The sequence below is a fragment of the Microbacterium sp. SMR1 genome (genome assembly GCF_003289625.1).
In the GTDB taxonomy this organism is placed as follows: domain Bacteria; phylum Actinomycetota; class Actinomycetes; order Actinomycetales; family Microbacteriaceae; genus Microbacterium; species Microbacterium plantarum.
This window is the reverse complement of the sequence record NZ_QMBN01000002.1, coordinates 168,569-270,599: the sequence shown is the minus strand read 5'-3', so window position 1 is coordinate 270,599 and position 102,031 is coordinate 168,569. Positions and strand designations below refer to the sequence as shown.

Here is a 102,031-nt window from a genome sequence, read left to right as displayed (position 1 = left end):
CGACCGGGGTGCGGGTGACGGGGTCGATGAAGAGCCGGTCCCACTCCGACACCTGCCCGGCGAGCTCACGCGCCGTATCGGCATCGATCAGCCCGGCCCCGACGGCTTCGGCGGGGTGCTCGTCCTTACCCATCAGCGTCTCGGCGGTGACCGCCACCTGAACCCGCGCGCGGATCGCCCCGAGCCCACCAGCCCGGTCGGCCCCGTAGGTCGGGTCAACTACGGGCGCCCCACCGAGGACGAGGTCACCGAGGATGTCGGCTCGGAGTTGGTCCATGGTTCGCGTATCGGCGGACTCGCCCGCCCTGAGGGCATCCGCCCCGGCATCCGCAGCCGCACCCGCGGTCCGGGCGTCCTTGACGGACTGCCCCATCTGCGTGAGCCGGTCGAGCATGCCCACCGCGATCACGGTCGGGACGGTCGCGATGACATCCGACATCCCGTCCGTCCCGTGCGAGACCCGCACGCACCGTCCGGCGGCGGCTTCGCGGTGCCGGTCGGTGAACGTGCGCTCATGGAGTCTCTCCGCGAGGGCACGCAGGGCCGGTTTCACCCGGGTGGCGATGTCGCGCTCGCACACCGCGATCGCCGCGACCTCGAACTCGCCCCGCACCTCATCGGGCAGCCCGGTCCCCGCTTTGACGACCGCGTCGACGTGGTCGCGGGTGATCCGCCGCTCCTGCCACGCTGAGAACACGGTCGGGTAGTCGTCGACGACCGTCAGCGCATGGTCGATGTCGGCCTGCAGGCGCCGGTCGGTCCGCCGGGCAAGCCCTGCGGCTTCGGCTGCGACCGACCGCAGCTCCATGTCCGACGCCATCCCACGAACCCCATCACGGCGCGCCTCACGCAACGCGGACCGGCCCAGCTCGGCCAGAGCCCGCACCGAAGCGACATCCGCGTCATGCATCAGCGCGAGCGCCTCGCCGTAAGCCGCGATCGCGGGGCCGTGCGGCGAGACCTCCACCCCGCCCGAGCCACCACCTGCGTTCGCTGACATGTTCCCATTGTGGCAGCGGGGTCAGACACTGGCATCGAACATAGCTACGAACTGCAAAACTCGTCAGAGCGCACCCCTGGGGAGGAATCGCCGACCGGGAACCGCCGGTCAGGGCACGCGCACGCCCGTGAAGTTCGTCCGCTGCCGCAGCTCGAAGCCGAGCTTCTCGTAGCCGGCGATCGCGTTCACGTTCGACGCGGCCGCATGCATCATCGCTCGGCCACCCCGCTGCTGGATGTGGAACGCGACATCCAGCACCAGCCGCGACGCGAGCCCCTGCCGCCGGTACGCCTCGTCGGTCGCGACGGCGCTGATCTCGGTCCATTCGCCCGGCTGCAGCCGCTCCCCGGCCATCGCGATCAGCCGGCCGTCGCGCCGGATGCCGATGTACCGGCCGAGCAGGTAGGTGCGCGGCCGGAAGGGACCGGGCCGGTTGCGTTCGACGAGCGCGAGCATGTCGGCGACATCCGCCTCTCCGAGCTTGATCGCCTCGTCGTCCGGTCGCGGCTGGAGGCGATCCGTCTCGACGAGCTGCACTCCCGCGCCACCGAACGTGCGCACCCAGCCTTCAGGCAGCACCGGCCCAGCACCATCACTACCGCTAACGTCCGCACGGTCGGGCGTACTGATGCTGAACTCATTGCCCGAACCCACCACGGTCGTGAGCGAATCCCACACCGCAGGGTCCTCCCACGTGCGCACGCCCACGAAGCCGGCCACGTCGTCGGGATACCGGCGGACGAGGTCGTCGCCGATGGCGAGGTGCGCGTGCGCCCCGGTCAGCGAATGCCATGCGGCGTTATCGCGGACGTCGGAGCCGCCCAGAACAGGAGGGGTGGTGATGGTCATCGGGTTCGTCCTCTCGCGCGCCGCGTGCTGCCTTCGCCGCGGTCGCCGTCGGACCCAACGCGTCGATGCGCCGATCCATGCCCGCGGATGCCGCATCGCGACGCTATCCGTGACCGGACGCGACATCCCGGACCGCCGCCACATGCGTTCACGTACGGCAATCGAGCGATAGTGTGCCCACGTGCAGAGCTCGAGGCAGGCGACGGTGTGGTCGCTCCTGCGGCTGGCGATGGCCGTCGTCATCCTCGCCGCCGTCAGCACCCAGCTGACCGTGTCACTGACGCGAACCGCCGAGTCCGGCGGCGACGTCGCGACCGTGTTCGCGAACTTCTTCAGCTTCTTCACGATCCTCTCGAACGTCATCGCGGCAGTGGTTCTCGCGACGGTGGGTGTCCGGGCACTGATCGGCCGCGCCGGGCCGGAATCATCGCTCGGGCTCTCCGCCGCGCTCACCTGCGCCACGGCGTACATGGTCATCACCGGAGTCGTCTACAACGCACTCCTGCGCGGGATCACGCTCCCGCAGGGATCCGAGCCGGTGCCATGGTCGAACGAGGTGCTGCACCTGATCGGCCCGATCTTCCTCGTGCTCGACCTGCTGATCGGCGCCCGGCGCCGCGCCCTTCGCTGGCAGGTCGTATGGGTCGTGGTGGCGTTCCCGCTGCTGTGGGTGGCCTACACGCTCGTCCGAGGCCCGCTCGTCACGAACCCCACGACGGGCGAGCCGTACTGGTACCCCTACCCGTTCCTGAATCCGAACGGCCCTGGCGGATGGGGGTCGGTCGCGGCGTACGTCGTCGTCATCGCGATCGGCTTCGTCGCCGTCGGCTTCGGAGCGGTGTGGGTCACCCGCCGCCGCGCCCGCGTCCTGCCGACGGAGGTCACCGCGGCAGGGTGAGGATCTCGGCCGCTCCGTCGGTGATGGCGATCGTGTGCTCGGCGTGGGCGGTGAGGCATCCGGTCGAGCTGCGGAGCGTCCACCCGTCCGCGTCGGTCACGAGCACGTTCGTGTCTTCCATGACCCACGGCTCGATCGCGATGAGCAGCCCCGGCCGCAGGATGTAGCCCCGCCCCGGCCGCCCGGTATTGGGGATGTGCAGGTCGCCGTGCATCACCGACCCGATGCTGTGCCCGCCGAACTCGGTGTTGATGGAGTATCCGGCACCGGAGAGCACATTGCCGATCGCGCGCGAGATATCGCCCACCCGGTTGCCCGCGCGTGCGACCTCGATGCCGGCGGCGAGGGCGCGTTCGGTCGCGTCGATGAGGGCTGCCGCTCCCTCCGGGCGCCGATTCCCGACGACGAAGCTGATCGCGGCGTCGGCCGCAAGGCCGCCCTTCGCGACGGCGAGGTCGAGCGTGAGGAGGTCCCCGTCGGCGAGGCGGTAGTCGTGCGGCATCCCGTGCAGCACGGCGTCGTTGACCGCCGTGCAGATGTAGTGCCCGAAGGGGCCCCGCCCGAACGACGGCGCGTAGTCGACATAACAGGACGTCGCACCGTTGTCGTCGATGAGCTCGCGCGTCCACTCGTCGATCTCGAGGAGGTTGGTGCCCACCTGCACCCGCGAGCGGATATCGCGGAGGATGCCGCCGACGATGGCCCCCGCCTCGCGGGCGCGATCGACCTCGCGCGGTGTGAAGATCTCGATCATGGTACGCTCCTCCGGTATAAAAATACCGGTCAAACTATACCGCTACGATGAGCGCATGATGGTTCGTCGCGCGCTCACGCCCGAAGCCGTCGAGCGCGGCCATCGCCTGGGCGCCCAGCTCCGGCGAGCGCGGGGAGACCGGTCGATCACGGAGGTCGCCGCAGCCGCCGGCGTATCACCCGAGACACTGCGCAAGATCGAGACCGGCCGGCTGGCGACCCCGTCGTTCGCGACCGTCGCCGCCGTCGCCGCGAGCCTCGGCCTGTCGCTCGACGCGCTGGCCGCCGAGGCGCTGCTCACGGACATCGCCTCGACGACGACCTGATCAGCGACACAGCCGGCGCCCGGCCCCACCTCGCTGAGGAGAAGCCGGACGCCGGGTGCGGGGCGGCTCAGGCGCCGTCGCGCAGATCGCGGAAGAACGCGTCGACGTTGGCCCGCAGCGTCGCGATGCGGCGATCGCGCGCCGCTGCCGCGTCGAACCCGAGGTAGGGCGGCGGGTCGAGGCGCCGGACGTTCCGCGAGCACTCGAACCCCGAGCACAGGAGCGTCCCGACGGTGTTTCCGGCACGACCGGCCTTTCCCGCCCGTTTCGCGGCGAAGAAGACGACCTCGTTGGGGAGGGTGACATCGCAGCACCACGAGCATTGCGGGCGGGTGCGCGTGGCCTGATCTGCCTGACGCAGCTGCAGGCCGACGGCCTCGCCGTCGACCTCGGCGACGATGAACCCGAGCAGCGGAGTCTTGGGGTCGCGCCACCCGTAGTAGTCACGGGTAGACCAGTCGACGTCCCCGAGGTCGGCGGGGACGACGAGCGAATTGCGCTCGCGGAGCGAGACGTTGATGAACGAGGAGCGGATGGCTTTCGCGGTGAGGGCGAACATGGAAAGGGTCCTGTCTGAGTACGCGTTCGCGCACCACCGTCGCGCCGGCGCCCGGAACGGGCTGCGAGCAGACGGTCGTGAGCGGATCATCCCGGAACGACGGAGTCGTCGCCCGGGACCGGGAGAGCGCGTCGCGGACATGGGTCGACGCGACGCGCGCCGGATCAACCGGCGAGGAGGACGAAGGATGCCGCGCCTGTGCCACCGGCGCTGAGCGCGCCGGAGACCCCCTCACGCCCAGAGGGCATCGGCAGACGGACGGTACTCACGCGTCCAGGCTACTCCCTGCACACCGGCCGGTCACCGGCGATAGCCCAAGCTCACCGGTAGCGAACGACAGCCTCTCGGATGGCATCCGCGTACTCATAGATCTCATCGAGACCGTTGATGGGATGACGGGTCTCAACCTTTTCTGCATCCAGCAGACCGATGTACTTCTGCCGCGAGTTGAAATGGAGTCGGGCGATGGGCTTCCGATTGTTGTCGTCGAGCAGCACGGCGAAGTAGCTCTTCGCGTCACGATGGGTGACCCGCTGCGGCTTCGTCTCACCACATGCGATCGCCTTGACGATCTGGTAACCCTCCAGTTCCTCGAGCGTTGTCTCTATCTCGGTGTCACGATCCAGATCGTCCTGAACTGCGACCTCGCTCGTGGGGACGGGGGTCTCGTGATCCGGCACCTTGACCGCCACGCCAGCGCCAAGCGCCGTCTTCAGCCGGTCGTTCACACTCTCCGTGAGGAACTGACGCGCAGCCTTGGTTACCAGGGCGGTGAACTGCTCACGAACGCGTGCGGTGTAGGAGCCCTCATAAACACGTTGCGCGAAGAACTTGATCCACTCGTCGCTCGGGTCGCGGAACTGGCCCGCGATCTCGCGCTTGAGTGCTCCGACGTACTTGAGCTCTTCAGCGGCGTTGATGATCGACTCGAGGTCGAAGCTGTCCTTACTGAGCTTCTGGACCTCGGGGATGAGAGTGTCATCGATGTCGAGCAGGTCCAGCACGAGGAACGGCTTCGCGTCCATTCGGTTCGGAGCATCGAGGTCCGTGAAGAACTGCCAGATGACGCCGTTCGTGAGCGCAGCGATCCGCGCGTTCGTCGTCGCGAAGTATCGGAACAGCTGCGAAGCGTGCTCGATCTTGGGCGCACCGGTGGAGGCTTTGCATTCGATGAGGATCTGGACCTCGCCATCGCGCATGATGGCGTAGTCGACCTTCTCGCCCTTCTTGATTCCGACGTCCGCCGTGAACTCCGGCACGACTTCCAGCGGATCAAAGACGTCGTAGCCGAGGATCGACGAGATGAACGGCATAACGAACGCGTTCTTCGTAGCCTCTTCGGTGCCGATGAGCGACGCCTGATTCGAAACCTTATTTGCGAGCGCGGAAAGACGGTCCTGAAACTCCACTGTTCCCCCGAGGATGATTGATCTTCTGCGACCTTATCTAGATCGACGGCTGACCGTGCGGTTCCGGGCGTATCCGCGACGATCTGCGCGCCCTCTGTCCCGTGGCGGGTAGTACGGCGGCATCAGAACTGCACACCGGCCGGTCACCGGCGATAGCATCCACCCGTGACGACGAACGATCGGGGACGACGGCTCGTCGAACGCGCCAGCGCCCGCCTCGAGGAGCATCATCCCTCCTTCGTGACCTCCCACCCCACGGCCCTCGGCCTGCTGTGGATGATCACCGTGGTCGCCCTGCTCGTCATCTGCGATCTGCTCGGCGGCCCGCATTGGCTGCGCGCAACGCTCACCCTCACCGCGGCACTCCCGCCCCTCGTGGCGACGCTCATCGTCCTGTCGCAGACGCCGAGGTCGCACTTGGAGTACGAGCCGTCGATCCTGAGCCATTTCTTCGCGCGGTTCCTCGCGCTCTTCAGCGCCTTCGTGTTCTGGCTGGGCTCGGTCGTGATCGGCGGCGCGATCGCGGTGCAGCTCGCCGACGAGAGCGGCACCGACATCGAGGCGGCCTGGATCGCCGCCGGTGACCTCTTCGCCCGCATCGTGCCTCCGGTCACCGTGCTGCTCTACTGCGTGCTGATCATCCGCTACGCGAGCTACCTGGTGCGACTGCGCGGGTGGTCGGCCGTGCCCACGCGCCACCGCATCCCGGAGCACTTCCTCGCCGACGCGCCGCGCACACGTCAGATCGTGATCGGCCTCGCGCATCCGGGTCTGCTCCTCGCCTCGGGGCTGCTGTCGACACTCGTCGCGATCGCACTGACCCTGCGGGCAGAGGCGCTGCTCTCCTGAACGAGGAATACACCTCGGGGAGGATGCGCGTGCGCCTGAGAGCGGATGCCGCGCGGCCGCGCGCTTCCTAGCGTCGCTGGGGTGAGCACCGCCATCCCCCGATCGTCGATACTCCCCGTGTCCGCTGTCGCCGTCATCGCGGCGGCCGCACTGCTCATCCCCTGGTGGGGCGTCAGTCTCAGCGTCCTGGCGACGCGCGGGGCGATGACCGCGGGCCTCGCGCTTCCGGCGACCGCGTACCTCTCGGACGTATTCCTGTCGCTGCTCGCCGTCGGCACGGTCGTCGCGTTGGCCGTCGCGCTGCGAGGCGGGTCACGGCACCGCATCCTCTCCATCGCCGCAGCGGGCGGAGTCGTCATCGCCTACGCCACCAGCGAGATGGTCAAGGTGGCCCTCATGCAGGCACGCCCGTGCACCCGCTGGGCAGCGCTGTCGGCCTGCGACGCCACCGACTACTCCTTCCCCTCGAACCACGCCGTCCTCGCGATGGGCGCGGTCTGGGTCATCGCCGTGGCGGCGCGCCGGACGTGGGCGACGTGGGCGGCCGTTGGCGCAGCGCTCATCGTGCTTTCGGGTCGACTCTTCGAGGGCGCGCACTACCTGCACGATGTCGCCGCCGGCGCTCTGCTGGGTCTCGCCGTGCCGGCGCTGCTGACGATCGTCGCGGTCGCCGTCACGCGAGAACCCCGGACGACGCGGTCGGCGCCGGAGATCAGTCGACGGCGGAGCGGATTAGCTCCCGCACGCGACCCTCGACCTGGGGAGTGACCTCGACGATCGCGAACGACGTCGGCCACATCGACCCGTCGTCGAGCGTCGCCGTCTCGTCGAAGTTGAGCGTCGGGTAGCGGGTGTCGAACTTCGACTTCGGCTGCACGAAGATCACGACCTTCCCGGCGCGCGCATAGGCCGGGAACCCGTAGAACGTCTTCGGGTCGAGGTCGGATGCCTCCTCCGACACGATCCGGTGGACCATGCGGGCGACCTCGCCGTCGATCCCCTCGAGCGCGTCGATCGCGTCCATGCAGGCCTCGAGCTCTTTCGCGAGCTTCGCGGCGCCCTTCAGGCCCTTCGTCGAGCGGAGCTCCTCGGCCCGCTGCTTCATCGCCGCCTTCTCCTCGTCGGAGAATCCGGCACCGCCCGCCGTGCTGTCAGCCATCGCCACCCCTTCCGCGGCCCGCGGCGCGGGCATCACGGTCCGATCGTGCCACTCGCGGCGCGTGCTGACCAGGTTCCGGCATCCGGCTTCGCTCGCGACGGCGAACCGCGTCGATTCGGGTACCCGACCGGCGGCATCCGAGACCGTAGGCTCTGAACATGCGTGCTCGTCTCGGTTCCGCCCTCCTCGTCCTGTCGGCTCTCGCTCTCGCCGGATGCGCATCGTCGCCCACGCCCGCCGAGCCCGACACCATGCCGACCGCCGAGACCGTTCCGGAGGGCGCCTGCGCCTACGTCGAGGCTCCCGGCGGCGTGCGCGACGTCGAGCTCCCGCCGGCCGAGTCCGAGGTGACGGGCCAGGTCTCGGCCGTGCTGCAGACGTCGGCCGGCGACATCCCCATGACCCTCGACGCCGACCGCACGCCGTGCACGGTCGGCAGCTTCGTCTCGCTCGCCGAGCAGGGCTACTACAACGACTCGCCCTGCCACCGCCTCACCACCTCGGGCATCTTCGTGCTGCAGTGCGGCGACCCGTCGGGAACCGGACGCGGCGGCCCCGGATATAACTTCGCCGACGAGCTCGACGGCAGTGAGACCTACCCGGCCGGAACGGTCGCGATGGCCAACGCCGGCCCGAACACGAACGGCTCGCAGTTCTTCCTCGTGTACGAGGACACCCCGCTGCCCGCGAAGTACACCGTCTTCGGCACGCTCGACGAAGCGGGCCTCGCGATCGTGCGCGAGGTCGCTGCCGCCGGCGCCGAGGGCGGTGCCCCCGACGGCGCCCCCGCCACCCCGGTGACGATCACCGGTGTCTCGCTGGGCTGAGCCCGGGCGCCGGCCCGCCGAGAACGCACCCTCTCGGCGAAAACGCACCGTGCGGGGTACGTGCTCGCGGTGACGGTGCGTTCTCGCGCACGCGCTCGACGGAATGAGCCCGCACGGCGCCGCGTTGGGGACAGCGTGATCGCGCTCGAACAGGCTCTGGCATCCCTCGAGATCCGTCCGGGGACGGCCCACGGGGCACGCCTCGCCCCGGGCGCATCGCTGCAGCTCGGCACGGGTGACGCGACGCTGGTCTACGTACTGTCAGGCGAGATCACCGGGGATCCGGCATCGGGCACCAGCTGCACCGTCGCCGGGCCGTCCGGTGACGCTGCGGTGCCGACGGGCCCGCGCACGCTTCTCGCCGGCGACGCCTTCTTGAGCCTCGGCTGCCGCCCGATCTCCCTGACGTCGCAGTCGGGCGCAGAGCTGACGGTCGTCCCTGCCGACGTCTCCCTCGCCGCAGTGACCCCGCTGCCGCCGTTCGTCTTCGTCGACGGTTTCGTCGAAATCGAGCCCGCGGCCGCTGCGCTCGTCAGCCACCTCGGCACCGGCACCCCCTCGGGGCGATCCGGAGACGCGGTCATCTGCCAGATGATGATCAAGACCGTCTTGCTGGCGGCCATCCGCGCGTGGGCGGCGCCTTCCCGCGGCGCTTCGGCCTGGCCCGCCCCGAGCGTCGACCCGTTCCTCCGCCGCGCCGCGGAGGCCGTCGCAGCCGAGCCCGGCCACGACTGGACCATCGACCAGCTCGCGAGCCTCAGCGCCATGTCGCGGACGGTCTTCGCCGCGCGCTTCCGACGCGCATACGGGCGTTCGCCCGCGAGCTACGTCGCCGACATCCGGATGCAGCACGCCAAGGACATGCTCGAGTCGGGCGCCTCCGTCTCGGAAACGTCGCGCGCCCTGGGGTACGGCTCCGACGAGGGCTTCAGCCGGGCGTTCCGCCGCCACACCGGGATGCCGCCGTCGCTGTGGCGCGCGCGGGCAGCGGCGCCGTCGTTGCACTGACGACGCCGCCAGCCCACCGTGTCACCGGCGGGGCGCCTCGTCAGGAGTGCTGCATCCGGTCGGCCTCGTGCGTCCGCACGACCCACCCGAACAGCACCGCGCCGACAGCGAGCAGCGTGAGGGCGACGACGTCGATCGCGACGACACCGACGAGATCGACCAGCAGCCCGCCGAAGCCGGCCGCGAGCACGATCGCGAGCTGGAACCCGACGACCGTCAGGCTTCCGCCGGCCTCGAGCCGGTCCGGCATCCGGTGGCCCACCCACGTGTTGACGATGATGAGCCATGACGCGAAGAAGAAGCCCCACACGAACACCGCGAGGACGACCACCGGGATCGATCCGGGCAGCAGCACGAGCAGCGCGATCGCCGCGGCGATGACGATGGGCGCTGTGACGGCGAGGACGCGGAACGCCCGGTCGACGAGCAGCCCGATGACGAGGTTGCCGATGAGCCCTCCCGCCCCGAACACCGCGAGCAGCAGCACGATCGTCTCGGCGCCGACATCCGGAACCCGCTCCAGCGCCAGCCGGATGTAGGTGTACGCCAGGAAGTGACCGAGCACGACCAGCACGTGGCCGGTCATGCCAGCCGCGACCCCGGTGCGCCGGAGCGAGTCGACGAGCAGCCGCACACTAGACGCCGCAGCGGCGGGCACCGTGGGCAGGGCGAGGCGCACAGCGAGCGCGACGGCGGCGGTCGCCGCTCCGACGACAGCGAACGCGATGCGCCAGTCGAGGATCTCGCTCAGGAGCACACCGAGCGGCACACCGGCGACGGTGGCGAGCGACACGCCGGCCGAGGTGAACATCATCGCCCGGCCGATGCGTTCCGGCCCGGCGAGCCGCGCGGCGACCGTGATCGACATCGACCAGAACGCGCTGATCGAGGCGCCGAGGAAGAAGCGCGCGATGAGGATCGTGATCAGGTGCGGTGAGAGCGCGACGACGATGCTCGAGGCGGATGCCGCCGCCGCGGCCCACACGAGCAGCGCGCGGCGGTCGAGGCGCGGGAAGATGAGGCCGATCGTCGGGGCCGCGATGAGTCCGGCGAGCGCCGTGATCGTCACCGTCTGGCCGGCCTGGCCGGGGGTCACCCCGAGGCCTGCGGCCATCTCGGTGAGCACTCCGTTGGGCAGGAACTCGGCGGTGACCACGAGGAAGCCCATCAGCATGATGACGATGAGTCCGCCGTATCTCATGGGCACGGCGTCCTCGCGGGTCAGGGGAATGGATGCAGTCGAGGTCATGCTTCCGATGCTCCCGGCTCGGCCGAATCGGCGCCCGACCGAACGTCCGCGGCATCCGACCGTCCGGCCGCCGCGCGTGGCATCCGCCGAGAACGCACCCTCTCGGCCAAAACGCACCGTGCGGGGTACGCGCTCGCGGCGACGGTGCGCGCTCGCGCGTCGGCAAGTGACGGCGACATCTGGGGTAACGGGAATTCGGTGCGACGCGTGAAGGACGGGAAACTCGGGGTTACGCCGGCGACCCGACGGCGCAGACCTCCGAAAGGCCCGACCGTGATCGCGCTCGAGCACGTATCGAAGACGTACGGCGGATTGACCGCCGTCGACGACGTCTCGCTGCAGATCCCTTCCGGGGAGATCTACGGCATCGTCGGCCAGTCCGGCGCCGGCAAGAGCACCCTCGCCCGCATGGTCAACCTCATCGAGCGGCCGGATACAGGCCGAGTGGTCGTCGACGGGGTGGATCTGACCGCCCTCGACGCGAACAGCCTGCGCGCGGCACGCCGTCGCATCGGGATGGTGTTCCAGCGGTTCAACCTCCTCGGCAGCCGCTCGGTGCGCGGCAACGTCGAGCTCGCCCTCGAGCTCGACGGCAGCCCCCGGGCCCGGCGGCGCGACCGCGCGCAGGAGATGCTCGACCTCGTCGGCCTCGGTCATCGGGGAGACGCCGCCGTGCACGAGCTGTCGGGCGGGCAGCAGCAGCGCGTCGGCATCGCCCGCGCCCTCGCGAGCGGCCCGAGCGTGCTGCTCTCCGACGAGGCGACGAGTGCCCTCGACCCCGAGACCACGACCTCGATCCTCGACCTCTACCGGCGCATCAACGCCGAGCTCGGACTCACCGTGCTCCTCATCACGCACGAGATGGATGTCGTGAAGTCGACGTGCCACTCGGCGGCGCTCATCGAGCACGGCCGCGTCGTCGAGAGCGGTCGCCTGACCGACGTCATCCGCACCCCGGGCTCGCGCCTGACCTCGCAGCTCTTCCCGCTGGGGCCGATCCCCGCGGGAGCCGACCCGAGCGCGACGGTCATCGACATCACGTTCGCCGGCGGCACGGCCGACCGTCCCGTCATCGCGCGGATCGCCCGCGACCACGACGTCGACGTGTCGCTGCTCGGCGCCCTCGTCGAGCAGATCGCCGGCACGCAGGCCGGCCGCACCCGTCTCGAGGTGCCCGCGGCCGCGGCATCCGCCGTCATCGCCGACCTGCGCGGCCAGGGCCTCATCGTCGACGTCCTGCAGGGAGGGGATGCCGCGTGAACGAGCAACTGCTCAATCTGCTGCTGGTCGCCACCGGCCAGACGCTCTACATGGTGGGCGTCGCGCTGCTGGCGACGATCGTCGTCGGCCTGCCGCTCGGCGTGGTGCTCGTCGGCACCGAGCAGGGGCGCTTCCTCGCGACCCCCTTCGGCTCGCGCCGCGTCGGCATCGTCATCAACCGCGTGCTCGACTTCATCGTCAACCTCGGCCGGTCGGTGCCGTTCATCATCCTGATGGTCGCGCTGATCCCCTTCACCCGGCTCATCGTCGGCACCTTCATCGGTCCGACCGCGGCGATCGTGCCCCTGTCGGTCGTGGCCATTCCGTTCTTCGCCCGCATGGTCGAGATCGCGATCAAGGAAGTCGATGACGGCCTGCTCGAGGTCGCCGCATCGCTGGGCGCGAGCCGCTGGCAGCTCGTGACGAAGGTGCTGCTGCCCGAGGCCGCGCCCGCGATGCTGCTCGGCCTCTCGACGACCGTCACCTCGATCATCAACTTCTCGGCGATGGTGGGCACCGTCGCCGGTGGCGGTCTCGGAGACGTCGCGATCCGCTACGGCTACCAGCAGTACAGCTGGATCCACATCGTCAGCGTCATCGTCGTGATCTTCGCGATCGTCATGGTGCTGCAGGGCCTGGCGAGCTGGGGCGCCCGGCGCCTCGCCCGCCGCTCGCCCCGCGGCCGCACCGCCGCCCCGAGCGCACGGATGCAGCGGGCCGACGCCCGCGGCACAGCCTGACGCCCCCGCACCCCCCCTCCAGCCACGCACCGCCCGCACCGTCATCCCGAGAGGAACCCTTCATGTCCCGCACGGCCCGCACCGCCCGCACCCCGCTCCTCATCGCCGCCGTAGCCTCGGCGGCCCTCCTGCTCGCCGGATGCGCCGGCTCGCCGGCATCCGAGTCGGGCAGCGCCGACGGCGACGGTCTCGGCACGCTCAAGGTCGGCGCGCTGCAGACGCCCGCCGGCGACATCCTGAACCACATCGCCGAGAACGGCGCGGCCGAGCTCGGACTCACGATCGAGTTCGTGCCCTTCACCGACTACAACACGCCCAACACCGCGCTCGTCGACGGCTCGATCGACGCGAACCTGTTCCAGAACTCGACCTTCCTCGAGAACTTCAACACCAACACCGGGTCGGATCTCATCAGCGTCGGCGAGGCGTACCTGCCCTCGGCCGCGTTCTACTCGAGCAAGGTCGACAGCCTCGACGACCTGAAGGACGGCGCGACGATCGCCATTCCGAACGACCCGACGAACGAGGGGCGCGCGCTCAAGCTCCTCGCGCAGGAGGGCCTGATCGAGGTCTCCGACGACGTCGCCGACCTCACCGGGATCACCGACAACCCGCGCGACTTCCGGTTCCAGGAGATCGAGAACGCGACGCTGCCGCAGGCCGTGCCCGACGTCGACGCCGCCTTCGTCACGATCAGCTTCGCGCTTCCGGCGGGTCTCACCGCCGACGAGGCGATCCTCACCGAGGGCGAGGGCAGCCCGTACTACAACGTGCTCGCGACGCGTCCCGACCTGAAGGACGACCCCCGCATCGTCGCGCTCTACGACCTGCTGACCTCGTCGGAGGTCGCCGACTTCGAGAACGAGACCTGGGGCGGCCTGGTCGTCCCCGTCACGAAGGACTGACCCCCGCTCAGTAGGATTGTCCCCATGTCGAAGGTCCTCCAGTCCCTGCCCGTCGGCGAACGCGTCGGCATCGCCTTCTCGGGGGGTCTCGACACCTCCGTCGCGGTCGCGTGGATGCGCGACAAGGGCGCCGTCCCGTTCACCTACACCGGCGACCTCGGCCAGTACGACGAGGACGACATCGCCTCGATTCCCGGCCGCGCGCTGCAGTACGGCGCGGAGGGCTCGCGCCTCATCGACTGCAAGCCGATGATGGTCGAGGAGGGCCTCGTCGCCCTTTCGTGCGGCGCCTTCCACATCCGCTCGGCCGGCCGCACCTACTTCAACACCACGCCGATCGGCCGTGCCGTCACCGGAACGATGCTCGTGCGCGCCATGAAGGAGGACGGCGTCGACATCTGGGGCGACGGCTCCACCTACAAGGGCAACGACATCGAGCGGTTCTACCGCTACGGCCTGCTCGCAAACCCTGCCCTGCGCATCTACAAGCCGTGGCTCGACGCCGACTTCGTCACCGAGCTGGGCGGCCGCACCGAGATGAGCGAGTGGCTCGTCGCGCACGGCTTCCCGTACCGCGACTCGGTCGAGAAGGCCTACTCGACCGACGCCAACATCTGGGGCGCGACGCACGAGGCCAAGACCCTCGAGCACCTCGACGTCTCGCTCGAGATCGTCGAGCCCATCATGGGCGTGCGCTTCTGGGATCCTGCGGTCGAGATCGAGACCGAGGACGTCTCGGTCACGTTCGAAGCGGGACGCCCCGTCGCCGTCAACGGCGTCGAGTACTCCGACATCGTCCAGCTCGTCATGGAGGCGAACGCGATCGGCGGCCGCCACGGTCTCGGTATGAGCGACCAGATCGAGAACCGCATCATCGAGGCCAAGAGCCGCGGCATCTACGAGGCGCCGGGCATGGCGCTGCTGTTCATCGCGTACGAGCGCCTCGTCAACGGCATCCTGAACGAGGACACCCTCGCGACCTACCACGAGCAGGGTCGCCGCCTCGGGCGCCTGATGTACGAGGGCCGCTGGCTCGAGCCGCAGTCGTTCATGCTGCGCGAGTCGATCCAGCGCTGGGTGGGCTCGGCAATCAGTGGAACGGTCACGCTGCGCCTGCGCCGCGGCGAGGACTACACGATCCTGAACACCGAGAGCCGCAACCTGTCGTACTCGCCCGAGAAGCTCTCGATGGAGCGTGTCGGCGACTCGGCCTTCGGTCCCACCGACCGCATCGGTCAGCTCACGATGCGTAACCTCGACATCGCCGACTCGCGCTCGCGCCTGGAGCACTACGCGGGCATCGGCCTCATCGGCGGCCCGACGGCCGAGCTCGTGGGCGACCTCGAGCGCGGCGGGGCGGCCGAGATCACCGGAAACGTCGAATCGACCGATCAGGATCTCGCCGAGCGGGTGGATGCCGCGGGCGAGTCCGCGTCGTTCGACTTCGGCGCCGACTGACCCGCAGCACGCGTTCTTCTAACTTGCACATGTGTGTGCAAGTTCGTATCATCGACGGGTGACCGACACCGTCTCCCCCCGTCGTCCGCGGAAGGATGCCGCCGCCAATCGCGCCGGCCTGCTCTCCGCCGCCGCGCGCACGCTCGCGCTCGACCCGAGCGCGTCCGTCGACGCGATCGCCCGCGCCGCCGGGCTCAGCCGCCGCGCCCTCTACGGTCACTTCGACGACCGTGACGCGCTCGTGCGCGAGCTCGTCGCGTCGGGCGCCCAGCGTTTCAACGCCATCGCCACAGACCCCGAGCTGCGACTCGACACCGAGCCGGTTCCGGTCGCGCTGGCCCGCCTGACCGGTCGGCTCTGGGGCGAGGCATCCCACGTGCAGGTGGCCGCCGCCGTCGCCCTCGATGAGCGGCACGTCGAAGACTCCGCCGCCGCCCTCGCCCCGCTTCGCCGCGCGCTGATGAACCTGGTGCGCCGCGGGCAGGACGAGGGCGCGCTGCGGACGGATGTCGCCGCACCGACCCTCGCTCGTCTCATCGAGGAGACCGCGCGCACCGTCATCGTCCGGCTCGACGCGTCCTCACCCGAGGCACGGTCGCTCGTCGTGCGCGCGGTCCTCTCGATCGCGGGACTCTCGTGGCGCGACGCCGCCGCACTCATCGACTCGCACCCCGATGTCGTGGGGGCGGTCTCCTGATGCGCGTCGAGCTGCGTGCCGTGGCGAAGGGCCGAAAAGACCTCGCTCTGCCGCCCACGACCCTGTCGTTCCGCACCGGCCGTGCCACCCTCGCGATCGCCGAGACGGAGCAGCGCCCGACCGTCCTGGGCCTCATCGCGAGCGGACGGATGCGGCCCGACGGCGGCACCGTCCTGCTCGACGGCGCCCGCGCCTCGCGCACGCTGCGGCACAAGACCGCACTGATCGATGCGCCGGACGTGAGCGACCCGCCCCCGAACATCTCCACGGTCGGCGTCGTCAGCGAGGAGCTGATGTTCGCGGGCCGCCTCGCCGACCCGATCTCCGCGCGGCGGTGGCTCGACGAGCACGATCTGCGCTCGTACTCGCGCGTCCCCATCGGGGACGTGCCCGCGACCGACCGCATCCGGATGCTGCTCGAGCTGGCGGTCCTGCGGCCGGGCGTCGAGGGCATCGTGCTCGTCTCCCCCGACCGCCACGGCGGCGATCCGCACGACTGGTGGACCCTCGCCCGGGAGTTCGCGGGACGCGGCCTCGCGGTGCTCGTGATCGCCGGCCAGGCCGCTGCGACGCTCCTCACCGAAACCGATCCCCTCGCGCCGCATCGACGCCTGGTGCCCAGCGGCATCCGGCTGCGCGGCACCCGTCCGAAGGCCTCCCGATGAAGATCCCCGCCCTCATCACCGCCGAACTGCGACGGCTGACGGCCACCCGGATGTCGGTGGTCGCGCTCATCGCGCTCATGCTCGTCCCCGTCCTCTACGGCGGCCTGTACCTGTGGGCCAACCAGGACCCGTACGGGAAGTTCGCCGACATCCCGGTAGCGCTCGTCGATCTCGACTCGGGGGCGCCCAAGAGCGACGGCAACGGCACGGTCAACTACGGGTCCGACGTCACCGACAAGCTCGTCGAGGGCCGGGCCTTCGGCTGGAAGGACATGACCGCCGCCGAGGCTCAGGAGGCGCTGCGTACCGGCGATGTCGACTTCTCGGTGACCATCCCCGAGGACTTCTCGCTCGCCCTGACCAGCGCCGCAGGCGACGAGCCCCGCCAGGCGACGCTCGTGCTCGCCACCAATGACGCGAACAACTACCTCGCTTCGTCGATCGGCTCGCAGGCGGTCGAGCGGATCCGCTCCTCCGTCGCCGAACTCGTCGGACGGGAGGCGGCATCGCGGCTGCTCACGGGCATCGCCGACATCCGCGTGCAGTTGCAGAACGCCACCGACGGGGCGAACCAGCTCGTCGACGGGGCAGGTCAGGCGCTCGACGGCGCCAACCAGCTCGCCGACGGAACCGGGCGGCTGTCGAGCGGTGCCGTGCAGCTGCGCGACGGTGCGAACCAGCTCGCCGGCGGCGCGTCGCAGCTCGCCGACGGCACCCGCACGCTGGCTCAGGGCTCGTCAGACCTGGCGTCCGGCGCAGCCCAGGTTTCCGACGGCACGGCCGAGCTCGCGGGCTACGCCGACCGCGTTCGCGCAGCCGTCGACGATGCGGCGGGTCAGCTGCCGCAGGTGCGCACAGACATCGCCGCGCTGCTCGCCGACGGAGGTCTCGATCAGACGCAGATCGCGGAGGTCCTCGCCCGCCTCGATCCCATCGGCGACCGTCTGCAGTCGGGCGCGACGCGCGTCGACGAGGCGACGGGTCAGATCGACCGCCTCGCCGCGGGGGCGGCCCAGGTCAGCTCGGGCGCCGCACAGCTCGCCACCGGTGCTGCGCAGGCCGCCGACGGTGCGGCATCCGTGTCGTCGGGTGCCGGCCAGCTCGCGTCGGCGACGGACGAGGCCGCGACCGGCGCCGCTCAGCTCGACGAGGGCGCCCGTCAGCTCGCCTCGGGACTCGGGACGCTCGACGGCGGGCTCGTCACCCTGCGCGACGGGCTGAGCTCCGGCGTGGCCCAGCTGCCCGTCTCTACTCCCGAGCTGCGCGACCAGCAGGCGCAGACGATCGCCGACCCGGTGGCGGTCGACTCCGGCAACCTCGCGAAGGCCGGTGACTACGGTGCCGGCCTGGCGCCCTTCTTCGCCGCCCTGGCCGGATGGATCGGCATCTACGCCCTGTTCCTCATCGTCAAGCCGGTCTCGCGCCGCGCCGTGACCGCGCTGCGCTCACCCCTGCGCGTGACCCTCGCCGGCTGGCTGACACCCGCGATGCTGGGCGGGATCGGCATGATCGTCCTCTTCGGGGTGCTCTCTATCGCGCTCGGGTTCAACTTCTCGAGCCCCGTCGGCACGCTCGGGATGCTGATCACCGCGTCGTTCACGTACGCCGCGATCATCCTCGCGCTCAACGTGTGGCTGGGGTCGGTCGGTCAGTTCATCGGCCTCGTGCTGATGGTGCTGCAGCTCGTCACCGCGGGCGGGACCTTCCCCTGGCAGACGCTCCCGGCGCCGCTCGCCGCCCTGCACCACGTTCTGCCGATGGGTTACGTCGTCGACGGCATGCGGCAGTGGATGTACGGGGGCGACCTGAGCCGGGTCAGCCTCGACCTCGCGGTGCTGTTCACGTGGATGGCCGGAGCACTCATCCTCGCCGCGATCGGCGTGGCCCGGATGACGCACGGCCGGACGCTGCGCGACCTGCAGCCGAGCCTCATCGGCTGATCGTCGCTAGGCCCGCGCCCCGTCGACCGGTCGCGCGTGCTCCGGCGGCTGCCCGACCTCTGCGACGCTGTGGCCCTCGCACCCCGCCGCCGTGACGTGCGCCCGCTCGACGCGATCGACCGCGAACCACCGCATCGCGTCGCGCAGTCGACACCATCCGATGAGGTACCACCGACCGCCGTTCGACGCGAACAGCACCGGCTCGACGTCGCGCGTGGTGGTGGCGCCGCTCTCGGCTGTGTAGCGGATGCGGACGACGCGCTGCTCGAGCATCGCCTCCTCGAGCGCTGAGCGGACGGCTCGCGAAGCCGCGGGCGCCCCGTCGACCCACACGCGTCCGGCGAGGTCGACCGCGCGCTCCCGCGTCCGGGGATCGAGCACGTCGACGATCTTGCGCACCGCGGCCGACGCGAGGTCGGCGTAGGGCGCATCCGGCGCAGCGGCGACAGCCGCCATCAGCGCCACCGCCTGAGAGGGCGACAGGCTGACGGGCGGGAGCGAGGACCCGGCGACGAGGCCGTAGCCGCCGCCCGGACCGGGCCGCGACCAGATCGGCGCACCGCTGCGTTCGAGCGCATCGAGGTCGCGCTTGACCGTGCGGACCGACACCTCGAACTCACGCGCCAGACGCTCGGCCGACAAACCGCGCGAGCCGCTGCGCCGCAGCGTCTCGGCGAGGGCGTGCAGGCGCTCCGCGCGCTTCATCGTCGACGCCCCGATGAATTCATGACAGAAATGATGACACACTGCTGTCCAACGCCCGGCGGATGCTGGTCTTATGACCGATCAGCTCACCCCTCCCCCGCTCGTCCTCATTCCCGGCCACTGGTTGGGTGCCTGGGCGTGGGACGATGTCGTCGCCCATCTCTCACCCGTCGACGCGCGTGCACGAGCGCTCACCCTGCCGGGCCTCGACGCCGACGACCCCGAGCACGCGACGCGCACGCTCGAGGATCAGGTCGGCGCGATCCGCGACACGCTCGACGAGCTCGGAGCGTCGCCGGACGATCCTGCCGTCGTCGTCGCGCACAGCGGCGCCAACGGCCCGGTGAGCATTCTCCTCGACCGATATCCGGAACTCGTCCGACGCGTGGTGTGGGTGGATTCCGGCCCGATGGCGAGCGGTGCCGCGTTCGCTCCGGGACTCCCGGAAGCCCTCTCGGAGCTGCCGTTGCCGCCGTTCGACGAGCTCGCACAGCAGGCGAGCCTCGACGGCATCGAGCCCGAGGTCCTGGCGCGGTTCCGAGCTCGGGCGGTCGCCGAACCGGCACCCGTGGTGCGGGAACCAGTGATCCTCACCGATGGCGCCCGCTACGCCGTGCCGACCACCCTGGTGTGCTGCTCGATCTCCGGCGAGCAGGTCATGCGGATGGCCGACAGCGGTCATCCCATGTTCGCCGAGGTCACCCGGCTTCGGGACGTCGACCTCGTCGACCTCCCCACGGGCCACTGGCCGATGTGGAGCAGGCCGCGCGAGCTCGCCGACATCATCCGGGCGGAGGTCGCGCGAGGCCGCTGACGAGCGCGCGGCATCCCGGTAGTCTCGGGGAACCGTTGCAAGGAGGTCGATCATGCGCAGCGTTCCACGGATCTCATCGGCGCTCGCGGCGGTGCTCGCTCTCGCGTTCGCTGCCGGAGTCGCGCATGCGGCGCCCGCGAGCGCGCACGAGGAGGCGCGCCGCGGCGCCGGACCAGCGGTGGCCCCGGCCTCCGGCCCGAACCCACTCGCGCGCGGAGCCGCGCTGCCGACCCATTCGGCTGCGGCCCAAGCGGCGTCGGACGCGCGAGTTCAGGGACGCACGGCGGTGGCCGATGCCTTCGACGTGATCGCGCGCATGCCCACCGCCACCTGGCTCGGGGAGTGGTACAGCGATGCCGAGCTCGTGCAGGTGCTGCGGGCGGAGACCGCCGCGGCGGCCGCACAGAACAAGGTGGCGACGTTCGTCATGTACGCGATCCCCGCCCGCGACTGCTCCGCGTACTCGCAAGGCGGGCTGCCGGTCGAACGCTATGGGGAGTGGGCACGGCTCATCGCGCAGACGCTGCGCGGCACCGCATCCGCCGTGATCGTCGAGCCGGACGCCCTGTCGATGCTCGGCGAGTGCGCGGGCCAGGGGCCCCGGGCGACGCTGATCCGCGACGCCGTCCGTGCCCTCACCGCGGCCGGCGTCGCGGCTTACATCGATGCGGGGAACGCGAACTGGGTGCCGCCCGAGACGATGGCGCAGCGGCTGCGGGATGCCGGCGTCCTCGACGGCCGCGGGTTCTCGACGAACGTGTCGAACTTCTCGCCGACCGCCGACGAGCAGCGGTACGCAGAGCGCCTGCGAGCACTGCTGGGCGGCGCCCCGCGATACGTCATCGACACGTCGCGAAACGGTCGCGGGTGGCAGGGCACGTGGTGCAACCCGAGCGGCGTGGGTCTGGGGACGCCGCCGAGCGTCGGCACGGACGGCTCCGGACTCGACGCCCTGCTCTGGATCAAACGCCCGGGAGAGAGCGATGGCACCTGCAACGGTGGGCCCGCGGCGGGCAGCTGGTACGAGCAGGCCGCCCTCGAGCTGGTTCGCAACCGCGCGCTCTGAGGCCGACGCCGGCGATCAGGCCGTGCCCCAGGTCACGGCGATGACAGTGGCGTCATCCTCCTGTTCGCTTCCTGAGGCGCGAGCGACGAGTTCGCTGACGACGGTGTCGATATCGGGCCGGCTGCTGACGAAGTCGCGATAGCGGTCGATGGAGTCGAGCGATCCGCCGAACAGATCGAGTACTCCGTCGCTGACGCTGATGACGCTGTCACCGGGTCGCAACGAGAGCTCATCACTCGTCCAGCTGGTCCCGACGCCGATCGGGAGGTGGCCCGAGCGGAGGAACTCGCTGGTGCCGTCCGCGCGACGGATCACGGTGAGGCCGTGACCCGCATCGACCCACCGCAGCATCCCATCGGGGCTGATGCGTGCGTGGAAGCACGTCGTGAACTGGGCTCCGATCGTGTCGGTCGGACCGGTGTTGAGACCGACCGCGGCGCGGCGGAGTGCAGCGGCGGGGTCGGGATCGTCGACGTTGCTGCGAATGACGGTGCGGACGGCGGCGGCGATCATCCCGGGGCCGACCCCCTTGCCCATGACGTCGCCGAGGGTGAAGGCGGTGCCGCCGTCGGGGGTGGCGTACCAGTCGTAGAAGTCGCCGCCCACGGTGCGGGCCGGGACGCACGCGCCGGCCACCCGGAAGCGCGCCGGCAGATCCGACCCGTCGACCGGCTGCAGAGACCGCTGGACGACGGCGGCCTGCGACACCTCGGCCTCGGCCAGACGCCGGTGCCACTGCGACGCCGTGAGCTTCTGCAGCGAGCGGCGCGACAGCTCGTTCACGACGGCGCCCGCTGCCGCGTAGACGAGCACGGCGATGATCAGTCGAACGAGCTCGCTCACGGTGAGCACCTGGTCGGGCGCGAGCACCAGCGGCAGCAGCAGCGTGACGCACACACCGACGAGCGGGAGCACGATGCGCCAGCGCCCCGGCCCGGCAGCGATCCAGATGACGGGGAGGACGACGATCGCGAGGAACACCGATTGCGTGTCACCCGTGCCGAACCGCAGCAGGCCGATCGCGATGAAGTCACCGATCGGGATGACGAGCTCCGCACGCCGCAGCGCCGGCCAGCGCGCCATGAGCGCGCCGAGGACGAGGAGCACGACGGCGAGCGCCGCGCCCTGCCACATCCTCGCCGCATCCGTCACAGGGAGCCACGGCACGGCGGCGCTCGCGATGGCCGCTCCGACGACGAACGCCGCGACGATGGCCTGCCGCGCGAGGTTCTCCCAGGACCGGTGTACGGGCGCCACGACCACGGGAGTGGTCTCGACGGGTGAGACCCGGGCGTCAGGCGGGGCGTGCGTCATGTCTTCAGTCAATACGACTTCCGGCCTCTCTGGGCGGCGAAGGAGTACCGGTTTTGCTAACACGCACGTGCTAACATCGCCCCATCCGCCGAATCGAGAGGACTCGACCATGATCCTGGCCGCCATCATCGCCTGCGAGGTGGGATTCTGGGTTGCGATCATCGCGGGCCTCGTGGCCCGCTACGGCCTCAACCGACCCCGCCTGGGTGCGATGCTGCTCCTCGCCGCGCCGCTGATCGACCTCATCCTGCTGCTCCTCGTCGCGGTCGACCTCCTCCGCGGTGGGACTGCCTCTTGGCACCACGGCCTGGCGGCGCTCTACATCGGCATCTCGGTCGCCTACGGACATCGGATGATCGCCTGGGCCGATGCGAAGGTCGCCACGCGTTTCCGGGGCGCGGCGCCGCGCCCGGCGCTGTACGGCTCCGCATACGCGATCGCCTGCTGGAAGGATGTGCCGCGCACGCTGCTCGCCGCGGCGATCGCGGCTGCCATCCTCGGCGGGCTCATCCTGCTCGTCGGCGACGCCGAGCGCACCTCGGAGCTGCTCGGGTTCTTCCCCATCCTCGGGGTGATCGTCGGGATCGACCTGCTCTGGGCGATCAGCTACTCCGTGTGGCCCAAGCGCGCTCCGGTCGCTGCGGGATGATGATGAGATGCCCCGCCTGATCGACCACGACCACCGCAACGACGAGATCGCCGCGGCCGCGTTCCGAGTGCTCGCCCGCGACGGGATCGCAGCGCTGTCGGTGCGGCGGGTGGCCGACGAGGCTGGGATCGCGACGGCATCCCTTCGTCGTGCGTTCCCCACGCAGGATGAGCTGCGCCGATTCTGCTTCGAGCGCCTCCAACAGGAGGTCACGGCCCGCTTGCTCGCCGTGACCGGCCGGGGCCGCGAGCGCGCGATGCGCTGGATGCGCGAGCTGCTGCCGCTCGACGATTCGCGGCGCACCGAGCTCCTGGTTCAGCTGCAGCTGAGCCGGCTCGCCCTCACCGACGACGGCCTGCAGGGCCACGCCCGCGAGCTGCACGATGGCGTCCATCGCGTCTGTGCGGCCGTGATCAGCGAGCTCGGGGAGACGGGAGGTCTCGGCGCCGACATCGATCCGGTGCTCGAAACGGAGCGCCTGCACGCTCTCCTCGACGGGCTGGCGCTGCACCTCATCTGGACGTCGTCGACCGACCCGGCCGTCGATGTCGACCGGGTGCTCGACCGTCACCTCGACTCGCTCGCCGGCTAGCGCGCCGTCGGGTCAGTCGCGGGTGTCGCTCGGAGCCGGGGCGTCGGCGAACTCGTCGACGAAGAGCGACTCACCGTCGAGCGTCTTGTTGCGGTACGCCTGACGTCCGACCATGTGGGCCGACAGCGGCGCCGTTGCGAGCTGGATCAGCGCCACCGGCACGAGGAAGGCGACGACCGGCCACGAGTGCAGCGACACCCCCACGGCGATGCAGATGAGGATGAAGCCGAGGACCTGCGGCTTCGTGGCGGCGTGAAGGCGGGTGGGTACGTCGCGGAAACGCAGCAGCCCGATCGCTGCCGTGAGGCACAGCAGCGCCCCGATGAGGACGAGTACGAGGGCGATGACGTCGGTGATGCTCATGAGGCGTCCGTGTTGTCCTTCCGCGCGACGAAGCGCGCGATCGAGATCGAACCGAACACGCCGACTGCGGCGACGATCAGCAGCACGGGCAGGGTGCGGGTGTGATGGTTGATCGCCATCTCGGCGCCGAGCGCGCAGATCACGAGGGTCAGGAGCACATCGGATGCGACCGCGCGGTCGAGGATCGACGGCCCGACGATGATCCGCCACAGCGTCAGCAGAGCCGACACCGCGAAGACGGCCGAGATGAGGACGATGAGCCAGGTCACGAGCGCTCCCTCCGCAGGTCCGACAGCTGGTGGGCCTGCTCCTTCGATCCGACTGCGCGGACGATGCGCTCCTCCCAGTGCTGGATCTCGCGCCGCTGGTGCTCGAGCTGCTCCTGCGAACGGATGCCGATGGCGTGCACGTACAGGATGCGGCGGTCGCGGTCGATGTCGATGATCAGCGAGCCGGGGATGAGGGATGCCGTCACCGCGACGTGCGTCATGATCAGGTCGTCGTCGGTGCGCAGCGGCACGGCGATGATCGCGGCGCCCGGCTGGCGGCGCGGATCGATGACCTGCCAGGCGACCAGCAGCGATCCCTTGACGAGCGAGAACAGGAACTCGAGGAAGAAGACGACGCCCCACCAGATGTTGACCCGGCCCGACAGCTCGACCGGCGGCAGGCGGAACACGCGCGTCACGAAGAGCGCCACCACGATCCCGGTCAGCGCCGCGAGCACGGTGAACTGCCCCCACAGCAGCATCCACAGCGCGACCAGCCAGACGAAGAACGGCAGCTGTCGCCAGAGCGCGGTCGCCGCGTTGCGCTTGGCCTCGCCCATCATCACTGCACCTCCTGCTCGAGCTGACTGATCGTGACCGGCTGCAGGAGCGATTCTCCGATGGCGGCGCACAGGTCGTACAGGGGCCCGGCGAAGACGGTCAGCGCCACGGTCACCGCGACCATTCCGGCCGTCGCGGTCGTCATGATGCGCGGGATGACGCGCTTCTCGGTCTGAACGTCGGCCCCCTCGGCATCCCCGAGGTAGGCGATGCGCGCGTCGGTCTCGCTCTCGCCCTCGCCGATCTCGTCCTTCTCGCGCCAGAACGACAGGTTCCAGGCGCGCATCAGGGCGTAGAGCGTGAGGAGCGAGGTGATAATGCCCGCGACGATCAGCACGTACATCAGCGGACTGCCCTCGTCGGCGGCCGCGTCGAACAGCGCGTACTTGCCGATGAAGCCGGAGAAGGGCGGGAGACCGCCGAGGTTGATCGCGGGGATGAAGTAGAGCACGGCCAGCAGCGGCGCCGCGCGCATGAGGCCCTTCACCTTCAGGATCGAGGTCGACCCGGCCCGTCGTTCAACGAGACCGACCGCCAGGAAGAGGGTCGTCTGCACGACGATGTGGTGGACGATGTAGTAGATCGTCGCCCCGACGGCCGCCGGCGTCGCGATGGCGAGGCCGAAGATCATGTAGCCGATATGGCTCACCAGGGTGAACGACAAGATGCGTTTGAGCTCGGCCTGCGCGACGGCGCCGAGCACCCCGACGATCATCGTCGCCAGCGCCACGATCAGCAGCAGCGTATTGACGTCGTTGTCCTGGAAGATCTCCGTCTCCGTGCGGATGATCGCGTACACGCCGACCTTCGTCAGCAGCCCCGCGAACACCGCGGTGACGGGAGCGGGCGCCGTCGGATACGAGTCGGGCAGCCAGAACGACAGCGGGAAGACGGCCGCTTTGATGCTGAACGCGAGCAGCAGCAGCAGGTGCAGGACGAGCTGCGTCTCCTGCGGCAGTTCCGTCATCCGCTGCGAGAGCTGCACCATGTTGACGGTGCCGAGCGCGCCGTAGATCGCCGCGATCGCCGACAGGAACAGGATCGACGACACGAGCGAGACGACGATGTAGACGACGCCCGTGCGGATGCGCGACTCGGTCGAGCCGAGGGTGATGAGCACGTACGACGCGACGAGCAGGATCTCGAACCCGACGTACAGGTTGAAAAGGTCGCCCGCGATGAAGGCGTTGAAGATGCCCGCCGAGAGGATGAGGTACGACGGGTGGAAGATCGAGACCGGCGTCTCATCGTCACCGTCGGCGGCGCCCTGGCCGACCGAGAAGAGCAGGACCGCGAGCAGGACGACGCTCGAGACGACGACCAGCAGCGCGGCCAGCCGGTCGACGTAGAGCACGATGCCGAACGGGATCGGCCACCCGCCGACCGAGACCGCGATCGGCACGCCGGTGGCGTTGATGACGTTCAGCAGCACCGCCGCGATCACGAGCGTCGCGGTGAGCGTGACGATCGAGACCCCGACCTGGATGCGGCGGCGGCGACCGAAGATGAGGGCGACCGCGGCCCCCAGCAGGGGCAGCGTCACGAGGAGGGGAACCAGGGCGCTCATCGGTCTCCTCCGGGGCGATCGGTGGGCGCGTCGTCGCGCAGCGCGTCGAAGTCGCGCGAGTGCAGCACGGTGATGGGTGACGTCTGGTCGCCGACGAAGTCGGTCGTCGCGTCGTCGTCTTCGTCGGTGATCTCCTGCTCCATCGCCTCCTCGTCTTCGGCCATGCGATCGCGCACGGCGAGGTCGGCCTCGTCATCCTCGACCGTGTCGGCCTGACCGAGCTGCCAGGAACGGTAGATCAGGGCGAGCAGGAAAGCCGAGACGGCGAAGGTGATGACGATCGCCGTGAGGGTCAGCGCCTGCGGCAGCGGGTCGCTGAACTCGGCAGGGTCATCGGCCGAGCCGTAGAACGGCGCGACACCGGGCGCCCCCATGACGACGAGGAGGAACAGGTTGGCCGCGTTGCCGAGCAGCAGGAAGCCGATCAGCACGCGGGTGAGGCTGCGCTCGAGCATCGCGTAGACGCCGGCGGCGAAGAGCGCGCCCATGATGATGATCAGGATCAGTGAGACGTTCATCGGGCGAGCTCCTCTCGCTCCTTGCGCTGCCGGTCGACTTCCGCGCCCAGCGAGCGGAGCACGTCGAGGACGAGCCCGATGACCACGAGGTAGACGCCGACGTCGAAGATCGTCGAGGTGACGAACTCCACGTGGCCGAGAACGGGCAGCTCCGCCTCCCAGAACGTGCTCGTCAGGGCGGGCGCACCGAAGAAGAGGGGCACGACCGCGGTACCGACGGCCAGCGCCATCCCGACGCCCAGCAGCCGCCCGGCGTCCGTGGGAGCCGCGGCGCCGAGCTCGTACGGTCCGCCCGCGACGTAACGCATGACGAGTGCCATCCCCGCGACGAGTCCGCCGGCGAAGCCGCCGCCCGGCAGGTTGTGGCCGGCGAAGAGCAGATACAGCGAGACGACGATGATCGTGTGGAACAGGATGCGGACGATCACCTCGAGCATGATCGAACGCGTCTCGGGGCGGAGCTTCTGCCCGCCGACGAGCCAGGCCTGCCGCGAGGATCCCGATCCGGCGCGGGGCCGGGGCCCGTCCGAGGTCTCGACGAGGGGGCGGCGCGTGCGCAGCGCGCCGGTGGGCAGCGACGAGATCGCACGAGAGAGCGTGTCGGAGCGATGGGTCACGAACACGAGCGAGGCCACACCCGTCGCCGCCAGGATCAGCACCGACAGCTCGCCCATCGTGTCCCAGCCGCGCAGGTCGACGAGGGTGACGTTGACGACGTTCTTGCCGTGACCGATCTCGTACGCGAGGTCGGGGAACGCGGTCGAGATCGGCTCGGCGACGCGCGCGCTGGTCGCGACGATCGCCACGAGCGCCATCGTCGCGCCGACGCCGATGCCGAGCAGTGCACGCCCGATCGGCCAGACCGAGGCATTGTGGTCGCCCATCCGCGAGGGGATGCGGCGCAGCACCAGCGCGAAGGCGATGAGCGTGACGGTCTCGACCAAAATCTGCGTCAGCGCGAGGTCGGGCGCGCCGGCCGAAGCGAAGAGCGCCACCATGCCGAGCCCCGTCACCGACACGAGCACGACTCCGGTGTAACGCTTACGGGCGCGCACCGCGATGATGCCCGCGATGATCATGATGGGCGCGACGAAGACCTGCATCGGCGAGTGCCACGCGGCGAGGTCGGCCTGCCAGCCGCCGTGCGCGATGAGCGCCGTACCCTCGGCCGCGACGAACACGACGAAGATCGTGCCCACGTAGACCGGAAGCGACCCTCGCTGGGTGAGCGACGTCGTCCACACCGAGGTCCGCACGATCGCGCGAACCGTGCCGTTGTAGGCGTCGACGGCGGTGAAGGGCAGCCAGCGACGCTGCGTGCCCGGGCGCCGCCCGACGAACCAGAACAGCACGAGACCGGCGAGGATGCTGCCGACCGAGAGGAACAGCGCGGGTTCGAAACCGTGCCAGAGGGCGAGGTGGTACTCGTAGCCGTCGGCTCCGGCCGCCTCGGGCATCGTGGCGGCGTAGCCCGAGAACGCGGCATCGAGCAACGGTGCGGCGATGCCCCCGACGACGGTGAGGCCGCTCAACAGCACCGGGGCGGCGAGGAAGCCGATCGGCGGGTCGGGCCACTCCGTGCGAGGCAGGGTCGCACCTGCGGCATCCTTCTTCGTGAAGAACGCGCCCCACACGAAGCGTGCGCCGTAAGCCGTGGTGAGCAGCGAGCCGAGCACGATGCCGATCAGCGGTGCGAGGGCGAGCGGATCCGTGCCCCCCTCGAGCAGCGACGAGAGCGCGGCTTCCTTCGCGACGAAGCCGATCGTCGGTGCCACGCCCACCATCGATGCGATCGCGATGATCGAGAAGACCGCGAGCGTCGGCGCCTGGCGTCCCACTCCAGAGAGCTCACGGATGTCGCGGGTCGACAGCTGTCGGTCGATGACGCCGACGACGAGGAACAGCGACGACTTGAACAGCGCGTGGCCGACGAGCAGCGCGAGGCCGGCGAGGGCAGAATTGCGCTCGCCATAGCCGAGAACGACCGTCAGCATGCCGAGCTGGCTGACGGTGCCGAAGGCGAGGATGCGCTTGAGGTCGGACTCGCGCAGGGCCTGCAGGCCTCCGAGCAGCATCGTGAAGACGCCGAGCCCGATGACCATGGGACGCCACGGGTCCTCGTGCGCGAAGGCGGGCGCGAGACGGGCGATCAGATAGATGCCGGCCTTCACCATCGCCGCGGCGTGGAGGTAGGCGCTGACCGGGGTGGGCGCGGCCATGGCGCCGGGCAGCCAGAAGTGGAAGGGGAAGATGGCCGACTTGCTCAAGGCACCGACGAGCGTGAGGGCGATCGCGACGTTGAGCAGGACACCCTCGGGTGCCGGCGAGGAGACGATCGTGCTCAGGCTCGTGGTGCCGTAGAGCACGACCAGCATCACGACGCCGATCAGCATCACGAGACCGCCGAGGGTGGTGACGAGAAGCGCCTGGAGCGCCGCGCGACGGCTCGCTCCTCGGCCGTTGTAGAACCCGATGAGCAGGTAGGAGAGAACGCTCGTGATCTCCCAGAACATCACCAGCACGACGATGTCGTCGGTGAGAACGAGTCCGTACATGGCGCCCGCGAAGGCGAGAAGCACGGCGGCGAACTGCCCGACGCCGACCTTCTTGCCGTCGAAGTACCAGCGGCAGTAGATCATCACGAGAGCACCGACGCCGGTGACGATGAGCGTCATGATCCACGCGAGGGTGTCCATCCGCATCGACAGAGCGATGTCGAGCTGAGGGATCCAGGCGTATGACTCGAACGGAATGCCTCCGCTCAGAACCTCAGGAGCGCGACGGGCCGCGTCGACGAAGGCTGCGATGGGCAACAGGGCTGCGACGAAGAACGCGCGGGCGCCGATCCGCTTGATCAACCACGGCAGAACCAACGGAAGAACCGCGAACGCACCGAGGAAGATCAGCAACAGGCCTCCTCTGGGCGTGGGGGGTCGTGTCACCCATCTTACCGACAGGATGCCGGTCTACGGTCGATCGGCTAAGACTTGACAGCGACCGGCCCCGTCGTGTTCCCCAGACGGAACGTACTCGTGAACCACTGCGAGTCGGGCGTGTCACCGGCCAGGAGCGCTGCCACGGCCTCGCCGGCGGCGCGCCCCTTCTGCCAGGCCGGTTGCACGAGCGTGGTCAGTTCGTAAGGCGCGAGACCGTCGACCACGATGCCGTCGAACCCCGTGATGCTGACATCCTCCGGCACCCGCAGCCCGGCCTCCTCCGCAGCGCGCAGCACACCCACCGCGAGCAGATCGCTCTGCGAGACGACCGCCGTCGGATGCGGGCCGTCGCCCGCGAAGAGGGCGCGTCCGACCGCCGCCCCGGCGTCGATCGAGCTGTCCACGGCGGCGTAGGCGGCGGCATCCGGAAACACGTCGCGGAAGCCGGCGAGCCGGTCGGCCACCACGTCGACCGACGTCGTGCTCTCGTCGTCGCGCGACAGCCAGCCCGACTCCGATCCCCACCGCACCGGCATCGTCACCGCGACGACGTTCGTGTGCCCGAGGTCGCGCACGTGCTCGGCGGCGAGGCGCTGCGCCTCGCGGTTGTCGAGCGCGATCCGGGGCACCCCCTCACCCCCGTCGCCTTCGATGACGACGACCGGGATGCCGCGGGCGCGAACGCTCGCGAGGTGGTCGCGCAGCAGCGCGCTGCATCCGATCAGCACGGCGGCGTCGATGGGGGCCGTCATGAGCGTCGGCTCCCCCGCGACGACGCTGCCCTCGCGCAGCAGCAGCAGTCCGGCGCCGATGGGGGCGACCGCGTCGGCGAGCGCGTCCATCGTCGTGCGCATGACGGGGTCGCCGAAGACGCTGCCGAGCCGCCCGCCGCTGACCACCCCGATGATCCCGCTGCGTCCGCGGCGGAGCGACGCCGCGCGCGGGTCGGGTCCGAGGTATCCGAGCTCGGCGGCGGCCGCGAGAACCTTCGCGCGGGTCGCTTCGCTGACGGGCGTCTTGCCGCTGAAGACGACGGATGCCGTCGACGGCGAGACCCCGGCCGCATGCGCGACGTCCGAGATGGTGGGCCGACGTGCGTTCACGCCCCGATCGTACCTGGCCGTAGTGCAACGTCGAATCGATTCGGTACGCTGACCCGGTGACCGATGTGCTCTCCCGTTCCGTCTACCTGCGCTGGCGCAACGCCGTCTTCGCGATCTTCGCCGCGAGCGGCCTGAGCATCGCCACCTGGGCCGCGCGCGTACCCACGATCAAGGACGACCTGGGCATCGAGAACCGGGAGATCGGTCTGGCGCTGCTCGCGATGGGGATCGCCTCGATCCTCGGGCTCTCTGCCAGCTCGGTCATCATTGCCCGGCTCGGCACCCGCACCGGCATGTTCGGGATGCTGATCACGCTGTCGATCGGCCTCTCGATCCTCGGACTCGGGAGTGGCTTCTTCCACTCCTACGCGATGCTCATCGTCGGGCTCGCGCTGTTCGGATTCGGCAACGGATGCCTCGACGTCATGATGAACGTCGACGGCGCCGCCATCGAGACGCAGTCGGGCAAGACGATCCTGCCGCTGTTCCACGCCTTCTTCAGCTTCGGCACCGTGATCGGCGCCGGGCTCGGCGCAATTGCCGCGAGCCTGCACATCGGCGTCGCCATCCACGCTGTCACCATCGCCGCGCTCATCGTCGTGCTCGCGATCGTCGCGATTGCGAACGTCCCCCGCCGGGCGGTGACCGATGCCGTCGCCGCCGATTCCGCGTCGGCGGAGGCGGCCCCCGCCGACGGCCCTGCGCCCGGGTGGCGTCAGCGCCTCGCGGTCTCGCTGTCGGCTTGGCGCGAGCCGCGGACCTACACGCTCGGCATCATCATGCTCGGCATGGCCTTCGCCGAAGGCGGTGCGAACGACTGGCTCGCGCTCGGCGTGGTCGAGCACGAGGGCGGAACCGCCGCCATCGGCGCCGCGGCCCTCACCGTCTTCAGCGTGTCGATGACCGTCGTTCGCGTCTTCGGCGGTCCCCTCGTCGACCGCTTCGGCCGGGTCGCGACGCTGCGCGTGCTCGCCGTCGCCGCGACCGCCGGCATCCTGCTGTTCATCCTCGCCCCGAACCTGCCGCTCGTCTTCGTGGGCGCAGCACTGTGGGGCATCGGGGCATCGCTCGGCTTCCCGCTCGGGATGTCGGCCGCCGCCGACGACCCCGCCCGCGCGGCCGCCCGCGTGAGTGCCGCCGCGACGATCGGTTACGTCGCGTTCCTGTGCGGACCGCCGATCCTCGGATTCATCAGCGACCACATCGGCCTGCTGCCGACGCTGTTCATCCTGGTGGTGCTCGTCGCGGCATCCGGTCTCGCCTCGTCGGCCGCGAAGCCGCTGCCCGGAGCCAAGGTCGGCGCCGGCCGCCACTGAAGCTGGTCCCGCGCTCTCGCGCGGCGAGGTCCCACTTGGGCCGGGTATCCCGCCGCCATTCCCAGCCGAACTGGGACCACGCCGGGGCGGTGAAGCGGGTGGGGGCAGATGGCCTGGCGGACGGAGTCGGGGTTGTGTGAGCCGAGCCGGTCCCGTCCGGTCGACAGGCTCAACCGTGCTCGCCGACGGCCCGCGGGGCTTCAACGGCAGGTGAGCCTGACGACGGGACAACCGGCAGATGCCGGCGCGGTAGCTCAGAACCGCGGCAGCGGCACCCCCATGCCGCGCAGCAGGACGTACACCGCGTCGACGAGGGACCCGGCTGGGACGGGCGCGGCGGCCGCGTCGGTCGCGGCTCCGTCGAAGAGCCAGCGGATCGCGCGAGCCTGGCCGGCGCACATCGCCGGGTCGGCGTCGAGAGCCTGCGCGAGGTGCTGCGCGAGGAAGTCGTCGATCGCCGCGGTCTCGGCGGCGAGCGCGGCGCGGATCGGCTCGAGCCGCTCGACATCGCCGATCGCGCGGACGAGCCCGGGGTACAGCTCGTCGGCGAGCTCCGCCTCCAGGTGCGCGGCGTAGGCCAGCACGGCGGCGGTGCCCGCGGACCCCTCCGCGATTTCCGCGAGCGCACGAGCCGTCTCGGCACGCCCCAACTCCAGCACCCCGAGCAGGAGGTCGAGCTTCGTCGGGAAGTAGTGGAACAGCGTGCCCGACGACACTCCGGCGCGACGGTAGATCGATGCCGTGGTGGCCGCCGCGTATCCGGATGCCGCGAACTCGGCGGCCGCAGCATCCAAAATCACCGCACGCCGCTCTTCGAAGCGTTCGGGATCGCGGCGGCGTGGCACGGGAGCCACGATAGCCCTCCGATCGTTACTAGAGCATGCACTCTAGAGTAGCTAGTCTGCTTTCGATGGAACCGGAATCGATCTCTGTCGCGGCAGCGCGATCGCAGCGCACGCGCGCCCGCTCACGCGCGTGGGTCACCGCGCTCGTGGGCATCGGGCTCGCGTGGTCGCCGATGTGGCTACCGGAGGTGCTTCGCGCCGCGGGAGCCGACCCGCGTCCCCCGCTCGCGGCGATCGGGCTCGCGGGACCGGCGGCCTCGATCTTCTGGAACTGGCTCGCGACGGCGCTCGTCCTCGCGTGGGTCTTCGGTGTCGAGCGGAGCCAGCTCTCGTCGCTGCGCATCGTGCGACCGACGGGCAAAGACCTCGAATGGGCGCTCATCTTCTTCGGTGGCGCCATGGCCTGGAGCTGGCTCGCGCAGCTCATCCGCCCGCAGACGGCGCCCGACTCGGGCTCGGCGACCATCGCCGCCCTCCCCGTCCTGACCGTCGTCGCGATGATCCTGACCGCCGCGATCTGCGAAGAGATCCTGTTCCGCGGCTACCCGCTCGAACGGCTGACCCAGCTCACGGGGCGACGCTGGGTCGCGGTCGCCACGACGCTTCCGTTCTTCGTCGTGCCACATCTGCTCACCTTCGGACCCGAGTGGATGCTCTACCACGCGAGCGGAACCGTGGCGATCTACGTGCTGTACCTCTGGCGCCGCAACCTCGTCGCATGCATGGTGCTTCACGCCGCCATCAACGCACCGATCCTCATCCCGACCGTCGCCGCGCATCTGCGGTGAGCGCGCGACCACCGTCGCTCTGCCAAAATCATCCGCAATGACGATCTCCCCGCACCCGTGGCATCATCCGAACCGCGAAGCCTCGGCTCTCCACCTCGACATGCTCCCCGAGTCGGCGCTCCATGCCCTCGGATCGGGTCTCACAGCGCAACTCGACCCGACCTACGCGACCCCGTTCCTCACCGGACCGGAATGCGACTGGCTCTGGCGGCACCGCAGCGCCCAGGTCAGAAAACGCCCCGAGGACGCCCCCTGGATCACCCGCCTCATCGTCGACGCGCGGCTCGATCAAGTGGTCGGGGTCGCCGGCTTCCACGGCCCGCCGGATGCCAGCGGCATGGTCGAAGTCGGGTATCGCGTCGACCCCGCGCTGCGGCGCCGCGGTTATGCACGACAAGCTCTCGAGACCCTGCTCGACGTGGCACGCAGCCACCCCGATGTGCGCACGGTGCGCGCGACGATCAGCCCTGACAACGTCGCGTCACTCGCGCTCATCGACGGTTACGGGTTCGTCGAGCGCGGCGAGCAGTGGGATGACGAGGATGGTCTCGAGATCATCTACGAGCTCTCCGTCTCCGATGCCGACGCCGACGCCGCCCAGCGATAGCGCTTAGGCTCGACGGGTGCGTCTGGTCATCGCCCGCTGCTCCGTTCAGTACACGGGGCGCCTCAATGCTCACCTTCCGCTGGCTACTCGGCTGCTGGTGCACAAAGGCGACGGCAGCCTGCTCGTGCACTCCGACGGCGGGTCGTACAAGCCGCTCAACTGGATGAGCCCGCCGTGCACGCTCACGGTCGAGACGCCTGAGGACGACCCGGATGTCGAGGAGCAGGTCGTCGAGCAGTGGCGGGTGACCCACGCGAAGTCGGGCGACACCCTCGTCGTGCGCATCTACGAGATGATCCACGACTCGTCGCACGAGCTCGGCGTCGACCCCGGTCTGATCAAGGACGGCGTCGAAGCCGACCTGCAGCGGCTGCTCGCCGAGCAGGTCGAGGTCATCGGCGAGGATCTCACCCTGGTCCGCCGCGAGTTCCCCACCGCGATCGGCCCGGTCGACCTGCTGCTGCGCGATCCCGCGGGCGGCACGATCGCCGTCGAGGTCAAGCGCCGCGGCGACATCGACGGCGTCGAGCAGCTCACGCGCTACCTCGAGCTGCTCGGCCGTGACCCGCACCTCGCGCCCGTAACCGGGGTGTTTGCGGCGCAGGAGATCAAGCCGCAGGCGAAGGTGCTCGCCACCGACCGCGGCATCCGCTGCGTCACGCTCGACTACGACGCCATGAAGGGCATCGAGTCGGGCGCGCCGCGCCTGTTCTGACCCGTCCGCGCCGCGGACCCATCACTTCGCTCGCGCCGCCTAGGCTTCGCGCATGGAAGACGAATCCGACGCGGTCGAGGAGTTCCGCCGGCAGGAGCTGCGCTTCGCGGGCGAACTCGACGGGATCGTGGAGTACGGCTGCGACCTCTTCCGGGGCGAAGCGCGTGAACTCGGGGTCTGGCTGAGCGGGCGGAATCGCGCGGACATCGACCAACGTGTGGTTCCACTCGCGGAGGACGTGCTGCGCCGCCTCCCGACGCTCGTCGCCCTCATCGGCCCGCGTCCGCCGTCCGAGCTCGCCTCCATCGCGGTCTCGCCGGATCGTGCCGCGCTGACCTTCTGGGAGGACGGGGTCAACAACGAGTTCACCGCCGTGTTCCTCGACCTCGGCCCGGATGCCGCAGAGCGGTGGTCTTTCGTCGGCTTCGACACCTGATCCCCGCCGACGCCTGATCCCGCACCGATGACGAAGGCGCACCCGGCCGGTATCGGTCCGGATGCGCCTCGCACCATTCCGTCAGGAACCGAGCTTCGACAGCTCCTCGAACTCGTCGTCGGTCAGCTCGATCTCCGCGCCGCGGAGGTTGTCCTCGAGGTGCGCGACGCTCGAGGTGCCCGGGATCGGCAGCATCACCGGCGAGCGCTTGAGCAGCCACGCGAGCGCGATCTGGGCCGGGGATGCCTGCTTGCGCTCGGCGAGCTCGCTGAGCGGCGAGTCGGCACCGGTCAGGCCGCCGGTCGCGAGCGGGAACCACGGGATGAAGCCGATGCCCTGCTCCGTCGACCAGTCGAGCAGCTCCTCGGCATCCCGCTTCTGCAGGTTGTAGAGGTTCTGCACCGAGACGATCGTCGCGATCTGCTGCGCGGCCTTGACCTCGTCGACGGTGACCTCCGAGAGGCCGATGTGGCGGATCTTGCCCTCGTCCTGGAGCTTCTTCAGCTCGCCGACCTGGTCCTCGAGGGGAACCTGCGGGTCGATGCGGTGGAGCTGGAAGAGGTCGATGCGGTCGAGACCGAGGCGGCGGAGGCTCATCTCGGCCTCCTGGCGCAGGTACTCGGGGCGCCCGAGCGGGGGCCACTCGTTGGGTCCGGTACGCGTGAGTCCGGCCTTCGTCGCGATCACGACGTCGTCGCCGTAGGGGTGCAGCGCCTCCTTCAGGAGCTCCTCGGCGACGTAGGGGCCGTACGAGTCGGCGGTGTCGAAGAAGTTCACGCCGAGCTCGACGGCGCGCTTGAGCACGCGGATCGCCTCGTCGTGATCCTTCGGCGGGCCCCAGACGCCGGGGCCGGTGAGCTGCATCGTGCCGTAGCCGAGGCGGTTGACCTCGAGGTCGCCGCCGATGCGGAAGGTGCCGGAAGCGTGGGCTGAGGACGTGCTGGATGTCGTCATGAGGATGTCAGCGCGCGGGGGCCGCGAGACATTCCCGCCACCCGCATAGCCACCCCGGCGGGCCTCATGAGCGAGACCCATAATGGGGCGGTGCCGAAGATCACCGCTGCGACCGTCGCAGAACACCGCGTCGCTCAACACGGAGCCCTCCTCGCCTCGGCGAAGGCGATCATCGCCGAGGCCGGCGTCGCCGCCATCACTCCGCGTTCGGTGTGCGAAAGGGCGGGCCTGTCCCGGTCGAGCTTCTACGAGTACTTCCCGTCGAAGGACGACCTCCTCGCCGCGATCGCGATGCAGGCGTTCGAGGAGTGGGGCGCGGAACTCGAGGCCGCGATGGATGCCGCAGCCCCTGGCCGCGCCCGCTTGCACGCCTACGTCACCGCGACGATCCGGATGACGGCCGACGGCAAGCACACGCTCGCCACGGGGCTTCAGCAGACCGACATCTCGCCGAAGAACGTCGAGGCGATCATGGCGATACACGACGCACTCACGGCGCCGTTGCGTCACCTCCTCGAGGAGCTGGGAATCCCGGATGCCGCAACCCGTGCGGCCCTCGTTCAGGGCGTCATCACCGCCGGCATGCAGCTCGTGGAGCACGGGGGCGACGCCGACGACGTGATCGCTGGCGTCATCGGGGTTCTCGATGGGGGCGTGCACGGCGCATGTGAATCTGTCCCTCGTAGGTGACAGCCTGTCGGCGAGACACTGCGACCGCGTGCTGGAGATGGTGGACGGCACCCTCACGCCGTACTCCGCGTCATCGCGCACATAGGGTGGGACCTATGACCCGATCGCCGTTCTCCTGCGTGCTGTGGGACATCGACGGCACAGTCGTCGATGCGTCCGAAGGCATCCTCCGCCGCCTCACGATCACGCTCGCGCACTTCGGCCACCCCGCGCCGACGCGTGAGGAGCTCATCCACTGGATCGGTCCGCCAATGCACGAGTCGTTCCAGACGAACCTCGGGATGACGCCCGAGAAGGCGACCGAGGCGGTGTCGTTCTACCGCGTGCTCGGCAAGGCCGACGGTTACACGACCGGTGCTCGCCTCTATCCCGGCGTCGCCGACCTCATGGTCGAGCTGGATGAGGCGGGAGTCCCCCAGTCGACGGCGAGCTCGAAGCCCGAGATCCAAGTGCGTGCGCTCATGGAGCACTTCGGCCTCGCTCCGCGGCTGCGCGAGATCGTCGGGGCGACGAGCGACGAGAAGACGCTCAGCTCGAAGTCGGACATCGTGGCGGAGGCTCTCCGACGCCTGGCGGCCGACGGCATCGACGTGTCGCGGCCCGTTCTCATCGGAGATCGCCACCACGACGTCGAGGGCGGCGCCGCGAACGACGTGCCCGTCATCTTCGTGTCGTGGGGCTTCAGCACCCCCGACGAGGCGAACGGCGCGATCGCCATGGCGGCCGACATCGACGAGCTGCGTACGCAGCTGCTTCCTGCCGGCTGAGCGTCGGGGCACTCCCCCATTCGACGCCCGGGCTGCGTGCCAGAAATGCAGCGCCCGGGCGTCGACGGATCCCCCCGGATACGTCACGCGATGCGTGACGGGATAAGCGTACTGATCTTCGCCGCGCACCGATACCCATAAATGAGACGGATTTCATCCGCGTAGCGTGCCGGTGTGACTCACGTGGATCTCCGCCCCTTCGACGATGACGACGCGGATGCCGTCTTCGAGATGATGCGCGACCCGGATGCCGTCGCCCAGGCCGCGTTCACCGCCGACGACCCCTCCGACCGGGCAGCGTTCGACGCGTGGCTCGAGCGCCACCGCGCGGACGACCGGGTCTCGATGTTCGTCGTGACCGACGACGGCGGCTTCGCCGGCACCGCCGCGGCCTTCACGGTGGACGGCGACCGCGAGGTCACCTTCTGGATCACCCGAAACGCGCGGGGCCGCGGTGTCGCGTCCGCCGCTCTGCGCCTGCTTGTCGCCCGTGAGGCCGAGCGTCCGCTCTACGCGCGGGTCGCCGCGGACAACGCGGCATCCATCGCCGTCCTCACCAAGAACGGCTTCAGCGAGATCCGGCGGCAGCGCGCCTTCGCCCCCGCCCGCGGCGAGGAGATCGACGAGCTCGTGTTCGCCCTCCCGCCGACGCTCGACGGGATCTGACCGGCGGATCGATGTCGGCGCGCCGCGAGGACCCGAAACGGTGACGGCGAGTGTTCCCCACGGGCGCTAACATCGCCCACGGGACGAGCGGGAGCCACCACCATCACGTCCGTCGCTGCTTGGTACGCCGTCGCTGATAGGCAGCTCCCCGATCGTGGGCTCTTGCGCCGGCCACCGGGACGGCACCCCGAACCCGCTCGATCGATCACCCAGGCTCACTGGGTTCTCGTGCGAACCCACGGGAGACGGCGGTCGGTCATACCGCGACAGCAGCCATAGATCGAGCGGGTCGTGAGGAACACGCCGCCCCGCTGCAACGGGACGGCTCACAAGCCCTGAGAAGTCAGGCCTCATCCAGAGCACTGACTGTACCGGCGTCAGCAGCCGCGAACCAGCGGCAATCCTCCTCACGGCACCTGACACCGAAAGAAGGAGTTCTCATGGGAACCGTTCACCGCTCCGCCAAGACCGGCCGTTTCGTGTCGAAGGCAACCACCGCCCGCTGGCCCGATAAGACCACCACCGAGCGGGTGGGCTCCGGCACCAGCAACTCGACGACGGTGCACCGTTCGGCCTCGTCTGGCCGGTTCGTGACCGAGTCGACTGCCAAGCGCAACCCGGATGGAACAATCAGCCAGCGCGTCTGATCCCCGCTCGGAGGCCCGCACGCTCAGGCGTGCGGGCCTCCGTCATGCGTGAGGTGCTGCCATGTCAGACGAGCTCGCTCACGAGCTGCTCGATACGCGCACGGATGTCGTCGCGGATGGGGCGGACAGCGTCGATGCCCTGCCCGGCGGGGTCGTCGAGCTTCCAGTCCTCATAACGTTTGCCGGGGAAGAAGGGGCACGCGTCGCCGCAGCCCATGGTGATGACGACGTCGGAGGCCTGCACGGCTTCGGTGGTGAGAACCTTCGGCTGTTCCGCGGTGATGTCGATGCCAAGTTCGGCCATCGCCTGAACAGCGGTGGGGTTGATCTGGTCGGCTGGCATGGACCCGGCGGAGCGGACTTCGATGCGGTCGCCGGCGATGTCGCGGAGGAATCCGGCGGCCATCTGTGAGCGGCCGGCGTTGTGGACGCAGACGAAGAGGACGGAAGGCTTGGTGTCGGTCATGGTGGCTCCGGTCAGCGGGTGGAGGTGAGTGTGGCAAGCAGGGCGTCGACGCGTTGGGCGATGTCGTCGCGGATAGCGGCGACGCCTTCCGCGGAGGCGAGGGCGGGGTCACCGACGGTCCAGTCCTCGTAGCGGACGCCGGGGATGATGGGGCAGACATCGCCGCAGCCCATGGTGATGACGACGTCAGCTGCGCGGACTGCGTCATCGGTCAGCGGTTTCGGGAACCGCGGCTCGTCGTAGCCCACGGTCAGCTCATCGATGAGGGGCTGCACGTGGGGGTGGATCTCGGCGGCCGGGGTCGATCCGGCTGAGCGCGCCACGACGGCGCCGCCCGAGCGCTGATTCACCAGCGCCGCGGCGAGCTGCGATCTACCTGCGTTCGCGACGCAGACGAACAGCACCTGCGGCTGTCCCTGCGTGCGGTCACGGGTGATGTCGGTGAGTCGTTGGCGCGCGAAACGTTCGGTGAGGGACAACAGGTGGTTCTTCACCCGAGCGCTCTTGGCCAAGGCCGTGTACGACTCGCGGACGATCGTCGCCACCAGGCTGCCGTTGAGCTGGGGGTAGTCCTGACTGAGCGCTTCGGCCAGGTGGGTGAGGGCGTCGTCAACATTCTCGAGGCCCGCATACTCTGCGCGGGCGGGGGCGATGGCGGCGGGCGCGAACGAGTCCAGCAGTGTTGTCACGGCCGGGCGGAGCGCCGGGTCGATTCGGTACCAGACCCACGTGCCACGTCGCTCGGAGGTGAGCACGCCGGTGTCGCGGAGAACTTTGAGGTGGTGCGACACGGTGGGCTGGGACACCTCGGCCAGTTCCGCGAGGTCACACACACACGATTCGCCGCGCGCGTCGGTCGCGATCGCGGACAGCATCCGCAACCGCAGCGGATCGGACAGCGCCTTCAGTGTGGTGGCGATCGCCGCGGCCGCGTCGTCCCCGATCGCGTGCGTTGGGGACGGTGCGCAGGTGTCTTCTGCGGTGGTGGCGGGGGCGCTCATCATCGACTCCTTTCCAGGGCAGGTTCGGGAATCGCGTAGGGGTCGGTGTGGAACCATGCCCGCGCGGCCCACAGTGAGACGTAGACCAGGCCGACGAGCACGGGGACCTCGATCAGTGGCCCCACGACACCGGCGAGGGCTTGCCCAGACGTGGCGCCGAACGTGCCGATCGCAACGGCGATGGCGAGTTCGAAGTTGTTGCCGGCCGCGGTGAACGCGAGCGTCGATGAGCGGGCGTAGCCCAGGCCGAGGGTCTTACCGGTGATGAGGCCGGCGAACCACATGACGGCGAAGTACACCAGCAGCGGAACCGCGATCCGCACGACGTCGAGCGGCCGGGAGGTGACCTGTTCCCCCTGGAGTGCAAACAGCAGCACGATCGTGAACAGCAGCCCGTACAGCGCCCACGGTCCGATCTTGGGCAGGAATGAGCCCTCGTACCAGGCGCGGCCCTTGCGACGTTCCCCTATGAGACGGGACGCGAACCCGGCGACCAGTGGCACGCCGAGGAAGATGAGCACGTTGAGCGCGATCTGCCACACGGACACGTCCAGGCCTTGGCTGTCGAGGCCGAGCCAGCCGGGGAGGACGGTGAGGTAGAACCAGCCGAGGATTGAGAACGCGATGACCTGGAACACGGAGTTGATCGCAACGAGCACGGCGGCCGCTTCCCGGTCGCCGCAGGCGAGGTCGTTCCAGATCACGACCATGGCGATGCAACGGGCCAGGCCGACGATGATCAGTCCCGTCCGATACTCGGGCAGGTCCGGCAGGAACACCCACGCCAGGGCGAACATCAGCGCCGGCCCAGCGATCCAGTTCAGGACCAGCGACGAAACGAGGAGCTTCTTGTCGCCGGTGACGGCGGCGACCTTGTCGTAGCGGACCTTCGCGAGCACCGGATACATCATGATCAGCAGCCCGAGCGCGATCGGAATCGAGATCCCACCGACCTCAAGGTGGGTGAGCAGTTCGGACAGACCCGGGACGAACCGGCCCAGGAGGATGCCGCCGGCCATCGCCAAGCCGATCCACAGCGGCAGCCACCGATCGAGGGTCGAGAGGCGGCGGGTAGCGGGCACTGCGTTGCTCACGCGAAAGCCTCCGCCGAAGCGAGCGCGGAGATGTCGAGCGCGGCGAGGTAGTGCTGCGCGTCCTGTGCGGCCGCGCATCCAGTACCGGCAGCGGTGATCGCCTGCCGGTAGGTGTGGTCAACGAGGTCGCCGGCCGCGAACACCCCGGTGAGCGAGGTGCGCGTGGACGGGTGCTCCACCAGCACGTACCCATCGGCATCGGTGGCGACCTGTCCGGTGACGAGTTCGGAGCGAGGGTCGTGACCGATTGCAACGAACACGCCCGTCACGGGGAGGTCACGCTCAGCACCGGTGACGGTGTCCCGCAGACGAACGCCGTGCACCTTCTCTTCCCCCTGCAACGCTTTGATCTCGCTGTTCCACGCGACGTCGATCTTCGGGTGCTCCAGCACCCGCTGCGCCATGATCTTCGACGCCCGGAACGAGCTGCGGCGGTGAACAACGGTCACCTTCCGAGCGAACCGGGTCAAGAACAGTGCCTCCTCCATGGCCGAGTCACCGCCACCGACCACGACGATGTCCTGCTCCCGGAAGAAGAACCCATCGCACGTCGCACACCACGACACGCCATGACCCGACAGACGCTCTTCGCCGGGAAGCCCGAGCTTCCGGTACGCGGACCCCATGGTGAGGATCACCGCGCGGGCGTGGAACGTCTCCCCGGCGCCGGTCTCGATGACTTTCATATCGGATTCGAGATCGACGCGGATAGCGTCGTCGAGGAGGATGCGGGCGCCGAAACGTTCGGCCTGCCGGCGCATCGTGTCCATCAGCTCAGGGCCCTGGATGCCATCGACGAAACCGGGGAAGTTCTCCACCTCCGTAGTCGTCATGAGCGCACCGCCCGCGGTGACAGAACCCGCGATGACAACGGGAGCGAGCCCAGCCCGCGCCGCGTACACCGCCGCCGTGTAGCCCGAGGGGCCCGACCCGACGATGACCAGCTCAACCTCTTGAATCGACATGTGTCTATATTGACAGATGCCTATACAAGAAGCAATCCTGATCATCGACACCGCAACGTACCGAGGAGAGCCGCATGAAACCGATCGTCCTGTTCATCTGTCAGCACAATGCCGGCCGCTCTCAGCTCGGCGCCGCTCTCCTCGAGCACCTTGCAGGGGAGCGCTTCACCGCAGCCTCCGCCGGTCTCGCCCCGGCCGAGACGGTGAACCCTGCCATCGCCGCGACCGTTGCTGAGCTGGGAATGGACATCACGGGGCGCGTGCCCTGCGCGGTGACGCCTGCTGACTTGGAGGCTGCCGATGTCGTAGTTCTCATGAAGCCCGGGCTGGCGCTGCCCAGCGCTCCGCGTGGGGAGGTTCTGGAATGGTCCTTCCCCAATCCTGAGTCCTGGGATGCCGACGCTGTCCGTCCGCTGCGCGAAGCCGTGTCCAGCAAGATCCAGTCGACTCTCCTTACGCGCTGAGCTGACAGCAGAGGGGGCAGGCCGCCGGCCTGCCCCCTCTGCGTTGTCATACCGATGCCGGCGCCCGTCCGATCTGCAATACCGGAGGCGCGCAGCACGCCCCTCCTAGCGAAGCCCCGGATGCCTCAAACAGCCCTGCGCCGCCGCAAACACCGGTGTCCGGGAGGACGAGCTCGACGCGGCGGGCGGCTTCGCGGTCGCCCGCGATTTCAGCGGCAACGCTGCGGACTTGCTCGTACCCGGTGAGCGCGAGGAATGTTGGCGCACGGCCGTAGGACTTCGCCCCCACGAGGTAGAAGTCAGGTTCGGGCTGGGCGAGGTCGGCGGCTCCGGTCGCGGCGACGGACCCGCAGGAGTGGACGTTCGGATCGACCTCCGCGGCGATCCGAACCGGGGCCTGCAACGTCGGGTCCAGCTCCAACCGCAGTTCGGAGAGGAACGACAGGTCGGGGCGGAAGCCAGTGAGCACCACCACCCGGTCGGCTGTGAGAGTGCGACCGTCCTCCGCGACTAGGACGGGGCGCTCACCGTCACGGGTCACGCGTTCGACCCGGAACCCGGTGACGAGGGATACCAGGCCGGCGTCGACGTGCTCTTTCGCTTTGATCCCCAGTGCTCCGCGTGCAGGCAGCTCGTCAGCGTCACCCCCACCAAAGGTGTTCCCGACGGCCGCTCGGCGCAGCGCCCAGGTCACCGTCGTCGACGGGTCCCGGCGAGCCATGCGGGCAAGGGCCAGCACGGCCGTCACGGCCGAGTGCCCCGAACCGATGACAACGGTGTGCTTGCCGGCGAAACCAGCACGGTCACGAAAGTCGGGGATGCGGTACGAGAGCAGGTCCGCGGACGCCGCCTCACCGATGGCGGGCAGCCCGTCAGCTCCCGCCGGGTTGGGGGTCGACCAGGTGCCGGATGCGTCAATCACAGCTCGGGCTTGCAGCCGATACTCCTCCCCCTGGGCGGGCGAGACGTGAAGGGTGAACGGCTGATCCCCGCGGCCAGCATCGACAAGGCGGTCCCGGCCGAGCCGCGAAACTCCCGTCACCCGGGCACCGAAGCGAACGCGATCACCCAGGGCCACAGCCAGGGGTGCGAGGTACCTCTCGATCCACTGCGCCCCAGTGGGGTACCCCGTCGTCGGAGCCTGCCACCCCGAGCCGTCGAGGAGACGAGCGCCCGCCGCGTCGATCAGCTCAGGCCACTCGGAGAACAGCCGCACGTGCCCCCATTCCGCAACCGCAGCCGCGGGAGAACTGCCAGCCTCAAGCACCACAACGGGCACACTTCGCTCGGCCAAATGCGCGGCCGCGGCAAGACCCTGGGGACCCGCGCCGATCACAGCCACCGGCAAGACGTCTTCCACAACAACCTCACTCATCCATTGACGAACATCGATGGGTAGAGCATCATAGATACATCGACGACTGTCAATACGACCTGAGAGGATCGCAGTATGACTGCGCAGTTCCCGCTCCTTCCTCCCGCGGAAAGCGAAACGTGCTGCGCTCCTGTCACCGGAGCGGTGATCTCGCTGGAAGACGCTGAGCGCACCGCTCGAACATTCAAAGCACTCGGCGACCCCACCCGCGTACGCCTGCTGTCCTTGATCGCCGCATCCACCGACGGGGAGGCGTGCATCTGCGATCTCACCGAGCCCGTCGGCCTATCGCAGCCGACCGTCTCACACCACATGAAGCAGCTCGTCGCCGCCGGTCTCATTACCCGCGAGCAGCGCGGCCGATGGGCCTACTACCGCGTCGTCCCCAACGCTCTCGACGCCGCGTCCCGCGTCCTCCGCGCATGAGCGACATCGCCGTGCGGGCCCTGGCCGAGAGGGACTGGCCCGAGGTCCAGAAGATCTATCGCGAAGGCATCGCCGCCGGAAACGCGACGTTTGAAAGCGAGCCCCCGTCCTGGGCCGACTTCGACCAAGGAAAGCTCCAGGTTGGCCGCCTCGTCGCCACCGATCCCGCCGGCTCAGTCCTCGGCTGGGTTGCCGCATCCCGCGTCTCTGCACGCGAGGTCTACCGCGGAGTCGTAGAACACTCCGTCTATGTTGCCGATCGCGCCCACGGGCGCGGCGTCGGCACGGCACTTCTCACCTCCTTCCTGCGCGCATCTGACGCCGCTGACATCTGGACAGTACAAGCAAGCATCTTCCCCGAGAACACCGCCAGCCTGGCCCTTCACGGGCGTGCCGGCTTTCGCCGCATCGGCCACCGCGAACGCATCGCGTACATGACCTACGGCCCCTGGGCTGGCAACTGGCGCGACACGATACTCATCGAGCGCCGCCGCCCCTGAGGCACGTCAAAACCCCCTGCCGAAACCGTTTGTCCCGAAACCGGGTTTCGACACGGCCCTGAGTTTCGGCAGGCTTCCGCGACACACGAATCGACCGCCCCAGAAACGATCGTTTTTGGTAGCCGGTGGTTAGCTGCGTGGAATGCCTCGCCGGAAACGTTGCTCGATACCTGGTTCCGGTGGACGTTATCGGCACGGGGATGGCGCTCCGTTCCACGTGCCCGCCTGTGGGTGGTCGAGCTCGCACACGCTCAGGGGGGGCGGTCAGCTGCCGTCGCGTACGTCCGCGATCTGCGTCTGGCGGAAGGTGATCTCTGAGAAGCGGGCCGCGGCCGCAGGGCCCATGGGCGCTTGTGACATCAGCCCGACCCTGGGGCGGGTGGATGTGTTGAGGCGGAACTGGCGGACGAAGTTCCACGTGGTGCCGTCGAGCGAGTAGTGGAACGCGTACGCATGAGCCCCAGGGAGGGTGGAGATGCGGAGCCAGGCGGAGCCGTCCAGGATGACGGGACCGTTCGAGTCGTCCGAGTAGCGGTCGGTGACGACGCTGACGACCATCTCTTCGCCCTGCGGGGAGTACTCGAAGCAGAGTTTGGCCCAGCAGTTCTCATCGACCCAAAGGGTGAGTGCGGCGGCGTCGAATGTGGTCCGGGGTGCGTCGACGGAGACGCGGGCCGACAGCTGGAAGGGGCCATCGGTGTCGAACGAAAGGCTCGTCGACGTGTGGTACGCGGGGGCTCCGGCGGCGTCGTTCGTCCAGTCCACGTTGTCATCGGAGATGAGGACGAGGGTGTCGCCGTCCTGTCGGTGCTGGCCCTCGTGGTGGGTCCAAGACAGGCCGGGGAGGCTGGGTAGTTCGATGGTCATAGCGTCTTCCTTCGGTTGGTTGCTCAGTGCTGGCGCCGGGCGAATCGGGTGGAGGGGGTTGAGATGTAGGGCGCCGCGAACGCGGCGATCGCGACGAGGATCATCGGCGCGATGAGCGCGGTTCGCAGGTCGAAATGCTCCCCGAGGAACCCGAGAAGTGGCGGACCGACGAGGAATGCGATGTACCCGACGGTCGCAGCGATCGACACGCGAGTTGCCGGGTTGCTGCCCGACGCGCCGGCTGCGGAGAGAGCGACCGGAAACCCGAGCGAGGCGCCGAGGCCCCACAGGATGACAGCGGCCCCGGCTGCAATCTGGTTGTCGGCGAAAATGACGACGGCGAGACCGGCGACGCCGGAGATCGCGCTGACGCAGAGGACGGCGGGTCGCCCGAAGCGCTCGATGAAGGGGCCCCCGGCGAATCGTCCGATGGTCATCGACGCCGCGAACACCGCGTACACCGCGGACCCGAATGCGGGGTCCAGGTTGTGGCCGTCGACCATCACGAGGGGGAGCCAGTCGTTCGCCGTGCCCTCGGCGAAAGCCATCGCCAGAATGATGACGCCGATGAGAATCAATCGCCCATCGGTGAGGAGGTCGCGAAGCCGACCTTGCTCCAGCGCGGACGGTTCGTCGGATGCCGTCGGCCGAGGCAGAGGGCGAGGGGTGACATGTCGTATCGCCAGGACGAAAATGACGGCGGTGACCGCACCGACTGACGCCAGGTGCCATGTCACCGACACGTCGAGTGCAGTGAAGACGATTCCGGCCGACGCCCCGACCACGGTGCCGAGGCTGAAACAACCGTGGAGGGCGGGAAGCACCGGGCGACCGATCGCCTCCTCGACGTCGGCACCCTCGACGTTCATCGCGATCTCTCCACCGCCCATGCCGAGCCCGAACAGGAACAACCCTCCGGCGACGATGAAACTCCCACCCCACGCGCCACCGAAGCCGATGGCAGGCAGACTGACGACGATCAGCGCCGTGCCGATGATGATGAGCGGCCGGACGCCGAGCCGCGATACCAACGGGCCGGACGCCAGAATGCCGATCATCGATCCCGCCGACAGCCCGAACAGGACCAACCCCATCTCGGCGGTCGATGCCTCGAGCAGGTCGCGGATCGCCGGCGTCCGGGTCACCCAGGAGGCGATCCCGAGACCGGGGATGAAGAACAGCGCGAACAGCGCCAGGCGTCGGCGCGCGAGAACAGGATCCAAGACAACTCCAGCGCAAGAAGACGAGTGCGGCGGGTGCCCCAACCACATACGGTGATGTACGAATGTACAACCATCCCGTACATATGTACAAGAGGAGCGCTATGACGAACGAAGTGGTCGACCGCCGCGAGCGCATTCTGAGCGCAGCCCTCGACGACATCGTCGAAGTCGGCGTGCATCGCGTCACGCACCGCTCGATCGCGGCGCGGGCGTCGGTGTCGCCGGGGTCGTTGACGTACCACTTCGGCTCCCTCGACGAGATATTCGAGGGAGCGTTTCAGCAGATGTACACAGCCATGGCACGCGAGTACAGGTCTCGTTTCGAGAAGGCCGGAAGCATCGAGGAAGCGATCGAGGTCGTCGTCGACCTGATCGAAGGCGCCGGGGGGGACGATCTGCACACCCGGGCCCTGTTTGAGATGTATTCCTATGGAAGCTTCAACCCCACCGTCCGCAGCTACTGCGCCCATTGGATGACTCTCAGCAGGCAAGCACTTCAACTCCAGTTTTCGGAAGCGACCGCGCGAACACTCGATGCACTCCACGAAGGGTGGTCGATGCATCGGTACTTCGAAGGCCGCCCTCTCGACCGGCACCTCGTCCGCAAGACCGTCAAGGCGGTCGTCGAGCTCGGCTGAGTCGTCGCGAGGGGCGAGACGTCGTAGGCCTGCAGGACGTGCGTCACGGCTGCACCGCTGTGAGCACGACGTACCAGTCGCCAATCGCCTGCGTCTCCATGACCAACTCGCGATCGCGCAGCTCGACCTCGGTCGTTGCCGTCGCGCCACACGGAACGTCTACCGAACCGACCTCTTTTCCCGCTGAAATCAGGAGCAGCTGAACGACGGCGGTTCCGCGGCACGCAGCTGCAACCGTGTACCAACCGGGCGAGCCGACCTCGAAGCCGACCGCCGACGTGTTCGACCCGCCGCCCGCCGGCCCCGAGTCACCCGTCGACAATTCAGCCAGCATGCGCTCAGACCATGAACCGAAAGAGTCCGCTTCGCCCGGGGCAGTCGTAGTGCAGCCGGTCATCATCACCAAGACCGCCACCATGACAGAAGCCCGAATCCAAATACGCATGACATGAGCATCGCAGGGCGCTCCCGGGGTCTCACAGGGGGCACGAGGCCGGATTGCGCTCCTCAACGCGCTCCCGTCCAGAACCGATCAGTTTCAGTCGGTTGAGGAAACCTATGCGCATGCCGGAGGCGAAAGCTTTGTGCGTGTTCGTGGCCCGTCTCCGAGTGCTCAACGCACCCGCAAACCCGGGACACAAGTTTGGATTTCTCGCACTCTCACCTGCCGTGGCGCTTCCTTCCATCGGCCCGTCGGGATTGGCGCGTGTCGCCCATCGTGCCGATCTAGGTTCCCGCGGCGATCTGGACGCCCTTGGCCACACGTAGGCTTGGGCACCCGCCGGGGTTTTGCATCCGGTCGCCGAACGTGCGGATGGCGAGATCGGCCGTCAGCGCCCCTATTACCCGCCCGCGGCGAGGAGATCGACGAGCTCGTGTTCGCCCTCCCGCCCACGCTCGACGGGATCTGACCTGACAGCTCGATGTCGGCGCGCCGGATACTGTTGCATGGATGGGAAGTACTCGCGCTGAGGCCGCATATCTGCGTGCGTTGTCGGCGTTCCGTACCCCCACACTCGACCTCCTCCACGGCCGTTACGCGCCCTTCGTGGTCGCGACGCTCTCGCTCGTCTTCTCCGTCGACCGGCCGTCCGTCGAGATCTCGGATGCGCACGCCGAAGTCGCCGAGATCCTCGACGAGCTGCGTGCGGCCGGATACGACGAGGACGATCGCGCACTCCCGGCGGGCACCGCCCGTGAGATCTGTCGCTACTGGGTGCGGGTGGGATGGCTCGTCCCCCAGATCGACGGCGACGTCGAGGTCTACCGGCTGACGGCGCATGCGGTGGGCGCCCTGGAGATCACCGGGCGCACCACCGGGGGACGCACCCGGGTCTCGAACTCCCGTGTCCGCACCCTCCTGGAAGCCGTCGAGCGGCTCTCGGACCACGCTGAGACCGACCCTGAGGTGCGCCTCGCACGCCTCATCCGCGAACGCGACGCGCTCGACGCCGAGATCGCGCGCCTTCAGCTCGGGGAATCCGAGCCGATCGACGACGAGCAGCTCCTCGAGGAGGCGGAGAACGTGCTGCATCTCGCGCGTGAGCTGCCCGCCGATTTCACGCGCGTCGCGGAGTCGATCAAGGCCATGCAGCGCGATGTCATCGCCGACCTCCGGCGCGACGTGCGTCCCACCGGCGAGGTGCTGCGGGAGTACCTGCAGCGAGGACAGTACGTCATGCAGTCGACGCCGGAAGGCCGGGCGTTCGCCGGCGCGCTCCGGCTGATCGGCGACCCCGAGCGCATCGACAGCCTCACAGACCAGCTGCACACCCTCCTCACGCAGCCCTTCGCGCGCCTCATGGACACCGAGCAGCGCGCCGAGCTCGACGCGATCTCACGGCGCGTGGAGCTCGGCGTCGAAGAGGTTCTGACCGCCCAGCGTCGCGCGTCGCGGGTCATCACCGCCCAGGTGCGCACGCATGATCCCATCCGCGACCGCCACGTCGACGATCTGCTGCGCGATGTCATGGCCGGTCTGCAAGCCTGGACGCACAGCACGTCATCCGAGGCCACCGTCGACATGATCCGCAGCCTGCCCACAGCCGACATCCGCCACCTGCGGCAGTCGACGACCGACATCCGCCCGCCCGGTGCGCCGGCACCGCTGACGGAGCCCGACGCAGACGCGGAGATTCTGGATGCCGACACGCGCGCGTGGGGCGGTCCGCGCTACGCCGAGCTCGAGGCACACGTCGCGGCCCTCGGCGAGGAGTTCGACCTGGGTGAGGCCTTCCTCGCCGCAGACGACGAAGTCCGCCGTCCGGTCGACTTGGTCGGTCTCCTCGAGATCGCCCACCGCAACGGCATGCGCGAGAGTGACGACCTCTCGGTGGTCGAGGCGCGTCGCCCCGATGGGACGACCCGGCGCTTCGCCTTCGGATCCGTGACCGCCCGCACCTCGAAGGAGCCCGACGATGACTGACACCGCCAGCCTCGGCACAGCCGAAGACGAGGCCCCGGGTGACGGCGCATTCGTCGAGCCCGCTGCGATGGAAGACGACCTCGGCGAGCTCTTTCCCGGCGATCGCGGGGTGCTCGATCCCGCGGTGCGTCGCGTGCTCGTCCACCTGCTGCAGCGACGGTTCGTGCTCGCGGACCGCAACCGCGAGGAGTGGACGGCCCTGCTCGACAATCAGCAGCTCGTCGAGTCACGGCTCAACGACCTGTTCGTGCGGCTCGTGATCGACCACGACCGCGGCGTCGCCTACAAGCAGCAGGTGCGCTCGGACGAGCTCGATGTTCCGATCCTGCTTCGGGATGCCGCATACACGCGGTCCGAGACCCTCGTCCTCGTACACCTGCGCACGGTGTATCAGCGGGAGTCGGCGGCCGGGGAGCCGGCCGCCCGGGTCGACATCGAGGACGTCGAGCAGACCGTGATGAGCTACTTCGCGGATGCCGACGGCGACACCGCGAAGCGGCAGAGACTGATCCGCAAGGCGATGGACCGGCTCGCTCGCGACGGCATCGTCGACGAGGAGACGACGGGACGCTTCCGCATCAGTCCGCTCGTCGAGATCGTCCTCAGCGCCGAGAAGCTGCGCGAACTGCGCGATTGGCTGCGAGACCGGTCGGACGCGGACGACACCGGTGGCGTCGCGGACGACGAAAGCGAAGACGAAGAAGGCGACGACGAACCTCAGGAGGAGCAGCTGTGACGATGCTCGAGACGCTGTTCGGGCTCATCCCGGCGGCATCCCGCGGCCAGCAGTGGCTCGCCGAAGACCTCCAGCTCATCAACTGGGGCGGCTACGAGGGCGCCCATCGTGTGCGCTTCTCCCCCGGCGCCACGCTTCTGTGCGGCGGTTCGGGGTCGGGCAAATCCACGCTCATGGACGCCTACATCGCGCTCATGATGCCCCACACCACTCCCTTCAACGGCGCCTCGAACGGTGGCGTCACGGGGCGTCCGCGCGGCTCCGAGCAGCGCAACATCCTGTCCTACGGCCGCGGCAAGATCGACGAGTCGCGCACCGAGGACGGCACGAAGATGACCGTCCTCCGCGGCGACGGCGAAGACACCTGGACCGCCGTCTCGATGACGTGGATCGATCACGACGGGTCGCAGTTCACAGCGGTGCGAGCCTGGTACATCCCGGCCAGCGCGCGTGTGCTCGAAGACACCGTGCGCGTGCGGGCCACGACCGACCGGGCCTTCGACCTCCGCTCGCTCGAACCGGCCGCCGTGCAGCGCCTCTCCGACGCCGCCGTGCGCGAGGCCGGCCTGGAGCCCGTCGGAACGGACCGCGAGTTCTCAGCCCGCCTGCATGCCGTGCTGGGCATCGGCGCAGCAGGGGCCGGGGCCAAGGCGATGAGCCTGCTCGCGCGCATCCAGGCAGGCCAGCAGATCACGACCGTCGACGACCTCTACAAGCGTCTCGTGCTCGAAGAGCCCGAGACGATGGGGACCGCCGACGCCGTCGTCGCGCACTTCGATGGTCTCGAGAGCACGCGCATGCGGATGCTGACGGCCCGGCAGCAGGTCACCGCGCTCACGCCCATCCCGCAGCTGCGCGCGAAGATGGCCGCCGCCGCCGAGCGGGTCAGTCTGATCGACGAGGTCGGCTCCTTCTCGGATGCCGGGTCGCTCGCCACGCTCTGGCGCGCGGATCGGCGCCTCGGGATGCTGCGCGACGTCGAGACCGAGCTGCGCGAGCGCAAGAACGCGGCCGATGTCACGCTGCGCGAGAAGCGTGCGCTCGCAGACGGCGCTGAGGCCGAACGCGACGGCCTGATCGACGTGCTCCGGCTCTCCGGCGGTGATCGCCTGGCGACGGCGCAGCGCGAACTGCGCGAGGTGGAGCGGCGGCTCGCCGACGTGCGGCGTCACCGCGAGGTGCTCGATGCCGCCCTCCGCGGTCTGGGCGTCGAACTCTCGAACCGCGACGAGTTCACGGAGTTCATCTCCCGCGCGCGGGCAGAGCTCGCCGACTCGGATGCGAAGGCGCGTGCCCGCTCCGCCTTCGCTGAAGCCGCGTCGACAGCGAAGGCCGCGCGGATCGAAGTCGCAGAGCTGGAGGCGGAGGCTCAGCGCGTGGCCTCACGCCACGGCAACATCCCGCCCGCTCTGCACGAGTCGCGCGAGCGGCTCGCGGAGGCCGCCGGGCTCACGACGGCCGACCTCCCGTTCGTCGGCGAGCTCGTCGAGGTGCGCACCGAGTTCGAGCCGTGGCGCGAGGCGTTCAACCTTGCGCTCGGCGGCTTCGCGACAACGGTGCTGATCGACACCGCTCACCTGGGACGGTTCCGCGCGGCGATCGAATCGGTCCACACCCCCGTGCGATTGCGATTCGAGGGCGTGCATGCGGGCATGGAGCCGGTCGCCAACCTCGACCCGCAGACGCTGCCGGGGCGTCTCGACTACCAGAGCTCGCCGTTCACCGGTTGGCTGCAGGAGCGGCTCGAGACCCGTCACGGATACGTCTGCGTCGATTCCAGCGCCGAGCTGCCGAAGCATCGCATGGCGCTCACGATCACCGGACAGGTCGCGCAGGGCAACCGCGGCGCGCACGGTGGCCACGGTCGCGAGAACGTCCTCGGATTCTCGAACGAGCGACGCCGGCACGACGTGGCGCGGCTCGTCGAGAACGCCCGTCGCCGTCTCGATGACGCCCTGCGGGAGCGGAAGGTCGCCGAGACCGAGCTCGACACCGTTGACTCGCGCCTTGCCGTCTACGCCAAGATCACCGACCTGACCTGGGAAGAAGTCGACGTCGAGGCGGTCACCGCAGAGCGGGATCGCTGGATCGGCGTGCAGAGCGACGTCACGGCCGCCAACCCCGAGATCGCCGATGTGCAGCGACGGATCTCCGACATCAAGGACCGGATCTCCCACCTGCGCGACGAGATCGCCCGCGTGTCGATCGAACGTGATCAGATCGAGGCGCAGTGGGCCGAGGTGATCGACGACGTCGATTCCGATCAGTCCGTGCTCGACGACGCCGAGCGGGCAGAGCGCGCTCTCACCGCCGCACAGTCCGCGTTCCTCGACGAGCGATTCCATCTCGATGGGCCGACCTCTGACGGCACTCCGTCCGAGGCGCTGCACCGCTTCTCCGCAGCGCTCGCGACAGCCGCGCAGCGACTCGCGGAAGACCGACGCGCGGCCGTCGACGCCCTCGACGAGAGCCGGGAGAGCCTGCGACGCATCATGGCGAGCTTCCTCGAGCGGTGGCCGAATCCGAATCTGCTGCCCGACCCCGACAGCTCGATCGACGACTTCGAACGCGCTCTCCGGGCCCTCGAGACGAGTGGACTGCATGAGCTGGAAGCCGAGTGGCGCGACAGCCTGCTCAAGCTGTCGGGCAACGACCTCACGAACCTCGACTCGACGCTCAGCCGATCGATCCGCGAGATCCGTGATCGCATCGACCCGATCAACCGCATCATGCAGGACCTCCCGTTCTACGACGACGACCATCGCCTGCAGATCACCACGCGCGAGAACCAGTCCGAGCCCCGCCGGCGCTTCCGGCGCGAGCTGCGCGAGGTGCGCGGGCTGATCGAGAACGCCACGTCCGATGACGAGCGCGAGCACGCCTACCGCCGAATGTCGCGCCTCATCGGGCACATGCGGCGGTCGGCGCCCGACTTCGGCGACCTCATCGACGTACGCAACCACGTTCGCGTGAGCGCCGAGCGCGTGGATGCCGTGACGAAGAAGCACGTCGCGCTGTACGACCACATCGGCGAGAAGTCCGGCGGAGAATCCCAGGAACTCATCGCGTTCATCGTCGGCGCCGCCCTCCGCTACCAGCTCGGCGACGCCAGCGCCGAACGACCTCGCTACGCCCCCGTGTTCATGGACGAGGCCCTGATCAAGGCCGATGCACACTTCACCAAGCGTGCGATCGGAGCGTGGCGCGGACTCGGCTTCCAGCTCGTGATCGGCGCACCGAACGACAAGTACAGCGCCATCGAGCCGCACGTCGACGTCGAGTACGACATCCTCAAAGACACGCGCGGTCGCTCCTGGGCTAAGCCGAAGGTCGCCCTGGACGCGCCGGCGTCGTAACGGCCCGCGGCATCACCTTCTCGAACCGGAACATCAGCTCCGGCACGTCCTCGTCGACCTCGGGCGCAGGGCTTTCTCCCGCCCGCGCTTCGCCGGGGTGTTCGAGCGGGCGCCCGGGGTGGAAGAACTCGACGATGTGGAAGCCGCACACGTTGACGTAGAAGTGGATGTTGCGCACTTCGAAGTGGGGTGTGTGGGTCTCCCAGATCCGGGTGTCCGGGTAGCGCGCCTCGATCGCGTACCAGGCAGTCCGCCCGAGCCCGCGCCCGTGAGCACCGGCATCGATGAAGAAGAGCTCGAGCGCGCGGCGATCGTCGTCGCCCGCGACGACCGCGCCGCCCACGATCTCGCCCTTCGCGACGATGTCGAGCACCTCCGATGCGACGTCGTCGAACGAGGCGAACACCTCACGGTCGGACGGCGTCGGGACGTCCGAGCTCAGACCGTGATCGGTCACGGCGAGGGCGAACGCCGCCTGGAGACGCCGGGCGAACGACATCCGGTCGCTTGGGTCGGTACGTCTGAGATCGACCTGTCGGGCGGTCGCGTTCATAGGGAGTCCTCTCCTCGCGTGGCGCGCCCCGCGCCCGCGGCGCGAACGTATCCGCACGCGATGTGCGGCGCGTAAGACACCGCTGGCAGGCATCCTGTATGACGATCACGGCGCAAGCGGTGGATAGCGGTCGCTTGATCGCCGCGTACCCGACCACCGGCAGCACCTGCTAGAGCTTGGCGCGCGACGTGTCTGATTCATGATGAGTAATCACGCTCATGATCAGTAGTCACGCCGCGCCCCGAAAGCTCGGGATGACGTCGAAGTCTGACCAGAGGGCCTTCTCTACGACTGTGAACAGTCGCTCGCCCTGCTCCAGCCACTCGCTGCGGTGCCCGTCGGAACGCCAACCTGTCGGGAAGACGTATCCCGCCTCGAACCGTTCCTGCCAAAGCATGAGGTCTCGGACCACGTCCTCGGGGAGGCGACGAGCGATGTCTTCCACGGCGCCGCTGCTCTCGGATCAGAGCGGCAAGATACAGCCGTAGTCGGGCTCCATTTTGACCGCCGGTACCCCGCCAGCTTCTCGGCGACGCGAGCGATCGAGAGCTTCCTCATCGGTCGCGAAGTCGGGCACGATGACTTCCAGCCACGTCTGCGGATCGACGATCGTCCTCTGCATGCCCATGGGGTGATGCTACGAGCTCTCGCCCCACCCCCAGCCGGGCGCTATCCCCCAGGGCGGGCCGATCATCGTCCACGCGAACCTGCTGGGAACGCCGAAGGCCTCCGCCGGTTTCCCGGTCGGAGGCCTTCGTCTCACTGTGCGCGAGGGGGGACTTGAACCCCCACGCCCTTGCGGGCACTGGCACCTGAAGCCAGCGCGTCTACCTATTCCGCCACTCGCGCGAGAACGTGTTTCCACGAACTCAACTTCCCGAGGATATCACGCCGATGACGGCTCCTGAGCCGCGATCCGAGCCCCAATGCATGGTCCGTTCAGCCTCGCTGACTACGATGAAGCAACCATCCGCCTGCCTGAGGAGCCCCGTGGGACTACTAGACAGCTTCGAGAAGGGTCTCGAGCGTGCCGTCAACGGCGCGTTCGCCAAGACCTTCCGCAGCGGCGTCCAGCCAGTGGAGATCGCCTCCGCCCTCCGCAGCGAACTCGACAAGAAGGCCGCCGTCGTCAGTCGCGACCGCATCCTCGTTCCGAACGCCTTCACGGTGCGCCTGTCCGACAACGACGCCGAGCGCATGAACGCGATCGGGCCCGCTCTCCTCGACGAACTCCGCGGTCTGGTCGAGAAGCACGCCAAGGCTCAGGGCTACTCGTTCTCGGGTGCCGTCTCGGTCTCCCTCCAGGACGACCCGCAGCTCTCGACCGGCACCGTCCGCGTCGACTCCAACTCCGATGCGGGCGCCCGCGTGTCGTGGCAGGCCGTGCTCGACATCGACGGCACGCGGCATCCGATCGTCGCAGCCCGCACCGTCATCGGGCGCGGCAGCGACGCCGACATCACCATCCCGGATGCCGGAACCAGCCGGAAGCACGTCGAGATCCTCTGGGACGGCGAGCGCGCCATGGTGCGCGACCTCGGTTCGACGAACGGCACCCAGCTCAACGGCGCGCGGGTCAGCGAGGCCGCCCTGCCGTCGGAGGGCGTCGTGCGCATCGGTCGCACCGACATCGTCTTCCGCGTCGTCCCACAGGCGCAGGCTCCTGCGCGGCCCCGGATGTCGGCGGCCGACGCGACCCGCATGTACGACACCCGAGGTGAGGCCCGATGAGTCCGCTCACCCTCCTGCTGCTGCAGATCGGCTTCCTGGTCCTGCTGTGGTTCTTCGTCTTCGCCGTCGTGTACTCGCTGCGCGCCGACCTGTTCGGCGTGAAGGTGCGCAAGCTCCCCGAGCCGGCGGCCGCGGGAGCCGCGCAGGCGGCGAGCCCCGCGGTCACCCGTCCGCCCACGTCGTCTCCGGATGCCGCGACTGCCGCCGTCGGCGCGGTCGGCACCCCGGCCCCGGCAGGTAAGGGCGGAAAGGCGACGACCGACGCCGTGTCGCGCATCGTCATCACGAGCGGGCCCAAGGCCGGCCTCGAGCTTCCGCTCGGCTCCGAGCCGCTGACCATCGGCCGCTCGAGCGAGTCAGGCCTCGTCATCCGCGACGACTACACGTCGAGCCACCACGCGCGTCTGGTGCTGTGGGGCAATCAGTGGATGATCCAGGATCTCGACTCGACCAACGGCACGTGGCACGACGGCGAGCGCGTCGCTTCTCCGGTTCCGATCGTCGTGGGTGCGCCGATCAAGGTCGGCGCGACGACGTTCGAACTGCGGAAGTAGCCCGCACGTATGGTCTTCCAGGGCTCCAGCGCCGCCATCTCGCATACCGGGAAGGTGCGCTCCAACAACCAGGACTCGGGCTTCTGCGGTTCGAACCTGTTCGTCGTCGCGGATGGCATGGGCGGGCATGCCGGTGGCGACGTCGCCTCGAGCCTCGCGGTTCGACGGCTCGAGAGCCTCGACCAAGCGTTCTCCACGACCACCGAGGCCGAGGCCGCCCTGCGGGAAGCGCTGGCCGACACCGCTGCAGAGCTGATCAGCACCGTCAAGGTGCGCCCCGAGCTCGCCGGCATGGGCACGACCGTCAGCGCGCTCGTCATGGTCGACGAATACGCCGTGATTGCGCACATCGGCGACTCGCGCCTGTACCTCTTCCGCGACGGGGCGCTCACCCAGATCACGACGGACCACACGTTCGTGCAGCGTCTGGTCGACTCGGGCCGCATCACCCCCGAAGAGGCTCGCTACCACCCGCGCCGTTCGGTGCTCATGCGTGTGCTCGGTGACATGGACCCCGATCCCGAGATCGACACGTTCATCATGCCCACGCAGCCCGGCGACCGGTGGCTGCTGTGCTCCGACGGACTGTCGGGCGTCGTCGACGACGCCCACACCGCGAAGGCGCTCGGGCAGGGCTGGGCTCCGGGCCGCACGGCCGACAGCCTCCTCAAGCAGGCCCTCGACGGCGGTGCGCCCGACAACGTCACGATCGTCATCGTCGACGTCGGAGGCCAGCACCCGCTGTTCAGCGGACCGCCGACGGTCGTGGGGTCGGCGTCGCACCCGCTCGGTATCGAGGTGCCCGCCGCTCGCCCGCAGCGCAGCAGCTGGCTGCATCCTGCTCGCCAGGCCGCGAACGAGCCCACGCACTTCGAGCCTGCCGCGGAGTTCCTCGAGGAGCTGATCGAGGAGGACCGCCGCCGCGCACGTCGCCGCCGGATCACCTGGTTCGCCGGCTTCATCGTCATCCTGGCGGCGATCGGGGTCGTGCTCTTCGGTGCCTATAGCTGGACGCAGACGCGCTACTTCGTCGGCGTCGACGAAGACACGGTCGTGATCTACCGCGGCATCCCGCCGAGCATCGGACCGATCTCGCTCTCCTCGCCCGAGGAGGACACCGGAATCCCCCTCGCCGACCTGGCTCCCTACCAGCTCGACCTGGTGAAGCAGACCATCTCAGCCGACTCGCTCGCCGAGGCCCAAGCCATCGTCGAGAATCTGCGCGTGGACGGAGGATCATCGTGACCGGCACCGCCGTCTCGGCCGACACCTCGGTCATCAAGGCGCTGCGCAAACTGCGGATGCCGCAGACGCAGCGCAACCGCGAGCTGGGCCTGCTCCTGTTCGCGTTCGTCATCAACGCCGCGGCCCTCGCCCTCGTGCAGCTCGGAAAGAACGGGGCGATCGACTCGTCGTTCCTGATCTACTGCGCCGTGCTCGACGCGCTCGCACTGGCCATCCACGTGGTGCTGCGCCTCCGGGCGCGCGACGCCGACCCGTTCGTGGTCCCGATCGCCACGCTTCTCTCGGGCATCGGCATCGCCATGATCTATCGGATCGACCTCGAGGGCACGTCGGCCGGCTGGGACATGCTGGCCGTCCGTCAGATCGTCTGGTGCGCGATCGCCCTCGTGGCAGCCCTCATCGTCGTCATCGCCCTCCGCAACTACCGTGTGCTCTTCCGGTACACCTACGTGTTCGGGTTCGCGGGCATCGCGCTGCTGCTCCTTCCGTTCGTCCCGGGCCTCGGCGTCGAAGCCGGCGCCGACGTCTGGGTATCGATCGGTGGCATCGTGTCGTTCCAGCCCGGCGAACTCGCGAAGATCGCCCTCGCGATTTTCTTCGCGGGCTACCTCGTCCGCACGCGCGAATCCCTCACATCGGTCGGAACTCGATTCCTCGGGGTCACCTGGCCGCGAGCTCGCGAGCTCGGTCCGGTCCTCGTGATCTGGGCGATCTCGCTGGGCATCATCGTGCTGCAGCGCGACCTCGGCACCGGAACCCTGATCTTCGGCATGTTCATCGCGATGCTCTACGTCGCGACCGGTAAGACCAGCTGGGTCATGATCGGCCTGAGCCTGGTTCTCGCCGGCGTGATCCTCGCCTCGCAGGTGCTCCCCTACGTCAACGGCCGCTTCCAGAACTGGCTGAACCCGTTCGACCCGAACAATGTCGACGCCGCCGGCGGAAGCTTCCAGCTCATCAACGGCCTGTACGGCCTCGCCAAGGGCGGCTTCATCGGCACGGGGCTCGGCCAGGGTCGCCCCTGGATGACGCCCTTGTCGCAGAGCGACTACATCTTCCCGAGCCTCGGTGAGGAGCTCGGCCTCATCGGCGTCTTCGCCCTGCTGTGCCTCTACATGGTGTTCACGAGCCGCGGCGTGCGCATCGGCCTCGCCGGTCAGGACGACTTCGGCAAGCTCCTCGCGACGGGCCTGTCGTTCACGATCGCGCTGCAGGTGTTCATCATGGTCGGCGGTGTGACCCGCGTCATCCCGCTGACGGGGCTTACGACACCGTTCCTGGCTGCCGGCGGCTCGTCCCTCGTGGCCAACTGGATCATCGTGGCCCTCCTCCTCCGCATCTCGGATGCGGTTCGCTCTCGACCCCGGGTGGTGATCGGATGACCAAGGAACTGCGACGACTCAGCTTCGTGATGCTGGCGATGTTCCTCGCCCTGTTCATCTCGACCAGCTGGATCCAGGTGATTCAGGCCCAGGCGCTCAACGAGAACCCGGGCAACCGGCGGACGCTGTACGACTCGTTCGAGGTGCAGCGCGGTTCGATCATCGCGGGCGGTTCGGTCGTGGCGGCATCCGTGCCGAGCGGCGACATCTACTCCTGGCAGCGCCAGTACACGGATGCCGCCATGTGGGCGCCCCTCACCGGCTGGATCAACCCGGTGCTCGGGTCGTCGTCGGGGATCGAGCAGATCATGAACCAGTCGCTCTCCGGCACCGACGACACCCAGTTCCTCGCCCGTCTCGAGCAGATCATCTCGGGCGCACCGGCGCGCGGATCGAACGTCCTGCTCACGGTGGACCCGAGAATCCAGCAGGCGGCCTTCGACGCACTCCAGGGCTACGAGGGCGCCGTCGTCGCGAGCGACCCCTCGACCGGACGCATCCTCGCCATGGTCACGAGCCCGAGCTTCGACACCAACCTGCTGGCGTCGCACGAATCCGCCGGCGTCAACGCCGCGTACGACGAACTCGCGGCCGACCCGCTCAAGCCGCTCTTCAATCGGGCGATCGACGGCGATCTCAACCCGCCGGGATCGACGTTCAAGCTCGTCGTGGCCTCCGCTGCGCTGTCGTCGGGCAAGTACACGCCCGAGTCGACGTTCCCGAACCCGGCGACGTGGACGATCCCCGGCACGAGCAACACGCTTCACAACTTCGACCTCGGCACCTGTGGCCCCGGCGACACGGTCACTCTCGCGACCGCGCTGCGGCTCAGCTGCAACATCCCGATGGCCGAACTGGCTGTCGAGCTCGGCGACGACGCCATCCGCGAAGAGGCCGAGAAGTTCGGCTTCAACAGCGAGATGGAGATCCCGCTCGCGACCGCCGCGTCACAGTACCCCCGCGGGCTGAACGACGCCCGCACGGCGCTCTCGGGGTTCGGTCAGGGGGACGTGACCGCGACGCCGCTGCAGATCAACCAGGTCTCGGCCGGCATCGCGAACGGCGGCATGGTGATGAAGCCGCAGCTTCTCGACTCCGTCGTCGCACCCGATCTGACCGTGCAGGAGAAGTTCGAGCCGAGCGAGTTCGGCCGTGCTCTCAGCAAGGATGTCGCCGAGCAGATGCGGACGCTCATGGTCGCCAATGTCCGTGACGGAGCGGCGAGCGGTGCAAGAATAGACGGCGTCGATGTCGCCGGAAAAACGGGCACTGCGGAGCACGGTCCAGGCGATCCGTACACGTTGTGGTTCACCGGCTTCGCGCCGGCGGACAACCCCCAGGTGGCCGTCACTGTGATGGTCGAGAACGGGGGCGGCCAGGGGCAGGCCGGGACGAGCAGCGGGATCGCAGCCCCCATTGCGAAGAAGGTTATCGAGGCGGTGCTGAACAGATGAGACCCATGCAAGGCGTGAGCTTCGGCGGGCGTTACGAACTGGATTCGCGGATCGCGATCGGCGGTATGGGCGAGGTGTGGGAAGCCACTGACCACGTCATCGGCCGCACCGTCGCGATCAAGATCCTCAAAGACGAGTACATGGGCGACCCCGGGTTCCTCGAGCGCTTCCGCGCCGAGGCCCGTCACGCGGCGCTCGTGAACCACGAGGGCATCGCGAGCGTCTTCGACTACGGCGAGGAGAACGGCAGCGCCTTCCTGGTGATGGAGCTGGTACCCGGCGAGGCGCTGTCGACGATCCTCGAGCGCGAGGGCTCGCTGTCGTCCGACAAGACGCTCGACATCGTCGCCCAGACCGCCTCTGCGCTGCAGGCTGCGCACGCCGCGGGCCTCGTGCACCGCGACATCAAGCCCGGCAACCTTCTCATCACGCCCGACGGCCGTGTGAAGATCACCGACTTCGGCATCGCGCGTATCGCCGACCAGGTTCCGCTCACCGCGACCGGTCAGGTCATGGGCACGGTGCAGTACCTCTCCCCCGAGCAGGCGTCGGGGCACCCGGCTTCGCCGGCCACCGACATCTACTCGCTCGGCATCGTCGCGTACGAGTCCGTCGCGGGAAAGCGTCCGTTCACGGGCGAGTCGCAGGTCGCGATCGCCATGGCGCAGATCAACGAGCAGCCGCCGCCGCTCCCCGCCACCGTCTCCGACCCGGTGCAGAAGCTCATCCTCGCGATGATCGCGAAGAAGCCCGACGACCGTCCGGCATCCGCCTCGGCCGTCGCGCGCGCGGCATCCGCTCTTCGCCGTGGCGATCTCGCCGCGGCGCATGCCGCGGTGCCGGCGATCGCGGCCGGTGCGGGCACGAGCGACGTCACGCAGCTGATGCCCTCCGCAGGCGGCGACACGGCGACGTTGCTGCTCCCGGCCGGAGCCGCCGCTGCCGGGGCCGGCCTCGCGGCCGCGGGTGCGGCGGGCGCTGCGTCCGAAGCCGCTGCTGCGGACGACAACCTCGCCGAGACGCCGAAGCGCAAGCGCAGCCGGTGGACCTGGCCGCTCGTCGCGCTCATCGCCCTGCTCGTCATCGTGCTCGGCGGCACGCTGTTCGCCCTGCTCTCCGGCGGCGGAGACCCCGAGCCCGCTCCGTCGAGTCCGACGAGCTCGGCACCGTCGACCCCCGTTGACACTCCCTCGGCGCCCCCGAGCCCGAGTGGCCCCTCGACGATCAATGTCGACGGTCTCGGACTCACCGGCCGCTCGTGCGAGGACGCCCTCGCCGTCGCGGCACAGGCGGGCCTCGAGAACGTCACCTGCGCGCCGGGCAACCCGGCCCCGAGCGAGGACCAGATCGGCCAGGTCTACGAGGTCGTTCCGCTCGGCAACGTCAAGCCGACCGACTCGGTGACTCTGACCTCGTACGCCGAGCAGAGCCCCCTCGATGCGCCGGCGGCGCCGACGATCCAGTCGAACGGCCAGACCGTCACGAGCGTCACCGCACGATCCAGTGTGCAGGTCATGTGGTCGAGCTACTCTTGCCCGGCTGGGCTCACGCCCTCGGAGTACCGCTTCACCGTGTCGGGCGGCACCTTCGCCAACGGCCAGACCACCTCGAGCTTCAGCCTCAACCAGCGCCCCGCCACGGTCACCGTGGGCGACTCCGGCGCGCTGTCGGTGACGTACACCGTGACGTGCGCAGGCGAGAGCGGCGACCGGACGTCCCCCGTCTCCTCGGAGGCTGCCGCTACGATCCAGCCGGCTCAGTCGCCGCAGCCCAGTCAGCCGGGCAACGGCGGCAGCAACGGCGGTGGAAACGGGAACGGCAGCGGAAGCGACGACTGATTCCGGTTCGGCCATGAGTCCAACATCCGAGTACGAGTCGAACGCAGGGAGTGACGTGTCGGCAGAGCAACGTGTGCTGTCAGGGCGCTACCGCATCGACGAGCCCATCGGGCGCGGCGGCATGGCGAGTGTCTACCGGGGCTACGACGTCACCCTAGGGCGAGACGTCGCGATCAAGGTTCTCAAGCGCGAGCTCGCTGACGACCCCGGCTTCCGGATGCGATTCCGCCTCGAAGCCCAGGCGGCGTCGCGGATGGCCCACCCCTCCATCGTGCGCGTCTTCGACGCTGGGGAGGACACCGAGACCGACCCCGACGGCAGCGAGCACTCCGTGCCGTACATCGTCATGGAGCTCGTGACCGGTCGACTGCTGAAGGACATGGTCGAAGCCGGCCCCATCAGCGAGTCGGATGCGGTGCGCTACGTCGACGGCATCCTCGAAGCCCTCGAGTACTCGCACCGCGCCGGGGTCGTCCACCGCGACATCAAGCCGGGCAACGTCATGATCACCGACGCCGGCACCGTGAAGGTCATGGACTTCGGTATCGCCCGGGCCGTTTCGGACTCGTCGTCGACGGTCGCGGAGACCACGGCGATCATCGGCACGGCGGCCTACTTCTCCCCCGAGCAGGCCAAGGGCGAGCCGGTAGACGCGCGCGCCGACCTCTACTCGACCGGTGTCGTGCTCTACGAACTGCTCACCGGGCGGGCGCCGTTCCGCGGTGAGACGCCGGTTGCCGTCGCCTACCAGCACGTGAGTGAAGCTCCCCTGCCGCCGTCGGAGATCGTCGAGAACGTGCCGCGCGCGCTGGATGCCGTCGTGCTGCGCGCTCTCGCGAAGAGCCCGTTCCAGCGATTCCAGGACGCGACGGAGTTCCGTGCCGCACTCGACGAGGCGGTCGGCGGCAAGCAGCCGACCAAGCGTCAGATGGGGGCCCTCGCGAGCGAGCTGTACGGGCCGGATCCGCGGCACGCGGCCGAGACCGCACGATCCCTGCGTCAGCTCAGCACCGACAACACGATGCGCCGCACGCAGTCCGGCCCGCCCGTCAGCTGGATCTGGGCCGGAGTGGCGGTGCTCGCCGCCCTGCTCATCGCGGTGCTCATCTGGGTCCTGGCATTCCGTGACACGACCACGACCGTGCCTAGTACGTCGCGGGTCGTGCCGGAGGTCGCCGGCAAGTCGTGGGACCTGGCGGAGAATCTCATCGAAGAAGCCGAGTTGGATCCGGTCCGTTCCGACCGCAGCGACGACGCGGTGCCGCCGGGCGACGTCATCAGCACCGAGCCCGCAGCAGGCATCACCCTCTCGCCGGGCCAGCGCGTGACCGTCTACGTCTCGACGGGCCAAGAGATGGCTACCGTCCCGACCCTCCAGAACCTCTCACGCACCGAGGCGACCGAAGCGCTGCAACGTGCCGGGCTGCAGCTGGGCACCGTTCGATCGCGCAACGATCCGACCCTGCCTGCCGGCACGGTCATCGAGGCATCGGCGCCCGAGGGCTCGGCTCTCGCCATGGGATCGTCGGTCAACCTCGTCGTCGCCAGCGGCACCGTGACCCTCGTCGACCTGACCGGGTACACCGTCGAGGCCGCCGAGCGCGAGCTGCAGCAGGAATCGCGTCAGCTGATCCCCGAGGTCGTCGAAGACCCGGGCTGCGCGGCAGCAGCGGGCGGTCGCACCGTCTCGTCGCAGTCGCTTGCACCGGGCGAGGTCCCGATCGGATCGACCGTCACGCTCCGGGTCTGCACCGGCAGCTGAGACCCGCGCCTCACCGGCTCCGGCTCACCGATTCAGGTGACGGTTGCATCCCGTCGATGCGGGTGCAACCGCGCTCCGCGCTCCCGCGCGCCGTTCAGTCCGACCGACGCCAGCCAGTTCCCCAGCATCCGGTAGCCGCCATCGGTCAGCACGGACTCGGGGTGGAACTGGACCCCGACGATGGGCGCGTCACGATGGGCGATCGCCATGACCGTGCCGCCCGGCGCGCGTGCGGTGACCCGCAGCTCGGCCGGCACCGTCGCGGCGTCGACGGCGAGAGAGTGGTACCTGCCCGCCGTAAAGGTCGTCGGCACGCCCTCGAACAGGAAAGACCCGTCGTGCCGCACGTCCGACGTCATCCCGTGCATGAGTTCCGGCGCCTCCCCCACCGTCCCGCCGAACGCGACCGCGATGGCCTGATGCCCGAGACACACCCCGAGAAGCGGGACCGCGAATGCCGCGGCTGCGCGCACGACGTCGATCGAGGCGCCCGCATCCTCCGGAGTGCCCGGTCCCGGCGACACGAGGACGCCGTCGAAGCCCGCCATCACGTGTGTGGGGTCGCTCACGGCATCCGACTCCACCATCTCGGTCTCGGCGCCGAGCTCATGGAGATAGCCGACCAGAGTGTGGATGAAGCTGTCGTGATTGTCGATCACGAGGATCGCGGTCACCCGACCGTCGACTCCTCGCCCGGCGCGAAGAACGGCGCGATGGCGGGGAACACCCAGAAGAACAGCGCATAGACGACCGCGGCCGCGAGGATGAGCAGGAAGAACAGCCGGAGCCACCAGGGTCCGGGGAGAACTCGCCACAGTGCTCCGTACATCAGGCGGAGACTCCCTCTGTCAGCGACGCCGGCGGACCCGCCGAGGTCGGGGTGAACTCTTCGAAGACCGCGTACGAGATGATGCGCTCGAGCATGTTGAGTTTCGGGGCGCAGCTCGTGAGGGTGAGGTACTTGCCGTTGGCGCTGAGGTCGACCTGCTGGGGAACCGGGTTGAGTACCTCGATCGCGGTGTCCTGCACGTACTCGACGTTGCGGAATCGGTAGGTGTACCAGCCGTCCTGGGTCTGGATGACAATGGCGTCGCCGACCACGAGACGGTCGACCGGGTCGAAGGGCGCACCCGAGGTCCACCGGTGCGCGGCGACAGCCATGTTGCCGTCGGCGCCCGGCATCGCGGACCCCTCGTAGTGACCGATGTGGCCCTTGTCGAGGATCGCCTTCTTCGCCGTGCCGTTCGCGATGGTGAATTGCCAGTCGGGACCGAAACGCGGGATGTACATGATGCCGAACTCCGCGCCCGGCTCGGGCTCGGCCAACACGGGAATCGCGGCGGGGTCCGCCGGCTCGGGCTCGCCAGTAGGCGTCTCGGCCGGCGTCGGAGCCTCTTCGGCCTGGGTCTGCCACTGCTGCGCGAGCGCCGCGGCCTCCGCCTGCTTCTGCGATCCGATGATCATGTCGCCGAACCACATCTGCCAGCTCACGAAGAGCAGCATCACCACACCGGCGGTCAGAAGGAGCTCGCCGAAGACGCTGATCACACTCACGCGTCGCCGCGGGCGCGACTGCGAGCGACGTGAGCGTCGGGACGACGTGCGAGTGCTCTCCACAGTCGCAGAGTTTAGCCCGCAGCCCTGGGGGCGATCGCAGAGAACGCCACTATTTCACCCGGTGATCGGCCGACGGGTGAACCGGTGACCCGATCGGCGCTGCCCAGGATGCTCGGAGTCCGACGGCTAGGATTCTCCCATGGCATCTTCCAGCGACCACGACGACCCGACCGTGGAGCGACGCCCCGCAGATGACGCACCTAACCCGGTCTGGTTCAAGCCGATCATGCTGGGGCTGATGCTCATCGGACTCGTGTGGGTGCTCGTCTTCTATCTCAGCAACTCCACGCTTCCCGTGCCCGGCATCGGGGGCTGGAACCTGGTGATCGGTTTCGGCATCGCCTTCGTGGGCTTCCTCATGACCACGCGGTGGCGCTGACCGATTGTCCACATGGGGTGAATCACACCGGTGTGATTCCATCCCCACCTGGGGATAGACCTGTGGATAACTTTCGTCAGTAGAGGGCGAGGGGCACCGCGAGCAGAGCGATCAGCCCCGCGGCGGTGGCGCCGAGCAGCCAGACCTGCATGCGCTGACGGCGGATCGTTCGCGTGCGCGCGAAGATGAAGCCGACGAGCGCGCCCACCGCCAAGCCGCCGACGTGCGCCTGCCATGAGATCTGCGTGCCTGCGCTTCCGCCGAGCCCGCTCAGGAGCAGCGGCAGGAACGTGATGACGAGGTTGATACCCAGAACCACGGCGATTCCCGTGATGTTCGCGCCGATATGACGACCGATCACGAGCAGTGCGCCGAAAAGGCCGAAGATCGCGCCCGACGCACCGACGACAGCCGATGAGAACCCGAACAGCACGACCGCGACCGATCCCCCGAAGCCGCTGAGCAGATAGAGCGCGAGGAAGCGGCCGCGACCGAGCATCGGCTCGAGGCTGCGCCCCAGCATCCAGAGCGCGAGCATGTTGAGCCCGACGTGCCAGAAGCCGCTGTGGACGAGCAGCACCGTGAACAGCCGCCACGGCTCGAAGGTGCCGCTGAACTCCGGGTAGAGCAGCGGGGGGTACATCGCCAGAGTCGACGTGACCACGGACCCGAGGCCCGGGATGAGTCCGACGATGAACACGAAGAACGTCACGCCGATGATCCCGTAGGTGACCAGCGGCCGTGAGTCGTCGGAGCGCACCGCACGCAGGACGCGCGGCGCGCGGCGGGGACGCGACGCGTCCGAGCTCTTCTGCTGATCACGCAGACATTCGGGGCAGATCACTCCGACGGGCATCTGCGTCTGGCACTCCGCGCAGATCGTGCGCAGGCACCGCTGGCAGAGCACGAAGCTCTGCCGATCGGGATGCCGGTAACAGAAGTTGTCGGGGTTGCTCCGCAGCTCGGACGCGCTCACGTACCGCTCAGACCGTGACGACGTCGATCGACGAGATGACCACCGGGTCGACCGGACGGTCCTGCGCGCCGGTCTTCACCGAGGCGATCGTGTCGACGACCTGGCGCGACGCGTCATCCGCGACCTCGCCGAAGATGGTGTGCTTGCCCTGCAGCCAGGGAGTGGGGTCGGTGGTGATGAAGAACTGCGAGCCGTTCGTGCCCTCGGCCTTGCCGGTGATCGCGTTGCGGCGCAGGCCCGCGTTCGCCATCGCGAGGATGTAGGGCTTCTGGAAGTCCAGCTCGGGGCTGATCTCGTCGTCGAAGTTGTAGCCGGGGCCGCCGATGCCCTGACCGAGCGGGTCGCCGCCCTGGATCATGAAGTTCGGGATGATGCGGTGGAAGATGACGTCGGTGTAGAGGGGGCCCTCGCCGGGCTTGCCCGTGGCGGGGTTGGTCCACTCCTGCGAACCGTCGGCGAGACCGATGAAGTTCTTCACCGTGCGGGGGGCCTGGTCGCCGAAAAGGTTGACGACGATGTCGCCGTGGTTGGTGTGGATCGTCGCTACTGCAGTGTGCTGAGGCATGTGTGCCATTCTCGCACCTGTCAATGCCCTGCTGGCTGGAGCGCTCTCTGGCAAGATGAGGGAAAACGTCCCACGATGCAGGGAGGGCCCACGTGAGCCTCAGCCGCAAGCGCAAGAAGCAACTCCGCAAGCTCCAGAAGCAGGCGAACACCCTGTGGGAGTCGCAGCAGGTCCTGATGGGAGAGGCCGCCAAAGTCGCACGCGACGCCGGCCACCAGCTGGGCAACTACAACCGCGAGCACGTCAAGCCCGCCGTTCAGAACACCTATGAGCAGTACGCCGCGCCGTACGTCGACAAGAGCGTCCGCGCGACCCGCAAGGTCTACAACGGCGCTCTCATCCCCGCCGCCGGCGCCGTCGTGGGCGGCGCACTCTCCGTGTGGGATGCGGCGAACGACACCCGTGGACGCCTCGCCCACGGCCGTGGTGTCGACCTCGATCTCTCCTCGGTGAAGAAGAACGCCGCCAAGTACGGCAAGAAGGCGACGAAGAAGTTCCAGTCGCGTGCCGCTCTGCCCGAGCCGAAGAAGAAGCGCGGCGCCGGTGGCGTCATCGCTCTGATCCTCGGCGTCACCGCCGCAGCCGGCGTGCTCTACGCCGCCTGGCAGACGCTCCGCGCGGACGACGAGCTGTGGGTTGCCGACGACCCGCTGCGCGCTCCCGACGCCTGAATCGGATGACCGAAGATCTCGAGCCCACGTCTCGGGTTCGCCTCGCGGCGGCCGAGCGTGGGCTCGACGTCGTCGTTCGGCCGCGTCCGGATGCCGCCAGCCTCGACGAGGCCGCCGCGCTCCTCGGTCTCGAACCCGACGACATCGTCAAGACACTCGTGGTCAAGCGGAGCGACGACACCTACCTGTTCGCGCTCGTCACGGGCGACCGGGTGATCTCGTGGCCGAAGCTCCGCGCCCTCGTAGGGGTCAACAAGCTGCGCCTGCCCGAGCCCGAGCTCGCCCTCGCGGCGACCGGGTACGAACGCGGCACGATCGTGCCGATCGGCAGCACCCATGACTGGCCGGTCTTCGCCGATTCTTCCATCGCGGGCCGACGCATCGCGATGGGCGCCGGCGCGCACGGCTACAGCCTGTTCGTCGACGCCGACGCTCTCATCGCCGCCTACGGCGCCACGGTCGCCGACATCACGGAACCGCGTTCGCGCTGACCGAGCTCACCGGTCGCGCCAGACCCGGGACGACGCCGATCGCTGCGCTTTCGTCATCGCGGGACCGGCGATCCGTCCTCATACGATGGTCGGATGGAGCAGGCATTCGACGTCGCGATCGCCGACGCCGTGAGCGGGTCACGCCTGGGCGGGAAGCCCCCGAGTGTGCTCCTGAACGACCCGCTCCTGCATACGCACGACTACCTGCTCACCCTGGCCGCGGAAACGGCACCGTGGCTCGATGATCGCGAGCTCTCGGTGTTCGTGCGTCGCGGATTCGAGATCGGCGACGCAGACGACCATTACCCCGACATCGCCGTCGCCGTGCGCCTCCACGCGACCTCGACGCGCGCTGAGGCGGAGGTGGCGGTGCACCCGTTCCTCGTCAGTCGCGCGCTGGAACCCGCTGTCGCAGACCCGGACGCGCCGTCCCTGATTCGCATCGCGGATGAGCCACGACGGATCCAGCACGAAGAGTCCCGCCTGGCTGCGGTGCGAGAGGCGGGATACCGGTTCCTGTTCTCCTTCGACGAAGACGGGTATCCCGTGGATGACGAGGTCGTCAGCGAATACCAGTTCGGTTACGGAGCCGTGCACTTCTTCGGGCTCGTCGACGCATCCGGTACCGCAACGGAGATCGTCGCGGGACTCATCGAGAACTCCTGACCGGTTTCTCGCCCTCGTCATCCCGCCGCAGATCGCAGTCTTCCCGACAGGGCGATTGCGAGCGCAGCGAGGGCCGCGGTGACGGCGAAGACGGTCGCGATCGCTGCGGGGAGGCTCTCGGACGTGCCGGTCGCTGACGCGACGATCGCTCCACCCACCCCCGCGACGACGGCGGTCGCGAGTGTCTGAGCCAGCTGCAGCGCACTGCCGACCTGGCCCTGCGCACCGCCCGGGGCTTGTTCCATCGTGTCCGTCGTCGACGCATTGAAGGCGACGCCCATGCCCAGTCCCCCGATGGCCCAGCCAGCGATCGCGAACCACGCGGGAATCACATCGAACAGAGCCGTGACCGCGATCGCCACTGTGCCGACCAAGAGAACCGCCGCTCCCCCGGCGACTGCGCGAGAACGGCGACCGTGGTGGCGACGGTCCCACCGGGCCTGGAGCAGCGAACCGACCACCCAGGTCAGGGCGCCCGCTGAGAGCGCCAGGCCCGCCGCTGCCGGAGTCTGCCCGCGCAGCTCCTGGAACGCGAGCGGAAGGAACGCTTCGCTACCGAAGTAGGCGCCACTGAGAAGCAGACGCACGATCACGCCGGCCCCGAGACCGGCGCGGGCGGACAGCGTTCCCTCCGGCGTCACCCGGCGGAACGCGACGAGCGCGACGCCGAGCCCGAGGATCGCACCGACCGCCATCAGCGCGAGGTCTCCGAACAGCAGGGCCTGAAGCAGCAGCGCCGTGCCCAGGGTGAGGAGGAGCGAGCTGGCCAGGGGCCCCCGCCACCACCGCGCTCCCCCGGCGGCTCCGGTCGCTGGGCGAGCCGACCCGACATCCGCCAACCGCCGCAGCCGCGGGACCGTGAGTGTCATCGCCGCGATGATCAGCGGCACCATCGCGACGAACACCCAGCGCCAGCCCACGAGGTCGGCGGCGATTCCGGCCAGCAACGGTCCGATGAGTGAGGGAATGGTCCACGCCGACGACAGCAGAGCGAACATCTGCGCACGGAGCGACGCCGGGTACGCGCGCCCGATCGCGGCGTAGCTCGCAGCCATCACGGCTCCGACACCGATCCCCTGAACCACTCTCCCCGCCAGGAAGATCGACCATGAGCCCGCGACGCCGGCGATCGCGCATCCCGCGAGGAAGATCAGCATGCCGAGCGCCAGCGGACGCGCCACTCCCCGCCGGTCGGCCATGTAGCCCGCGGCCACGGTACCCACGATGTTCGCGAGCATCAGTGCCGAAAGCCCCCACCCGTAGGCGCCGAGCCCATCCAGGTCGCGGGCGATCACGGGCAGGACGCTTGCGACTCCGAGAGATTCGAAGGGGACCATGCCGACGGAGAGCAGGATGCCCGCGGTCAGCCCACGGTAGCGGGCGTCGAAGACCCCGGCCCGCGTGGGGGACGACGGTGACGACTTGCTTCTCCGATGTTCCGACATGGCTGACGCTCACGGCGCGCATCCGCGCGGGGGCCGCCCTCGAGATCCGCGCATCGACGAGGCGATCCGGCGCGCGACGCTCGAAGTTCTCGCCGAGCGCGGGTACAGCGGACTGACTCTCGAAGACGTCGCCTCACGGGCTGGAACGAACACCCCGGCGCTTCGTCGCCGGTGGCGATCCCGACAGCACCTCATCGTCAGCGCGCTCTTGGATCAGCTCGGCGCGCAGCCCACGCCCGACACCGGCTGCACTCGGTGCGATCTGATCGCAGGTATCGGCACTCTGAGCCCGTCCTTCGGCGAGGAGATCGGTCGGACCGTTCTTCCCGCCCTTGTAGCCGACCTCGCCCTCGACGCGGAACTCGAGAAAGAGTTCTTCGAACGGCTGTTCCACCCGAGGCGCGCCTCAAGCGAAGCCGCGTTGCGGCGAGGCATCGAGCGCGGCGACATCCGGCCCGACGTCGACATCCCCCTCATCCTCGACATGCTCGCCGCCCCGGTCTACTACCGAATGCTCTTCGGGCATCTGGCAGTGACGCCGATGCTCGCCGAGAAGGTCGTCTCGGTCGTGATGGACGGCATCGCCACGAGCACGGTCGCGGGCGTAGAGCGGGCGGATCACCCGCACTCCTGAACTACCGCAATTGTTGCGCGATTTGTTACATTCCGTCCAAGTTTCCGGGCAGGCCCTTCGCAAAAGGCTCTGAGGATGCTTTGATGCCAGTGGGTACCCACCATTCATTCCCCCCGATGGAAGGACAACCCGTGAAAGCAACAACCCGTTCGGCTCTCGGCATCGCCGCCCTGAGCCTCGCATTCACGAGCATCATGACGGCTCCGGCGTCGGCGCAGACGCCCGGACCTGACGACGGTGCCGGCCCGGTCGATCCCGGTCTGCTCTCCGCGATGGCCGAAGAGCTCGGCACGGACGCCGCGGGTGCGCTCGACGTCCTGGCGTTCCAGGATGCCGCGAACACCACGACCGCAACGCTCGCCGATGAGGCAGGGGCGGCATACGCCGGTTCCTGGCTCGACGAGTCGACGCGCACGGTCTACACGGCCGTGACCAGCACCGAGGCTCGGCAGGCGGCGGAGAGCGTGGGCGCCGTGCCGGTCGAGGTCACCTATTCGATCGACGACCTCGAGGCGATCTCCGCCCGTCTGTCCGAGTCCGGCGGTATCGGAGACGTCACGTCGTGGTGGATCGACGTGACCACCAATCAGGTGGTGGTCGAGACCCTCGGGGATGCCGCAGCATCCGAGGTCGCGGCGCAGATCGGAGCGCCCGCCGACGCGGTCCGCATCGAGACCACGGCGGAAGCTCCCGAGACGTTTGCGACCATCCAGGGCGGCATCGCCTACACGATCAACGGCACCTCGCGCTGCTCAGTCGGCTTCGCCGTCGAAGGCGGGTTCGTGACGGCCGGTCACTGCGGCCGGGCGGGGGCGTCGACGAACTACGGGACGTTCCGCGGCTCGAGCTTCCCGGGCGATGACTACGCCTGGGTCGCGACGCCGTCGCACACCCCCGTCGGGACCGTCTCCGACTACGCAGGCGGCGCTGTCGCCGTCTCCGGATCGACGCCCGCAGCCGTGGGCGCGACCGTGTGCCGCTCCGGTTCCACGACCGGCTGGCACTGCGGTCAGGTGCAGGCCTACAACAGCAGCGTCCGCTACGCGGAGGGCACCGTCTCGGGCCTCATCCGCACGTCGGTCTGCGCCGAGCGCGGTGATTCCGGCGGCTCGCTGCTCGCCGGAAGTCAGGCGCAGGGCGTCACCTCCGGTGGATCCGGCAACTGCAGCACCGGCGGCACGACGTACTTCCAGCCGGTCAACGAGATCCTCCAGGCCTACGGCCTGAGGCTGCTCACCCGCTGACGTACACGCCGGCAAAACAGTGACGCCGGGTATCCGTGTGAACGGATACCCGGCGTCTTGTCTGTGGAGCCTAGGAGATTCGAACTCCTGACATCCTGCTTGCAAAGCAGGCGCTCTACCAGCTGAGCTAAGGCCCCGAGGGGGTTCGGGGTGGGGCTACCAGGACTTGAACCTGGGACCTCTTCATTATCAGTGAAGCGCTCTAACCGCCTGAGCTATAGCCCCGTACCGACGCGCTTCACGCGCCGGCAACCTCCAAGACTTTACCCGATGATCCGGGAATCTACTAATTGGAGGTGAAGCCGACCAGCAGTCCGCCGGTGACCTTGACCATCACGTTGTAGATGCCGGCAACGACAGCGCCCAGCACCGTGATGACGATGAGGTTGAGGATGGCGACGACGGCCGCGAACGCCATGACCTGCGGCAGGTCGAGGAACTGCTTGATGGAGAAGTCACCGTTCGAGAACGCCACGAACAGCTCGTCCACCCGGTCGATGAGACCGGTGGTGCTGAGCACCATGAAGACGAGGAAGGTGGCGACGACCGTCACGATCGCCAGGGCCACCGCGGCGAGGAACGACAGCTTCACGGCCGACCAGAAGTCGACGTAGACGAGGCGCAGGCGGACCTGCTTCGCGCTGGTCTTGCTCGTGGACTTCTTGGCGAGTTTGTCGGCGACCGTGCTCATGCGTCAGAACCACTCTCTTCGGTATCCGCGGACGGGGGTGCATCCGGGGCGGAGGCATCCTCGGATGCCGCGTCTTCGGTCAGTCCACGCTCACCGTTCCGGGCGATGGCGAGGATGCGGTCGTCGTCACCGAACCGGGCGAAAACGACGCCCATGGTGTCGCGACCCTTGGCCGGGACCTCGGCCACGGAGGAGCGTACCACCTTGCCGCTGGCAAGAACCACGAGGACCTCGTCGGTCTCCGACACGATGAGACCGCCCGCGAGCACCCCGCGATCGTCGTTCAGCTTGGCCACCTTGATGCCCAAGCCGCCGCGGCTCTGGGTGCGGTACTGGTCGACCGACGTGCGCTTGGCGTACCCGCCGTCGGTGACGACGAACACGTAGCCCTCGTCCCGCACGACCGATGCCGACAGCAGGCTGTCGTCCTCACGGAACGAGATGCCCTTCACACCTTCGGTCGATCGGCCCATCGGACGCAACGCGTCGTCGGTGGCCGCGAAGCGCAGCGACATCCCCTTGCGCGTGATGAGAAGGATGTCGTCGCCCTCGTCGACGAGCAGCGCGCTGACGAGCTCGTCGCCGCCGGCCTCGTCGTCCTGGCCGCGCAGGCGGATCGCGATGACACCGCCCTGGCGGTTGGTGTCGTACTCGGTCAGCGCGGTCTTCTTGACCTTGCCGTCGCGGGTCGCGAGTACCAGGTACTGCGCCGCGGCGTAGTCGCGGATGTCGAGGATCTGCGCGATCTCCTCGCCCGGCTGAAGCGCGAGGAGGTTGGCGACGTGCTGGCCCTTCGCATCGCGACCGGCCTCGGGAAGCTCGTACGCCTTGGTGCGGTAGACGCGGCCCTTCGTCGTGAAGAACAGCAGCCAGTGGTGCGTCGTCGTGACGAAGAAGTGCTCGACGACGTCGTCCGCGCGCAGCTGGGCGCCCTTGACTCCCTTGCCGCCTCGGTGCTGCGAGCGGTAGTTGTCGCTCCGCGTGCGCTTGATGTACCCGTCGCGGGTCACCGTGACCACCATCTCCTCTTCGGGGATGAGGTCTTCCATCGACATGTCGCCGTCGAACCCGTGGAGGATGTGCGTGCGCCGCTCGTCGCCGTACTTGTCGACGATCGCGGTCAGCTCTTCGCCGATGATCGAGCGCTGACGCGCGGGGGTGGCGAGGATGTCGTTGAGGTCGGCGATCTTCAGCTCGAGCTCGGTCGCCTCGTCGATGATCTTCTGACGCTCGAGCGCCGCGAGGCGGCGCAGCTGCATCGACAGGATCGCGTCGGCCTGCAGATCGTCGATGTCGAGAAGGGCCTTCAGTCCCTCTCGCGCTTCCTCGACCGTGGGGGAGCGGCGGATGAGCGCGATGACCTCGTCGAGGGCATCGAGCGCCTTGAGGTATCCGCGCAGGATGTGCATGCGCTTCTCGGCCTCGTTGAGGCGGTAGCGCGTGCGGCGGACGATGACCTCGATCTGGTGGGTGATCCAGTACGAGATGAATCCGTCGAGCGGGAGCGTGCGAGGCACGCCGTCGACGATCGCCAGCATGTTGGCGCCGAAGTTCTCCTGCAGCTGCGTGTGCTTGTACAGGTTGTTCAGCACGACCTTCGCGACGGCGTCGCGTTTGAGCACGACGACGAGGCGCTGACCCGTGCGGTCGCTCGTCTCGTCGCGGATGTCGGCGATGCCGGTGATCTTGCCGTCACGAGCGAGGTCGCGGATCTTGAGCGCGACGTTGTCGGGGTTGACCTGGTACGGCAGCTCGGTGATGACGAGGCAGTTGCGGCCCTGAATCTCCTCGACCTCGACGACAGCGCGCATCGTGATCGAGCCGCGACCGGTGCGGTACGCCTCGCGGATGCCCTTCGTGCCGAGGATCTGCGCCCCGGTGGGGAAGTCGGGGCCGTGGATGCGCGACATCAGCGCTTCGAGGAGTTCCTCGCGCGACGCATCCGGGTTCTCGAGCGACCACAGTGCGCCCTCGGCGACCTCGCGCAGGTTGTGCGGCGGGATGTTCGTGGCCATACCGACCGCGATACCCACCGAACCGTTGACGAGCAGGTTCGGGAAGCGCGAGGGAAGGACGACCGGTTCCTGGGTCTTGCCGTCGTAGTTGTCCTCGAAGTCGACGGTGTCTTCGTCGATGTCGCGGACCATCTCCATGGCGAGGGCCGCCATCTTGGTCTCGGTGTACCGGGGGGCCGCAGCACCCTGGTTGCCCGGCGAGCCGAAGTTTCCCTGCCCGTCGGCGAGCGGGTACCGCAGCGACCACGGCTGCACGAGGCGGACCAGCGCGTCGTAGATCGCGCTGTCGCCGTGCGGGTGGTACTGACCCATGACCTCACCGACGACGCGGGCGCACTTCGAGTAGCTCTTGTCGGGGCGGTAGCCGCCGTCGTACATGCCGTAGATGACACGGCGGTGCACCGGCTTGAGCCCGTCCTCGACGCGGGGGAGCGCACGCCCCACGATGACGCTCATCGCGTAGTCGAGGTAGCTCCGCTGCATCTCGACCTGGAGGTCGACCTGGTCGATGTTGCCGTGGTTGTGGGCAGGCGTGAGGTCGGGACGTTCTTCGTCAGACATACGTTCTCAGTTTCTCGATGTCGCTCGGCTCGATCAGATGTCGAGGAAGCGGACGTCCTTGGCGTTGCGCTGGATGAAGGTGCGGCGGGACTCGACGTCTTCGCCCATGAGCACCGAGAAGATCTCGTCGGCGGCGGCCGCGTCGTCGATCGTCACCTGGCGCAGGGTGCGGGTGCTGTGGTCCATCGTGGTCTCCCACAGCTCTTTCGGGTTCATCTCGCCGAGACCCTTGTAGCGCTGGATGCCGGATTCCTTGGGGATGCGCTTGCCGTTGGCGAGCCCGTCGGCGAGCAGAGCGTCGCGCTCCTTGTCGCTGAACACGTACTCGTGATCGGCATTCGTCCACTTCAGGCGGTACAGCGGCGGCATCGCCAGATAGACATAACCCGCTTCGATGAGCCCGCGCATGTAGCGGAACAGCAGCGTCAGCAGCAGCGTCGTGATGTGCTGCCCGTCGACATCGGCATCCGCCATCAGCACGATCTTGTGGTACCGCGCCTTCTCGACGGCGAAGTCCTCGCCGATGCCGGTTCCGAACGCCGAGATGATCGCCTGGATCTCGTTGTTGCCGAGAGCACGATCGAGCCGCGCCTTCTCGACGTTCAGCACCTTGCCGCGCAGCGAGAGGATCGCCTGCGTCTCGGGGTCACGGCCGCGCACAGCCGAACCGCCGGCCGAGTCACCCTCGACGAGGAAGATCTCGGAGATCGACGGGTCCTTGCTCGTGCAGTCCTTGAGCTTGTCGGGCATCGACGCCGACTCGAAGACGCTCTTGCGGCGGGCGGTCTCGCGGGCCTTGCGCGCGGCGAGACGCGCGGTCGCGGCATCCACCGCCTTCATGATGACGCGCTTGGCCTGGGCGGGGTTGCGGTCGAGCCAGTCCGTCAGCTGGTCGCCGACGATCTTCTGGACGAACGCCTTCGCCTCGGTGTTGCCGAGCTTCGTCTTGGTCTGACCCTCGAACTGCGGCTCGGAGAGCTTGACGGAGATGACGGCGGTGAGTCCCTCGCGGATGTCGTCACCGGTGAGGTTGTCGTCCTTCTCCTTGAGGAGGCCCTTATCGCGCGCGTAGGCGTTGACGCGCGTCGTCAGCGCCGCCCGGAAACCCTCTTCGTGGGTACCGCCCTCGTGCGTGTTGATCGTGTTCGCGAAGGTGAACACGTTCTCGGTGTAGCTCGTGGTCCACTGCATCGCGAGCTCGAGCGAGATGTGGCGCACGGTGTCCTCGGACTCGATCTCGATGATCTCGTCGTTGACCACCTCGGTCTTGCGCAGCTTGTTCAGGTACTCGACGTAATCGACGAGGCCGCGCTCGTAGTGGAAGTCGTCGTGACGCTGCTGCGACTCGGAGCCACCCTCGTCGAGATCGACGACCACGGCCGCCTCGGGACGCTCGTCGGTCAGCGTGATCCGCAGCCCCTTGTTGAGGAATGCGGTCTGCTGGAAGCGCGTGCGAAGAGTGTCGTAATCGAACAAGATCGTCTCGAAGATGTCGCCGTCGGGCCAGAAGGTGACGGTCGTTCCGGTCTCGTCGCTGTTTTCGCCCTTCGCCAGGGGAGCCTGCGGCTTGCCGCCGTCGGCGAACGTCTGGCGCCAGACCGATCCTTGACGCTTGATCTCGACCTCGAAGCGCGTCGAGAGCGCGTTGACGACCGACGATCCGACGCCGTGCAGTCCACCGGAAACGGCGTAGCCGCCGCCGCCGAACTTTCCACCGGCGTGCAGGACGGTCAGCACGACCTCGACGGTCGACTTCGTCGGATCGGAGGCGTGGGGGTCCACCGGGATACCGCGGCCGTTGTCGACCACCCGGAGCCCACCGTCTTCGAGGATCGTCACGTGGATCGTGTCGCAGTAGCCGGCCAGCGCCTCATCGACCGCGTTGTCGACGATTTCGTAGACGAGGTGGTGCAGACCACGCTCACCCGTGGATCCGATGTACATTCCCGGACGCTTCCGCACCGCCTCGAGGCCTTCGAGCACCTGGATCGCGTCGGCGCCGTACTCGTTGGGCACCTTCGCCGAGGTCTCCTCAGCCGAATCGGGGGTTTCGGGGTCTTCGGGAACGCTGTCGGGATTCTGAGACGTCATAGGTTTCGAGCGCTCCACATCGGTTCGGTCAGTCCCGCTCAGTCTACCCGTTCGGGCGCTCTCACGCGGCCCTCAGCGCCCGTATGGCGAACGAAAGTCGGATTCGATGACTGGGGACGTGGCTCATCCGTAGGTATCGCGAGGGCCACGGCCTGGAACGGCTCTGGGGCCCCATTTCCAGGAGGGGACGTCCGGGCCTACGAAACGCACCGACTCGACACCCGACTGTGGGAACGCTTTCACGAGCTGCGTCGTGATCACCGTCCGCATCAGATGGAGGTTCTTCGCCCACGCCGTCGAGTCGCACTGCACGGTGAGCACGCCGTCGGAGAGCGCGACGGGGGATGCGTGGCGCGCGGTCTCCTCGCCGGCGACCTCCGCCCAGCGCAGCACGAGATCCTCGCGGGAGAGCTGGGCATCCCACCCGGCCTGACGAGTGAGGTCGGCGATGACGTCACCGAGTCCCTTGGGGTCGCGTCCGGACGTGAAGGGCTGGTTCTCGTCGTCGTCCGTCCGCTGCCGACGGCGCTTCTTCCATCGGCCCGAGGGCTCGAGCCCGCGCAGACGCAGATACGTGGAGATCGTCTCCGGCGCTTCGTCAGACGGCAGCATCGGAACCCTCGTGCAGCGTGCCCGCCTCGACCCGAACGGTGCGCGCACGCAGACCGAGCGGAACGTCTTCGGAGACCGCCGCCGTCACGATGACCTGTTCGTAGTCGGCGACGATGCCGGCCAGGCGCGCGCGCCGATCAGCATCGAGCTCGGCGAAGACGTCGTCCAGGATCACGATGGGGTCGCCCAGCGTCGACTCCGCGCGCAGCAGCTCGGCCGACGCGAGGCGGAGGGAGAGGGCGACGGACCACGATTCGCCGTGCGACGCGTAGCCCTTCACCGGAAGATCGCGGATGCGCAGGATCAGGTCGTCGCGGTGCGGGCCGACGAGCGTGATGCCGCGGTCGAGCTCCGCGCTGCGACGATCGGCGAGGGCGGTGCGGAAGAGCTGCTCGATCGCCGCCGCGTCGGCGATGCCGGCGTCGGCAGGTGAGTCGTCCTCTTCCGGATCGGCTCCGCCGACGGAGAGCGCCCACTGGAGTTGGGGTCGATGGTCGGCACCGGCGATGGCGGTGTAGGCGCGGGCGACCGGGCCGGCGAGTTCGGATGCCAGTCGCAGACGGGCCCGGATGACGTCGGTGCCGAGCGAGACGAGCTTGTCGTCCCATACCTCGAGTGTCGAGAGCCCGTCTCCACGGACACCGCGGGCACGGGCGGATTTCAACAGGGCGTTGCGTTGCTTGAGCACGCGGTCGTAGTCCGCGAGGACGCCCGCAAGCCGTGGGGCACGCTGAATGAGGAGCTGATCGGCGAATCGCCGGCGCGCCGACGGGTCACCGCGCACGATCTGCAGGTCTTCCGGTGCGAAGAGGACGACCTGCGCGTAGCGGGGGAGTTCCGCCGTACGCACGGGCGAACCGTTGACGCGAGCCTTGTTGGAGCCGGTGCGATTGAGCTGCGCCTCGAGCTGCACCCGTCGCTGACCGTGAGCGAGCCGGGCTCGGACGAAGGCGGCATCCGCGCCGTCGCGCACCATGGGTGCGTCCTGCGACACTCGATGGGAACCGAGCGTCGCGAAGTAGCCGATCGCCTCGGCGAGATTCGTCTTTCCCTGACCGTTGCGCCCGACGAACACGTTCGCGCCGGGAGCGAGAGAGAGCTCGGCAGCCGCGTAGTTGCGGAAGTCCACCAGGCTCAGCTGCTCCACGATCATCAGATCACCCTAGTTCTCGTCTCCGACAGTCCCACCGAGGTGGTCGTGCTGGGGGCGATCAGCGCAGGAGGAGGTTGGGCTGCAGCAGGTACTTGAACGACTCCACGCCGCCCGAGGTCTGCGGGGTGATGAGAATCGGGCTGAGCTTGTTCGCGTTCTCGCTCGAGGTGAAGGTGACGCGCGTGAACTCGCTCTTCACGGCCGCGAGCGCCTCGAGCAGGTACTGCGGGTTCAGGCCGATGACGACCTCCTCGCCCGTCAGCGTCGCGTCGACCGACTCGGTCGCGCGTGCCTGCTCGGTTCCCGACGCATCCATCGAGACCCCGTCGGCGCCGAACGTGAAACGCAGCGGAGCCGAACGGTCGAGCACGAGGGCGACACGCCGCACGGCTTCGATGAGCTCACCGGTGTTGACGACGGCGTGGTGGTCGGTCGCCTCGGGGAACAGGCGGCGGACCGGCGGGAAGTTCCCCTTGATGAGCAACGACGTGACCGTCTTGTTGCCGGCGGTGAAGGCGATGATCTCGCGGTCGCCGGAACCGGAGAACGACACCGTGATGTCGCCGGAGTGGGCGAACGTCTTACCCACCTCGGTGAGTGTGCGCGCCGGGACGAGCGCGGTGGTGGTGTTCTCATCGGCGACGATCCCGCTGTCGAACGGGATGTCGCGGAGCGCCACGCGGTAACGGTCGGTGGCGACGAGGCTGAGCTGGGTGCCGCTCACCTCGAGCTGAACGCCGGTGAGCACGGGAGTCACGTCATCGCGCGATGCTGCGAAGGCCACCTGCGAGATCGCCGTGGCGAAGTCCTCGGCCGGCACGACACCCGATTCGCCCGAGACCTCGGGGATCGCGGGATATTCCTGTACCGGCATCGATGCGAGTGTGAAGCGCGCGGATCCACAGGTGAGGAGGATCCCGTCGTCGTCGACGGCGATCTGGATCGGCGCGTTCGGCAGGCGGCTGGCGATCTCCGACAGCAGACGACCGTGCACGAGGATCGTGCCCGGGTCGTCGACGGTGGCCTCGATCGTCGTGCGTGCGGACGCCTCGTAGTCGAACGCCGACAGCGAGAGACCCGCCTCGGTGGCTTCGATCAGCACACCCGCGAGGATCGGCTGCGGGTTGCGCTGGGGGAGGAGCTTCACGACGAACGACACAGCCTCGCTGAAGACGTCGCGATTGACCTGGAACTTCACTGGCGCTCCCTTGTCGTGGATGAAAGCTCTCCCATGCTAGTGCCCAACCCGAGCGGTTCCCGAAGCACGGTTGCGACCGGCCTCACCGCCGTCGAGGTGATCGAATCGCAAATTCTCTAGATGTAACTGTCTTCTTCATCTCCGCTGTGGAAACTGTGGACAACTCGGTGGATACCAGTCGGGACACGGGAACCACACGGATGTAACTTGTGAGCCGGCTGCGGATGATCGTGGGATGACGTCGGCCGCGCTCGGATCGCTGTCGAGCGGCGATCCACAGGAGATGTGTGATTCGTTCACAACTCTTCGACGACGAATCGAAGTTATCCACAGGTTTTCCACACTGTGCAGAACGGCATGATCGGGCGTCGCGCGACCCCTGTCAAGCTGAGCTCAGCGTCGGCCGAGCTGCGACGTGATCTCGGAGACCTGGTTGTAGATCGAGCGGCGCTCCTTCATGAGCTCGCTGATCTTCTTGTAGGCGTACATCACGGTGGTGTGGTCGCGGTTGCCGAAGAGCTGACCGATCTTGGGCAGCGACAGGCTCGTGCGCTCGCGGCAGAGGTACATGGCGATCTGTCGTGCGGTGGCCACGGCCTGCGAACGGCTCGAACCGTACAGATCGTCGACAGACAGTCGGAAGTACTGCGCGGTCGCCGTGATGATGTCGGTCGGGGAGATGACGTTCGCGTCATCCTGATCCACGATGTCGCGCAGCACGGTCTGCGCGAGGGAGATGTCGAGGTTGGACCGGTTGAGGCTCGCGAACGCCGACACGCGGATGAGCGCGCCTTCGAGCTCGCGGATGTTCGACGAGACCTTCGTTGCGATGTACTCGAGGACGTCGTCGGGGACGAGGAGGCGCTCGGACTGCGCCTTCTTGCGCAGAATCGCGATGCGGGTCTCGAGGTCGGGTGCCTGCACGTCGGTGATCAGGCCCCACTCGAAGCGACTCCGCATGCGGTCCTCGAAGCCGGTGAGGTGGCGAGGGGGAACGTCGCTCGTGATCACGACCTGCTTGTCGTGATCGTGGAGGGTGTTGAACGTGTGGAAGAACGCTTCCTGCGTCTCGGCGCGACCCTGCAGGAACTGGATGTCGTCGATCAGCAGGATGTCGACCTCGCGGTAGCGCGCCTGGAAGGCCGAGCCGCGGTTGTTGGCGATCGAGTTGATGAAGTCGTTGGTGAACTCCTCGCTCGACACGTACCTGACACGGATGCCGGTGTACAGGTTGAGCGCGTAGTCGCCGATCGCGTGGAGGAGATGCGTCTTGCCGAGCCCCGAGTCGCCGTAGATGAAGAGCGGGTTGTAGGCCTTGGCGGGAGCCTCGGCCACGGCGACCGCAGCCGCGTGGGCGAAGCGGTTGGACTGCCCGATCACGAAGTTGTCGAACGTGTACTTCGGGTTCAGCCGGGTGTCGTGGCGCGAGGTGGAGACGGGGGCTTCGACGTATTCCTCGCCGGCCGGCCGCAGCGGTGCCGGCGCAGCCGCGGACTGAACCGGGATCGGCGCCGTGAGGTGCGCGTCGGCGAGCTCCGGGTTGACGACGACGCGGTAGCTCGAGGCACCGGGGTCGACATGGACGTGTGCGAGCGCTTCCATGATCGGCTGGCGCAGGCGCTTGTTGAGCTGGGCGGCGGTGAGGTCGTTCGGAACGTCGAGGTAGAGCGTTCCCCCCATCACGCCCTGAGCCACAGCGAGACTCAGGAACCCCTGCATCTGCGGGGTCACCCGGTCATCGTCGGCGAGCAGGTCGAGGACCGCGTTCCACACCGGTACGTCCGGGAGATCGTGCTGAGCCAAGAGTTCCCCCGCGGATGATCGATGCTTTTCCACACAGCTACGCGCCAAACTGGGGATAGCTGTGGATAACTGCCCGTGACACGCTAGTCATGCGGTGTCGGGAGCGCCAAATCCACTGTAGTTCCGGCCCGCGTGTCGCCGCCAGGGCCTGTGTACAGCGGTGGATAATTGCGGGTTCCCGTCGCTCCGGTTTGAGTTACCGGGCATCGCGACGTACCCTTAGTCGGTTGACTTATGCCCGCGAGGGCAGTCCTGTACCCCCGTGTCCCCGGTCTGAAGCGTTCCGGTGACCGCCGATCCGGAGTGATCCCTATGAGCAAGCGCACGTTCCAGCCCAACAACCGCCGCCGCGCCAAGAAGCACGGCTTCCGCGCCCGCATGCGCACCCGCGCCGGTCGCGCCATCCTGTCGGCTCGCCGCGGCAAGGGCCGCACCGAGCTGTCGGCCTGACACAGCCTCTTCTGTGCTGGCGCGCGGAAACCGGATCACGCGCGGGGCGGATTACAAGGCCGTCGTCCGCGGGGGTGCTCGCTGTGCCGGTGCGCACACCGTGACCTACGTGGTGTCCACCGGTGCGAGCAGAGCTCCCCGGTTCGGTTTCATCGTCAGCAAGCAAGTCGGATCAGCCGTCGTGCGCAATACAGTGCGCCGACGGCTGAAGGCCGTTTGCGCGCAAGCGCTTCCCGACGTCCGTGAGGGCGCCGACATCGTGATCCGAGCGCTCCCCTCAGCGGCGCGCTCGGATTTCGCGGATCTGAGAGACGAGGTGGAACGGTGTCTGCTACGGCGAGCGGCGGTATGAGCTGGTCGACGCTGCCCACCGCCTCCGTCGGCGACGGACACCTGGCCGCGACATCCGTGCTCCGCGCGGTGCCGCTCGTTCCGCGCAATGCCGGGATCGCGCTGCTGCACGCCTACCGTTCCGTTGTCTCGCCGCTGTACGGCGACGTCTGCAAGTACTACCCGAGCTGTTCCGCGTACGCGGTGGGGGCCGTGCAGCAGCACGGGCTCGTGAAGGGCTCCGCCCTCGCCGCCGCTCGGCTCGCCCGATGCCACCCGTGGGCGCAGGGGGGCGTCGATGACGTCCCCGCCCATCGGGACTTCCGCCACACCCTGACCAGGCACGGCTTCGTCGTGCCGCCGAGAAAGGACTGATCCCGTGCTGGATCTCTTCCTCGCCACGCCGACTCCCGTCGTGCCGACCCCGACGACTCCTCCTCCCGGCGGTGCTGACTTCTTCAGCACGATCATGTGGCCGTTCAAGTTCCTGGTCGAGGCGATCCTGGTCTTCTGGCACTGGGTTCTCACCGCTGTCGGCATGCCGGCCGCCGCAGGCGCGACCTGGGTCATGTCGATCATCGGTCTGGTCATCGTCGTGCGTTCGGCCCTGATTCCGCTGTTCGTGCGGCAGATCAAGAGTCAGCGCAAGATGATGGAGCTCGCGCCCGAGATGCGCAAGATCCAGGAGAAGTACCGCGGTAAGCGCGACCAGCTGTCGCGCGAGGCCATGAGCCGCGAGACGATGGCTTTGTACAAGAAGCACGGCACCACGCCGGTGTCGAGCTGCCTTCCGCTGCTGGTGCAGATGCCCATCCTGCTCGGCATGTTCTACACGCTGAGTGACGTCAAGAAGCACGCCGAGTGGGGCGTGGGCGGTGTCGGCCTCCTCAACGTCGACCTCACGAAGCAGTTCTACGACGCGCAGCTGTTCGACGTGGCGCCGCTTCACACGAACATGATCGAGGCGATCAACCTCGGTCAGACGGCAACCGTCACCATCCTCGTGATCCTCGTCGTGCTGATGATCGCGTCGCAGTTCATCACCCAGCTTCAGATCATCTCGAAGAACCTGTCGCCCGAGGCGAAGACCGGCCAGGCGTACCAGATGCAGAAGATCATGCTCTACGTGCTGCCGCTGGCGTTCATCTTCTCCGGTGTCTTCTTCCCGCTCGGCGTCGTCATGTACTGGTTCACATCGAACATCTGGACCATGGCGCAGCAGTTCATCGTCATCCGTAACCTGCCGACCCCGGGCTCGGAGGCCGCGAAGGCCCGCGAGGAGCGCCTCGCGCGCAAGGGCAAGGCGCTCGACGCCAAGGGTCGCGTCGTGTCCATGGAGAAGTACCAGGCCGAGCAGCAGCGACTCCTCGAAGAGGCTGAGCGTGCCCGCGCGGCTCAGCCGAAGCGCCAGCAGCCGATGAGCAAGCAGCGCGCGAAGAAGCAGTCGAACAAGGACGGCTCGCAGGGCTGACCCTGCCGGCATCCCTCATCGCACAGATCGAACCACGCGAGGAATCATGACGAACCCCACGGAGTCCCCGGCGGCTGAGCGCGCTGACGCGACGGTCGAAGAGCTCGAGCACGAAGGCGACATCGCCGCCGATTACCTGGAGGGCCTGCTCGACATCGCCGACATCGACGGCGACCTCAACCTCGACGTGCGCGCCGGACGGGCATACGTATCGGTAGAGGCGGACGATGCGAGCGCGTTGCGTGTGCTGTCGGACCCCGACGTCGTGCAGGCGGTGCAGGAGCTGACGCGGATCGCTGTTCAGACGAAAACCGGACGCTTCTCGCGCCTCATCCTCGACATCGGGGGATCGCGCGACGCGCGCCGGCGTGAGCTGGAGCGTCTCGTAGACCGCGCCGTCGAGCGTCTCAACGACGGAGCATCGCAGGCATCCCTGCCGGCGATGTCCAGCTACGAGCGCAAGCTGGTTCATGACATCGCGTCTGAGCGTGGTGTCGTCTCGGAGTCGTACGGCGAAGGCACAGACCGCCACACCGTCATCCGACATGGCTGATGTTTCACGTGAAACACCCGTGATCGAACCGGAGCCGACGGGTGCCGTCGAGGCGCTGTTCGGCCCTCGGGTGGACCTGGCCCGGCGCTACACCGCTGCACTGGCAGCGCACGGTGAGGAGCGCGGCCTGATCGGCCCGCTCGAGTTGCCGCGGCTGTGGACTCGACACGTTCTCAACTGCGCGGCCGCGGCGCCACTTTTTACGGGCCGTGTCGGAGATGTTGGATCCGGCGCGGGCCTGCCCGGGCTCGTGCTCGCGATCGCGCGACCGGACGTCGAATGGGTGCTCATCGAGACGATGGAACGACGAGTCACCTGGCTTACCGAGCAGGTAGCGGATCTCGGGCTCGACAACGTCGAGATCATTCGATCCCGCGCCGAAGAATGGAGCGGCGCTGGGACGCTGGATGGCGTCACGGCTCGCGCTGTCAGCGCCTTGCGGACACTCGTCCCGATCACCGCACCGCTCGTTCGGGATGGGGGAGAGCTCTTCCTGCTGAAGGGCGCGAATGCTGAAGCAGAGATCGCCGCTGCCGACAAGGTGATCCGGCGCTTCAAGCTGCGTGATGTGCGCGTGGAAATGGTGGGAGAGTCTGTCCTCGCTGAGCCGACGCGCGTTCTGCGTGCGACGGTGCGGTGATGTTTCACGTGAAACAGCGGATGCAGCACGGTGCCACCTCACGTTTCACGTGAAACAGCGCCGACGGCCGTTTCACGTGAAACGTCAGAGGCCGTCCGTAGAGTGAGACCACGAACCGAGGAGTTGAACGAATGGCAGAACCCGAATCGGGCCGCGCGTCCTTGACGTTCGATTCTCCCCTCGCACGCGAGCTGGCGGATCTGACATCGCGCCGTCGGGTCCTGGACGCCGTTTCGGTCGACTTTTCCGGGGATACGCGCGTCATCACCGTCTCTAATCAGAAGGGTGGCGTCGGGAAGACCACCACCGCGGTGAACCTCGCCGCTGCATTGGCTTCGCTGGGCGCCCGCGTGCTGGTGATAGACCTCGACCCGCAAGGGAACGCCTCGACCGCCCTGGGCGTGCCGCACAGCGCTGACGTTCCCAGCGTGTACGACGTGCTGATCGACCAGTTCCCCCTCTCGGACATCGTGCAGGCGAGTCCCGAGTCCCCCAATCTTCTCTGCGCGCCCAGCACGATCCATCTCGCGGGCGCTGAGATCGAGCTGGTCTCGCAGGTCGCACGTGAGCACCGGCTGCGTACGGCGGTCGAGGACTACCTTGCTTCCACGAATGACCGCATCGACTTCGTCGTGATCGACTGCCCGCCGTCCCTCGGGCTCCTGACGATCAACGCTTTCACGGCCGCGCACGAGCTGCTGATCCCCATTCAGTGCGAGTACTACGCGCTGGAGGGCCTCAGCCAGCTTCTCGGGAGCGTCTCCATGATCCAGAAGCACCTGAACAGCCGTCTTCACCTGTCGACCATCTTGTTGACGATGTACGACGGACGTACCCGTCTGGCGCAGCAGGTGGCCGAGGAGGTGCGGTCGCACTTCCCGAATGAGGTCCTCCGCACCGTTATTCCGCGCTCGGTTCGCGTCTCGGAAGCGCCGAGCTTCGGTCAGACGGTCATCGCCTACGATGGGCAATCGGCTGGCGCGGTGGCCTACCGCGAGGCAGCCGTCGAGATCGCGCAGCGTGCATCTGCGGCGGCACAAGGAAACAAGGGAGAAGCCTGATGGCCAAGCGCACCGGATTGGGCCGAGGAATCGGCGCACTCATCCCCACGTCCGAGGCAACCGAGGCTCGGCCTGTCGATGTCTTCTTCCCCGGTGGCAAGACGACGGCAGCCGCCACGGAGGCGCCGGCGCCCGCAGAAGTGAAGGCGGACGAGGGCCCCGAGCTCGTCTCGATTCCCGGTACCGCACTGATCCAGGTCGATCCGAACGAGATCGTGCCCAACCCGCGGCAGCCCCGTACCCACTTCGACAGTGAAGACCTCGCCGAACTGGTGCACAGCGTCCGTGAGTTCGGCGTGCTCCAGCCGGTCGTGGTCCGCACGAACGAGGATGGCAAGTACGAACTGATCATGGGCGAGCGCCGCACGCGCGCCGCTCGCGAGGCCGGTCTGACGGCGATCCCGGCCGTCCTGCGCGACACGTCGGACGAGAATCTCCTCCGGGACGCGCTCCTCGAGAACCTGCACCGCTCTCAGCTGAATCCGCTCGAGGAGGCATCCGCCTATCAGCAGCTGCTCGAGGACTTCGGGATCACCCAGGAGGAGCTCGCGACCCGTATCGGACGCTCGCGCCCGCAGATCAGCAACACCATCCGCCTTCTGCGCCTGCCGGTTCCGGTCCAGCAGCGTGTTGCGGCCGGCGTGCTCAGTGCCGGCCACGCGCGCGCGATCCTCTCTGTCGACGGTGCGGACGGCATGCAGCGCCTCGCCGACAAGATCGTGAACGAAGATCTCTCGGTGCGTGCTGCGGAAGCAGCGGCGAAGACGATCGAGGCCGCAGGAACTCGGCGCCCCGCCCCGAAGGCCGGGGGAGTCCGGGCGCACCTGGACGAGGTCGCCGGACGTCTCGGCGACCGCCTCGACACAAAGGTGAAGATCTCGCTCGGCGCGCGCAAGGGGCAGATCGTCGTCGACTTCGCGACCATCCAGGATCTGAACCGTATCCTCGCCGAGCTGGGCGAGGACGCGTACGGCGCACGCTGACCCTCATGTCGGTGGCGCGACGTAGGCTTGTTCGGTGACAAACGAGCGGAACGCGAGGCGCGCGAGCGTCGAGCTGCTGCGGGCTGAAGCAGCAGATGAACTCTCCGTCCTCGTCGAAGAGCGGCTCCGCGCTGGCGAAGACCCATGGGAGTTCATGGAGGAGCTGCCCTCCGTCGACGAGCTCGTCGTTCTCATGCTGCGCGCCGAGAACATCGCCGCTTACGGCGGGGGTCGCCCCAGCTCGTCCCGCAACTATCGCGTCCTTCGTCAGATCGCAATGGATCACCCCGAACTGACCCGAGCCGTATGGCGCCTGCTGGGCAGTGAGCCCCACCGTCGGTGGGACGCAGCGACGCGCGCCGACGCCTCCTGACGAACCGCAACAGCAGCGCGCCGACACGAAAAAGCCCCGGTCAGATCAGTGATCCGACCGGGGCTTCTTTGTGTCTGGGGGTCAGCCGATGTAGGAGGCGAGGTCCTGCTCGAGTGCGAACTTCGGCTTCGCGCCGATGATCGTCTTCTCGACCTCGCCCTTGTTGAAGACCTTCATCGCGGGGATGGAGGTGATCTGGTACTGCATGGCGAGGTTGGGGTTCTCGTCGACGTTCAGCTTGAGCACCGTGATCTTCTCGGGGTGCTCGGTGGCGATCTCGTCGAGGATGGGTCCGACCATGCGGCACGGACCGCACCAGGCGGCCCAGAAGTCGACGAGGACGGGTCCATCGGCGTCGAGGACGTCCTGCTGCCAGGTGCTCTCGGTCGTGGCCTTGGCGGTCATGGTGATCTCCTTCGAAAGGGTGTCGCCTACGTCAACGACGTGGGCGGGTGAATTGTTCCGCGGTGCGGCCGTCAGGCCGCGTCGCTCTCGTCGTTCGTCTCGGTCTCGGCGACAAGTGACTCGAGGCCCTCGTCGGGGCGACCGCGGAGCGGGGAGCTGTCGGCCGCGGGCTCGGACGCTTCGCCCAGGGCGGCGAGGTAGTGCTCGACATCGAGTGCAGCGACGGTTCCGCTGCCCGCGGCGGTGACCGCCTGGCGGTACGTCGGGTCGATGACGTCGCCGGCCGCGAAGACGCCGGGGACGGAGGTGCGCGAGGAGCGACCGTCGACCCAGACGGTGCCGTGCTCCGTGAGGTCGAGAGATCCGTGCACGAGGTGCGTGCGGGGGTCGTATCCGATCGCCACGAAGATGCCGTCGAGCGCGAGCTCACGCGTCGAGCCGTTGACCGTGTCGCGGAGGACGACGCCGGTGACGGCATCCTCGCCCAGGATGTCGGCGACCTCGCTGTTCCAGACGAACTCGATCTTGTCGTTGCTCATCGCGCGGTTCTGCATGATCTTCGAGGCGCGCAGCTCGTCGCGACGGTGGATCACGTAGACCTTCGACGCGAACTTCGTCAGGAACGTCGCCTCTTCCATGGCCGAGTCGCCGCCGCCGACGACGGCGATCGTGCGCTCGCGGAAGAAGAAGCCGTCGCAGGTGGCGCAGTACGACACGCCACGGCCCGACAGGCGGCTCTCGCCCTCGATGCCGATCTTGCGCGGGGCCGAGCCGGTCGCGAAGACCAGGCTGTCAGCCTCGTGGGTGGCGCCACTGCCGAGGGTGACCTTCTTTACCGGTCCGTCGATGTCGAGCTCGACGACGTCGTCGTAGAGGACCTCGGTGCCGAACTTCTCGGCCTGCTCCTGCATCTTGGTCATGAGGTCGGGCCCCATGATGCCCTCGGGGAAGCCGGGGAAGTTCTCGACCTCGGTGGTGTTCATCAGCTCGCCGCCCGCTTCGACCGAGCTCGCGATCAGCAGCGGCTTCAGGTTCGCGCGCGCCGCGTAGATCGCGGCCGTGTAACCGGCGGGGCCGGATCCGATGATGATGACCTGTCGCACGTCGACATCCCTTTCTGGGGTCTGGAATCCGCGTCGCGGATACCCCGACACGTCCAACCCATGGTAGCCGCGAGGCATTCCCCGGCGGCCGTGGGGGGAGGGGTGTCAGCGGCCGAGGATGCGTCGCACCGTGCGAACGGCCGTGGTCAGCTCCGGCGCGCGCAGAAGGGCGAGGAGGATGACGTAGACGACGAGGGTCGCCAGGCCGATGACGGCACCGCCGACGAGCGCTGCGGCGAACGTCTCGATCGTCCACCCCCACACACGTGCCAGGAGCAGCGAGACGGCCCAGCCGGCGGCGCAGGCGGGGATGCCGGCGGCGACGAAGCGCAGAACGCCGCGTACCGCACCGCCCAGGCCGAGCGGGCCGATCTTCCGGCGCAGGAGGATGACCGCGAGCACCAGCTGCACGATGTTGGCGAGCGACTGCCCCAGCGCGATGCCGACGGCGAGATACTCGACGGGCAGCAGGAGGTAGGCCGCGACGGCGGTCGCGGCGACGAGGATCGCCTGCACCAACGTGAACACGAATGGTGTCCGCGTGTCCTGGTGGGCGTAGAAGGTGCGCTGCAGCACGAACTGGAACGACAGGGGCAGCAGAGCGACAAGATACGCGGCGAGGACCCAGGCGAACGTCGCCGCCGTCTGCGGACCGTCCGTGAAGACGCGCGAGATGGGCAGAATCGCTGCCACGATCGCGGCCAGCGCACCGACCATGAAGATCCCGATGGTTCGGGTGGCGGCGTCCAGATCGGAGCGGAGCGCATCGGGTCGCCCCGTGGCGACATGCGCGCTCAGACGGGTGAAGTAGGGCGTTCCGATCGACAGTACGATGACCGAGAACGGCAGCATGAACACCAGCCACGCGTAGGACATCGCCGCCACCGAGGCACCGGCGTTGGATGCCGCGCTCACGAGAGTCGACTGGACGAGGCCGGCGAGCTGGCCGACCAGGACCATCAAGAATGTCCAGCCCGCGAGGCGGCCGATGTGCCGCAGCCCGATCCCTCGCCACCGGAAGTCGGGACGGATGTGCAGGCCAGCGCGGCGCCAGAACAGCAGGAGCACGCCCGCCTGTGCGACGATGCCCGCCGTCGCGGTGCCGGCGATGACAGCCACCATCGTCGGAGTCCAGCCGACCACGTCCTCTTGGACGCCGAAGAGCCAGATGAAGACGAGGAAGCCGATGATCGACACGATGTTGTTCACGATCGGCGACCAGGCGAAGGGGCCGAACACTCCGCGCGCGTTGAGGATTTCGCCGAGAAGGGCGTAGATACCGTAGAAGAGCAGCTGCGGCAGGCACCAGTAGGCGAATGCCAGCGTCAGCGCCGAGGCCTCGGGGCTCAGCCGGGAGCCGAACGCCACGACCAGCAGCGGCGCCGCGACGACGGCGATGACGGTCGTGATGAACAGGGCGGTGGTTCCGAGTGTCAGGAGCTTGGAGACGAAGGCGCTGCCGCCGTCGCGATGCTTCGCCGCCTGGATGATCTGCGGGACGATGACGCCGGCCAGAAGGCCGGACGAGATGATCGCGTAGATGTTGTTCGGCAGCTGATTGGCGATCGCGAACGCATTGGCTGCCCCGCCGGTCGCGCTGGTGGCGATCACCGGTAGCGCCGCCGCGAGCACGATGTTGCGCACGAGGCCCGTGACCCGGGAGACGAGTGTTCCCGCGGCGACGACCGCTCCTGCCCGGCCGATTCCGCTCACTCGGTGTTCTCCTGCTGTTCGGGGATGTCGTTCTTTCCGGAGGGGGTCTCGCTCCGCCGACGTCGCAGCTTCAGAATCGTCCGGATCACGCCGCCTGCGGTGAGGACGACGACGATGATGACGATGGCGGTGATGCCGACCGACTCCCACTCGGCGCGCACGGTGAGGCCGATGCGCTCCGACGCGCCGATCGGCACGGCTGCCGTGCTCCGCAGCTGCAGGCTGAGGGTGGTCTCGCCGCTTCCGACGCGCGCCTCGACCGGCACGTCGACGCGGGTGTTCTGCTGCGCGCCCGCTTCGACGACCGTCGTCTTCTGCACGATCAGGCGGGGGTCGCCGGTCTCGGCGAAGAGCACGAGCGAGACCGGCCAGGGCAGGTCGTTACGCACGGTAACGGGGATCGGGGCACTCGTCGCGAGGAAGTTGATCGTGCCGGGGTTGGCGATGCCGACCGCGTCCAGCGTGCTCTCGGTGTTCTCCTCGTGCTGCGCCACGGCCGCTGCCCAGCCGATCGGCTCGGCCAGCCAGGCGTCGCCGATCAGCTGGAGGATGGCGGTGCGTTCCCGCGCCGTCAGCTGCGCGGGTTCGACCAACGCCGTGGCGAAGGTCGCGAGCCGTTCCTCGTCGGCGAGGAAGCGCTGCAGGGCTGCGACGCGATCGTCATCGGCGGGGATATCGGCAACGGTGACCTGGGCGCGGTCGGCGGCGCGGAGATCCTGGAGTGAGGTCGGCGCCGCTCCCGGGCTGCCGGTGACCGCCGTGATGGCCGCTCGGACGCTGGCGCGTGAGCTCGTCGCGGGACGGTCGATCGTCGCCACGATCGGGCGGTCGCCGCTCAGGGCGACCTGCGCGTTCGCCGCAGCGAGCTCGGCATTGCGAACCGGTGCGTCGTCGGATGCCGCGGCGACGCGCGCCAGCTCGGCCGAGACCACCTGGTCGTACACGAGCAGGTCGGCGTCACCGATCGCGGCGCGAACCCTGCTATCGCCCCCGGAGACGGTGTCGGACGGCACGAGAGTCAGCGCGTCGGCATCCGCTCCGGCCTGAGCGTCGACGGTCGTGACGACGTTCGCGCCGGCTGTGCCGCTGGCGGGCCAGAAGACGTCGCGAACAGTGTTCGCCGCGGTTCCGACCGCGAGGAGCTGACGCGTGTCGGGCACGCTGGCGGGAGCGGTGGAACCCGCTGCGGCGCTGAAGTTCGCCGGGTCCGCGTACGGCTCGAGCGTCGTGGGTTCGAGCGGGGCTGTCAGGCCGGCGTGCACCTGGGTCGCGAGGTCGGCGTCGCCGAACTGCAGGGCGAAGCGCTCGTTGGGAAGCGCCATGAGGCTCGTGAGCCAGCCCACGGCATCTGCCGGCGCGCCCGAGCCCAGAACGCGGATCGACGCCACGATCGCGGGATCGATCGCGAGCACCGCAGTCGTCCCGGTGACGGCGTCGAGAACCGCGCTGAGCGCCCCGCCTTCGGCGGTGAGCTCCGTGAGCTCGGTCGCCGTGAGCAGGCCTGTGGTGCGGGCCCCTGCGGTGACGGGGACGATGACGGTCGCCGTGCGTGCCGGGGCGTCGGGACGGGGCACGGTGATGACCGTGCGCGCCGAGCCGCCGGGGCCCGACACGGCGATCGGGTACACGCCGGGGGCGAGACCGACGAGGTTCTTCTCGGTCGCCGGGATCGACACGTCAGTGGCGCGCTCGTCACCCGCGGGGAGCTCGGCGACGTCGGCGCGCGCGACCTCTTCAAAGGCCGGCAGGGCTTCGTCAGCGTCAGCGTCGGGCCGCAGCCAGTCGACGACCGCCTGTGGAGAGGTCAGGGCCGAGCGTGACAAGGTCACCGACAGCGTGCCGGCGGGCAGCGCGCGCGGCGATCCGTTGCGCTGGTCGATCGAGATGACGGCGTCCGCGCCGGTTGCGACGATGCCGCCGCTCGCGGGAGCGGCGATGAGCGAGGCGATGCCGGGGGCTCCGGGCGTCGCACTGGCCGTCGGGGTCGGGGCCGGGCTCGGCGGGGAATCGGCGAGAGCGGCTGCCGGAGAGGCGAGAGGGGCCAGCGCGATCGCGGCAGCGGCGAGCCAGCCGAGCACGCGGGCACCTCGACGGTCGCGACGGGCGCGTGTGGTGGCAGGGGAAATGTCGGTCATGGCGGCTCTCGACCCGCTGCGATACCCGACCGCAGGGTCGCACAGAGTCTAGGGCGGCCCTGCTGTGCGTCATCCGAGGCGGGCCGGGCCTGCGGCTTTTCGCGCGTCGCAGGGTTGAATGGTCGAGTGACCCTGTACCCCGAGGCCGGCCGCTGCGCGGCTCTCCGTACCGACCTGGATGCCGCGGGATACCGCGCCGACGCCGTGCGAGCCCTCTGGGGAGGGATGGTCGACACCGCGGTGGGTCACGGACTCGTCGAGCCCGCCCGTCGCGTGCTCGCGGGGCGCTCCGATGCCCTGGCAGTGCTGGCGGGGCTGCTCTTCCTGGGCGGGCCGGCATCGCGCGCTGCCGTGGATGCCGCACTGCCGTCTCTGGGAGCCACCGGGCTCGCAGAGCTCGGACTCGCGCACCTCGAAGATGATCTCGTGGTCCCCGACGCCCTGGTGCGCCCGCAGGACATCGCGGATGCCGCGGGCGAGGGCCACTGGTGGATCGCGAGTGATCTCGATGAGGCGGCAGTGGGCGGCCCCCTGCCCACGGGTCATGTTCTCGGCGTCGGCGGTGCGTCATTGACACTCGCGGGCCTGCAGCTGACGTCACGGGTCGGGCGCGTGCTGGACATCGGCACGGGGTGCGGCATCCAGGCTCTCCGGGCGCGGCGCGCGGGTGACAGGGTCGTGGCCACGGACGTCTCCGAGCGCGCTCTCGCCTTCACGCGCGTGAACGCACTCCTCAACGACGTCGACGGGATCGAGACGCGGGCCGGCAGCCTGTTCGAGCCGGTCGCCGGCGAGCAGTTCGAGCGGGTCGTCTCCAATCCGCCGTTCGTGATCACGCCGCGCGTGGAGGGCGTCCCCGCGTACGAGTACCGCGATGGCGGGATGTCGGGCGACGACCTCGTGGCGGCTTTCGTGCGCGGCGTCGGTCCGGTGCTCGCTCCCGGCGGTGTCGCGCAGCTGCTCGGCAACTGGGAGTACCGCGCCGGCGAGGACGGCCTCGATCGCGTGCGCTCCTGGGTGTCGGAGTCGCCGGTGGCCCTGGATGCCTGGGTCGTCGAGCGCGAACAGCTCGACCCGCTCGCCTACGCCGAACTCTGGGTCCGTGACGGCGGTACCGCTCCGGGGTCGCCGGCGTATGCGCCGCTCGTGCAGGCGTGGCTCGATGATTTCGCGGCGCGGGGGGCCACCGCGGTGGGGTTCGGCTACATCACGCTGCACCGCCCGACCGTCATCCCCACGCTCGCCCGATACGAGCGCATCGCAGGCAGCATCCCCGGCGCTCTCGGCCCGCACATCGGCGAGTCGCTTGGCGCGTGGCAGCGACTCTCGAGCATGACGGACGCCGATCTGGATGCGGCGGTGCTGCGGGTCGCGCCCGATGTGACCGAGGCCCGCCACCACGTTCCCGGAGCCGAGGACCCTCAGGTCATCGAACTGCGTCAGGGAGCGGGCTTCGGCCGGGTGCTCGACGTCGATCCCGCGCTCGCCGCCCTCGTCGGGGCCAGCGACGGTGATCTGCCGGTCGGTGTGCTCGTCGCGGCGATCGCCGACCTGCTCGAGGTGGATGCCGCCGCCCTGCGTGCCGACCTCCTGCCGCGCGTTCGCGAGCTGCTGTTCACGGGTTTCCTGCGTTTCGCCGATTGATCGCGGACTCGGGAGCTCCGGGGGAGGGCCGATAGGCTCGGAGGCATGCTGAACATGGCCGAGGGTGTCGCGCGCCTGGGTGCCCTGGCAGCGTCTCCCGTCGTCTCGGCGCTCGCCGACGCGTTCGAGCGCGCGGGATTCGAGCTGGCCATCGTCGGGGGGCCCGTGCGTGATGCGCTGCTGGGACGCGCGACCAACGATCTCGACTTCACCACGAACGCCCGACCCGACGACATCCTTCGGGTCGTCGAGCCTCTCGCCACCGCGACGTGGGACATCGGACGCGCCTTCGGAACGATCGGCGCGAAGGTGCGCGGTGAGCAGATCGAGATCACGACCTACCGCGCCGACAGCTACGACGGGCTGACCCGGAAGCCCACGGTGGAGTTCGGCGACACCCTCGAGCAAGATCTCGCGCGCCGCGATTTCACCGTCAATGCGATGGCCCTGCGCGTTCCGGGACCATCCCTGGTCGACCCGACGGGCGGAGTCGAGGACCTCGTCGCTACGACGCTGCGCACGCCGAGTGATCCCGCCGTGAGCTTCGGCGACGACCCGCTCCGGATGCTGCGCGCCGCGCGCTTCGCCTCCCAGCTCGGCTTCTCGCTCGATCCCGCCACCGAGCAGGCGATGACCGAGCTGCGCGAGACGCTCTCTATCGTGAGCCCCGAGCGGGTGCAGGGCGAGCTGGTGAAGCTGCTCCGCACCGACGACCCCGCGCGCGGCATCCGGCTGCTCGTCGACACCGGCCTCATGCAGCTCGTGCTGCCCGAGGTGCCGGCGCTGCGCCTCGAGATCGACGAGCACCATCACCACAAGGACGTCTACGAGCACTCGCTGACGGTGCTGCGCCAGGCGATCGAGCTCGAGCATGAACAGCATCCCGGCGCGGAGCCCGACGTGGTGCTGCGCCTCGCGGCGCTCCTCCACGACATCGGCAAGCCCGCGACGCGCAAGCTCGAGCCCGGTGGGGGAGTGAGCTTTCACCACCACGACCTCAAGGGCGCACGCATGGCACGCAAGCGCCTGCAGGCCCTCCGCTTCGACTCCGACACGATCTCGTCGGTGAGCCGTCTGGTCGAACTGCACCTGCGCTTCTTCGGGTACTCCGAGGGCGCGTGGACCGACTCAGCCGTGCGGCGGTACGTCCGTGACGCGGGCGACGAGCTGGAGCGACTCCACATCCTCACGCGCGCCGATGTCACGACGCGGAACAAGCGGAAGGCCGCCCGCCTGAAGTCGGCGTACGACGACATCGAGCGCCGCATCGACGAGCTGGCCGCGGCCGAGGAGCTCGGCGCCATGCGCCCGGAGCTCGACGGCAACCGCATCCAGGAGATCCTCGGGATCCGTCCGGGGCGCGAGGTGGGTGAGGCGTACCGGTTCCTCCTCGACATCCGCCTCGACGAGGGGATGATCGGCGAGGATGCCGCGGAGCAGCGTCTGCGCGAGTGGTGGGCCGCACGCTCGGACGGCTGAAGACCGCGGTCAGCCCTACCGCGACGGGTTCGTCCGGCTTAGGCTGAGGGCGCTCCTTCACCGCCGATCGGAGTCGTCCGTGTCCTCGTCGTGGTCCGCGAAATGGGATGTCGCTCCCGAGTCGTCCCGTCTGCTGATCGAGCGCGCGCGCGACGAGCTGCTGGCCGGGGCTGACGCCGAGCGTCGACTGAACGACGTCCGGTCGCTCGTCCGCGAATCGTGGCGCCGTTCGATGGCGAACCTCGTTCGTGCGGAGGCACTGCCACCGCTCGAGTTCGACGAACGAGCGCTGGCCGCATACCGTAGCGCCCACCCGCTCGCCGGGGTCATGGACATGGTCCGTGCGCTGCTCGTGCCGAGCACTGATTCCGGAGTGGTCGTCGCCGTGGGGGATGCCGCCGGCCGTCTGCTGTGGGTCGAAGGCGACACCAGCGTGCGGACCCTTACCGGCGACATGGGCTTCGTGGCGGGGGCGAACTGGTCGGAATCCGCCGTCGGCACCTCGGCGCCCGGGACGGCCCTTCAGCTCGACCGATCGGTGCAGATCCGCGGGGCGGAGCACTTCAACCGCCTCGTGCAGCCCTGGTCATGCACGGCTGCACCGGTGCACGACCCCGAGACCCGCCGACTTATCGGCGTCATCGACGTGACCGGTCGGGCGGAGGCGGCCACGCCGCAGGCGCGACTCCTCGTCGACGCGACGGCGCGGGCGATCGAGAGTGAACTCCTGGTGGCGCGACTGCGTTCCCGGGCCGACGCGCCACGCGGCTTCGCCCGGCAACGTCGACGGGGTGCCGCAGCACCGACCGCCTCGACCCTACGCGTGCTCGGTCGCGATCGCGCTCTCCTGGAGACCACTGATGCCTCCGGAGAGCGGATCGTCGAGGTGTCGGCTCGGCACGCCGACATCCTGCTGATGCTCGCCACCTACCGTCAGGGGCTTTCGGCGGAGCGACTCGCCGAGCTCGTCTACGGTCCCGACGCGACCGATACTCTTCGACCCGAGATGGTTCGGCTGCGGCGGGTGCTCGAGCAGGCCGCCCCGCACCTCGTGCCGTTGTCGCGGCCCTACCGTCTTCCGGCCGAGCTCGAGACCGACGCGCAACAGGTGGCGTCCCTGCTCGACCGCGGCGCTCACCGCGTCGCCCTCGCGGCGTACGCGGGCCCGGTCCTGCCGGACTCGAGCGCTCCCGGGACGGAGGAGGTTCGCGATCGGCTTCGCGCCTCACTGCGTGAGGCTCTTCTGGCGGAGGCGTCGGTGGACGTGCTGCTGGAGTACGCCGACACAGACGATGGCGCGGACGACGTCGATGTCCTGCGTCTCTGCCTGCAGCTGCTTCCGGCACGGTCGCCGAAACGGGCGGGCATCGTCGCACGACTGACCTCCCTCGGCAACCCCGCCGACTGACCGTTTCGTCGTGGCGCGGCCGCTGGGAGGATGGCCGGACGATGTTGCACGTGAAACATCGGAGGAGGCGACCGATGAGGACGACACGAATCTCATGGACGAGCATCGGATCCGTCGAGACGCTCGACCGGTGTACCGCGGAGTATTCCGATGACGGCATCCGCATCGTCGGAGAAGTCGATGGCGGAGACGGACCCTGTCGTTACGCGGTGCGAATCGACGAGCACGGCCTGTTCCATCACGCGGCGATCGAGTCGGGCGGGCGGACGCTTCACGTCGAACTCGTGGACGGCGTGTGGTCGGTCGACGGTGAGGAGCGCCCCGATCTCGCCGGTGCGACCGACGTCGACATCACGGCCACGCCGGCCACCAACGCTCTTCCGATCCGACGGCTGGGGCTCGCCGTGGGCGGCCGAGCCGACGTCGAGGTTGCGTGGGTGCAGGTGCCGTCGCTGGATGTCGCTCTGGGGCGCCAGCGCTACACGCGCGTCGGGCCGCGCGCTTACTGCTTCGAGTCGCGGGATCGCGACTTCCGGCGCACGCTCACCGTCGATGATGACGGCTTCGTCCTGAGCTACCCGGGAGTCTTCGAGCGGGTGACGGGATCGTGACCGACGTGGCGATGAGGAGAAGACGATGACCGATGCGACCCCCGACGACGCCCCGACGCCGGCTCTCGTCTCGCTCGCCAGGGCATACGGCATAGCCACCGAATACTCGTCCTTCTCGGGCGAGCATGTCGATGTGCCCGCGACCACCCTCCGTGCGGTGCTGGCGGCCATGGGTGTGGTCGCGGATGACGACGCGGCAGCCGAGCAGGCGCTCGCCGAGTCGATAGCCGAACCCTGGCTGCGGCTCGTACCCGCCTCGACCGTCGTGCGCCGGGGTGGTGGGACGATCGAGCTGCATGTCGCCGACGGCAATGACGTCGAGGTGGCCATCGTGCTGGAAGACGGCTCGGTGCGTCCCCTTTCGATACCCGCGCAGCAGCCGGTCGCGCGCACGGTCGACGGCCGGACGCGCTGGCGGGTGCGCGTGCCGGTGCCCGACGATGTCCCGCTGGGATGGCACACGGTCCAGGTGCGCCAGTACGGCGGGGAAGGCGATGTGCACGACAGTGGGGCGCTGATCGTCACGCCGGAACGCCTCACACCGCCACCCGCCGAACCGGGCCAGCGCTCGTGGGGACTCATGGCGCAGCTGTACTCGGTGCGATCGCGGCGATCGTGGGGGATGGGCGATTTCGCCGATCTCGCCGACCTCGCTGCGATCGCGGGGGAGTCGGGCGCCGACTATCTGCTGATCAACCCGGTGCACGCCGCGGAGGTCACGACGCCTGTCGAGCCGTCGCCCTACCTGCCGTCGTCGCGTCGATTCCTCGCGCCGCTGTACGTCCGCCCGGAACTCATTCCGGAAGCGGCATACCTCTCCGAGTCCGGTCTCGATCGCTTCCACCGGCTGCAGCGGGACGCAGCCGCCGCCAACACGGACGCGGAGCGCATCGATCGGGATGCGGTCTGGAGCGCGAAACGAGAGGCGCTCGCGCTCGTTCATGACGTCGAGCTCTCTCCCGCCCGACGCGCGCGGCGTGACGCCTTCGCGCGGCGGGAGGGGTCGGCACTCGCCGACTTCGCCCTGTGGTGCGCGCTGCGCGAGCACGAAGCGGAAACGGGCGACCGGCTCCCGGACGGAATCGCAATCGACGACCCCTCGGTGAGTGCGCTGAGGGAACGGCTGGCGGAGCGCGTCGAGTTCCACGTGTGGCTGCAGTGGGTCGTAGACGAGCAACTCGGCGACGCGGCTGCTGCGGCCGCTGCAGCCGGAATGCGGATCGGCATCATGCACGACCTCGCTGTCGGCGTCTCGACGACCGGGTCGGACGCGTGGTCGCTCCGTGATCTGTACGCGCCGGGCGTCGTAGTGGGCGCACCTCCCGACATGTACAACCAGCAGGGCCAGAACTGGAATCAGCCACCG

106 protein-coding genes and 3 tRNA genes (1 of these 109 only partly in view) are annotated in these 102,031 nt (G+C 68.7%); 60 read left to right on the top strand and 49 right to left on the bottom strand.

All coding sequences use genetic code 11. The features are described 5' to 3' along the window. Together DO944_RS15865 and DO944_RS05945 are read right to left on the bottom strand one after the other, a co-directional pair. Window positions 1-1,000, bottom strand: a 1,000-nt coding sequence (locus DO944_RS15865) for a 13E12 repeat family protein (RefSeq protein WP_258524584.1), incomplete at its 3' end; no start/stop codon positions are given. Between the two features lie 108 nt (window positions 1,001-1,108). Continuing rightward, complete coding sequence (locus DO944_RS05945) at window positions 1,109-1,849, bottom strand: GNAT family N-acetyltransferase (protein WP_112615657.1); 741 nt, start codon at window positions 1,847-1,849, stop codon at window positions 1,109-1,111. Between the two features lie 181 nt (window positions 1,850-2,030). Here DO944_RS05945 and DO944_RS05940 point away from each other — a divergent pair, with 181 nt between their 5' ends. Next, window positions 2,031-2,747 (top strand): Pr6Pr family membrane protein, encoded by a 717-nt coding sequence (locus DO944_RS05940; protein WP_258524583.1) that lies wholly within the window; start codon window positions 2,031-2,033, stop codon window positions 2,745-2,747. Here DO944_RS05940 and map read toward each other — a convergent pair. Then, window positions 2,731-3,501, bottom strand: a complete 771-nt coding sequence (gene map / locus DO944_RS05935; RefSeq protein ID WP_112615655.1) for a type I methionyl aminopeptidase — start codon at window positions 3,499-3,501, stop codon at window positions 2,731-2,733. The two genes, DO944_RS05940 and map, sit on opposite strands and share 17 nt — an antisense overlap. A gap of 58 nt (window positions 3,502-3,559) precedes the next feature. Here map and DO944_RS05930 point away from each other — a divergent pair, with 58 nt between their 5' ends. Continuing rightward, window positions 3,560-3,826 (top strand): helix-turn-helix transcriptional regulator, encoded by a 267-nt coding sequence (locus DO944_RS05930; protein WP_112616920.1) that lies wholly within the window; start codon window positions 3,560-3,562, stop codon window positions 3,824-3,826. Window positions 3,827-3,893: 67 nt separating this feature from the next. Here DO944_RS05930 and DO944_RS05925 read toward each other — a convergent pair whose 3' ends face one another. After that, the gene (locus DO944_RS05925; RefSeq protein ID WP_112615653.1) at window positions 3,894-4,385 is read right to left on the bottom strand and encodes an FBP domain-containing protein; all 492 of its coding nucleotides are present in this window, start codon (window positions 4,383-4,385) and stop codon (window positions 3,894-3,896) included. A 320-nt stretch (window positions 4,386-4,705) separates the two neighbouring features. Further along, the gene (locus tag DO944_RS05920) at window positions 4,706-5,794 is read right to left on the bottom strand and encodes a type I restriction endonuclease (RefSeq protein ID WP_112615651.1); all 1,089 of its coding nucleotides are present in this window, start codon (window positions 5,792-5,794) and stop codon (window positions 4,706-4,708) included. 165 nt (window positions 5,795-5,959) lie between these two features. Here DO944_RS05920 and DO944_RS05915 point away from each other — a divergent pair, with 165 nt between their 5' ends. Next, window positions 5,960-6,643 (top strand): hypothetical protein, encoded by a 684-nt coding sequence (locus DO944_RS05915; protein ID WP_112615649.1) that lies wholly within the window; start codon window positions 5,960-5,962, stop codon window positions 6,641-6,643. An 81-nt stretch (window positions 6,644-6,724) separates the two neighbouring features. Continuing rightward, on the top strand, window positions 6,725-7,411 hold the full coding sequence (locus DO944_RS05910; protein WP_181574165.1) for a phosphatase PAP2 family protein: 687 nt from the start codon (window positions 6,725-6,727) through the stop codon (window positions 7,409-7,411). Here DO944_RS05910 and DO944_RS05905 read toward each other — a convergent pair. Further along, window positions 7,356-7,802 (bottom strand): hypothetical protein, encoded by a 447-nt coding sequence (locus DO944_RS05905; protein ID WP_112615645.1) that lies wholly within the window; start codon window positions 7,800-7,802, stop codon window positions 7,356-7,358. The two genes, DO944_RS05910 and DO944_RS05905, sit on opposite strands and share 56 nt — an antisense overlap. 158 nt (window positions 7,803-7,960) lie before the next feature. Between DO944_RS05905 and DO944_RS05900 the strand changes: the two genes are divergently transcribed. Both DO944_RS05900 and DO944_RS05895 read left to right on the top strand, forming a co-directional pair. Beyond that, the gene (locus tag DO944_RS05900) at window positions 7,961-8,629 is read left to right on the top strand and encodes a peptidylprolyl isomerase (RefSeq protein ID WP_112615643.1); all 669 of its coding nucleotides are present in this window, start codon (window positions 7,961-7,963) and stop codon (window positions 8,627-8,629) included. Window positions 8,630-8,764: 135 nt separating this feature from the next. Next, the gene (locus tag DO944_RS05895) at window positions 8,765-9,637 is read left to right on the top strand and encodes a helix-turn-helix transcriptional regulator (RefSeq protein WP_112615641.1); all 873 of its coding nucleotides are present in this window, start codon (window positions 8,765-8,767) and stop codon (window positions 9,635-9,637) included. 40 nt (window positions 9,638-9,677) lie between these two features. Here DO944_RS05895 and DO944_RS05890 read toward each other — a convergent pair whose 3' ends face one another. Further along, complete coding sequence (locus DO944_RS05890; protein ID WP_112615639.1) at window positions 9,678-10,886, bottom strand: MFS transporter; 1,209 nt, start codon at window positions 10,884-10,886, stop codon at window positions 9,678-9,680. A gap of 273 nt (window positions 10,887-11,159) precedes the next feature. On the opposite strand from DO944_RS05890, the gene DO944_RS05885 reads away from it, so the two are divergent. The 7 genes from DO944_RS05885 to DO944_RS05855 all read left to right on the top strand — a co-directional run bounded on the left by DO944_RS05885 (window position 11,160) and on the right by DO944_RS05855 (window position 18,551). Then, window positions 11,160-12,146, top strand: coding sequence for a methionine ABC transporter ATP-binding protein (locus tag DO944_RS05885; RefSeq protein WP_112615637.1), 987 nt, complete (start codon window positions 11,160-11,162; stop codon window positions 12,144-12,146). Beyond that, the gene (locus tag DO944_RS05880) at window positions 12,143-12,886 is read left to right on the top strand and encodes a methionine ABC transporter permease (protein ID WP_112615635.1); all 744 of its coding nucleotides are present in this window, start codon (window positions 12,143-12,145) and stop codon (window positions 12,884-12,886) included. The genes DO944_RS05885 and DO944_RS05880 overlap by 4 nt, the downstream gene beginning before the upstream one ends. Window positions 12,887-12,948: 62 nt before the next feature. Then, complete coding sequence (locus DO944_RS05875) at window positions 12,949-13,791, top strand: MetQ/NlpA family ABC transporter substrate-binding protein (protein WP_112615633.1); 843 nt, start codon at window positions 12,949-12,951, stop codon at window positions 13,789-13,791. Window positions 13,792-13,815: 24 nt separating this feature from the next. Continuing rightward, the gene (argG, locus tag DO944_RS05870) at window positions 13,816-15,249 is read left to right on the top strand and encodes an argininosuccinate synthase (protein WP_112615631.1); all 1,434 of its coding nucleotides are present in this window, start codon (window positions 13,816-13,818) and stop codon (window positions 15,247-15,249) included. Between the two features lie 58 nt (window positions 15,250-15,307). Then, window positions 15,308-15,946, top strand: coding sequence for a TetR/AcrR family transcriptional regulator (locus DO944_RS05865; protein ID WP_112615629.1), 639 nt, complete (start codon window positions 15,308-15,310; stop codon window positions 15,944-15,946). Beyond that, window positions 15,946-16,611, top strand: coding sequence for a hypothetical protein (locus DO944_RS05860; RefSeq protein ID WP_112615627.1), 666 nt, complete (start codon window positions 15,946-15,948; stop codon window positions 16,609-16,611). Before DO944_RS05865 ends, DO944_RS05860 begins: the two co-directional genes overlap by 1 nt. Continuing rightward, on the top strand, window positions 16,608-18,551 hold the full coding sequence (locus DO944_RS05855; RefSeq protein WP_112615625.1) for a YhgE/Pip domain-containing protein: 1,944 nt from the start codon (window positions 16,608-16,610) through the stop codon (window positions 18,549-18,551). The genes DO944_RS05860 and DO944_RS05855 overlap by 4 nt, the downstream gene beginning before the upstream one ends. Before the next feature lie 6 nt (window positions 18,552-18,557). On the opposite strand, the gene DO944_RS05850 is transcribed toward DO944_RS05855, so the two are convergent. Next, a complete protein-coding gene (locus DO944_RS05850; RefSeq protein ID WP_112615623.1) occupies window positions 18,558-19,256 on the bottom strand; it encodes a YafY family protein in 699 nt (232 codons plus the stop codon). 73 nt (window positions 19,257-19,329) lie between these two features. On the opposite strand from DO944_RS05850, the gene DO944_RS05845 reads away from it, so the two are divergent. Then, window positions 19,330-20,070, top strand: a complete 741-nt coding sequence (locus tag DO944_RS05845; RefSeq protein ID WP_112615621.1) for an alpha/beta fold hydrolase — start codon at window positions 19,330-19,332, stop codon at window positions 20,068-20,070. Window positions 20,071-20,122: 52 nt separating this feature from the next. Beyond that, window positions 20,123-21,136: a glycoside hydrolase family 6 protein gene (locus DO944_RS05840; RefSeq protein WP_112615619.1), complete on the top strand. Its 1,014-nt coding sequence runs from the start codon at window positions 20,123-20,125 to the stop codon at window positions 21,134-21,136. A 15-nt stretch (window positions 21,137-21,151) separates the two neighbouring features. On the opposite strand, the gene DO944_RS05835 is transcribed toward DO944_RS05840, so the two are convergent. After that, window positions 21,152-22,450: a PP2C family protein-serine/threonine phosphatase gene (locus DO944_RS05835; protein ID WP_146752011.1), complete on the bottom strand. Its 1,299-nt coding sequence runs from the start codon at window positions 22,448-22,450 to the stop codon at window positions 21,152-21,154. A gap of 109 nt (window positions 22,451-22,559) precedes the next feature. Between DO944_RS05835 and DO944_RS05830 the strand changes: the two genes are divergently transcribed. Together DO944_RS05830 and DO944_RS05825 are read left to right on the top strand one after the other, a co-directional pair. Next, window positions 22,560-23,099 carry a hypothetical protein gene (locus DO944_RS05830; RefSeq protein WP_112615615.1) on the top strand — a complete coding sequence of 180 codons (540 nt, stop codon included), beginning with the start codon at window positions 22,560-22,562 and terminating at the stop codon, window positions 23,097-23,099. 7 nt (window positions 23,100-23,106) lie between these two features. Then, window positions 23,107-23,691 carry a TetR/AcrR family transcriptional regulator gene (locus DO944_RS05825; protein WP_112615613.1) on the top strand — a complete coding sequence of 195 codons (585 nt, stop codon included), beginning with the start codon at window positions 23,107-23,109 and terminating at the stop codon, window positions 23,689-23,691. 12 nt (window positions 23,692-23,703) lie between these two features. On the opposite strand, the gene mnhG is transcribed toward DO944_RS05825, so the two are convergent. From mnhG to DO944_RS05790, 7 genes are all read right to left on the bottom strand, one after another. Continuing rightward, window positions 23,704-24,054 carry a monovalent cation/H(+) antiporter subunit G gene (gene mnhG / locus DO944_RS05820; protein WP_112615611.1) on the bottom strand — a complete coding sequence of 117 codons (351 nt, stop codon included), beginning with the start codon at window positions 24,052-24,054 and terminating at the stop codon, window positions 23,704-23,706. Then, window positions 24,051-24,323 (bottom strand): monovalent cation/H+ antiporter complex subunit F, encoded by a 273-nt coding sequence (locus DO944_RS05815; protein WP_112615609.1) that lies wholly within the window; start codon window positions 24,321-24,323, stop codon window positions 24,051-24,053. The genes mnhG and DO944_RS05815 overlap by 4 nt, the downstream gene beginning before the upstream one ends. Next, window positions 24,320-24,883 carry a Na+/H+ antiporter subunit E gene (locus tag DO944_RS05810; RefSeq protein WP_396652018.1) on the bottom strand — a complete coding sequence of 188 codons (564 nt, stop codon included), beginning with the start codon at window positions 24,881-24,883 and terminating at the stop codon, window positions 24,320-24,322. The genes DO944_RS05815 and DO944_RS05810 overlap by 4 nt, the downstream gene beginning before the upstream one ends. 2 nt (window positions 24,884-24,885) lie before the next feature. Continuing rightward, window positions 24,886-26,451, bottom strand: coding sequence for a Na+/H+ antiporter subunit D (locus DO944_RS05805; RefSeq protein WP_112615605.1), 1,566 nt, complete (start codon window positions 26,449-26,451; stop codon window positions 24,886-24,888). Further along, window positions 26,448-26,969, bottom strand: a complete 522-nt coding sequence (locus DO944_RS05800) for a Na(+)/H(+) antiporter subunit C (protein ID WP_112615603.1) — start codon at window positions 26,967-26,969, stop codon at window positions 26,448-26,450. The genes DO944_RS05805 and DO944_RS05800 overlap by 4 nt, the downstream gene beginning before the upstream one ends. Then, on the bottom strand, window positions 26,966-29,878 hold the full coding sequence (locus DO944_RS05795; RefSeq protein WP_112615601.1) for a Na+/H+ antiporter subunit A: 2,913 nt from the start codon (window positions 29,876-29,878) through the stop codon (window positions 26,966-26,968). Before DO944_RS05795 ends, DO944_RS05800 begins: the two co-directional genes overlap by 4 nt. A 71-nt stretch (window positions 29,879-29,949) precedes the next feature. Further along, a complete protein-coding gene (locus DO944_RS05790) occupies window positions 29,950-31,008 on the bottom strand; it encodes a LacI family DNA-binding transcriptional regulator (protein WP_112615599.1) in 1,059 nt (352 codons plus the stop codon). Between the two features lie 56 nt (window positions 31,009-31,064). Between DO944_RS05790 and DO944_RS05785 the strand changes: the two genes are divergently transcribed. Continuing rightward, complete coding sequence (locus tag DO944_RS05785; protein ID WP_112615597.1) at window positions 31,065-32,324, top strand: MFS transporter; 1,260 nt, start codon at window positions 31,065-31,067, stop codon at window positions 32,322-32,324. A gap of 254 nt (window positions 32,325-32,578) precedes the next feature. Here DO944_RS05785 and DO944_RS05780 read toward each other — a convergent pair whose 3' ends face one another. Beyond that, window positions 32,579-33,169: a TetR/AcrR family transcriptional regulator gene (locus tag DO944_RS05780; protein WP_112616919.1), complete on the bottom strand. Its 591-nt coding sequence runs from the start codon at window positions 33,167-33,169 to the stop codon at window positions 32,579-32,581. 65 nt (window positions 33,170-33,234) lie between these two features. Here DO944_RS05780 and DO944_RS05775 point away from each other — a divergent pair, with 65 nt between their 5' ends. The 4 genes from DO944_RS05775 to DO944_RS05760 are packed head-to-tail and all read left to right on the top strand — an operon-like array spanning window position 33,235 to window position 35,715. Further along, on the top strand, window positions 33,235-33,957 hold the full coding sequence (locus DO944_RS05775; RefSeq protein WP_181574164.1) for a CPBP family intramembrane glutamic endopeptidase: 723 nt from the start codon (window positions 33,235-33,237) through the stop codon (window positions 33,955-33,957). A 37-nt stretch (window positions 33,958-33,994) separates the two neighbouring features. Beyond that, window positions 33,995-34,564, top strand: a complete 570-nt coding sequence (locus DO944_RS05770; protein WP_112615593.1) for a GNAT family N-acetyltransferase — start codon at window positions 33,995-33,997, stop codon at window positions 34,562-34,564. 16 nt (window positions 34,565-34,580) lie between these two features. Next, window positions 34,581-35,279, top strand: coding sequence for an endonuclease NucS (gene nucS / locus DO944_RS05765; RefSeq protein ID WP_091501312.1), 699 nt, complete (start codon window positions 34,581-34,583; stop codon window positions 35,277-35,279). 52 nt (window positions 35,280-35,331) lie between these two features. Continuing rightward, window positions 35,332-35,715 (top strand): hypothetical protein, encoded by a 384-nt coding sequence (locus tag DO944_RS05760; RefSeq protein ID WP_112615591.1) that lies wholly within the window; start codon window positions 35,332-35,334, stop codon window positions 35,713-35,715. Between the two features lie 81 nt (window positions 35,716-35,796). Here DO944_RS05760 and DO944_RS05755 read toward each other — a convergent pair whose 3' ends face one another. Next, complete coding sequence (locus DO944_RS05755; RefSeq protein WP_023953381.1) at window positions 35,797-36,669, bottom strand: aldo/keto reductase; 873 nt, start codon at window positions 36,667-36,669, stop codon at window positions 35,797-35,799. 90 nt (window positions 36,670-36,759) lie between these two features. Between DO944_RS05755 and DO944_RS05750 the strand changes: the two genes are divergently transcribed. The 4 genes from DO944_RS05750 (at window position 36,760) to DO944_RS05735 (ending at window position 39,439) form a co-directional block, all read left to right on the top strand. After that, entirely contained in the window at window positions 36,760-37,359 is a 600-nt protein-coding gene (locus DO944_RS05750; RefSeq protein WP_181574163.1) for a TetR/AcrR family transcriptional regulator, read from the top strand. Between the two features lie 95 nt (window positions 37,360-37,454). Next, window positions 37,455-38,126, top strand: a complete 672-nt coding sequence (locus tag DO944_RS05745; protein ID WP_112615587.1) for an HAD hydrolase-like protein — start codon at window positions 37,455-37,457, stop codon at window positions 38,124-38,126. 174 nt (window positions 38,127-38,300) lie between these two features. Continuing rightward, a complete protein-coding gene (locus tag DO944_RS05740; protein WP_112615585.1) occupies window positions 38,301-38,792 on the top strand; it encodes a GNAT family N-acetyltransferase in 492 nt (163 codons plus the stop codon). 440 nt (window positions 38,793-39,232) lie between these two features. After that, entirely contained in the window at window positions 39,233-39,439 is a 207-nt protein-coding gene (locus tag DO944_RS05735) for an ABC transporter ATP-binding protein (protein WP_179223256.1), read from the top strand. Window positions 39,440-39,503: 64 nt separating this feature from the next. Here DO944_RS05735 and DO944_RS05730 read toward each other — a convergent pair whose 3' ends face one another. Genes DO944_RS05730 through trxB (DO944_RS05715) form a run of 4 tightly spaced genes read right to left on the bottom strand, consistent with a single transcriptional unit; the run spans window position 39,504 to window position 42,965 of the window. Then, window positions 39,504-39,905, bottom strand: coding sequence for an arsenate reductase ArsC (locus DO944_RS05730; RefSeq protein ID WP_094260798.1), 402 nt, complete (start codon window positions 39,903-39,905; stop codon window positions 39,504-39,506). An 11-nt stretch (window positions 39,906-39,916) separates the two neighbouring features. Then, on the bottom strand, window positions 39,917-40,906 hold the full coding sequence (locus DO944_RS05725) for a metalloregulator ArsR/SmtB family transcription factor (protein WP_112615583.1): 990 nt from the start codon (window positions 40,904-40,906) through the stop codon (window positions 39,917-39,919). Beyond that, window positions 40,906-42,000 (bottom strand): ACR3 family arsenite efflux transporter, encoded by a 1,095-nt coding sequence (gene arsB, locus DO944_RS05720; RefSeq protein WP_112615581.1) that lies wholly within the window; start codon window positions 41,998-42,000, stop codon window positions 40,906-40,908. The genes DO944_RS05725 and arsB overlap by 1 nt, the downstream gene beginning before the upstream one ends. Next, window positions 41,997-42,965: a thioredoxin-disulfide reductase gene (gene trxB / locus DO944_RS05715; protein WP_112615579.1), complete on the bottom strand. Its 969-nt coding sequence runs from the start codon at window positions 42,963-42,965 to the stop codon at window positions 41,997-41,999. The genes arsB and trxB (DO944_RS05715) overlap by 4 nt, the downstream gene beginning before the upstream one ends. A 74-nt stretch (window positions 42,966-43,039) precedes the next feature. Here trxB (DO944_RS05715) and DO944_RS05710 point away from each other — a divergent pair, with 74 nt between their 5' ends. Next, window positions 43,040-43,429: a low molecular weight phosphatase family protein gene (locus DO944_RS05710; protein ID WP_112615577.1), complete on the top strand. Its 390-nt coding sequence runs from the start codon at window positions 43,040-43,042 to the stop codon at window positions 43,427-43,429. Window positions 43,430-43,475: 46 nt separating this feature from the next. On the opposite strand, the gene DO944_RS05705 is transcribed toward DO944_RS05710, so the two are convergent. Beyond that, window positions 43,476-44,789 carry an FAD-dependent oxidoreductase gene (locus DO944_RS05705; RefSeq protein ID WP_112616918.1) on the bottom strand — a complete coding sequence of 438 codons (1,314 nt, stop codon included), beginning with the start codon at window positions 44,787-44,789 and terminating at the stop codon, window positions 43,476-43,478. A gap of 90 nt (window positions 44,790-44,879) precedes the next feature. Here DO944_RS05705 and DO944_RS05700 point away from each other — a divergent pair, with 90 nt between their 5' ends. Both DO944_RS05700 and DO944_RS05695 read left to right on the top strand, forming a co-directional pair. Then, entirely contained in the window at window positions 44,880-45,230 is a 351-nt protein-coding gene (locus tag DO944_RS05700; protein WP_181574161.1) for a helix-turn-helix transcriptional regulator, read from the top strand. Beyond that, window positions 45,227-45,730 carry a GNAT family N-acetyltransferase gene (locus DO944_RS05695; protein ID WP_112615573.1) on the top strand — a complete coding sequence of 168 codons (504 nt, stop codon included), beginning with the start codon at window positions 45,227-45,229 and terminating at the stop codon, window positions 45,728-45,730. The genes DO944_RS05700 and DO944_RS05695 overlap by 4 nt, the downstream gene beginning before the upstream one ends. Before the next feature lie 264 nt (window positions 45,731-45,994). Here DO944_RS05695 and DO944_RS05690 read toward each other — a convergent pair whose 3' ends face one another. Both DO944_RS05690 and DO944_RS05685 read right to left on the bottom strand, forming a co-directional pair. Further along, entirely contained in the window at window positions 45,995-46,597 is a 603-nt protein-coding gene (locus DO944_RS05690) for a DUF1349 domain-containing protein (RefSeq protein WP_112615571.1), read from the bottom strand. A gap of 23 nt (window positions 46,598-46,620) precedes the next feature. Next, window positions 46,621-47,820 (bottom strand): MFS transporter, encoded by a 1,200-nt coding sequence (locus tag DO944_RS05685; RefSeq protein WP_258524582.1) that lies wholly within the window; start codon window positions 47,818-47,820, stop codon window positions 46,621-46,623. Between the two features lie 101 nt (window positions 47,821-47,921). On the opposite strand from DO944_RS05685, the gene DO944_RS05680 reads away from it, so the two are divergent. Beyond that, the gene (locus DO944_RS05680; RefSeq protein WP_112615567.1) at window positions 47,922-48,458 is read left to right on the top strand and encodes a TetR/AcrR family transcriptional regulator; all 537 of its coding nucleotides are present in this window, start codon (window positions 47,922-47,924) and stop codon (window positions 48,456-48,458) included. Window positions 48,459-48,501: 43 nt separating this feature from the next. Here the strand turns inward: DO944_RS05680 and DO944_RS05675 are convergent, their stop codons facing one another. Then, window positions 48,502-48,876 (bottom strand): hypothetical protein, encoded by a 375-nt coding sequence (locus DO944_RS05675; RefSeq protein WP_112615565.1) that lies wholly within the window; start codon window positions 48,874-48,876, stop codon window positions 48,502-48,504. 534 nt (window positions 48,877-49,410) lie between these two features. Between DO944_RS05675 and DO944_RS05670 the strand changes: the two genes are divergently transcribed. The 3 genes from DO944_RS05670 to DO944_RS05660 are packed head-to-tail and all read left to right on the top strand — an operon-like array spanning window position 49,411 to window position 54,975. Next, window positions 49,411-50,883 carry a DUF3375 domain-containing protein gene (locus tag DO944_RS05670; protein ID WP_112615563.1) on the top strand — a complete coding sequence of 491 codons (1,473 nt, stop codon included), beginning with the start codon at window positions 49,411-49,413 and terminating at the stop codon, window positions 50,881-50,883. After that, the gene (locus DO944_RS05665; protein ID WP_112615561.1) at window positions 50,876-51,619 is read left to right on the top strand and encodes a DUF4194 domain-containing protein; all 744 of its coding nucleotides are present in this window, start codon (window positions 50,876-50,878) and stop codon (window positions 51,617-51,619) included. Before DO944_RS05670 ends, DO944_RS05665 begins: the two co-directional genes overlap by 8 nt. After that, the gene (locus DO944_RS05660; protein WP_112615559.1) at window positions 51,616-54,975 is read left to right on the top strand and encodes an ATP-binding protein; all 3,360 of its coding nucleotides are present in this window, start codon (window positions 51,616-51,618) and stop codon (window positions 54,973-54,975) included. The genes DO944_RS05665 and DO944_RS05660 overlap by 4 nt, the downstream gene beginning before the upstream one ends. Here the strand turns inward: DO944_RS05660 and DO944_RS05655 are convergent. The 4 genes from DO944_RS05655 to DO944_RS05645 form a co-directional block, all read right to left on the bottom strand. Further along, a complete protein-coding gene (locus DO944_RS05655; protein ID WP_112615557.1) occupies window positions 54,938-55,528 on the bottom strand; it encodes a GNAT family N-acetyltransferase in 591 nt (196 codons plus the stop codon). The two genes, DO944_RS05660 and DO944_RS05655, sit on opposite strands and share 38 nt — an antisense overlap. Before the next feature lie 229 nt (window positions 55,529-55,757). Beyond that, window positions 55,758-55,973, bottom strand: a complete 216-nt coding sequence (locus DO944_RS05650) for a hypothetical protein (RefSeq protein WP_112615555.1) — start codon at window positions 55,971-55,973, stop codon at window positions 55,758-55,760. 18 nt (window positions 55,974-55,991) lie between these two features. Further along, a complete protein-coding gene (locus DO944_RS15640; protein WP_181574160.1) occupies window positions 55,992-56,156 on the bottom strand; it encodes a hypothetical protein in 165 nt (54 codons plus the stop codon). 137 nt (window positions 56,157-56,293) lie between these two features. After that, window positions 56,294-56,377 (bottom strand) — tRNA-Leu (locus DO944_RS05645). A gap of 141 nt (window positions 56,378-56,518) precedes the next feature. On the opposite strand from DO944_RS05645, the gene DO944_RS05640 reads away from it, so the two are divergent. The 7 genes from DO944_RS05640 to pknB are packed head-to-tail and all read left to right on the top strand — an operon-like array spanning window position 56,519 to window position 65,494. Further along, window positions 56,519-57,259, top strand: coding sequence for a DUF3662 and FHA domain-containing protein (locus tag DO944_RS05640; protein WP_112615553.1), 741 nt, complete (start codon window positions 56,519-56,521; stop codon window positions 57,257-57,259). Beyond that, window positions 57,256-57,813, top strand: coding sequence for an FHA domain-containing protein (locus DO944_RS05635; protein ID WP_112615551.1), 558 nt, complete (start codon window positions 57,256-57,258; stop codon window positions 57,811-57,813). The genes DO944_RS05640 and DO944_RS05635 overlap by 4 nt, the downstream gene beginning before the upstream one ends. A gap of 9 nt (window positions 57,814-57,822) precedes the next feature. Next, complete coding sequence (locus DO944_RS05630) at window positions 57,823-59,058, top strand: PP2C family serine/threonine-protein phosphatase (RefSeq protein WP_112615549.1); 1,236 nt, start codon at window positions 57,823-57,825, stop codon at window positions 59,056-59,058. A gap of 56 nt (window positions 59,059-59,114) precedes the next feature. Next, window positions 59,115-60,440, top strand: coding sequence for an FtsW/RodA/SpoVE family cell cycle protein (locus DO944_RS05625; protein WP_112616917.1), 1,326 nt, complete (start codon window positions 59,115-59,117; stop codon window positions 60,438-60,440). Further along, window positions 60,437-61,894, top strand: a complete 1,458-nt coding sequence (locus tag DO944_RS05620; RefSeq protein WP_112615547.1) for a penicillin-binding protein 2 — start codon at window positions 60,437-60,439, stop codon at window positions 61,892-61,894. Before DO944_RS05625 ends, DO944_RS05620 begins: the two co-directional genes overlap by 4 nt. Next, window positions 61,891-63,732 (top strand): serine/threonine-protein kinase, encoded by a 1,842-nt coding sequence (locus DO944_RS05615; RefSeq protein ID WP_112615545.1) that lies wholly within the window; start codon window positions 61,891-61,893, stop codon window positions 63,730-63,732. Before DO944_RS05620 ends, DO944_RS05615 begins: the two co-directional genes overlap by 4 nt. Window positions 63,733-63,745: 13 nt before the next feature. After that, window positions 63,746-65,494: a Stk1 family PASTA domain-containing Ser/Thr kinase gene (pknB, locus tag DO944_RS05610; RefSeq protein ID WP_181574159.1), complete on the top strand. Its 1,749-nt coding sequence runs from the start codon at window positions 63,746-63,748 to the stop codon at window positions 65,492-65,494. Window positions 65,495-65,526: 32 nt separating this feature from the next. On the opposite strand, the gene DO944_RS05605 is transcribed toward pknB, so the two are convergent. Genes DO944_RS05605 through DO944_RS05600 form a run of 3 tightly spaced genes read right to left on the bottom strand, consistent with a single transcriptional unit; the run spans window position 65,527 to window position 67,048 of the window. Continuing rightward, entirely contained in the window at window positions 65,527-66,168 is a 642-nt protein-coding gene (locus tag DO944_RS05605; RefSeq protein ID WP_112615541.1) for an aminodeoxychorismate/anthranilate synthase component II, read from the bottom strand. Then, window positions 66,165-66,323, bottom strand: coding sequence for a hypothetical protein (locus DO944_RS15635; RefSeq protein ID WP_181574158.1), 159 nt, complete (start codon window positions 66,321-66,323; stop codon window positions 66,165-66,167). The genes DO944_RS05605 and DO944_RS15635 overlap by 4 nt, the downstream gene beginning before the upstream one ends. Continuing rightward, the gene (locus DO944_RS05600) at window positions 66,323-67,048 is read right to left on the bottom strand and encodes a class E sortase (protein WP_258524581.1); all 726 of its coding nucleotides are present in this window, start codon (window positions 67,046-67,048) and stop codon (window positions 66,323-66,325) included. Before DO944_RS05600 ends, DO944_RS15635 begins: the two co-directional genes overlap by 1 nt. A gap of 202 nt (window positions 67,049-67,250) precedes the next feature. On the opposite strand from DO944_RS05600, the gene DO944_RS05595 reads away from it, so the two are divergent. Next, complete coding sequence (locus DO944_RS05595; protein WP_023953414.1) at window positions 67,251-67,490, top strand: cell division protein CrgA; 240 nt, start codon at window positions 67,251-67,253, stop codon at window positions 67,488-67,490. Window positions 67,491-67,566: 76 nt separating this feature from the next. Here DO944_RS05595 and DO944_RS05590 read toward each other — a convergent pair whose 3' ends face one another. Both DO944_RS05590 and DO944_RS05585 read right to left on the bottom strand, forming a co-directional pair. After that, a complete protein-coding gene (locus DO944_RS05590; RefSeq protein WP_112615539.1) occupies window positions 67,567-68,466 on the bottom strand; it encodes a rhomboid family intramembrane serine protease in 900 nt (299 codons plus the stop codon). Window positions 68,467-68,473: 7 nt separating this feature from the next. Beyond that, complete coding sequence (locus tag DO944_RS05585) at window positions 68,474-69,031, bottom strand: peptidylprolyl isomerase (RefSeq protein WP_181574157.1); 558 nt, start codon at window positions 69,029-69,031, stop codon at window positions 68,474-68,476. A 92-nt stretch (window positions 69,032-69,123) separates the two neighbouring features. Between DO944_RS05585 and DO944_RS05580 the strand changes: the two genes are divergently transcribed. The 3 genes from DO944_RS05580 (at window position 69,124) to DO944_RS05570 (ending at window position 70,859) form a co-directional block, all read left to right on the top strand. Further along, on the top strand, window positions 69,124-69,702 hold the full coding sequence (locus tag DO944_RS05580) for a DNA helicase (RefSeq protein WP_112615535.1): 579 nt from the start codon (window positions 69,124-69,126) through the stop codon (window positions 69,700-69,702). Between the two features lie 5 nt (window positions 69,703-69,707). Beyond that, complete coding sequence (locus tag DO944_RS05575) at window positions 69,708-70,193, top strand: aminoacyl-tRNA deacylase (RefSeq protein WP_112615531.1); 486 nt, start codon at window positions 69,708-69,710, stop codon at window positions 70,191-70,193. A gap of 93 nt (window positions 70,194-70,286) precedes the next feature. Further along, window positions 70,287-70,859: a hypothetical protein gene (locus DO944_RS05570; RefSeq protein ID WP_112615529.1), complete on the top strand. Its 573-nt coding sequence runs from the start codon at window positions 70,287-70,289 to the stop codon at window positions 70,857-70,859. Window positions 70,860-70,876: 17 nt separating this feature from the next. Here the strand turns inward: DO944_RS05570 and DO944_RS05565 are convergent, their stop codons facing one another. Further along, on the bottom strand, window positions 70,877-72,304 hold the full coding sequence (locus DO944_RS05565; RefSeq protein ID WP_112615527.1) for an MFS transporter: 1,428 nt from the start codon (window positions 72,302-72,304) through the stop codon (window positions 70,877-70,879). On the opposite strand from DO944_RS05565, the gene DO944_RS05560 reads away from it, so the two are divergent. After that, the gene (locus tag DO944_RS05560) at window positions 72,303-72,938 is read left to right on the top strand and encodes a TetR/AcrR family transcriptional regulator (protein WP_112615525.1); all 636 of its coding nucleotides are present in this window, start codon (window positions 72,303-72,305) and stop codon (window positions 72,936-72,938) included. The genes DO944_RS05565 and DO944_RS05560 overlap by 2 nt on opposite strands. Before the next feature lie 131 nt (window positions 72,939-73,069). Beyond that, a complete protein-coding gene (locus DO944_RS05555; RefSeq protein WP_258524580.1) occupies window positions 73,070-74,182 on the top strand; it encodes a S1 family peptidase in 1,113 nt (370 codons plus the stop codon). Between the two features lie 64 nt (window positions 74,183-74,246). Here DO944_RS05555 and DO944_RS05550 read toward each other — a convergent pair. The 9 genes from DO944_RS05550 to dnaA form a co-directional block, all read right to left on the bottom strand. Further along, window positions 74,247-74,319 (bottom strand) — tRNA-Ala (locus DO944_RS05550). A gap of 14 nt (window positions 74,320-74,333) precedes the next feature. After that, window positions 74,334-74,407: transfer RNA gene (locus tag DO944_RS05545), tRNA-Ile, on the bottom strand. A 61-nt stretch (window positions 74,408-74,468) separates the two neighbouring features. After that, a complete protein-coding gene (locus DO944_RS05540; protein ID WP_112615523.1) occupies window positions 74,469-74,873 on the bottom strand; it encodes a DUF3566 domain-containing protein in 405 nt (134 codons plus the stop codon). Beyond that, window positions 74,870-77,449: a DNA gyrase subunit A gene (gene gyrA, locus DO944_RS05535; protein WP_112615521.1), complete on the bottom strand. Its 2,580-nt coding sequence runs from the start codon at window positions 77,447-77,449 to the stop codon at window positions 74,870-74,872. The genes DO944_RS05540 and gyrA overlap by 4 nt, the downstream gene beginning before the upstream one ends. 33 nt (window positions 77,450-77,482) lie before the next feature. Beyond that, window positions 77,483-79,540 (bottom strand): DNA topoisomerase (ATP-hydrolyzing) subunit B, encoded by a 2,058-nt coding sequence (gene gyrB / locus DO944_RS05530; RefSeq protein WP_112615519.1) that lies wholly within the window; start codon window positions 79,538-79,540, stop codon window positions 77,483-77,485. Window positions 79,541-79,663: 123 nt separating this feature from the next. Then, window positions 79,664-80,152 carry a DUF721 domain-containing protein gene (locus tag DO944_RS05525; protein WP_112615518.1) on the bottom strand — a complete coding sequence of 163 codons (489 nt, stop codon included), beginning with the start codon at window positions 80,150-80,152 and terminating at the stop codon, window positions 79,664-79,666. Next, a complete protein-coding gene (recF, locus tag DO944_RS05520; protein ID WP_112615516.1) occupies window positions 80,139-81,305 on the bottom strand; it encodes a DNA replication/repair protein RecF in 1,167 nt (388 codons plus the stop codon). The genes DO944_RS05525 and recF overlap by 14 nt, the downstream gene beginning before the upstream one ends. Window positions 81,306-81,363: 58 nt before the next feature. Further along, complete coding sequence (dnaN, locus tag DO944_RS05515; RefSeq protein ID WP_112615514.1) at window positions 81,364-82,503, bottom strand: DNA polymerase III subunit beta; 1,140 nt, start codon at window positions 82,501-82,503, stop codon at window positions 81,364-81,366. A gap of 393 nt (window positions 82,504-82,896) precedes the next feature. Further along, window positions 82,897-84,222 carry a chromosomal replication initiator protein DnaA gene (gene dnaA, locus DO944_RS05510; protein ID WP_396652017.1) on the bottom strand — a complete coding sequence of 442 codons (1,326 nt, stop codon included), beginning with the start codon at window positions 84,220-84,222 and terminating at the stop codon, window positions 82,897-82,899. 396 nt (window positions 84,223-84,618) lie between these two features. On the opposite strand from dnaA, the gene rpmH reads away from it, so the two are divergent. From rpmH to DO944_RS05465, 9 genes are all read left to right on the top strand, one after another. Then, window positions 84,619-84,756 carry a 50S ribosomal protein L34 gene (gene rpmH, locus DO944_RS05505; RefSeq protein ID WP_036304730.1) on the top strand — a complete coding sequence of 46 codons (138 nt, stop codon included), beginning with the start codon at window positions 84,619-84,621 and terminating at the stop codon, window positions 84,754-84,756. Window positions 84,757-84,769: 13 nt separating this feature from the next. Then, window positions 84,770-85,108 (top strand): ribonuclease P protein component, encoded by a 339-nt coding sequence (rnpA, locus tag DO944_RS05500; protein WP_112615510.1) that lies wholly within the window; start codon window positions 84,770-84,772, stop codon window positions 85,106-85,108. Further along, window positions 85,105-85,461, top strand: a complete 357-nt coding sequence (yidD, locus tag DO944_RS05495) for a membrane protein insertion efficiency factor YidD (RefSeq protein ID WP_112615508.1) — start codon at window positions 85,105-85,107, stop codon at window positions 85,459-85,461. The genes rnpA and yidD overlap by 4 nt, the downstream gene beginning before the upstream one ends. A 7-nt stretch (window positions 85,462-85,468) precedes the next feature. Beyond that, a complete protein-coding gene (gene yidC, locus DO944_RS05490; protein ID WP_112616914.1) occupies window positions 85,469-86,557 on the top strand; it encodes a membrane protein insertase YidC in 1,089 nt (362 codons plus the stop codon). Between the two features lie 46 nt (window positions 86,558-86,603). After that, window positions 86,604-87,110: a R3H domain-containing nucleic acid-binding protein gene (locus tag DO944_RS05485; protein ID WP_112615506.1), complete on the top strand. Its 507-nt coding sequence runs from the start codon at window positions 86,604-86,606 to the stop codon at window positions 87,108-87,110. After that, window positions 87,103-87,750: a 16S rRNA (guanine(527)-N(7))-methyltransferase RsmG gene (rsmG, locus tag DO944_RS05480; protein WP_112615504.1), complete on the top strand. Its 648-nt coding sequence runs from the start codon at window positions 87,103-87,105 to the stop codon at window positions 87,748-87,750. The genes DO944_RS05485 and rsmG overlap by 8 nt, the downstream gene beginning before the upstream one ends. A gap of 131 nt (window positions 87,751-87,881) precedes the next feature. Beyond that, complete coding sequence (locus tag DO944_RS05475) at window positions 87,882-88,811, top strand: ParA family protein (RefSeq protein ID WP_112615502.1); 930 nt, start codon at window positions 87,882-87,884, stop codon at window positions 88,809-88,811. Next, window positions 88,811-89,794: a ParB/RepB/Spo0J family partition protein gene (locus DO944_RS05470; protein ID WP_112615500.1), complete on the top strand. Its 984-nt coding sequence runs from the start codon at window positions 88,811-88,813 to the stop codon at window positions 89,792-89,794. The genes DO944_RS05475 and DO944_RS05470 overlap by 1 nt, the downstream gene beginning before the upstream one ends. A 34-nt stretch (window positions 89,795-89,828) precedes the next feature. Further along, window positions 89,829-90,167 carry a tryptophan synthase subunit alpha gene (locus DO944_RS05465; RefSeq protein ID WP_112615498.1) on the top strand — a complete coding sequence of 113 codons (339 nt, stop codon included), beginning with the start codon at window positions 89,829-89,831 and terminating at the stop codon, window positions 90,165-90,167. Window positions 90,168-90,248: 81 nt separating this feature from the next. On the opposite strand, the gene trxA is transcribed toward DO944_RS05465, so the two are convergent. The 4 genes from trxA to DO944_RS05445 form a co-directional block, all read right to left on the bottom strand. After that, window positions 90,249-90,572 carry a thioredoxin gene (trxA, locus tag DO944_RS05460; RefSeq protein WP_023953450.1) on the bottom strand — a complete coding sequence of 108 codons (324 nt, stop codon included), beginning with the start codon at window positions 90,570-90,572 and terminating at the stop codon, window positions 90,249-90,251. A 71-nt stretch (window positions 90,573-90,643) separates the two neighbouring features. Continuing rightward, entirely contained in the window at window positions 90,644-91,675 is a 1,032-nt protein-coding gene (gene trxB, locus DO944_RS05455; RefSeq protein WP_112615465.1) for a thioredoxin-disulfide reductase, read from the bottom strand. A 105-nt stretch (window positions 91,676-91,780) separates the two neighbouring features. Next, entirely contained in the window at window positions 91,781-93,388 is a 1,608-nt protein-coding gene (gene murJ, locus DO944_RS05450) for a murein biosynthesis integral membrane protein MurJ (protein ID WP_112615463.1), read from the bottom strand. Then, entirely contained in the window at window positions 93,385-95,523 is a 2,139-nt protein-coding gene (locus DO944_RS05445) for a DUF6049 family protein (RefSeq protein ID WP_146752010.1), read from the bottom strand. The genes murJ and DO944_RS05445 overlap by 4 nt, the downstream gene beginning before the upstream one ends. A gap of 126 nt (window positions 95,524-95,649) precedes the next feature. On the opposite strand from DO944_RS05445, the gene DO944_RS05440 reads away from it, so the two are divergent. From DO944_RS05440 to malQ, 5 genes are all read left to right on the top strand, one after another. Beyond that, a complete protein-coding gene (locus DO944_RS05440) occupies window positions 95,650-97,167 on the top strand; it encodes a methyltransferase (RefSeq protein WP_258524578.1) in 1,518 nt (505 codons plus the stop codon). A gap of 45 nt (window positions 97,168-97,212) precedes the next feature. Beyond that, entirely contained in the window at window positions 97,213-98,646 is a 1,434-nt protein-coding gene (locus tag DO944_RS05435) for a CCA tRNA nucleotidyltransferase (protein ID WP_112615459.1), read from the top strand. Between the two features lie 79 nt (window positions 98,647-98,725). Then, window positions 98,726-100,054: a GAF domain-containing protein gene (locus tag DO944_RS05430; protein WP_112615457.1), complete on the top strand. Its 1,329-nt coding sequence runs from the start codon at window positions 98,726-98,728 to the stop codon at window positions 100,052-100,054. A gap of 74 nt (window positions 100,055-100,128) precedes the next feature. Beyond that, window positions 100,129-100,665, top strand: a complete 537-nt coding sequence (locus DO944_RS05425; RefSeq protein WP_181574156.1) for a putative glycolipid-binding domain-containing protein — start codon at window positions 100,129-100,131, stop codon at window positions 100,663-100,665. 25 nt (window positions 100,666-100,690) lie between these two features. Further along, window positions 100,691-102,031, top strand: the 5' portion of a protein-coding gene (malQ, locus tag DO944_RS05420; protein WP_112615453.1) for a 4-alpha-glucanotransferase. The gene runs 813 nt beyond the window's last position; 1,341 of the gene's 2,154 nt are visible here — the first part of the coding sequence; it begins with the start codon at window positions 100,691-100,693; the stop codon falls past the right edge of the window.

Bases quoted from the DNA above. Each gene is read 5' to 3' on its own strand.
- pknB (WP_181574159.1), top strand. From the start codon at position 63,746: ATGAGTCCAACATCCGAGTACGAGTCGAACGCAGGGAGTGACGTGTCG.
- DO944_RS05680 (WP_112615567.1), top strand. From the start codon at position 47,922: ATGACGAACGAAGTGGTCGACCGCCGCGAGCGCATTCTGAGCGCAGCC.
- DO944_RS05875 (WP_112615633.1), top strand. From the start codon at position 12,949: ATGTCCCGCACGGCCCGCACCGCCCGCACCCCGCTCCTCATCGCCGCC.
- trxA (WP_023953450.1), bottom strand. From the start codon at position 90,572: ATGACCGCCAAGGCCACGACCGAGAGCACCTGGCAGCAGGACGTCCTC.
- rsmG (WP_112615504.1), top strand. From the start codon at position 87,103: ATGGCTGATGTTTCACGTGAAACACCCGTGATCGAACCGGAGCCGACG.
- DO944_RS05775 (WP_181574164.1), top strand. From the start codon at position 33,235: ATGGAACCGGAATCGATCTCTGTCGCGGCAGCGCGATCGCAGCGCACG.
- DO944_RS05695 (WP_112615573.1), top strand. From the start codon at position 45,227: ATGAGCGACATCGCCGTGCGGGCCCTGGCCGAGAGGGACTGGCCCGAG.
- DO944_RS05615 (WP_112615545.1), top strand. From the start codon at position 61,891: ATGAGACCCATGCAAGGCGTGAGCTTCGGCGGGCGTTACGAACTGGAT.
- DO944_RS05570 (WP_112615529.1), top strand. From the start codon at position 70,287: ATGGAGCAGGCATTCGACGTCGCGATCGCCGACGCCGTGAGCGGGTCA.
- DO944_RS05840 (WP_112615619.1), top strand. From the start codon at position 20,123: ATGCGCAGCGTTCCACGGATCTCATCGGCGCTCGCGGCGGTGCTCGCT.
- DO944_RS05435 (WP_112615459.1), top strand. From the start codon at position 97,213: ATGCTGAACATGGCCGAGGGTGTCGCGCGCCTGGGTGCCCTGGCAGCG.
- DO944_RS05810 (WP_396652018.1), bottom strand. From the start codon at position 24,883: ATGGGCGAGGCCAAGCGCAACGCGGCGACCGCGCTCTGGCGACAGCTG.
- DO944_RS05760 (WP_112615591.1), top strand. From the start codon at position 35,332: ATGGAAGACGAATCCGACGCGGTCGAGGAGTTCCGCCGGCAGGAGCTG.
- DO944_RS05630 (WP_112615549.1), top strand. From the start codon at position 57,823: ATGGTCTTCCAGGGCTCCAGCGCCGCCATCTCGCATACCGGGAAGGTG.
- dnaA (WP_396652017.1), bottom strand. From the start codon at position 84,222: ATGCAGGGGTTCCTGAGTCTCGCTGTGGCTCAGGGCGTGATGGGGGGA.
- DO944_RS15635 (WP_181574158.1), bottom strand. From the start codon at position 66,323: ATGTACGGAGCACTGTGGCGAGTTCTCCCCGGACCCTGGTGGCTCCGG.
- DO944_RS05755 (WP_023953381.1), bottom strand. From the start codon at position 36,669: ATGACGACATCCAGCACGTCCTCAGCCCACGCTTCCGGCACCTTCCGC.
- DO944_RS05745 (WP_112615587.1), top strand. From the start codon at position 37,455: ATGACCCGATCGCCGTTCTCCTGCGTGCTGTGGGACATCGACGGCACA.
- DO944_RS05770 (WP_112615593.1), top strand. From the start codon at position 33,995: ATGACGATCTCCCCGCACCCGTGGCATCATCCGAACCGCGAAGCCTCG.
- DO944_RS05850 (WP_112615623.1), bottom strand. From the start codon at position 19,256: ATGAAGCGCGCGGAGCGCCTGCACGCCCTCGCCGAGACGCTGCGGCGC.
- mnhG (WP_112615611.1), bottom strand. From the start codon at position 24,054: ATGAGCATCACCGACGTCATCGCCCTCGTACTCGTCCTCATCGGGGCG.
- recF (WP_112615516.1), bottom strand. From the start codon at position 81,305: ATGATCGTGGAGCAGCTGAGCCTGGTGGACTTCCGCAACTACGCGGCT.
- DO944_RS05575 (WP_112615531.1), top strand. From the start codon at position 69,708: ATGACCGAAGATCTCGAGCCCACGTCTCGGGTTCGCCTCGCGGCGGCC.
- trxB (WP_112615579.1), bottom strand. From the start codon at position 42,965: ATGTCGATTCAAGAGGTTGAGCTGGTCATCGTCGGGTCGGGCCCCTCG.
- DO944_RS05845 (WP_112615621.1), top strand. From the start codon at position 19,330: ATGACCGATCAGCTCACCCCTCCCCCGCTCGTCCTCATTCCCGGCCAC.
- yidD (WP_112615508.1), top strand. From the start codon at position 85,105: ATGAGCTGGTCGACGCTGCCCACCGCCTCCGTCGGCGACGGACACCTG.
- DO944_RS05905 (WP_112615645.1), bottom strand. From the start codon at position 7,802: ATGGCTGACAGCACGGCGGGCGGTGCCGGATTCTCCGACGAGGAGAAG.
- DO944_RS05945 (WP_112615657.1), bottom strand. From the start codon at position 1,849: ATGACCATCACCACCCCTCCTGTTCTGGGCGGCTCCGACGTCCGCGAT.
- DO944_RS05725 (WP_112615583.1), bottom strand. From the start codon at position 40,906: ATGAGCGCCCCCGCCACCACCGCAGAAGACACCTGCGCACCGTCCCCA.
- DO944_RS05475 (WP_112615502.1), top strand. From the start codon at position 87,882: ATGGCAGAACCCGAATCGGGCCGCGCGTCCTTGACGTTCGATTCTCCC.
- DO944_RS05825 (WP_112615613.1), top strand. From the start codon at position 23,107: ATGCCCCGCCTGATCGACCACGACCACCGCAACGACGAGATCGCCGCG.
- DO944_RS05670 (WP_112615563.1), top strand. From the start codon at position 49,411: ATGGGAAGTACTCGCGCTGAGGCCGCATATCTGCGTGCGTTGTCGGCG.
- DO944_RS05655 (WP_112615557.1), bottom strand. From the start codon at position 55,528: ATGAACGCGACCGCCCGACAGGTCGATCTCAGACGTACCGACCCAAGC.
- DO944_RS05930 (WP_112616920.1), top strand. From the start codon at position 3,560: ATGGTTCGTCGCGCGCTCACGCCCGAAGCCGTCGAGCGCGGCCATCGC.
- DO944_RS05525 (WP_112615518.1), bottom strand. From the start codon at position 80,152: ATGCTGCCGTCTGACGAAGCGCCGGAGACGATCTCCACGTATCTGCGT.
- DO944_RS05585 (WP_181574157.1), bottom strand. From the start codon at position 69,031: ATGCCTCAGCACACTGCAGTAGCGACGATCCACACCAACCACGGCGAC.
- DO944_RS05470 (WP_112615500.1), top strand. From the start codon at position 88,811: ATGGCCAAGCGCACCGGATTGGGCCGAGGAATCGGCGCACTCATCCCC.
- DO944_RS05860 (WP_112615627.1), top strand. From the start codon at position 15,946: ATGCGCGTCGAGCTGCGTGCCGTGGCGAAGGGCCGAAAAGACCTCGCT.
- DO944_RS15640 (WP_181574160.1), bottom strand. From the start codon at position 56,156: ATGGGCATGCAGAGGACGATCGTCGATCCGCAGACGTGGCTGGAAGTC.
- DO944_RS05595 (WP_023953414.1), top strand. From the start codon at position 67,251: ATGGCATCTTCCAGCGACCACGACGACCCGACCGTGGAGCGACGCCCC.
- DO944_RS05925 (WP_112615653.1), bottom strand. From the start codon at position 4,385: ATGTTCGCCCTCACCGCGAAAGCCATCCGCTCCTCGTTCATCAACGTC.
- map (WP_112615655.1), bottom strand. From the start codon at position 3,501: ATGATCGAGATCTTCACACCGCGCGAGGTCGATCGCGCCCGCGAGGCG.
- DO944_RS05855 (WP_112615625.1), top strand. From the start codon at position 16,608: ATGAAGATCCCCGCCCTCATCACCGCCGAACTGCGACGGCTGACGGCC.
- DO944_RS05620 (WP_112615547.1), top strand. From the start codon at position 60,437: ATGACCAAGGAACTGCGACGACTCAGCTTCGTGATGCTGGCGATGTTC.
- DO944_RS05890 (WP_112615639.1), bottom strand. From the start codon at position 10,886: ATGACCTCGACTGCATCCATTCCCCTGACCCGCGAGGACGCCGTGCCC.
- DO944_RS05830 (WP_112615615.1), top strand. From the start codon at position 22,560: ATGATCCTGGCCGCCATCATCGCCTGCGAGGTGGGATTCTGGGTTGCG.
- argG (WP_112615631.1), top strand. From the start codon at position 13,816: ATGTCGAAGGTCCTCCAGTCCCTGCCCGTCGGCGAACGCGTCGGCATC.
- DO944_RS05800 (WP_112615603.1), bottom strand. From the start codon at position 26,969: ATGAACGTCTCACTGATCCTGATCATCATCATGGGCGCGCTCTTCGCC.
- DO944_RS05805 (WP_112615605.1), bottom strand. From the start codon at position 26,451: ATGAGCGCCCTGGTTCCCCTCCTCGTGACGCTGCCCCTGCTGGGGGCC.
- DO944_RS05445 (WP_146752010.1), bottom strand. From the start codon at position 95,523: ATGACCGACATTTCCCCTGCCACCACACGCGCCCGTCGCGACCGTCGA.
- DO944_RS05710 (WP_112615577.1), top strand. From the start codon at position 43,040: ATGAAACCGATCGTCCTGTTCATCTGTCAGCACAATGCCGGCCGCTCT.
- DO944_RS05730 (WP_094260798.1), bottom strand. From the start codon at position 39,905: ATGACCGACACCAAGCCTTCCGTCCTCTTCGTCTGCGTCCACAACGCC.
- DO944_RS05735 (WP_179223256.1), top strand. From the start codon at position 39,233: ATGGGAACCGTTCACCGCTCCGCCAAGACCGGCCGTTTCGTGTCGAAG.
- gyrA (WP_112615521.1), bottom strand. From the start codon at position 77,449: ATGTCTGACGAAGAACGTCCCGACCTCACGCCTGCCCACAACCACGGC.
- DO944_RS05675 (WP_112615565.1), bottom strand. From the start codon at position 48,876: ATGGTGGCGGTCTTGGTGATGATGACCGGCTGCACTACGACTGCCCCG.
- DO944_RS05690 (WP_112615571.1), bottom strand. From the start codon at position 46,597: ATGACCATCGAACTACCCAGCCTCCCCGGCCTGTCTTGGACCCACCAC.
- DO944_RS05540 (WP_112615523.1), bottom strand. From the start codon at position 74,873: ATGAGCACGGTCGCCGACAAACTCGCCAAGAAGTCCACGAGCAAGACC.
- DO944_RS05900 (WP_112615643.1), top strand. From the start codon at position 7,961: ATGCGTGCTCGTCTCGGTTCCGCCCTCCTCGTCCTGTCGGCTCTCGCT.
- DO944_RS05425 (WP_181574156.1), top strand. From the start codon at position 100,129: ATGAGGACGACACGAATCTCATGGACGAGCATCGGATCCGTCGAGACG.
- DO944_RS05485 (WP_112615506.1), top strand. From the start codon at position 86,604: ATGACGAACCCCACGGAGTCCCCGGCGGCTGAGCGCGCTGACGCGACG.
- DO944_RS05635 (WP_112615551.1), top strand. From the start codon at position 57,256: ATGAGTCCGCTCACCCTCCTGCTGCTGCAGATCGGCTTCCTGGTCCTG.
- DO944_RS05665 (WP_112615561.1), top strand. From the start codon at position 50,876: ATGACTGACACCGCCAGCCTCGGCACAGCCGAAGACGAGGCCCCGGGT.
- DO944_RS05835 (WP_146752011.1), bottom strand. From the start codon at position 22,450: ATGACGCACGCCCCGCCTGACGCCCGGGTCTCACCCGTCGAGACCACT.
- rpmH (WP_036304730.1), top strand. From the start codon at position 84,619: ATGAGCAAGCGCACGTTCCAGCCCAACAACCGCCGCCGCGCCAAGAAG.
- gyrB (WP_112615519.1), bottom strand. From the start codon at position 79,540: ATGACGTCTCAGAATCCCGACAGCGTTCCCGAAGACCCCGAAACCCCC.
- DO944_RS05700 (WP_181574161.1), top strand. From the start codon at position 44,880: ATGACTGCGCAGTTCCCGCTCCTTCCTCCCGCGGAAAGCGAAACGTGC.
- DO944_RS05565 (WP_112615527.1), bottom strand. From the start codon at position 72,304: ATGTCGGAACATCGGAGAAGCAAGTCGTCACCGTCGTCCCCCACGCGG.
- DO944_RS05625 (WP_112616917.1), top strand. From the start codon at position 59,115: ATGCCGCAGACGCAGCGCAACCGCGAGCTGGGCCTGCTCCTGTTCGCG.
- DO944_RS05560 (WP_112615525.1), top strand. From the start codon at position 72,303: ATGGCTGACGCTCACGGCGCGCATCCGCGCGGGGGCCGCCCTCGAGAT.